General features: G+C 58.3%; 113 protein-coding genes (2 of these 113 cut by a window edge). 66 read left to right on the top strand and 47 right to left on the bottom strand.

The features are described 5' to 3' along the window. From fusA to bfr, 32 genes are all read left to right on the top strand, one after another. Positions 1 to 1,976, top strand: partial view of an elongation factor G gene (gene fusA / locus ACA069_RS25590; RefSeq protein ID WP_187679960.1) — the 3' portion only. Its footprint begins 130 nt before the window's first position; only the last 1,976 of its 2,106 coding nucleotides appear in the window; the start codon falls outside the window, past its left edge; its stop codon occupies positions 1,974 to 1,976. Between the two features lie 31 nt (positions 1,977 to 2,007). Continuing rightward, entirely contained in the window at positions 2,008 to 3,201 is a 1,194-nt protein-coding gene (gene tuf / locus ACA069_RS25585; RefSeq protein WP_003176426.1) for an elongation factor Tu, read from the top strand. 157 nt (positions 3,202 to 3,358) lie between these two features. Then, on the top strand, positions 3,359 to 3,670 hold the full coding sequence (rpsJ, locus tag ACA069_RS25580; protein WP_003186070.1) for a 30S ribosomal protein S10: 312 nt from the start codon (positions 3,359 to 3,361) through the stop codon (positions 3,668 to 3,670). 80 nt (positions 3,671 to 3,750) lie between these two features. Then, a complete protein-coding gene (gene rplC / locus ACA069_RS25575) occupies positions 3,751 to 4,386 on the top strand; it encodes a 50S ribosomal protein L3 (RefSeq protein WP_007253310.1) in 636 nt (211 codons plus the stop codon). Positions 4,387 to 4,398: 12 nt separating this feature from the next. Continuing rightward, entirely contained in the window at positions 4,399 to 5,001 is a 603-nt protein-coding gene (gene rplD, locus ACA069_RS25570; protein ID WP_150602056.1) for a 50S ribosomal protein L4, read from the top strand. Beyond that, complete coding sequence (gene rplW, locus ACA069_RS25565) at positions 4,998 to 5,297, top strand: 50S ribosomal protein L23 (RefSeq protein ID WP_002555488.1); 300 nt, start codon at positions 4,998 to 5,000, stop codon at positions 5,295 to 5,297. Before rplD ends, rplW begins: the two co-directional genes overlap by 4 nt. A gap of 14 nt (positions 5,298 to 5,311) precedes the next feature. Continuing rightward, complete coding sequence (gene rplB / locus ACA069_RS25560; protein WP_042561342.1) at positions 5,312 to 6,136, top strand: 50S ribosomal protein L2; 825 nt, start codon at positions 5,312 to 5,314, stop codon at positions 6,134 to 6,136. Positions 6,137 to 6,152: 16 nt separating this feature from the next. After that, positions 6,153 to 6,428 carry a 30S ribosomal protein S19 gene (gene rpsS, locus ACA069_RS25555; RefSeq protein ID WP_003228731.1) on the top strand — a complete coding sequence of 92 codons (276 nt, stop codon included), beginning with the start codon at positions 6,153 to 6,155 and terminating at the stop codon, positions 6,426 to 6,428. A gap of 11 nt (positions 6,429 to 6,439) precedes the next feature. Beyond that, entirely contained in the window at positions 6,440 to 6,772 is a 333-nt protein-coding gene (gene rplV / locus ACA069_RS25550; RefSeq protein WP_003103908.1) for a 50S ribosomal protein L22, read from the top strand. 13 nt (positions 6,773 to 6,785) lie between these two features. Beyond that, positions 6,786 to 7,472 carry a 30S ribosomal protein S3 gene (rpsC, locus tag ACA069_RS25545; RefSeq protein WP_003176422.1) on the top strand — a complete coding sequence of 229 codons (687 nt, stop codon included), beginning with the start codon at positions 6,786 to 6,788 and terminating at the stop codon, positions 7,470 to 7,472. Positions 7,473 to 7,484: 12 nt separating this feature from the next. After that, positions 7,485 to 7,898, top strand: a complete 414-nt coding sequence (rplP, locus tag ACA069_RS25540) for a 50S ribosomal protein L16 (RefSeq protein ID WP_003232424.1) — start codon at positions 7,485 to 7,487, stop codon at positions 7,896 to 7,898. Beyond that, positions 7,898 to 8,089: a 50S ribosomal protein L29 gene (gene rpmC, locus ACA069_RS25535; RefSeq protein ID WP_002555481.1), complete on the top strand. Its 192-nt coding sequence runs from the start codon at positions 7,898 to 7,900 to the stop codon at positions 8,087 to 8,089. Before rplP ends, rpmC begins: the two co-directional genes overlap by 1 nt. 2 nt (positions 8,090 to 8,091) lie before the next feature. Beyond that, entirely contained in the window at positions 8,092 to 8,358 is a 267-nt protein-coding gene (gene rpsQ / locus ACA069_RS25530) for a 30S ribosomal protein S17 (protein WP_003194644.1), read from the top strand. A 23-nt stretch (positions 8,359 to 8,381) separates the two neighbouring features. Further along, positions 8,382 to 8,750 (top strand): 50S ribosomal protein L14, encoded by a 369-nt coding sequence (rplN, locus tag ACA069_RS25525; protein ID WP_002555479.1) that lies wholly within the window; start codon positions 8,382 to 8,384, stop codon positions 8,748 to 8,750. Positions 8,751 to 8,761: 11 nt separating this feature from the next. Then, positions 8,762 to 9,076: a 50S ribosomal protein L24 gene (gene rplX / locus ACA069_RS25520; RefSeq protein WP_003186046.1), complete on the top strand. Its 315-nt coding sequence runs from the start codon at positions 8,762 to 8,764 to the stop codon at positions 9,074 to 9,076. Positions 9,077 to 9,096: 20 nt separating this feature from the next. Beyond that, entirely contained in the window at positions 9,097 to 9,636 is a 540-nt protein-coding gene (rplE, locus tag ACA069_RS25515) for a 50S ribosomal protein L5 (RefSeq protein ID WP_003210069.1), read from the top strand. A 13-nt stretch (positions 9,637 to 9,649) separates the two neighbouring features. Beyond that, the gene (gene rpsN / locus ACA069_RS25510; protein ID WP_003228726.1) at positions 9,650 to 9,955 is read left to right on the top strand and encodes a 30S ribosomal protein S14; all 306 of its coding nucleotides are present in this window, start codon (positions 9,650 to 9,652) and stop codon (positions 9,953 to 9,955) included. A 209-nt stretch (positions 9,956 to 10,164) separates the two neighbouring features. Then, on the top strand, positions 10,165 to 10,557 hold the full coding sequence (gene rpsH / locus ACA069_RS25505; RefSeq protein WP_007966178.1) for a 30S ribosomal protein S8: 393 nt from the start codon (positions 10,165 to 10,167) through the stop codon (positions 10,555 to 10,557). A 12-nt stretch (positions 10,558 to 10,569) separates the two neighbouring features. After that, positions 10,570 to 11,103 (top strand): 50S ribosomal protein L6, encoded by a 534-nt coding sequence (rplF, locus tag ACA069_RS25500; protein WP_003228722.1) that lies wholly within the window; start codon positions 10,570 to 10,572, stop codon positions 11,101 to 11,103. A 10-nt stretch (positions 11,104 to 11,113) separates the two neighbouring features. Beyond that, entirely contained in the window at positions 11,114 to 11,464 is a 351-nt protein-coding gene (rplR, locus tag ACA069_RS25495) for a 50S ribosomal protein L18 (protein WP_003186037.1), read from the top strand. Between the two features lie 3 nt (positions 11,465 to 11,467). After that, on the top strand, positions 11,468 to 11,968 hold the full coding sequence (gene rpsE, locus ACA069_RS25490) for a 30S ribosomal protein S5 (RefSeq protein ID WP_003176409.1): 501 nt from the start codon (positions 11,468 to 11,470) through the stop codon (positions 11,966 to 11,968). 2 nt (positions 11,969 to 11,970) lie between these two features. Beyond that, positions 11,971 to 12,147, top strand: a complete 177-nt coding sequence (gene rpmD / locus ACA069_RS25485; RefSeq protein WP_003176408.1) for a 50S ribosomal protein L30 — start codon at positions 11,971 to 11,973, stop codon at positions 12,145 to 12,147. Positions 12,148 to 12,150: 3 nt separating this feature from the next. Next, positions 12,151 to 12,588, top strand: coding sequence for a 50S ribosomal protein L15 (rplO, locus tag ACA069_RS25480; protein WP_003228720.1), 438 nt, complete (start codon positions 12,151 to 12,153; stop codon positions 12,586 to 12,588). Beyond that, entirely contained in the window at positions 12,589 to 13,917 is a 1,329-nt protein-coding gene (secY, locus tag ACA069_RS25475) for a preprotein translocase subunit SecY (RefSeq protein ID WP_150595170.1), read from the top strand. 27 nt (positions 13,918 to 13,944) lie between these two features. After that, positions 13,945 to 14,061 carry a 50S ribosomal protein L36 gene (gene rpmJ / locus ACA069_RS25470; RefSeq protein ID WP_002555468.1) on the top strand — a complete coding sequence of 39 codons (117 nt, stop codon included), beginning with the start codon at positions 13,945 to 13,947 and terminating at the stop codon, positions 14,059 to 14,061. 130 nt (positions 14,062 to 14,191) lie between these two features. Next, positions 14,192 to 14,548, top strand: coding sequence for a 30S ribosomal protein S13 (gene rpsM / locus ACA069_RS25465; RefSeq protein ID WP_003186020.1), 357 nt, complete (start codon positions 14,192 to 14,194; stop codon positions 14,546 to 14,548). A 30-nt stretch (positions 14,549 to 14,578) separates the two neighbouring features. Beyond that, positions 14,579 to 14,968 (top strand): 30S ribosomal protein S11, encoded by a 390-nt coding sequence (rpsK, locus tag ACA069_RS25460; RefSeq protein WP_002555466.1) that lies wholly within the window; start codon positions 14,579 to 14,581, stop codon positions 14,966 to 14,968. Between the two features lie 18 nt (positions 14,969 to 14,986). Next, positions 14,987 to 15,607, top strand: a complete 621-nt coding sequence (gene rpsD, locus ACA069_RS25455; RefSeq protein ID WP_003176404.1) for a 30S ribosomal protein S4 — start codon at positions 14,987 to 14,989, stop codon at positions 15,605 to 15,607. A 22-nt stretch (positions 15,608 to 15,629) separates the two neighbouring features. Continuing rightward, positions 15,630 to 16,631: a DNA-directed RNA polymerase subunit alpha gene (locus ACA069_RS25450; RefSeq protein WP_003186012.1), complete on the top strand. Its 1,002-nt coding sequence runs from the start codon at positions 15,630 to 15,632 to the stop codon at positions 16,629 to 16,631. Positions 16,632 to 16,673: 42 nt separating this feature from the next. Continuing rightward, positions 16,674 to 17,060 (top strand): 50S ribosomal protein L17, encoded by a 387-nt coding sequence (rplQ, locus tag ACA069_RS25445; protein ID WP_003176402.1) that lies wholly within the window; start codon positions 16,674 to 16,676, stop codon positions 17,058 to 17,060. Positions 17,061 to 17,300: 240 nt separating this feature from the next. Continuing rightward, entirely contained in the window at positions 17,301 to 18,755 is a 1,455-nt protein-coding gene (locus ACA069_RS25440; RefSeq protein ID WP_497615452.1) for a catalase, read from the top strand. 150 nt (positions 18,756 to 18,905) lie between these two features. Beyond that, entirely contained in the window at positions 18,906 to 19,370 is a 465-nt protein-coding gene (bfr, locus tag ACA069_RS25435) for a bacterioferritin (protein ID WP_401270205.1), read from the top strand. A 64-nt stretch (positions 19,371 to 19,434) separates the two neighbouring features. Here the strand turns inward: bfr and uvrA are convergent, their stop codons facing one another. Beyond that, a complete protein-coding gene (gene uvrA, locus ACA069_RS25430) occupies positions 19,435 to 22,269 on the bottom strand; it encodes an excinuclease ABC subunit UvrA (protein ID WP_187679965.1) in 2,835 nt (944 codons plus the stop codon). 191 nt (positions 22,270 to 22,460) lie between these two features. Between uvrA and ACA069_RS25425 the strand changes: the two genes are divergently transcribed. Both ACA069_RS25425 and ACA069_RS25420 read left to right on the top strand, forming a co-directional pair. Then, positions 22,461 to 23,858, top strand: a complete 1,398-nt coding sequence (locus ACA069_RS25425; RefSeq protein WP_497615451.1) for an MFS transporter — start codon at positions 22,461 to 22,463, stop codon at positions 23,856 to 23,858. Positions 23,859 to 23,867: 9 nt separating this feature from the next. Then, positions 23,868 to 24,392 (top strand): single-stranded DNA-binding protein, encoded by a 525-nt coding sequence (locus ACA069_RS25420; protein WP_008081898.1) that lies wholly within the window; start codon positions 23,868 to 23,870, stop codon positions 24,390 to 24,392. 90 nt (positions 24,393 to 24,482) lie between these two features. On the opposite strand, the gene ACA069_RS25415 is transcribed toward ACA069_RS25420, so the two are convergent. The 7 genes from ACA069_RS25415 to ACA069_RS25385 all read right to left on the bottom strand — a co-directional run bounded on the left by ACA069_RS25415 (position 24,483) and on the right by ACA069_RS25385 (position 29,737). After that, positions 24,483 to 25,640 carry a glutathionylspermidine synthase family protein gene (locus tag ACA069_RS25415; protein WP_497615450.1) on the bottom strand — a complete coding sequence of 386 codons (1,158 nt, stop codon included), beginning with the start codon at positions 25,638 to 25,640 and terminating at the stop codon, positions 24,483 to 24,485. A gap of 2 nt (positions 25,641 to 25,642) precedes the next feature. Beyond that, entirely contained in the window at positions 25,643 to 26,338 is a 696-nt protein-coding gene (locus tag ACA069_RS25410) for a DUF1190 domain-containing protein (protein WP_497615449.1), read from the bottom strand. Between the two features lie 17 nt (positions 26,339 to 26,355). Continuing rightward, the gene (locus tag ACA069_RS25405; RefSeq protein WP_489879884.1) at positions 26,356 to 26,781 is read right to left on the bottom strand and encodes a DUF350 domain-containing protein; all 426 of its coding nucleotides are present in this window, start codon (positions 26,779 to 26,781) and stop codon (positions 26,356 to 26,358) included. A gap of 15 nt (positions 26,782 to 26,796) precedes the next feature. Next, positions 26,797 to 27,447 carry a DUF2491 family protein gene (locus tag ACA069_RS25400; protein WP_305440064.1) on the bottom strand — a complete coding sequence of 217 codons (651 nt, stop codon included), beginning with the start codon at positions 27,445 to 27,447 and terminating at the stop codon, positions 26,797 to 26,799. Between the two features lie 204 nt (positions 27,448 to 27,651). Then, the gene (locus tag ACA069_RS25395) at positions 27,652 to 28,350 is read right to left on the bottom strand and encodes a PspA/IM30 family protein (protein ID WP_401270218.1); all 699 of its coding nucleotides are present in this window, start codon (positions 28,348 to 28,350) and stop codon (positions 27,652 to 27,654) included. 17 nt (positions 28,351 to 28,367) lie between these two features. Continuing rightward, entirely contained in the window at positions 28,368 to 29,036 is a 669-nt protein-coding gene (locus tag ACA069_RS25390) for a YjfI family protein (protein WP_187678756.1), read from the bottom strand. Positions 29,037 to 29,188: 152 nt separating this feature from the next. Beyond that, complete coding sequence (locus ACA069_RS25385) at positions 29,189 to 29,737, bottom strand: cysteine hydrolase family protein (protein ID WP_401270223.1); 549 nt, start codon at positions 29,735 to 29,737, stop codon at positions 29,189 to 29,191. Positions 29,738 to 29,838: 101 nt separating this feature from the next. Between ACA069_RS25385 and ACA069_RS25380 the strand changes: the two genes are divergently transcribed. From ACA069_RS25380 to ACA069_RS25370, 3 genes are all read left to right on the top strand, one after another. Continuing rightward, positions 29,839 to 30,819 carry a GlxA family transcriptional regulator gene (locus ACA069_RS25380; protein ID WP_489879885.1) on the top strand — a complete coding sequence of 327 codons (981 nt, stop codon included), beginning with the start codon at positions 29,839 to 29,841 and terminating at the stop codon, positions 30,817 to 30,819. Positions 30,820 to 31,033: 214 nt separating this feature from the next. Further along, positions 31,034 to 32,143, top strand: a complete 1,110-nt coding sequence (locus tag ACA069_RS25375) for a DUF3182 family protein (RefSeq protein ID WP_489879886.1) — start codon at positions 31,034 to 31,036, stop codon at positions 32,141 to 32,143. After that, the gene (locus tag ACA069_RS25370; protein WP_187678760.1) at positions 32,133 to 32,891 is read left to right on the top strand and encodes an alpha/beta hydrolase family protein; all 759 of its coding nucleotides are present in this window, start codon (positions 32,133 to 32,135) and stop codon (positions 32,889 to 32,891) included. The genes ACA069_RS25375 and ACA069_RS25370 overlap by 11 nt, the downstream gene beginning before the upstream one ends. 111 nt (positions 32,892 to 33,002) lie before the next feature. Here ACA069_RS25370 and ACA069_RS25365 read toward each other — a convergent pair whose 3' ends face one another. The 4 genes from ACA069_RS25365 to ACA069_RS25350 form a co-directional block, all read right to left on the bottom strand. Further along, entirely contained in the window at positions 33,003 to 33,989 is a 987-nt protein-coding gene (locus ACA069_RS25365) for a lysylphosphatidylglycerol synthase domain-containing protein (RefSeq protein WP_497615448.1), read from the bottom strand. After that, positions 33,986 to 35,260: a cardiolipin synthase ClsB gene (gene clsB / locus ACA069_RS25360; protein ID WP_497615447.1), complete on the bottom strand. Its 1,275-nt coding sequence runs from the start codon at positions 35,258 to 35,260 to the stop codon at positions 33,986 to 33,988. Before clsB ends, ACA069_RS25365 begins: the two co-directional genes overlap by 4 nt. Then, positions 35,257 to 36,054, bottom strand: a complete 798-nt coding sequence (locus ACA069_RS25355; RefSeq protein ID WP_401270236.1) for an endonuclease/exonuclease/phosphatase family protein — start codon at positions 36,052 to 36,054, stop codon at positions 35,257 to 35,259. The genes clsB and ACA069_RS25355 overlap by 4 nt, the downstream gene beginning before the upstream one ends. A gap of 255 nt (positions 36,055 to 36,309) precedes the next feature. Further along, positions 36,310 to 37,512 carry an MFS transporter gene (locus ACA069_RS25350; protein WP_497615446.1) on the bottom strand — a complete coding sequence of 401 codons (1,203 nt, stop codon included), beginning with the start codon at positions 37,510 to 37,512 and terminating at the stop codon, positions 36,310 to 36,312. A 341-nt stretch (positions 37,513 to 37,853) separates the two neighbouring features. Between ACA069_RS25350 and ACA069_RS25345 the strand changes: the two genes are divergently transcribed. The 3 genes from ACA069_RS25345 (at position 37,854) to pgnE (ending at position 41,948) form a co-directional block, all read left to right on the top strand. Further along, entirely contained in the window at positions 37,854 to 39,959 is a 2,106-nt protein-coding gene (locus ACA069_RS25345) for a mechanosensitive ion channel family protein (protein ID WP_497615445.1), read from the top strand. 182 nt (positions 39,960 to 40,141) lie between these two features. Then, positions 40,142 to 41,026, top strand: a complete 885-nt coding sequence (locus ACA069_RS25340; RefSeq protein ID WP_100847084.1) for a sugar nucleotide-binding protein — start codon at positions 40,142 to 40,144, stop codon at positions 41,024 to 41,026. Next, positions 41,019 to 41,948: a UDP-N-acetylglucosamine epimerase PgnE gene (gene pgnE, locus ACA069_RS25335; protein ID WP_489879890.1), complete on the top strand. Its 930-nt coding sequence runs from the start codon at positions 41,019 to 41,021 to the stop codon at positions 41,946 to 41,948. The genes ACA069_RS25340 and pgnE overlap by 8 nt, the downstream gene beginning before the upstream one ends. 179 nt (positions 41,949 to 42,127) lie before the next feature. Here the strand turns inward: pgnE and ACA069_RS25330 are convergent, their stop codons facing one another. From ACA069_RS25330 to ACA069_RS25310, 5 genes are all read right to left on the bottom strand, one after another. Next, positions 42,128 to 42,826, bottom strand: coding sequence for an OmpW/AlkL family protein (locus ACA069_RS25330; RefSeq protein WP_187678768.1), 699 nt, complete (start codon positions 42,824 to 42,826; stop codon positions 42,128 to 42,130). A 158-nt stretch (positions 42,827 to 42,984) separates the two neighbouring features. Next, a complete protein-coding gene (locus tag ACA069_RS25325; protein ID WP_187678769.1) occupies positions 42,985 to 43,503 on the bottom strand; it encodes a DUF3299 domain-containing protein in 519 nt (172 codons plus the stop codon). A gap of 11 nt (positions 43,504 to 43,514) precedes the next feature. Continuing rightward, positions 43,515 to 44,780, bottom strand: a complete 1,266-nt coding sequence (locus ACA069_RS25320; protein ID WP_497615444.1) for an ABC transporter permease — start codon at positions 44,778 to 44,780, stop codon at positions 43,515 to 43,517. A 1-nt stretch (position 44,781) separates the two neighbouring features. After that, a complete protein-coding gene (locus tag ACA069_RS25315) occupies positions 44,782 to 45,492 on the bottom strand; it encodes an ABC transporter ATP-binding protein (protein WP_187678771.1) in 711 nt (236 codons plus the stop codon). Positions 45,493 to 45,567: 75 nt separating this feature from the next. Next, on the bottom strand, positions 45,568 to 46,161 hold the full coding sequence (locus ACA069_RS25310; RefSeq protein ID WP_497615443.1) for a DUF2796 domain-containing protein: 594 nt from the start codon (positions 46,159 to 46,161) through the stop codon (positions 45,568 to 45,570). A 135-nt stretch (positions 46,162 to 46,296) separates the two neighbouring features. Between ACA069_RS25310 and ACA069_RS25305 the strand changes: the two genes are divergently transcribed. Further along, positions 46,297 to 46,653 carry a hypothetical protein gene (locus ACA069_RS25305; protein WP_497615442.1) on the top strand — a complete coding sequence of 119 codons (357 nt, stop codon included), beginning with the start codon at positions 46,297 to 46,299 and terminating at the stop codon, positions 46,651 to 46,653. Between the two features lie 4 nt (positions 46,654 to 46,657). Here the strand turns inward: ACA069_RS25305 and trxA are convergent, their stop codons facing one another. The 3 genes from trxA to ACA069_RS25290 are packed head-to-tail and all read right to left on the bottom strand — an operon-like array spanning position 46,658 to position 48,697. Next, positions 46,658 to 47,530 carry a thioredoxin gene (trxA, locus tag ACA069_RS25300; RefSeq protein ID WP_489879894.1) on the bottom strand — a complete coding sequence of 291 codons (873 nt, stop codon included), beginning with the start codon at positions 47,528 to 47,530 and terminating at the stop codon, positions 46,658 to 46,660. Positions 47,531 to 47,561: 31 nt separating this feature from the next. Beyond that, on the bottom strand, positions 47,562 to 48,236 hold the full coding sequence (locus tag ACA069_RS25295; RefSeq protein ID WP_187678775.1) for a class I SAM-dependent methyltransferase: 675 nt from the start codon (positions 48,234 to 48,236) through the stop codon (positions 47,562 to 47,564). Continuing rightward, on the bottom strand, positions 48,233 to 48,697 hold the full coding sequence (locus ACA069_RS25290; protein ID WP_497615441.1) for a hypothetical protein: 465 nt from the start codon (positions 48,695 to 48,697) through the stop codon (positions 48,233 to 48,235). The genes ACA069_RS25295 and ACA069_RS25290 overlap by 4 nt, the downstream gene beginning before the upstream one ends. Positions 48,698 to 48,825: 128 nt before the next feature. Here ACA069_RS25290 and nrdR point away from each other — a divergent pair, with 128 nt between their 5' ends. From nrdR to ACA069_RS25230, 12 genes are all read left to right on the top strand, one after another. After that, positions 48,826 to 49,290, top strand: coding sequence for a transcriptional regulator NrdR (gene nrdR, locus ACA069_RS25285; RefSeq protein ID WP_007910946.1), 465 nt, complete (start codon positions 48,826 to 48,828; stop codon positions 49,288 to 49,290). Further along, positions 49,287 to 50,420 carry a bifunctional diaminohydroxyphosphoribosylaminopyrimidine deaminase/5-amino-6-(5-phosphoribosylamino)uracil reductase RibD gene (gene ribD, locus ACA069_RS25280; RefSeq protein WP_497615440.1) on the top strand — a complete coding sequence of 378 codons (1,134 nt, stop codon included), beginning with the start codon at positions 49,287 to 49,289 and terminating at the stop codon, positions 50,418 to 50,420. Before nrdR ends, ribD begins: the two co-directional genes overlap by 4 nt. A 47-nt stretch (positions 50,421 to 50,467) precedes the next feature. After that, positions 50,468 to 51,130, top strand: coding sequence for a riboflavin synthase (locus tag ACA069_RS25275; protein ID WP_489879898.1), 663 nt, complete (start codon positions 50,468 to 50,470; stop codon positions 51,128 to 51,130). A 16-nt stretch (positions 51,131 to 51,146) separates the two neighbouring features. Next, a complete protein-coding gene (gene ribBA, locus ACA069_RS25270) occupies positions 51,147 to 52,238 on the top strand; it encodes a bifunctional 3,4-dihydroxy-2-butanone-4-phosphate synthase/GTP cyclohydrolase II (RefSeq protein ID WP_187678779.1) in 1,092 nt (363 codons plus the stop codon). A gap of 91 nt (positions 52,239 to 52,329) precedes the next feature. Beyond that, a complete protein-coding gene (ribH, locus tag ACA069_RS25265) occupies positions 52,330 to 52,806 on the top strand; it encodes a 6,7-dimethyl-8-ribityllumazine synthase (RefSeq protein WP_003228649.1) in 477 nt (158 codons plus the stop codon). Further along, positions 52,803 to 53,303 carry a transcription antitermination factor NusB gene (nusB, locus tag ACA069_RS25260; protein WP_489879899.1) on the top strand — a complete coding sequence of 167 codons (501 nt, stop codon included), beginning with the start codon at positions 52,803 to 52,805 and terminating at the stop codon, positions 53,301 to 53,303. Before ribH ends, nusB begins: the two co-directional genes overlap by 4 nt. A gap of 27 nt (positions 53,304 to 53,330) precedes the next feature. Next, positions 53,331 to 54,296, top strand: coding sequence for a thiamine-phosphate kinase (gene thiL, locus ACA069_RS25255; RefSeq protein ID WP_497615439.1), 966 nt, complete (start codon positions 53,331 to 53,333; stop codon positions 54,294 to 54,296). Next, a complete protein-coding gene (locus ACA069_RS25250) occupies positions 54,293 to 54,796 on the top strand; it encodes a phosphatidylglycerophosphatase A family protein (RefSeq protein WP_007910933.1) in 504 nt (167 codons plus the stop codon). The genes thiL and ACA069_RS25250 overlap by 4 nt, the downstream gene beginning before the upstream one ends. A gap of 37 nt (positions 54,797 to 54,833) precedes the next feature. After that, the gene (locus tag ACA069_RS25245; protein WP_187678783.1) at positions 54,834 to 55,571 is read left to right on the top strand and encodes a substrate-binding periplasmic protein; all 738 of its coding nucleotides are present in this window, start codon (positions 54,834 to 54,836) and stop codon (positions 55,569 to 55,571) included. 239 nt (positions 55,572 to 55,810) lie between these two features. Continuing rightward, positions 55,811 to 56,428 carry a GTP cyclohydrolase II gene (gene ribA, locus ACA069_RS25240; protein ID WP_095188498.1) on the top strand — a complete coding sequence of 206 codons (618 nt, stop codon included), beginning with the start codon at positions 55,811 to 55,813 and terminating at the stop codon, positions 56,426 to 56,428. Next, a complete protein-coding gene (locus ACA069_RS25235; protein ID WP_401270285.1) occupies positions 56,425 to 56,844 on the top strand; it encodes an MFS transporter in 420 nt (139 codons plus the stop codon). The genes ribA and ACA069_RS25235 overlap by 4 nt, the downstream gene beginning before the upstream one ends. Then, the gene (locus ACA069_RS25230) at positions 56,844 to 57,644 is read left to right on the top strand and encodes a cobalamin-binding protein (RefSeq protein WP_401270288.1); all 801 of its coding nucleotides are present in this window, start codon (positions 56,844 to 56,846) and stop codon (positions 57,642 to 57,644) included. The genes ACA069_RS25235 and ACA069_RS25230 overlap by 1 nt, the downstream gene beginning before the upstream one ends. A 15-nt stretch (positions 57,645 to 57,659) precedes the next feature. Here ACA069_RS25230 and ACA069_RS25225 read toward each other — a convergent pair whose 3' ends face one another. The 5 genes from ACA069_RS25225 to ACA069_RS25205 form a co-directional block, all read right to left on the bottom strand. Next, entirely contained in the window at positions 57,660 to 59,546 is a 1,887-nt protein-coding gene (locus ACA069_RS25225; protein ID WP_497615438.1) for a TonB-dependent receptor domain-containing protein, read from the bottom strand. A gap of 138 nt (positions 59,547 to 59,684) precedes the next feature. Continuing rightward, positions 59,685 to 61,583, bottom strand: coding sequence for a 1-deoxy-D-xylulose-5-phosphate synthase (gene dxs / locus ACA069_RS25220; protein ID WP_497615437.1), 1,899 nt, complete (start codon positions 61,581 to 61,583; stop codon positions 59,685 to 59,687). A 91-nt stretch (positions 61,584 to 61,674) separates the two neighbouring features. Further along, positions 61,675 to 62,562, bottom strand: coding sequence for a (2E,6E)-farnesyl diphosphate synthase (ispA, locus tag ACA069_RS25215; RefSeq protein ID WP_187678788.1), 888 nt, complete (start codon positions 62,560 to 62,562; stop codon positions 61,675 to 61,677). Continuing rightward, positions 62,559 to 62,801, bottom strand: a complete 243-nt coding sequence (locus ACA069_RS25210; RefSeq protein WP_003228627.1) for an exodeoxyribonuclease VII small subunit — start codon at positions 62,799 to 62,801, stop codon at positions 62,559 to 62,561. Before ACA069_RS25210 ends, ispA begins: the two co-directional genes overlap by 4 nt. A gap of 89 nt (positions 62,802 to 62,890) precedes the next feature. Next, positions 62,891 to 64,036, bottom strand: coding sequence for a Fic family protein (locus tag ACA069_RS25205; protein ID WP_497615436.1), 1,146 nt, complete (start codon positions 64,034 to 64,036; stop codon positions 62,891 to 62,893). A gap of 277 nt (positions 64,037 to 64,313) precedes the next feature. Here ACA069_RS25205 and ACA069_RS25200 point away from each other — a divergent pair, with 277 nt between their 5' ends. The 6 genes from ACA069_RS25200 to ACA069_RS25175 are packed head-to-tail and all read left to right on the top strand — an operon-like array spanning position 64,314 to position 74,499. Continuing rightward, entirely contained in the window at positions 64,314 to 65,105 is a 792-nt protein-coding gene (locus ACA069_RS25200) for a YfaP family protein (RefSeq protein WP_187678790.1), read from the top strand. 38 nt (positions 65,106 to 65,143) lie between these two features. Further along, the gene (locus tag ACA069_RS25195) at positions 65,144 to 66,856 is read left to right on the top strand and encodes a DUF2138 domain-containing protein (RefSeq protein WP_497615435.1); all 1,713 of its coding nucleotides are present in this window, start codon (positions 65,144 to 65,146) and stop codon (positions 66,854 to 66,856) included. Next, positions 66,841 to 67,491: a DUF1175 domain-containing protein gene (locus ACA069_RS25190; RefSeq protein WP_497618306.1), complete on the top strand. Its 651-nt coding sequence runs from the start codon at positions 66,841 to 66,843 to the stop codon at positions 67,489 to 67,491. Before ACA069_RS25195 ends, ACA069_RS25190 begins: the two co-directional genes overlap by 16 nt. Further along, positions 67,488 to 72,062: an alpha-2-macroglobulin family protein gene (locus ACA069_RS25185; protein WP_497615434.1), complete on the top strand. Its 4,575-nt coding sequence runs from the start codon at positions 67,488 to 67,490 to the stop codon at positions 72,060 to 72,062. The genes ACA069_RS25190 and ACA069_RS25185 overlap by 4 nt, the downstream gene beginning before the upstream one ends. 1 nt (position 72,063) lies before the next feature. Next, complete coding sequence (locus ACA069_RS25180) at positions 72,064 to 73,683, top strand: DUF2300 domain-containing protein (protein ID WP_497615433.1); 1,620 nt, start codon at positions 72,064 to 72,066, stop codon at positions 73,681 to 73,683. A gap of 3 nt (positions 73,684 to 73,686) precedes the next feature. Next, entirely contained in the window at positions 73,687 to 74,499 is an 813-nt protein-coding gene (locus ACA069_RS25175; protein WP_497615432.1) for a YfaP family protein, read from the top strand. An 80-nt stretch (positions 74,500 to 74,579) separates the two neighbouring features. Here ACA069_RS25175 and ACA069_RS25170 read toward each other — a convergent pair whose 3' ends face one another. The 18 genes from ACA069_RS25170 to exaC form a co-directional block, all read right to left on the bottom strand. Then, positions 74,580 to 74,819, bottom strand: coding sequence for a type II toxin-antitoxin system RelB/DinJ family antitoxin (locus ACA069_RS25170; RefSeq protein ID WP_497615431.1), 240 nt, complete (start codon positions 74,817 to 74,819; stop codon positions 74,580 to 74,582). Between the two features lie 256 nt (positions 74,820 to 75,075). Further along, complete coding sequence (locus tag ACA069_RS25165; RefSeq protein WP_497615430.1) at positions 75,076 to 77,103, bottom strand: ATP-binding protein; 2,028 nt, start codon at positions 77,101 to 77,103, stop codon at positions 75,076 to 75,078. Between the two features lie 115 nt (positions 77,104 to 77,218). Next, positions 77,219 to 78,277 (bottom strand): type II toxin-antitoxin system antitoxin DNA ADP-ribosyl glycohydrolase DarG, encoded by a 1,059-nt coding sequence (darG, locus tag ACA069_RS25160; protein WP_497615429.1) that lies wholly within the window; start codon positions 78,275 to 78,277, stop codon positions 77,219 to 77,221. Positions 78,278 to 78,291: 14 nt separating this feature from the next. After that, on the bottom strand, positions 78,292 to 78,930 hold the full coding sequence (gene darT, locus ACA069_RS25155; RefSeq protein WP_497615428.1) for a type II toxin-antitoxin system toxin DNA ADP-ribosyl transferase DarT: 639 nt from the start codon (positions 78,928 to 78,930) through the stop codon (positions 78,292 to 78,294). 74 nt (positions 78,931 to 79,004) lie between these two features. Beyond that, positions 79,005 to 79,424 carry a very short patch repair endonuclease gene (locus ACA069_RS25150; RefSeq protein ID WP_497615427.1) on the bottom strand — a complete coding sequence of 140 codons (420 nt, stop codon included), beginning with the start codon at positions 79,422 to 79,424 and terminating at the stop codon, positions 79,005 to 79,007. Positions 79,425 to 79,448: 24 nt separating this feature from the next. Further along, positions 79,449 to 84,926, bottom strand: coding sequence for an ATP-binding protein (locus ACA069_RS25145; RefSeq protein ID WP_497615426.1), 5,478 nt, complete (start codon positions 84,924 to 84,926; stop codon positions 79,449 to 79,451). Continuing rightward, the gene (locus tag ACA069_RS25140; RefSeq protein WP_497615425.1) at positions 84,919 to 86,463 is read right to left on the bottom strand and encodes a hypothetical protein; all 1,545 of its coding nucleotides are present in this window, start codon (positions 86,461 to 86,463) and stop codon (positions 84,919 to 84,921) included. The genes ACA069_RS25145 and ACA069_RS25140 overlap by 8 nt, the downstream gene beginning before the upstream one ends. Beyond that, the gene (locus ACA069_RS25135) at positions 86,460 to 88,607 is read right to left on the bottom strand and encodes a hypothetical protein (protein ID WP_497615424.1); all 2,148 of its coding nucleotides are present in this window, start codon (positions 88,605 to 88,607) and stop codon (positions 86,460 to 86,462) included. Before ACA069_RS25135 ends, ACA069_RS25140 begins: the two co-directional genes overlap by 4 nt. A 20-nt stretch (positions 88,608 to 88,627) precedes the next feature. Then, entirely contained in the window at positions 88,628 to 90,319 is a 1,692-nt protein-coding gene (locus ACA069_RS25130; protein WP_497615423.1) for a DNA cytosine methyltransferase, read from the bottom strand. Positions 90,320 to 91,146: 827 nt separating this feature from the next. Next, positions 91,147 to 91,893, bottom strand: coding sequence for a S24 family peptidase (locus ACA069_RS25125; RefSeq protein ID WP_401269062.1), 747 nt, complete (start codon positions 91,891 to 91,893; stop codon positions 91,147 to 91,149). Positions 91,894 to 92,115: 222 nt separating this feature from the next. Continuing rightward, positions 92,116 to 92,643, bottom strand: a complete 528-nt coding sequence (gene ppa, locus ACA069_RS25120) for an inorganic diphosphatase (protein ID WP_045881121.1) — start codon at positions 92,641 to 92,643, stop codon at positions 92,116 to 92,118. A 112-nt stretch (positions 92,644 to 92,755) separates the two neighbouring features. After that, positions 92,756 to 93,568 (bottom strand): M90 family metallopeptidase, encoded by an 813-nt coding sequence (locus ACA069_RS25115; RefSeq protein WP_401269059.1) that lies wholly within the window; start codon positions 93,566 to 93,568, stop codon positions 92,756 to 92,758. A gap of 4 nt (positions 93,569 to 93,572) precedes the next feature. Further along, a complete protein-coding gene (locus tag ACA069_RS25110) occupies positions 93,573 to 94,223 on the bottom strand; it encodes a DedA family protein (RefSeq protein WP_489879916.1) in 651 nt (216 codons plus the stop codon). A 230-nt stretch (positions 94,224 to 94,453) separates the two neighbouring features. Further along, complete coding sequence (locus ACA069_RS25105) at positions 94,454 to 94,915, bottom strand: GNAT family N-acetyltransferase (RefSeq protein ID WP_007910890.1); 462 nt, start codon at positions 94,913 to 94,915, stop codon at positions 94,454 to 94,456. A 115-nt stretch (positions 94,916 to 95,030) separates the two neighbouring features. Then, entirely contained in the window at positions 95,031 to 95,864 is an 834-nt protein-coding gene (gene eutC / locus ACA069_RS25100) for an ethanolamine ammonia-lyase subunit EutC (RefSeq protein WP_497615422.1), read from the bottom strand. Further along, positions 95,861 to 97,255, bottom strand: coding sequence for an ethanolamine ammonia-lyase subunit EutB (locus ACA069_RS25095; RefSeq protein WP_497615421.1), 1,395 nt, complete (start codon positions 97,253 to 97,255; stop codon positions 95,861 to 95,863). The genes eutC and ACA069_RS25095 overlap by 4 nt, the downstream gene beginning before the upstream one ends. A gap of 52 nt (positions 97,256 to 97,307) precedes the next feature. Beyond that, positions 97,308 to 98,759, bottom strand: a complete 1,452-nt coding sequence (eat, locus tag ACA069_RS25090) for an ethanolamine permease (RefSeq protein WP_497615420.1) — start codon at positions 98,757 to 98,759, stop codon at positions 97,308 to 97,310. 211 nt (positions 98,760 to 98,970) lie between these two features. Then, positions 98,971 to 100,491: an acetaldehyde dehydrogenase ExaC gene (gene exaC / locus ACA069_RS25085; protein WP_401269054.1), complete on the bottom strand. Its 1,521-nt coding sequence runs from the start codon at positions 100,489 to 100,491 to the stop codon at positions 98,971 to 98,973. A gap of 299 nt (positions 100,492 to 100,790) precedes the next feature. Between exaC and ACA069_RS25080 the strand changes: the two genes are divergently transcribed. The 4 genes from ACA069_RS25080 to ACA069_RS25065 all read left to right on the top strand — a co-directional run bounded on the left by ACA069_RS25080 (position 100,791) and on the right by ACA069_RS25065 (position 105,230). Further along, entirely contained in the window at positions 100,791 to 102,704 is a 1,914-nt protein-coding gene (locus ACA069_RS25080; RefSeq protein ID WP_497615419.1) for a sigma-54-dependent Fis family transcriptional regulator, read from the top strand. A 255-nt stretch (positions 102,705 to 102,959) separates the two neighbouring features. Then, complete coding sequence (mpl, locus tag ACA069_RS25075; RefSeq protein ID WP_187678806.1) at positions 102,960 to 104,309, top strand: UDP-N-acetylmuramate:L-alanyl-gamma-D-glutamyl-meso-diaminopimelate ligase; 1,350 nt, start codon at positions 102,960 to 102,962, stop codon at positions 104,307 to 104,309. Then, positions 104,306 to 104,953 (top strand): flavin prenyltransferase UbiX, encoded by a 648-nt coding sequence (gene ubiX, locus ACA069_RS25070; protein ID WP_187678807.1) that lies wholly within the window; start codon positions 104,306 to 104,308, stop codon positions 104,951 to 104,953. Before mpl ends, ubiX begins: the two co-directional genes overlap by 4 nt. Then, positions 104,946 to 105,230, top strand: coding sequence for a YceK/YidQ family lipoprotein (locus tag ACA069_RS25065; protein WP_401269049.1), 285 nt, complete (start codon positions 104,946 to 104,948; stop codon positions 105,228 to 105,230). The genes ubiX and ACA069_RS25065 overlap by 8 nt, the downstream gene beginning before the upstream one ends. Positions 105,231 to 105,291: 61 nt before the next feature. On the opposite strand, the gene ACA069_RS25060 is transcribed toward ACA069_RS25065, so the two are convergent. From ACA069_RS25060 to ACA069_RS25050, 3 genes are all read right to left on the bottom strand, one after another. Then, on the bottom strand, positions 105,292 to 105,933 hold the full coding sequence (locus tag ACA069_RS25060) for an oxidoreductase (protein ID WP_187678809.1): 642 nt from the start codon (positions 105,931 to 105,933) through the stop codon (positions 105,292 to 105,294). 27 nt (positions 105,934 to 105,960) lie between these two features. Further along, the gene (locus tag ACA069_RS25055) at positions 105,961 to 107,688 is read right to left on the bottom strand and encodes a C13 family peptidase (RefSeq protein ID WP_187678810.1); all 1,728 of its coding nucleotides are present in this window, start codon (positions 107,686 to 107,688) and stop codon (positions 105,961 to 105,963) included. 111 nt (positions 107,689 to 107,799) lie between these two features. Beyond that, positions 107,800 to 108,255 carry a MaoC family dehydratase gene (locus ACA069_RS25050; RefSeq protein ID WP_007909575.1) on the bottom strand — a complete coding sequence of 152 codons (456 nt, stop codon included), beginning with the start codon at positions 108,253 to 108,255 and terminating at the stop codon, positions 107,800 to 107,802. Positions 108,256 to 108,448: 193 nt separating this feature from the next. Between ACA069_RS25050 and ACA069_RS25045 the strand changes: the two genes are divergently transcribed. The 3 genes from ACA069_RS25045 to ACA069_RS25035 are packed head-to-tail and all read left to right on the top strand — an operon-like array spanning position 108,449 to position 110,128. Beyond that, positions 108,449 to 108,811 (top strand): CidA/LrgA family protein, encoded by a 363-nt coding sequence (locus ACA069_RS25045; RefSeq protein WP_401269043.1) that lies wholly within the window; start codon positions 108,449 to 108,451, stop codon positions 108,809 to 108,811. Continuing rightward, entirely contained in the window at positions 108,811 to 109,527 is a 717-nt protein-coding gene (locus tag ACA069_RS25040; protein ID WP_187678812.1) for an LrgB family protein, read from the top strand. The genes ACA069_RS25045 and ACA069_RS25040 overlap by 1 nt, the downstream gene beginning before the upstream one ends. 10 nt (positions 109,528 to 109,537) lie before the next feature. Next, entirely contained in the window at positions 109,538 to 110,128 is a 591-nt protein-coding gene (locus ACA069_RS25035; RefSeq protein ID WP_401269039.1) for an LON peptidase substrate-binding domain-containing protein, read from the top strand. A gap of 250 nt (positions 110,129 to 110,378) precedes the next feature. Here the strand turns inward: ACA069_RS25035 and ACA069_RS25030 are convergent, their stop codons facing one another. Continuing rightward, on the bottom strand, positions 110,379 to 111,772 hold the 3' portion of the coding sequence (locus ACA069_RS25030; RefSeq protein WP_497615418.1) for a hypothetical protein. It continues 583 nt past the right edge of the window; the window shows 1,394 of its 1,977 coding nt (coding positions 584-1,977); its start codon lies beyond the right edge, outside the window; the stop codon is at positions 110,379 to 110,381.

The following is a 111,772-nucleotide window of genomic DNA, read 5'->3' as shown; positions in this document are numbered from 1 at the left end:
ATGATGGCGCCGCGACCACAGACTGGATGGTGCAGGAGCAGGAGCGTGGTATTACCATTACTTCTGCTGCCATCACCGCCTTCTGGAAGGGTTCCGAGAAGCAGTACAAAGACGAGCATCGCTTCAACGTAATCGATACCCCGGGCCACGTAGACTTCACTATTGAAGTTGAGCGTTCCCTGCGCGTACTCGACGGCGCTGTCGTTGTGTTCTGTGGTACTTCGGGTGTTGAGCCTCAGTCGGAAACCGTATGGCGTCAAGCCAACAAGTACGGCGTTCCACGTCTTGTTTACGTAAACAAGATGGACCGTGCTGGCGCCAACTTCCTGCGCGTGATCGGTCAGATCAAGCAGCGTCTGGGTCACACTCCGGTGCCGATTCAGTTGGCCATCGGTTCTGAAGATAACTTCCAGGGTCAGATTGATCTGATCAACATGCAAGCTATCTACTGGAACGACTCTGACAAAGGTATGGTCCCTGTTCGCAAGGACATTCCTGCCGAGCTGCAAGAGCTGGCTGAAGAGTGGCGCAACAACATGGTTGAAGCTGCTGCTGAAGCCAACGAAGAGCTGATGAACAAGTACCTGGAAGGCGAAGAGCTGACGATCGAAGAGATCAAAGCTGCTTTGCGTCAGCGTACTATCGCCGGCGAAATCGTTCTGGCTGTCTGCGGTTCTTCCTTCAAGAACAAGGGTGTTCCCCTGGTTCTCGACGCCGTTATCGACTTCCTGCCTGCACCAACTGACATTCCTGCTATCAAGGGTACTGACCCGGATAACGAAGAAGTCGAGCTGGAGCGTCATGCAGACGATGCGGAGCCGTTCTCGGCTCTGGCGTTCAAGATCGCTACCGACCCATTCGTGGGTACTTTGACCTTCGTCCGCGTTTACTCGGGCGTGTTGAACTCCGGCGACGGCGTGATCAACTCGGTTAAAGGCAAGAAAGAGCGCGTGGGTCGTATGGTGCAAATGCACGCAAACGCCCGTGAAGAGATCAAGGAAGTACGCGCTGGCGACATCGCGGCCCTGATCGGCATGAAGGACGTCACCACTGGTGAAACCCTCTGCAACGCTGACAAGCCAATCATCCTGGTTCGTATGGACTTCCCGGAGCCGGTTATTTCGGTTGCCGTAGAGCCTAAGACCAAGGATGACCAGGAAAAAATGGGTATCGCTCTGGGCAAACTTGCTCAGGAAGACCCGTCTTTCCGCGTTAAAACTGATGAAGAGACTGGTCAAACGATCATCTCCGGCATGGGCGAGCTGCACCTGGACATCCTGGTTGACCGGATGCGCCGTGAGTTCAACGTCGAAGCCAACATCGGCAAGCCTCAGGTTTCCTATCGTGAGCGCATCACGAAGAACTGCGAAATCGAAGGCAAGTTCGTTCGTCAGTCCGGCGGTCGTGGCCAGTTCGGTCACTGCTGGATCCGTTTTGCTCCTGCTGACGAAGGTCAGGAAGGTCTGCAATTCGTGAACGAAGTAGTAGGTGGTGTGGTTCCTAAGGAATACATCCCGGCTATCCAGAAGGGTATCGAAGAGCAGATGAAGAACGGCGTCGTTGCCGGCTATCCGCTGATCGGCCTGAAGGCTACCGTGTTCGATGGTTCTTACCACGACGTCGACTCCAACGAGATGGCGTTTAAAGTGGCTGCTTCCATGGCGACCAAGCAACTGGCCCAGAAGGGTGGTGGTGAGTTGCTCGAGCCGATCATGGCGGTAGAGGTTGTTACGCCTGAAGACTATATGGGTGATGTGATGGGCGACCTTAACCGTCGTCGCGGCATGATCCAGGGTATGGAAGACACGGTGTCCGGCAAGGTAATTCGTGCCGAAGTGCCACTGGGTGAGATGTTCGGTTATGCGACCGACGTTCGTTCCATGTCCCAGGGTCGCGCAAGCTACTCTATGGAATTCAAAAAATACGATACAGCCCCGGCGCACATCGTCGAGACTGTTACCAAAAAACAAGGCTGATTCAGCCCCTTTAGGCTAGGAGTTAATTGTCGTGGCTAAAGAAAAATTTGATCGTTCCCTACCGCACGTCAACGTTGGCACCATCGGTCACGTTGACCACGGTAAAACCACTCTGACTGCTGCTCTGACTCGCGTTTGCTCCGAAGTTTTCGGTTCCGCAATCGTTGACTTCGACAAGATCGACAGCGCACCAGAAGAAAAAGCTCGTGGTATCACCATCAACACCGCGCACGTTGAATACAACTCGCTGATCCGTCACTACGCTCACGTTGACTGCCCGGGTCACGCTGACTATGTGAAGAACATGATCACCGGTGCTGCCCAGATGGACGGCGCAATCCTGGTTTGCTCGGCCGCTGATGGTCCGATGCCGCAAACCCGTGAGCACATCCTGCTGTCCCGCCAGGTTGGCGTTCCGTACATCGTGGTTTACCTGAACAAGGCTGACCTGGTAGACGACGCTGAGCTGCTGGAGCTGGTTGAGATGGAAGTGCGCGATCTGCTGAGCACTTACGACTTCCCAGGCGACGACACTCCGATCATCATCGGTTCTGCTCGTATGGCTCTGGAAGGCAAAGACGATAACGAAATGGGCACTACGTCCGTTCGTAAACTGGTTGAAACTCTGGATAGCTACATTCCGGATCCAGTTCGTGTTATCGACAAGCCGTTCCTGATGCCAATCGAAGACGTGTTCTCGATCTCGGGTCGCGGTACTGTTGTAACCGGTCGTATCGAGCGCGGTATCGTTAAGGTTCAAGATCCACTGGAAATCGTTGGTCTGCGTGACACTACCGTCACCACCTGCACCGGTGTTGAAATGTTCCGTAAGTTGCTCGACGAAGGTCGTGCTGGCGAGAACTGCGGCGTTCTGCTGCGCGGTACCAAGCGTGACGACGTTGAGCGTGGTCAGGTTCTGGTTAAGCCGGGTTCGGTTAAGCCGCACACCAAGTTCGAAGCTGAGGTGTACGTGCTGAGCAAGGAAGAAGGCGGTCGTCACACTCCGTTCTTCAAAGGCTACCGTCCACAGTTCTACTTCCGCACTACCGACGTAACTGGTAACTGCGAACTGCCGGAAGGCGTAGAAATGGTAATGCCGGGCGACAACATCAAAATGGTTGTTACCCTGATCAAAACCATCGCGATGGAAGATGGTCTGCGTTTCGCTATCCGTGAAGGCGGTCGTACCGTCGGCGCTGGCGTCGTAGCCAAAATCATCGAGTAATCTCTTTTATAGAGTTAGCTTGGTGAATTGAAAAAGCCCCCGCTCAGCGGGGGCTTTTTTATTGGGTTGACACCTATCTGGGGCGTCTATAGAATTGCGCCTCCTTTTAACGGGCGTATTGCGCTCGGTGGGAATAGCAGCCGGAGTCTGAAATCCAATGCAAAATCAGCAAATCCGTATCAGGTTGAAGGCTTTTGACCATCGCCTGATCGACCAATCAACCCAGGAAATCGTGGAAACCGCGAAACGTACTGGTGCTCAAGTGCGTGGTCCAATTCCACTGCCTACCCGTAAAGAGCGGTTCACCGTTCTGGTTTCCCCGCACGTCAACAAAGACGCGCGTGACCAGTACGAAATCCGCACTCATAAGCGCGTTCTGGACATCGTCCAGCCAACGGATAAAACCGTTGATGCTCTTATGAAGCTTGATCTTGCGGCCGGTGTGGAAGTGCAGATCAGCCTCGGCTAAGACTCGGTCTTAGTCGTGTAACGCTCTGAAATGGGCGGCCATAGCGGGTGAAAGCCCCGTACACTCATGAGGTTTACAACATGACTATTGGTGTAGTCGGTCGTAAATGCGGTATGACCCGTATTTTCACCGAAGAAGGTGTCTCCATTCCGGTCACGGTCATTGAGATCGAACCGAATCGCGTCACCCAGTTCAAAACTGAAGAGACCGATGGCTATCGTGCAGTGCAAGTCACTGTAGGCGAGCGTCGTGCTTCGCGTGTTACAGCTGCTCAAGCTGGCCACTTCGCTAAGGCGAACGTTGCCGCTGGTCGCACTGTCATGGAGTTCCGTCTTGAAGAAGGCGACTACCAGGCTGGCGATCTGATCAACGCTGAAATCTTCGCTGCTGGTCAACTGGTTGATGTAACCGGTCAGTCCAAAGGTAAAGGCTTCCAGGGTACGATCAAGCGTTGGAATTTCCGCGGGCAAGATAACACCCACGGTAACTCCGTATCCCACCGCGTCCCAGGCTCTATCGGCCAGTGCCAGACTCCTGGTCGTGTATTCAAGGGCAAAAAAATGTCCGGTCATATGGGCGCTGAGCGCGTGACCGTGCAGTCCCTGGAAGTAGTGCGCGTGGACGCTGAACGCAATCTGTTGTTGGTCAAGGGTGCTGTTCCTGGCGCTACTGGCGGCAACCTGGTTGTACGTCCAGCAGCCAAGGCTCGCGGTTAAGGGGAAGCTGACATGCAATTAAATGTAAATGACGCTCAAGCGATCGAAGTTTCCGAACTGACATTTGGCGGCGAGTTCAACGAGACGCTGGTTCACCAAGCAGTCGTGGCCTATATGGCCGGCGGCCGTCAGGGTAGCAAGCAGCAAAAGACCCGTTCCGACGTTCGTGGTGGCGGTAAGCGCCCATGGCGTCAGAAAGGTACTGGCCGTGCTCGTGCCGGTACTATCCGTAGCCCTATCTGGCGTGGCGGCGGTACCACTTTCGCAGCTCGTCCACAGGATCACTCCCAGAAGCTGAACAAGAAGATGTATCGCGCAGCAATGCGTTCCATCCTTGCTGAGCTGGTGCGTACTGATCGTCTGATCGTGGTTCAGGATTTCGCTGTTGAAACTCCAAAAACCAAAGATCTGCTGGGCAAGCTGAACAACATGAGCCTGACCGATGTTCTCATCGTGTCGGACGCTGTTGATCAGAACCTGTACCTGGCTGCTCGTAACCTGCCGCACGTCGATGTACGTGACGTTCAAGGTTCCGATCCAGTTAGTCTGATCGCATACGACAAGGTGTTGATCACCGTGTCGGCCGTGAAGAAATTCGAGGAGCTGCTGGGATGAACCAGGAACGCGTATTTAAAGTTCTGCTTGGCCCGCACGTTTCCGAGAAGGCTACGGTTCTGGCTGACAAGAAAGGCCAGTTCGTTTTCAAGGTTGCAACTGACGCAACCAAGCTGGAAATCAAGAAGGCCGTCGAAAGCCTGTTCAGCGTGAAAGTTGAGCGTGTTACTACCCTGAACGTTCTGGGTAAGAGCAAGCGCACGGCTCGCGGTCTGGGCAAGCGCAATGACTGGAAGAAGGCAGTTATCTCCCTTCAGCCAGGCCAAGATCTCGATTTCAGCAGCAGTGCTGAGTAAGGAAGGGGTGCATCATGGCAATCGTTAAATGCAAACCGACTTCCCCTGGCCGCCGTTTTGTGGTCAAGGTGGTCAACCAGGAGCTGCATAAAGGCGCTCCTCACGCACCGCTGCTCGAGAAAAAATCGAAGACTGGTGGTCGTAACAACAATGGCCGTATTACCACGCGTCACATCGGTGGTGGTCATAAGCAGCATTATCGTATGGTCGACTTCCGTCGCAACGACAAAGATGGCATTCCAGCCACTGTCGAGCGTATCGAATACGATCCAAACCGTACTGCTCACATTGCTCTTATGTTGTACGCAGACGGCGAGCGCCGTTACATCATCGCCCCTAAAGGCGTGAGCGCTGGCGACCAGCTGATTTCGGGTGCTTTGGCTCCGATCAAGCCGGGTAACCAGCTGCAACTGCGCAGCATTCCAGTTGGTAGCACCGTACACGGCATCGAATTGAAGCCAGGTAAAGGCGCACAGATCGCTCGTTCCGCTGGTGCTTCGGCTCAGCTGATCGCTCGTGAAGGTGTGTACGTTACCCTGCGTCTTCGCTCCGGTGAAATGCGTAAAGTCCTGGCTGAATGCCGTGCGACGCTGGGCGAAGTCTCGAACTCCGAGCACAGCCTGCGTTCGCTGGGTAAAGCTGGTGCCAAACGCTGGCGTGGCGTTCGCCCAACCGTTCGTGGTGTTGCCATGAACCCGGTTGACCACCCACATGGTGGTGGTGAAGGTCGTACCTCTGGTGGTCGTCATCCGGTATCGCCATGGGGCTTCCCGACTAAGGGCGCGAAGACTCGTGGTAATAAGCGTACCGACAAAATGATCGTCCGTCGTCGCAAGTAAATAGAGGGATACGACAGTGCCACGTTCTCTGAAAAAAGGTCCTTTTATTGATCTTCACCTACTGAAGAAGATCGAAGTGGCGGCGGAAAAGAACGATCGCAAACCAATTAAGACTTGGTCGCGTCGTTCCATGATCCTGCCACAAATGGTCGGTCTGACCATCGCAGTACACAACGGTCGTCAACACGTCCCAGTTCTCGTTAACGAAGACATGGTCGGCCACAAACTGGGCGAGTTTGCCGGTACCCGCACTTATCGTGGGCACGTGGCAGACAAGAAAGCCAAGCGTTAAGGGGTTAGGAAATGGAAGTAGCCGCTAAGTTGTCGGGCGCTCGAATCTCCGCCCAGAAAGCCCGCTTGGTCGCCGACCAGATTCGCGGGAAGAAGGTGGGCGAAGCGCTCAACTTGTTGGCTTTCAGCAGTAAGAAAGCCGCCGAGATCATGAAGAAAGTGCTGGAGTCGGCCGTAGCCAACGCCGAGCATAACGAAGGCGCAGACGTTGATGACCTGAAGGTCAGCACCGTTTTCGTCAACGAAGGGCGTTCGCTGAAGCGCATCATGCCACGTGCCAAAGGCCGTGCTGATCGCATCGTCAAGCGGTCTTGCCATATCACTGTCAAGGTTGCTGACAAGTAACGGAGTCGAAGAGATGGGTCAGAAAGTACATCCCATTGGCATTCGCCTGGGAATCGTCAAGGAGCACACCTCCGTCTGGTACGCAGACGGTCGGACTTATGCGGACTATTTGTTCGCTGATCTGAAGGTGCGCGAGTATCTCCAAGACAAACTAAAAAGCGCGTCCGTAAGCCGTATCGATATCCATCGTCCGGCGCAAACTGCACGTATCACCATTCACACCGCTCGTCCAGGTATCGTTATCGGGAAGAAAGGTGAAGATGTTGAGAAACTGCGTCAGGACCTGACCAAGCAAATGGGTGTGCCTGTGCACATCAATATCGAAGAGATCCGCAAGCCGGAGCTCGACGGTATGCTGGTTGCGCAGAGCGTAGCTCAGCAGCTGGAGCGTCGCGTAATGTTCCGTCGCGCTATGAAGCGCGCTGTACAGAACGCCATGCGCATTGGTGCCAAAGGCATCAAAATCCAAGTGAGCGGTCGTCTCGGCGGTGCTGAAATCGCACGTACTGAATGGTATCGCGAAGGTCGTGTGCCATTGCACACCCTGCGTGCCGACATCGACTATGCCAACTACGAAGCTCACACCACTTACGGTGTGATCGGTGTAAAGGTTTGGATCTTCAAAGGCGAAGTAATTGGTGGTCGCCAAGAAGAACTGAAACCACAAGCACCAGCGCCTCGTAAAAAAGCTGCTAAGTAAGGGGTACGCCAAATGTTGCAACCTAAGCGTACGAAGTTCCGCAAGCAGATGACAGGCCACAACCGTGGTCTGGCTCAGCGCGGTAGCAAAGTCAGCTTCGGCGAGTTCGCGCTGAAGTCTGTAGCTCGTGGTCGTCTCACCGCTCGTCAGATCGAGTCAGCGCGTCGTGCTCTGACCCGTCACGTTAAACGTGGCGGCAAGATCTGGATCCGTGTATTCCCGGACAAGCCGATCTCCAAAAAGCCCCTCGAAGTTCGTATGGGTAAAGGTAAGGGTAACGTGGAATACTGGGTTGCCCAGATTCAGCCAGGCAAAGTCCTGTATGAAATCGAGGGTGTAACTGAAGAGCTGGCGCGTGAGGCTTTTGCCCTGGCTGCTGCAAAGCTGCCGCTCGCCACCGCCTTTGTTAAACGGACGGTGATGTGATGAAAGCGAATGAACTTCGTGAAAAATCCGCACAGCAGCTGAACGAGCAACTGCTCGGCTTGCTGCGCGACCAGTTCAATCTGCGTATGCAGAAAGCAACTGGCCAGTTGGGGCAGTCTCATCTGCTCTCGCAAGTTAAGCGTGACATCGCTCGCGTGAAGACTGTGCTTAACCAGCAGGCAGGTAAGTGATCATGGCTGAAGCCGAAAAAACTGTCCGTACGCTGACTGGCCGTGTTGTCAGCGACAAGATGGACAAAACCATCACCGTTCTGATCGAGCGTCGCGTTAAGCACCCGATCTACGGTAAATACGTTAAGCGTTCGACTAAGCTGCACGCGCACGACGAAACCAATCAGTGCCACATCGGCGACAAAGTCACTATTCGTGAAACTCGTCCGATGGCCAAGACCAAGTCTTGGGCGCTGGTTGATGTTCTCGAACGCGCTGTGGAAGTCTAAGGACTAGGGGTCGGAGAAATTATATGATTCAGACTCAATCCATGCTCGATGTGGCCGATAACAGCGGCGCTCGCCGTGTTATGTGCATCAAGGTGCTGGGTGGCTCCCATCGTCGTTACGCTGGTATCGGTGACATCATCAAAGTTACCGTGAAGGAAGCAATTCCTCGCGGTAAAGTGAAAAAAGGCCAAGTGATGACTGCTGTTGTAGTCCGCACTCGTCACGGCGTACGTCGTGCTGATGGCTCCATTATCCGCTTTGATGGCAACGCTGCTGTTCTTCTGAACAACAAGCAAGAGCCGATCGGCACCCGTATCTTTGGGCCAGTGACCCGTGAACTTCGTACTGAGAAGTTCATGAAGATCGTCTCGCTCGCCCCAGAAGTGCTGTAAGGAGATCCGACATGCAAAAGATTCGTCGTGACGACGAGATCATCGTGATCGCCGGCAAAGACAAAGGTAAGCGCGGTAAGGTGCTGAAGGTTCTTGCTGACAACCGTCTGGTTGTTGGTGGTCTGAACCTGGTCAAGCGTCATACCAAGCCTAACCCGATGTCGGGCGTACAAGGCGGTATCGTCGAGAAAGAAGCGCCACTGCACGCTTCTAACGTAGCCATCTTCAATGGCGAAACCAACAAGGCTGACCGCGTTGGTTTCAAAGTAGAAGACGGTAAAAAAATTCGTGTCTTCAAGTCGACCCAAAAAGCGGTTGATGCTTGAACACTGCTAGGTAGAAGACCATGGCACGACTAAAAGAGATTTACCGGAAGGAAATCGCTCCGAAACTTAAGGAAGAACTTAAGCTTTCGAACGTGATGGAAGTTCCGCGCGTTACAAAGATCACCCTGAACATGGGTCTGGGCGAAGCGATCGGCGACAAAAAAGTCATCGAGCACGCTGTTGCTGACCTGGAAAAGATCACCGGCCAGAAAGTCGTTGTGACCTACGCTCGTAAATCCATCGCTGGCTTCAAAGTCCGCGAAGGATGGCCGATCGGCGTCAAGGTGACTCTGCGCCGTGAGCGTATGTACGAGTTCCTGGATCGTCTGCTGTCGATCTCCCTGCCTCGGGTTCGCGACTTCCGCGGCCTGAATGCCAAGTCCTTCGATGGTCGTGGTAACTACAGCATGGGCGTGAAAGAGCAGATCATTTTCCCGGAAATCGACTACGACAAGATCGATGCTCTCCGCGGTCTGGACATTACCCTGACCACCACTGCCAAGAACGATGATGAAGGCCGCGCTCTGCTGCGTGCTTTCAAATTCCCGTTCCGCAACTGATTGGAGTAGGAAAATGGCCAAGAAGAGCATGAAAAACCGTGAGCTGAAGCGTCAGCTCACCGTTGCCAAGTACGCCACCAAGCGTGCAGCGCTGAAAGCTATCATCGTTGATCTGAACGCAAGTCCAGAAGCGCGCTGGGAAGCTACCGTAGCTCTGCAGAAGCAACCACGTGACGCAAGCGCTTCGCGCATGCGTAATCGTTGCCGCCTGACTGGTCGTCCGCACGGCGTTTACCGCAAGTTCGGCCTTGGCCGTAACAAGCTGCGTGAAGCTGCAATGCGTGGTGACGTTCCAGGTCTGGTTAAAGCCAGCTGGTAATCGTTGTCAAAGCCTTGATGGTCGGGTTTGCAAGAACCTGACCATCGGTGGCCTTGAATGTGAATCAAGCCCCTTTTGGGGCTTGATTCATTTCTGGGGTGTGTCTAGAATGACCGGCTCGCCTGAGCCCGTGTTGTTCATGCCCGGAAGTTCTCGGCGACAAGTAGTAGCCGCAAGGCTAATTTTTCTGTTTTAGGAGCGTCTAGCCCATGAGTATGCAGGACCCGTTAGCGGACATGCTAACTCGAATCCGTAATGCCCAGATGGCTGAAAAGTCTGTCGTAAGCATGCCGTCTTCCACGCTGAAGGTGGCTGTAGCAAAAGTCCTGAAGGACGAAGGTTACATCGCGGATTTTCAGATCACCACCGACGCTAAGCCGTCGTTGTCCATCTCGCTGAAGTACTTCGAAGGCCGTCCGGTTATCGAAGAAGTGAAGCGCGTTAGTCGTCCAGGCCTGCGTCAGTACAAGTCCGTTGAAGATCTGCCGAAAGTTCGTGGCGGTCTTGGCGTGTCTATCGTCTCCACCAACAAAGGTGTGATGACGGATCGTGCTGCGCGCGCTGCCGGTGTCGGCGGCGAAGTTCTTTGCACTGTGTTCTAAGGGGGGATAAGCATGTCTCGCGTCGCTAAGAACCCCGTTAAGCTGCCAGCCGGTGTCGAAGTAAAATTCGCAGGCCAACAGCTTTCGGTGAAGGGTGCCAAGGGCACTCTTGAACTGAACATCCATTCGTCCGTTGAGATCGTTGAAGAAGCTGGTGAGCTGCGTTTTGCTGCTCGCAATGGCGATCAACAGACTCGCGCAATGGCCGGTACCACGCGTGCGTTGGTAAACAACATGGTCCAAGGCGTAAGCCAAGGCTTCGAGCGCAAGCTCCAGCTGGTCGGTGTTGGTTACAAAGCGCAAGCAAAAGGTCAGGTTTTGAACCTGGCTCTTGGCTTCTCGCACCCAGTGGATTACGAACTGCCGGAAGGCATCACCGCTGAGACTCCTAGCCAGACCGATATCCTGATCAAGGGCATCGACAAGCAGCTGGTAGGTCAAGTGGCCGCCGAGATCCGCGACTTCCGTCCACCAGAGCCGTACAAAGGCAAAGGTGTGCGCTACGCGGACGAAGTCGTCCGTCGTAAAGAAGCCAAGAAGAAGTAGGGCATAGCAAATGACCGACAAAAAAGTTACTCGACTGCGTCGCGCTCGCAAAGCACGCCTGAAAATGCACGAACTCGAAGTCGTGCGTCTCTGCGTGTTCCGCTCTTCGCAGCACATCTACGCCCAGGTCATCTCGGCCGACGGCAACAAAGTCCTGGCAAGCGCCTCGACTTTGGATAAAGAACTGCGTGATGGTGCCACTGGCAACATCGACGCGGCCACAAAGGTTGGCCAGCTGGTCGCTACGCGTGCTAAGGCCGCTGGCGTCTCGCAAGTGGCTTTCGACCGCTCTGGCTTCAAGTACCACGGCCGCGTTAAAGCGCTGGCTGATGCTGCTCGTGAAGCTGGGCTGGAGTTCTAAGTTATGTCAAATAACGACCAAAAGCGCGACGAAGGCTACATTGAGAAGCTGGTTCAAGTTAACCGCGTAGCCAAAACCGTTAAAGGCGGCCGTATCTTCACTTTCACCGCGTTGACCGTGGTTGGTGATGGTAAAGGGCGTGTTGGCTTCGGCCGTGGCAAGTCGCGTGAAGTGCCTGCTGCGATCCAGAAGGCAATGGAAGCTGCTCGCCGCAACATGATTCAAGTTGACCTGAATGGCACAACTCTGCAGTACGCAATGAAGTCTGCTCACGGCGCTTCGAAGGTGTACATGCAGCCTGCTTCTGAAGGTACCGGTATCATCGCTGGCGGCGCTATGCGTGCTGTCCTCGAAGTTGCTGGCGTTCAGAACGTTCTGGCCAAGTGCTACGGCTCGACTAACCCGGTAAACGTGGTTCACGCCACTTTCAAGGGTCTGAAAGCCATGCAATCTCCTGAGTCCATCGCTGCAAAGCGTGGTCTGACTGTCAAGGAGATCTTCTGATCATGGCTACCGTTAAAGTAACGCTGATCAAAAGCATGACCGGCCGCATCCCTAACCACAAATTGTGCGTTAAGGGTCTGGGTCTGCGTCGCATCGGTCACACTGTAGAAGTCCAGGATACTCCCGAGAATCGCGGGATGATCAACAAGGCTTACTACATGCTGCGTGTCGAGGGTTAATCGATGAAACTCAATGATCTGAGTCCAGCGCCGGGTTCCCGTCGCGAAAAGCATCGTCCGGGCCGTGGTATCGGTAGCGGTTTGGGTAAGACTGGTGGCCGTGGCCACAAAGGTCAGACCTCCCGCTCCGGTGGCACCATTGCTCCAGGCTTTGAAGGCGGTCAACAGCCGCTGCATCGTCGCCTGCCGAAGTTCGGTTTCGTTTCCCTGAAAGCCATGGACCGCGCAGAAGTGCGTTTGTCCGAGCTGGCTAAAGTGGAAGGCGACATCGTCACCGTGCAGTCCCTGAAAGATGCCAACGTGATCAACGTCAACGTACAGCGTGTGAAAATCATGCTGTCCGGTGAAGTGACTCGCGCTGTCACTATCGGCAAGGGAATCGGCGCCACCAAAGGTGCGCGTGCGGCTATCGAAGCAGCTGGCGGCAAGTTCGAGGAATAAATGGCTAAGCAAGGTGCTCTCTCTGCGCTCGGCAAAGGCGGTATGTCTGAACTCTGGGCTCGTCTGCGTTTTCTGTTCCTGGCGATTATCGTCTACCGAATAGGCGCACACATCCCGGTTCCAGGTATCAACCCGGACCGACTCGCAGAACTGTTTCGACAGAATGAGGGGACCATTCTTAGCTTGTTCAACATGTTCTCCGGCGGCGCGCTGGAACGGATGAGCATCTTTGCACTGGGGATCATGCCGTACATTTCGGCATCGATCATCATGCAACTGATGACAGCCGTCAGCCCGCAGCTGGAACAGTTGAAGAAGGAAGGTGAAGCTGGGCGTCGCAAGATTGCTCAGTACACCCGCTACGGCACTGTCGTTCTCGCTCTCGTTCAGGCAATTGGCATGTCCATTGGTCTGGCGGGGCAGGGCGTATCGTTCACTGGTGACTTTGGCTTCCATTTCGTCGCGGTATCCACTTTTGTGGCTGGTGCGATGTTTATGATGTGGCTGGGTGAGCAGATTACTGAGCGTGGTGTTGGCAACGGTATCTCGATGTTGATTTTCGCAGGTATCGTCGCCGGTCTTCCGAGAGCGATCGGGCAGTCTTTCGAGTCTGCGCGTCAGGGTGATATCAACATTTTTGCCCTGGTTGCGATCGGTTTGCTGGCAGTAGCGATTATCGGTTTTGTGGTGTTCATTGAGCGTGGTCAGCGTCGTATTGCTGTTCACTACGCCAAGCGTCAGCAGGGCCGCAAGGTCTTTGCTGCGCAGACTAGCCACTTGCCGCTGAAGGTGAACATGGCCGGTGTTATTCCGGCTATTTTCGCGAGCAGCATTTTGCTGTTCCCGGCTTCGTTGGGTACCTGGTTCGGTCAGTCTGAAGGTATGGGCTGGTTGCAGGACATCTCGCAGTCGATCGCTCCTGGTCAGCCGTTGAATATTCTGCTGTTTAGTGCAGGGATTATTTTCTTCTGCTTCTTCTATACGGCGTTGATGTTCAATCCGAAAGACGTAGCGGAAAACCTGAAGAAGTCCGGTGCCTTTATTCCGGGCATCCGTCCAGGCGAGCAGTCGGCGCGCTACATTGATGGCGTTCTGACCCGTTTGACCCTGTTCGGTGCTCTATATATGACGGCCGTATGTCTGTTGCCCCAGTTCCTGGTGGTTGCGGCAAACGTTCCGTTCTACCTTGGCGGGACCTCGTTGCTGATCGTGGTCGTGGTTGTGATGGACTTCATGTCCCAAGTACAATCGCACCTCGTTTCGCACCAGTACGAATCCCTGATGAAGAAAGCCAACCTGAAGGGTTACGGCAGCGGCATGTTGCGCTGAGTACCCATAAGGTTCGAGGAGTTGGTGATGAAAGTTCGTGCATCGGTGAAAAAGCTGTGCCGTAACTGCAAGATTATTCGCCGCGAAGGTGTTGTTCGAGTAATTTGCAGCGCGGAACCGCGTCACAAACAGCGCCAAGGCTGAGTGTGATTGTGCTTCAAGCCCGGTAGCTAGTGCGCTACCGGGTTGATTATTTGTTATTACAGCGATATTATCTCGCGCCCTATTTCTTGGCTTCCGGGGCGTAGGTAGCTGTCAATTGGAGTCCCACTGAATGGCCCGTATTGCAGGCGTTAACATTCCAGATAACAAGCATACTGTTATCTCGCTGACCTACATCTATGGTGTTGGTCGCACTACTGCGCAGAAGATCTGTGCAGTGACTGGGGTAAACCCAGCAGCAAAGATCAAAGATCTGAGCGACGAGCAAATTGAACAGCTGCGTGGCGAAGTGGCGAAGTTCACCACTGAAGGTGACCTGCGTCGCGAAATCAACATGAAAATCAAGCGCTTGATGGACCTCGGTTGCTATCGCGGTCTGCGTCATCGTCGCGGTCTTCCAGTGCGCGGTCAGCGTACCAAGACCAACGCGCGTACCCGTAAAGGTCCGCGTAAGCCGATCCGCAAGTAATCGCCCCAGCGAATCGACAGGAATTTAATCATGGCAAAACCTGCTGCTCGTCCTCGTAAAAAAGTTAAAAAGACAGTGGTTGATGGCATCGCCCACATCCATGCATCTTTTAACAACACCATCGTGACCATTACCGACCGTCAAGGTAACGCTCTTTCCTGGGCTACCTCCGGTGGTTCGGGTTTCCGCGGTTCCCGCAAGTCCACCCCGTTTGCTGCTCAAGTAGCTGCTGAACGTGCTGGTCAAGCTGCGCTGGAATATGGCCTGAAAAACCTCGACGTTAATGTCAAAGGTCCAGGTCCAGGTCGTGAATCCGCAGTCCGCGCTTTGAACGGCTGTGGCTACAAGATCGCCAGCATCACCGACGTGACGCCAATCCCGCACAACGGGTGCCGTCCGCCGAAGAAGCGCCGCGTGTAATCCAGGAGATTGTAAAGAATGGCTCGTTACATTGGTCCAAAATGCAAACTCGCTCGTCGCGAAGGCACCGATCTCTTTCTGAAGAGCGGCGTGCGCGCGATCGAATCGAAGTGCAACATTGAAGCAGCACCTGGTATCCACGGCCAACGCCGCGGTCGCCAGTCCGACTACGGCACCCAACTGCGTGAAAAGCAGAAGGTCCGTCGTATCTACGGCGTTCTCGAGCGTCAGTTCAGCGGCTACTACAAAGAAGCTGCTGGCAAGAAAGGTGCAACCGGTGAAAACCTGCTGCAACTGCTCGAATGCCGTCTGGACAACGTTGTATACCGTATGGGCTTTGGTTCGACTCGTGCCGAATCCCGCCAGCTGGTATCGCACAAGTCGATCAGCGTTAACGGTCAGACCGTAAACGTTCCGTCGTATCAGGTTCGTGCTGGTGACGTGGTTGCAGTTCGCGAGAAAGCAAAAAACCAACTTCGCATTGTCCAAGCTCTCGATCTGTGTGCCCAACGTGGCCGCGTAGAATGGGTAGAAGTAGACACTGAGAAGAAGTCGGGCGTTTTCAAGAACGTTCCTGCTCGCAGTGATCTGTCCGCCGACATCAACGAAAGCCTGATTGTCGAGCTCTACTCCAAGTAAGGGCTAGAAAATAGGTGCATCCATGCAGATTTCGGTAAATGAGTTCCTGACACCCCGCCATATTGATGTGCAGGTTGTCAGTCCAACCCGCGCCAAGATCACTCTCGAGCCTCTCGAGCGTGGTTTTGGCCACACCCTGGGCAACGCGCTGCGACGCATCCTGTTGTCCTCAATGCCCGGCTGCGCAGTAGTCGAGGCCGAGATTGACGGTGTGCTCCACGAGTACAGCGCCATCGAAGGTGTACAGGAAGACGTAATTGAAATCCTGTTGAACCTTAAAGGTCTGGCCATCAAGCTGCACGGTCGTGACGAAGTTACGCTGACCTTGTCGAAGAAGGGTTCGGGGGTGGTTACCGCTGCCGATATTCAGCTGGATCATGATGTCGAGATCGTTAATCCCGATCACGTAATCGCTAACCTGGCGTCTAACGGCGCCCTGAACATGAAGCTCACCGTAGCTCGTGGTCGTGGTTATGAACCAGCCGACTCGCGTCAGAGCGATGAAGATGAAAGCCGCAGCATCGGTCGCTTGCAGCTTGACTCTTCGTTCAGCCCGGTTCGCCGTATTGCATACGTGGTGGAAAACGCCCGTGTCGAGCAGCGTACCAACCTGGACAAGCTGGTTATTGATCTGGAAACCAACGGTACTCTGGATCCTGAAGAGGCTATCCGCCGCGCTGCAACCATTCTGCAACAGCAGTTGGCTGCGTTCGTCGACCTCAAGGGTGACAGTGAGCCAGTGGTTGTCGAGCAGGAAGACGAGATCGATCCGATCCTGCTTCGCCCGGTTGACGATCTGGAACTGACTGTACGTTCGGCTAACTGCCTTAAGGCGGAAAACATCTACTACATCGGCGACCTGATTCAGCGTACCGAAGTAGAGCTGTTGAAGACTCCGAACCTGGGCAAGAAATCCTTGACTGAAATCAAGGACGTTCTGGCCTCCCGCGGTCTGTCCCTCGGCATGCGCCTCGACAACTGGCCGCCTGCAAGTCTTAAGAAGGACGACAAGGCGACTGCCTGATCGTCGTAATCACCGAACGTAGTGTTTGGTAAGGAATGAACCATGCGTCATCGTAAAAGTGGTCGTCACCTGAGCCGCACCAGCTCGCACCGCAAGGCCATGTTCCAAAACATGGCGGTGTCGCTGTTCGAGCACGAGCTGATCAAAACTACTCTGCCAAAAGCCAAAGAACTGCGTCGCGTTGCTGAGCCGCTGATCACTCTGGCCAAGACAGACAGCCTGGCTAACCGCCGTCTGGCTTTCGACCGTACTCGTTCGAAAGCTATCGTTGGTAAGCTCTTCAACGACCTGGGCAAGCGTTACGCTACCCGTGAGGGTGGCTACCTGCGCATCCTCAAGTGCGGTTTCCGCGCTGGCGACAACGCGCCTATGGCGTACGTCGAGTTGGTTGATCGTGCTACTGCCGGCGAAGCTGTATCCGCCGAGTAAGACGTCAGTCTGAAACGAAGAACCGGGCCTAGTGCCCGGTTTTTTGTGCCCGCAAGAAAATGCGCTGTTCGTACAAGCTTCCGACACAGTTCTGTTGGCACTATGTGCTGGTAAACATAATTAGTAATTATCTATCGATGTCTGCAAGTTAATGAATTTGTAGGTGTCACATTGATGATCAATAATTCACACCAAGCCGATTAGCCGGCAGTTCCAAGACTGACAGAGGAAGAAGTCCGTATGAGCCAGATCAAAACGCTTACGACCGCCAGTGGCGCACCTGTCGCTGATAACCAGAATTCTCGCTCTGCCGGCCCGCGTGGTCCGCTGCTGCTCGACGATTTTCACCTGATCGAGAAGCTTGCCCATTTCAACCGTGAAAACATTCCTGAGCGTCGCGTACACGCCAAAGGTTCGGGCGCCTACGGTACATTCACGGTCACTCGCGACATCACTGAGTACACCAGCGCCAAGCTGTTCGAATCTATCGGCAAGCAGACCCCAACCTTCCTGCGCTTCTCCACCGTGGGTGGCGAGCGTGGTTCGGCTGATACCGAGCGCGATCCGCGTGGCTTCGCGTTGAAGTTCTACACCGAGGAAGGTAACTGGGACATCGTCGGTAACAACACGCCTGTGTTCTTCATTCGCGATCCACTGAAGTTCCCAGACTTCATCCACACGCAAAAGCGCCTGCCGCAAAGCAACCTGAAAAGTGCGCAGATGATGTGGGATTTCTGGTCGCACTCCCCGGAAGCCTTGCACCAGGTCACCATCCTGTTCTCTGACCGCGGCATTCCTGACGGCTACCGCCACATGCATGGCTTCGGTAGCCACACCTATAGCCTGATCAGCGCCAAGGGCGAGCGTCACTGGGTGAAATGGCACTACAAGACTAAACAAGGGATCAAGAACCTTGCACCGGCAGATGCCGCGCGTTTGGCGGGCACCGACCCGGACTACGCCCAGCGCGATCTGTTCGAAGCGATCGAGCGCGGTGACTTCCCGAAGTGGCGCGTGTGCATTCAGATCATGACCGAATCCCAGGCTGCGGCGCATTACGAGAACCCTTTCGACGTGACCAAGACCTGGTCGCAGAAAGAGTTTCCACTGATTGAAGTCGGTGAGCTGGAACTGAACCGTAACCCGCTGAACTACTTCGCCGAAGTTGAACAAGCTGCATTCGGCCCGAGCAACATGGTGCCAGGCGTCGGTCTGTCGCCAGACCGCATGCTGCAAGGTCGCGTGTTCGCTTATGCCGATGCGCACCGCTACCGTATTGGCACCAATCACCAGCAATTGCCGGTGAATGCCCCGCGCAGCCCGGTAAACACTTACCAGCGCGACGGCTCGATGGCTTTCGGCAGCAACGGTGGAGCGGCGCCGAATTACGAGCCAAACAGCTACATCGAATCGCCAAAACAAGCTCCGCACTACGCTGAGCCTGCCTTGGCCCTGAGCGGCTCAGCTGATCGGTACGATCACCGTGAAGACACCGATTACTACAGCCACGCCGGTGCGCTGTTCCGCTTGATGAGCGATGACCAGAAAGCATTGTTGGTCAGCAACATTGCCGGTGCAATGGGTGGAGTTTCTCCTGACGTCGTCGACCGTCAGTTGCAGCACTTCTACAAGGCCGATCCAGCGTATGGAGAAGCAATCGCAAAGCTGCTCAGCGTACAGCTTAACGAAGTCTAAACGAGAAGCAGAACCGCCCGCATTAAGGGCGGTTTTTGCGTTATTTAGGCTGCTTTTCTCAGAATATCTTCGCTTTTATTGCGCGAAGTGGGTGACCTTGCAGTCAGCTTGGTTCAAACTACATACTTTCAAGCAGGGAGATGTAGGGCGATGCAAGGCCACCCAGACGTTATCGATTACCTCAACACGTTGCTGACCGGCGAACTGGCCGCGCGTGACCAATATTTTGTTCATTCGCGGATGTATGAGGACTGGGGGTTCACCAAGCTCTACGAGCGAATCAACCACGAAATGGAAGAAGAGGCCGGTCACGCTGATGCGTTGATGCGCCGGATTCTGATGCTTGAAGGTACGCCGCGCATGCGTCCGGATGATCTGGATGTCGGCACTACCGTGCCTTCGATGCTCGAAGCAGATCTGCGTCTTGAGTACAAAGTTCGCGCCGCGCTGTGCAAAGGCATCGAGTTGTGCGAGCAGCACGGTGACTACGTCAGTCGCGAGATCCTGCGGGTCCAGCTCAACGACACTGAAGAAGATCACACCTACTGGCTGGAAAAGCAGTTGGGCCTGATCAAGCTGATCGGTCTCGAGAACTACCTGCAATCTCACACCTGATTGCACTGATACAAAAAAGCCCCTGTCACTGATGAAGTGACAGGGGCTTTTTCATGCCTGGAGTTTAAGCCCGGTCGCGGATCAACAACGGCTTGAGGTAATGGCCGGTGTGAGATTGCTTCATCTCGGCCACTTGTTCCGGCGTGCCGGTTGCAATGATCTGCCCACCTTTGGAACCGCCTTCCGGTCCGAGATCAACCAGCCAGTCGGCCGTCTTGATCACGTCGAGGTTGTGTTCGATCACCACGACAGTGTTTCCGTGGTCGCGCAGGCGATGCAACACATCGAGCAGTTGCTGGATATCCGCGAAGTGCAGGCCGGTGGTCGGCTCATCGAGGATGTACAGCGTCTTGCCGGTATCGCGCTTGGACAGTTCACGAGACAGTTTGACCCGCTGCGCTTCACCGCCGGACAAGGTCGTCGCCGACTGTCCCAGCTTGATGTACGAAAGCCCTACATCCATCAACGTCTGCAGCTTGCGCGCCAGCGCCGGCACAGCGTCGAAGAACACCCGGGCTTCCTCGATGGTCATCTCGAGGGTTTCGTGGATGCTCTTGCCCTTATATTTGATCTCAAGGGTTTCGCGGTTGTAGCGCTTGCTCTTGCACACGTCGCACGGCACGTAGATATCCGGCAGGAAGTGCATTTCAACCTTGATCAGACCATCGCCCTGACACGCTTCGCAGCGACCACCCTTGACGTTGAAGGAGAAACGCCCCGGGCCGTAACCACGGGAGCGCGACTCGGGCACGCCGGCGAACAGTTCGCGGATCGGAGTGAACAGTCCGGTGTAGGTCGCGGGGTTGGAGCGCGGCGTGCGGCCGATCGGGCTCTGGTCGATATCGACGACTTTGTCGAGATGCTCCAGGCCTTTGATGCTGTCATGGGCCGCTGCTTCCAGCGTCGTGGCGCCGTTGAGTGCGGTGGCACTCAATGGGAACAGCGTGTTGTTGATCAGCGTCGACTTGCCCGAGCCGGACACGCCGGTTACGCACGTCAGCAAGCCGATCGGGATTTCCAGGTCGACGTTGCGCAGGTTGTTGCCCCGCGCGCCCTTGAGCGACAGGGTCAGCTTCTTGTTGCGCGGCGTACGCTTGGCTGGCACTTCGATCTTGACCCGCCCCGACAGGTATTTGCCGGTCAGGGAATCAGGGTGCGCCATGACTTCGGCTGGCGTACCTTCGGCAACGATCTGCCCGCCATGTACACCGGCGCCCGGGCCGATATCCACCACGTAGTCGGCCAGACGGATAGCGTCCTCGTCGTGCTCGACCACGATTACCGTGTTGCCGATGTCACGCAAATGCTTGAGCGTGCCAAGCAGTCGGTCGTTATCGCGCTGATGCAGACCAATTGACGGTTCATCGAGGATGTAGAGGACGCCAACAAGGCCGGCACCGATCTGACTCGCCAGGCGAATCCGCTGCGCCTCGCCTCCGGACAGGGTGTCGGCACTGCGATCCAGCGACAGATAATCGAGACCGACGTTAACGAGAAATTGCAGACGCTCGCGGATTTCCTTGAGGATCTTGTCGGCAATCTCGCCACGGCGACCGGTCATCTTCAGTTCACCGAAGTACACGCAGGCATCGCCGATCGGCAGGTTGGTCACCGCCGGTAATGTCTTTTCACCGACCCACACGTGCCGCGCTTCGCGACGCAGGCGGGTGCCACGGCAATCCGGGCACGACTGCGTGCTGAGGAATTTTGCCAGCTCTTCACGCACGCTCGCCGATTCGGTTTCGCGGTAACGGCGCTCCAGGTTCGGCACGATGCCTTCGAACGGGTGCGAACGTTTGACGATGTCGCCGCGGTCGTTGAGGTATTTGAAGTCGACGTTCTGCGAACCGCTGCCGTGCAGGATGAATTTCTGCTGATCGGCCGGCAGTTCGTTGAACGGCACTTCCAGACTGAAGCCGTAGTGCGAGGCCAGTGAGCCGAGCATCTGGAAATAATAGACGTTGCGCCTGTCCCATCCGCGAATGGCACCTTCGGCCAAGGTCAGGTCGCCATTGACCAACCGCTTGATGTCGAAGAACTGCTTCACTCCCAGACCGTCGCAGGTCGGGCAGGCGCCGGCAGGGTTGTTAAAGGAAAACAGCTTCGGCTCCAGCTCGCTGATCGCATGGCCGCAGATCGGGCAGGCGAAGCGCGCGGAGAAGATCATTTCTTCGCCAGGCTCGTCGTCCATCGGCGCCACGAGGGCGATGCCGTCGGCCAGTTTCAGCGCGGTCTCGAAGGATTCGGCCAGACGTTGCTGCAAATCGGCGCGAACCTTGAAGCGGTCGACGATCACATCAATCGAATGCTTCTTCTGTTTATCCAGTTTCGGCAGCTCGTCGAGTTCACAGATGCGGCCGTTGACCCGGGCGCGGACGAAGCCTTGAGCACGCAGTTCTTCAAAAACAGAAAGGTGTTCGCCTTTACGCTCGCGGATCACCGGTGCCAGCAGCATCAGTTTGCTGCCTTCCGGCTGGGCCAGCACCAGGTCGACCATCTGGCTGACGGTCTGCGCTTCCAGTGGAATGTCGTGATCCGGGCAGCGCGGCGTACCGACACGTGCATACAACAAACGCAGATAGTCGTAGATTTCGGTGATGGTGCCGACCGTGGATCGCGGGTTGTGCGAGGTCGACTTCTGTTCGATGGAGATCGCCGGCGACAGGCCTTCGATGGTGTCGACGTCGGGTTTTTCCATCATCGACAGGAACTGCCGGGCGTAGGCCGACAGGGATTCGACATAGCGGCGCTGACCTTCGGCGTACAGCGTGTCGAAAGCCAGGGACGACTTGCCGGATCCGGACAGGCCGGTGATGACGATCAGTTTGTCCCGTGGCAGGGTCAGGTCGATGTTCTTCAGGTTGTGGGTACGGGCCCCACGTATCAGGATCTTGTCCAAAGTGGCCTCGCTCGGCGGGCGTCGAAAACGTAGGAGTATACGGGCAAATACTGGATGGATGCACACTATCAAGCGAAGCGTTTTTTACCCTGCATGAAGAGTGTTTCATCTATACGCGTCATAGCGTCGCGATATACCCCGTCTTCCGATGGGACTGGTAGAATCGCCGCCGGTTCACACGAGGTTTTTCCATGCACGATCTCCACAGCGAACGCATGAGTGGCAGCGAGACCCGCGCGGCGAGCGGTCTGGCCCTGGTGTTCGCCTTCCGTATGCTTGGCATGTTCATGGTGTTGCCGGTACTGGCGACCTACGGCATGGATCTGGCGGGAGCGACTCCGGCCCTGATCGGTCTGGCAATCGGCGCTTACGGCCTGACTCAGGCGATTTTTCAGATTCCGTTCGGGGTCATTTCCGACCGCATTGGCCGTCGTCCGGTGATTTACCTGGGGCTGATCGTCTTTGCCCTCGGCAGCGTTTTGGCGTCTCAAGCCGATTCGATCTGGGGCGTGATTGCCGGTCGGATCCTGCAGGGCGCCGGGGCGATTTCCGCTGCGGTCATGGCATTGCTCTCCGACCTGACCCGCGAACAGCACCGTACCAAAGCCATGGCCATGATTGGCATGACCATCGGCCTTTCGTTCGCCGTGGCCATGGTAATCGGGCCTTTGTTGACCAGCGCTTTCGGCTTGTCCGGACTGTTCCTCGCCACAGGCGCGATGGCGCTGGTGGGCATCCTGATCATCATGTTCATGGTGCCGAAATCCACCGGGCCGTTGCAGCATCGTGAATCGGGCGTGGCGCGTCAGGCCTTGATGCCGACACTCAAGCATCCTGATCTGCTGCGACTCGATCTGGGCATCTTTGTGTTGCATGCGATGCTGATGTCGAGCTTCGTTGCTTTGCCCTTGGCGCTGGTGGAAAAAGCCGGGTTGCCCAAGGAGCAGCATTGGTGGGTCTACCTGACCGCGCTGCTGATTTCGTTCTTCGCCATGATCCCGTTCATCATCTACGGCGAGAAGAAACGCAAAATGAAACGAATTTTGCTCGGCGCCGTCATGACGCTGATGCTCACTGAGCTATTCTTCTGGCAGTTCGGTGACAGCTTGCGGGCTCTGGTGATCGGCACGGTGGTGTTCTTCACCGCGTTCAATCTGCTGGAGGCTTCATTGCCGTCGCTGATCAGCAAGGTTTCACCGGCGGGCGGGAAGGGCACGGCCATGGGCGTGTACTCCACCAGTCAGTTCCTCGGCTCTGCACTCGGCGGGATACTTGGCGGCTGGTTGTTTCAGCATGGCGGTCTGTCGGTTGTGTTCCTCGGATGTGCCGGTCTGGCTGCCATCTGGCTGGCCTTTGCTGTTACCATGCGCGAACCTCCCTACGTGACGAGCCTACGCTTGCCGTTGTCGCCCGAGGCGATCCGCGAAGCGGGTCTGGTCGAGCGCCTCAAGGCCCTCGTGGGGGTAACAGATGCAGTGATAGTTGCTGATGAAGCGGCTGTTTACATCAAACTGGACAAAGAATTAGTGGATCGCGACACCCTCGAACGCCTGGTGAACAACCCGGCCGGGGCTGCTTGCGAAGCCTAGGAGAACGTTATGGCCCGTGGGGTTAACAAAGTCATATTGGTCGGCACTTGCGGCCAGGATCCCGAAGTTCGCTACCTGCCTAACGGTAACGCCGTGACCAACCTGAGTCTGGCAACCAGCGAACAGTGGACCGACAAGCAAACCGGTCAGAAGGTCGAGAAGACCGAATGGCACCGTGTGTCGATGTTCGGCAAGGTTGCCGAGATCGCTGGCGAATACCTGCGTAAGGGTTCGCAGGTCTACATCGAAGGCAAGCTGCAGACCCGTGAGTGGGAAAAAGACGGTATCAAGCGTTACACCACCGAGATCGTGGTCGACATGCAAGGCACCATGCAACTGCTCGGCGGCCGTCCACAACAGGGCGACCAACAAGGCGGCGGCAACAACTACCAGCAGTCCGCTCCAGCTCCACGTCAGCAGGCTCCGCGCCCGCAGCAATCGGCTCCACAGCAGCGTTCGGCCCCGGCTCCACAGCAGGCCGCACCGCAACCGGCTCCGGATTTCGACAGCTTCGATGACGATATTCCGTTCTAAGCTGTATTAACGAAGAGTGATGCTGCATCCGCTCTGAAAAAAAAGGCCCGTCGTTCAACACGACGGGCCTTTTTTGTGGGCGATGGATCTTCAGTCGAGGATCAGGTGGGGCAAGAAGCGGCTGGAGTCTTTAGTGATAAGGCTGTTGTCCTCACGCACACCAATTCCCGCCGCCTGATCGCCGATTACCCAAGAACCGATCAGCGTGTAGCTGTCATCGAACTTCGGCAATGGCGCAAACTCCTGCAGGATAAATGGCGCATCGGTGTAGGGCCCGTCTTCTTTGACGATCAGACCTTCCGCCGTTTGCAGTTCGATGTTGGCGCCTTCCCGGGAAAAATACGGTTTGCGCACCCAGCCCTTGGGCACGGCGCTGGCCGGATTCGGGTCGAGATGCGCCGCGAGCAGATTCGGATGGCCCTTGTGCAGTTCCCACAGCAACGGCAACGCGCCTTTGTTCGACAGGATCGCCTTCCACGCCGGCTCGAAAAACTGCGTGTCGCACTCGGCAATCGCCGCGCCGAACGGTTCGTGGAAGATGAACTCCCAGGCGTGCAGCTTGAACAGGTGCGGGATCCAGCGATCCTGCAGATCGACGAAGCGTCCATCGGCGGTCAAACCAATGTCTTCAATGTCGATGTGGCGTGATTCGATGCCGACTTTTTCCGCGATCAGTCTCAGGTAGTCCGTGGTGCCCTTGTCTTCGACCGAGTCTTTCATCGACGCGAAGTAGAACGGACGCTTGAGCTGCAACTCGGCGAAAGCCTGATGCAGCTTGGTGTCGATGCTGTTGAACTGGTCGGCATGGCGCGGCAGCGTGCCGCGCTCGATGCATTGCTCCAGCCAGCCCCACTGGAACGCCGCCGCTTCGTAGAGGCTGGTCGGCGTGTCGTAGTTGAGCTCCAGCAGTTTCGCCGGGCCGTTGCCGCTGTAGGAAAAGTCCATACGCCCATACAGATGCGGATGACCTTCCAGCCAGGACGTGCGGATCATGTCGTAGTACGCAGCAGGAATGCTCAGGCGATCCAGCAGTTCTTCGCTGTGCACCACGCGGTCGACCAGGTCCATGCACATCTCGTGCAGTTCGGTGGTCGGGTCCTCGAGATCGTTTTCGATCTGCGCGAGCGTGAACTGGTAGTAAGCGCTTTCGTCCCAGTACGGCTCGTCGTCGATGGTGTGGAACATGAAGCCGAGGCTCTCGGCCGTGTGTTTCCAGTCGGGGCGCTCGGCGCAGAGGATCTTTTTCATCGTCAGCTGCTCGAGCGACCGGAACTGCTGCCCCAGCCACCCCAACCACTGCGGGCGCTGGACTGGCTGCCGAAGCCGCCACGGGAAGTCGACGAGGCGACGTTGACCGGTTTGCTTTTGCTGCTCTCGTAGTCGGGTTGGCTGCGAGGCGCCGATTCGATTTTGCGGTACTGCGTCGAGGTGTTGTAGGTCTGGCGCGTATCACGGTCGCGGTAAACCGTGCGGTTCTGGTTGTTGCTCATCGCATTGCCGATCAGCCATCCGGTCAACATGCCATTGCCGCCGCCCCCACCACCGGAGTAGTGCGAAGTGCTTTGGGCCGCGTTGCTGGATGTTGTGTCACCCGCTGGCATCTGCGCGTCGGCGATGGCATCGAGATTTTGCGCGGCTTCACCGGGCTGCGGCACTTTGAAGCCACCGAGTTTCGGCACGAAGCGGCCGTCGGAATTCTTCTGGCACCAATCAGCGGCGAAATCCGCGTCGCACTTGGCCTTGTCGTCATACGCCGGGGCGATACGCCGGTGTTCGGTCAAGGCCGCCACGTAGGCATTCGAGCAAACATCAGCGGCGACTTCGGCATCGACACACTGTTCCACGCTCTGGAGGTTGCGCGGCTGATCCACTGCCGCCGCTTCACCGGAAATGGCCATGGCCACCGACGCTGCGAGGGACAACTGAACGTATTTACTTCGTTTCATCTAAGGCTTCCTGCCGATCAGTTGGACGGCGTCATGCACGCAGCGTTGAGCATGCCGACGCTAATCGCTACGGCGGCGACGTAGATGCCAGCAGCGATTTCACCATTGGCGATGCGCTGCGAAGTACCTTTAAGCACCAGGGTCGTGCCAAGGAACGCCAGCAGTTGCACCACTGCGGCGATCACCGCCCAAACCACGAAGTCGACAACGTTGACCGAAAAGGCAATCACGTTACTGGCGGGAATGGCGAAACCGATGATTGCACCGGCCAGCGCAACGGCAGCGGCCGTGTTGCCGGAACGAATCAGCTCGAACTCTTTGTGCGGGGTGACGCGGGTGTAGACGAACTGAAACAGCATGAACAGCAGCACGGCGCCGATCAGGTAGACGACGAAACCGGTCAACGCGGTTTTGTTCAGGGAAACGGCCAGAACTTCCAGCATGAAAAACTTCCTTATTTAAATGGTGCTCAGGTCAGTCGTGTACAGCGAGATGCCCAGTGAGGTGCTCAGGCTGACGGTGCCTTCTTCGTCCTGCTCGACGGAAAACAGCAGCAGTTCGCGGCGATCGGTCAGGCCGGTTTCGCGTGCATAGAGCATCGAATGGTGTTCGATGGTGTAGCTCTCGTCCGGATTGACCACTTGTTCGGTCATTGGAACCAGCTCGGTCTGGCCCTGTTCGGTGCCCCATTCGCGGGTGTATTCGACACCTTCGTGGGTGTAGGTCGGCAAACCGATCTGACTGCTCGGGCCAGCGAGGCGCTGAAGTTCGGCGTCGCTGTTGACCGTCACGTAACCGATATAGTTGAACAGCGTGACCGATTCGACCTGGTCGTCGCCGGTGACGTGGATCTGTACCCAGAAATCCTCGTCGTTCATGTAATAGCGGTGCAGCTTGTTGGACTGGCCGAGGTCGACCCAGCCGGCGCTCCAGATCGCCTGATCGAAGGGCACACGCACCGAGGTCGAGCCATCAAGCAGCAGCGCCAGGGTCGTATCGAACCTGACACCTTTGCCTTGCGCCATCCCGAGTGGGCCGCTGGCAACGGTCGGCGTTGGCGCAGCGTTCTGCCAGTTGCTGGTGCCCAGCAAATCTTTAAACCATCCCATGGGTACGTTCCTTGAAGCGGGTGGAGGTGTTCGTCGGCAAAAAAACGTCGCTAGTGTACCGGGCTGCGCGGTGAACGAGCAGGCAAAATGCAAATGTTGTGGGTGCTGAAAACCATGTAGGAGCTGCCGAAGGCTGCGATCTTTTGATCTTGAATCCAGATCAAAAGATCGCAGCCTTCGGCAGCTCCTACACGGGGAACGGTGTTACTGAGTCGACTTCTGCTTCAGACGCTCAAGAATCGCATTGGCGCTGCCTTCGTTCGGCGTGATCCCGGCGTCGCGCAGTTTGCGGTCCAGGTCGTTGCCGGTCGAAGCATCGGCCAGTTCGTCCGCGGCGCTCAGCTCGGCAGCTCGTTGCTGCTGTTTGGCTTGCAGACGGTTCAGGGTGCCGACGGCGGTTTCCAGTTTGCCGTTGGCGCCGCCGCTGGCGATGGATGCGCTGACCTGGGCTTTCTGCACGCTGTCACGGGCCTTGGCCATGTCCACTTGCTGGCGCAGGCTCTTGATCCGGGCTTCGGCCTTGTTGATGTCTTTGCGCATGTTGTCGGCGTAGGTGCCGAATTCGTCGCTCAGCTTTTTCTCGGCGGTCAGGTCGTTGGTCAGTGTCGAAATCGCTTCGGCCACTTCCATCGCCAAGTCTTCACGGCCGGCATTCAGGGCCGAAACAGCTTTGGCTTCCAGGTCTTTGATCTTGGCGTCGTACTCGCTCACGCGGTCGGCGGCCAGTTTGTGCTTGGCCATGATGGTGACCAGTTCACGACGGGCGTTCGACAGGGCGGTGTCGGCGTCGCGGATTTCCTGGTCGAGGATACGCAGGGCCTGTTGGTCGACGATGCTTTCGCCGACTTCATTGGCGCCGCCGCGCAGTGCGGTGAACAACTTGCTCCAGATGGACTGAGTCATTGGATATTCCCTGTTGATTACTTGAAGAAGTGTTCGAAGGCTTCACTCGCGCGCTGCACGTTGTCGACCAGGGTTTTCACCTCGGTGACGACGTTGGTCAGGCTCGAGTCGGCGCTGAGGGCGCCAAACATGTTGTAAACGGTCTGCCCGTTCGGCATCGACTCAATACCGATCGACGACAGCGGGAACATTTCACGGCTGCGCAGCACGGCATCGTTGAAGGCGTGCACGTCGGTGATCGAATCGATGTCCACCAGCACGGTGTCGACGATGATCTGCTGACCGGCCAGGGCGATGTGAATCGGCAGACCGCCGAATTCGTTCATTTCCAGCTTGATGCTGGGTTCGGAGCTCTGGATCAGAGACAGTGTGATCTCCTGCGAAGCCACCTCGTCCAGTGCCTTGAGGGCGTTGAAGAGGCTATCGATGTTCCAGTTGTTGCCTGCGCTCATGTAATTCTCCGACATGAATGAGCCAGCCAGAATCGGTTGGCGTAGCTGTTGCTCCATTTGCTTGAGCAAGCTTCGGTTTTCCGGAAGCACCCAAGTTTCGTGTTTCACATAACCGGCAGCGGCCAGGCCCGCGCGCATCTGCTTCATATAAAAGCTCGACGGTTTTTTTGCGGACGGTTTCGAGCGCTCTCCCTTTGGACTTGCTGACGCTGAAGCAGGGGAGTGGCTTTTCATGGCAGTGACTCCGTTATGAACATCTCACGCGTGGGCCACACTACAACCAATTCAAAGTGCCATCAATGGCTCACGCGTGAGATTTTTTCGACGCATGCAAAAACGCCCGCAACGGGGCGGGCGCAGGTTTTTGCAAAGTGTTTCGCGGTGGCTCAGCGTTGAAGGAACTCGTCGGTTGAGATCACGCTGGCGTAGGCAAAACCCAGCGCCGACATGAAAGCTGCATGGACGTGCGCCGCCGGCACTGTGAGGCCGTTGAACTCCAGATCGCGGCTGGCGCAGGCATCATGAATCACCGTCACTGCATAACCCAGATCCGCGCCTGCACGGGTGATGCCGTCGACGCACATGTGGCTCATGCTGCCGACCACCACCAGTTCCTTGATGCCTTGTTCGTCGAGGATTGATTGCAACTCGGTTTCGCGGAACGAGTTGACGAAATGCTTGAGCACCACGGGTTCGTCGGCGCGGTTGAGCACTTTCGGATGCAGCTTGGCGCCGTCGGAACCTGGAGTGAAAAACGGTGCGTCGGGTGAGGTGAATTCGTGGCGGATATGCACCACCGAATCGCCGGCTTCGCGGAAGGCTGCGATCAGTCGTGCGGCGTTGTCGGCGGCGGCGTCGGCACCTGCCAGCGGCCACTTGCCTTGGGGGAAGTAGTCGTTCTGGATATCGACTACGATGAGCGCTTGCTTGGCCATGGGTGTGTCCTCGATGGATTGGCTGGAAGTGGCTTCAGTATTGGCGCTTACCAGCGATTCGAGGATTGGCCGCACCGACAATAGACAGGGGAAAACTGACAATGGGCGCAGAAAGGGCTGCCATCGCCGAACTGGGCGTGCTGATTTATCCCGGTGCGCAAATGGCGGCGGTGCATGGCCTGACCGACCTGTTCGCGGTTGCCAACCGGATTGCTGCGGAGCATCAGTCTGCGCAGTTGCCGTTGCTGCGGGTCAGTCATTGGCACGTCGACGGCGATCAGGCACCGGCGCGGGTTTTCGAGAGTTGTCCGGGTGTCGACAGTGGTTTGCTGGCGGTGCTGATTCCGCCGTCCATCGCCGGGTTTTCCTCGGCGCAAATGCCAGCCAGCCTGGCGCAATGGCTGCGCGAACAGCATGCAGGCGGCGCGACGTTGGGCGGTGTCTGTGTCGGTTCGTGGCTGCTGGCCGAAAGCGGTCTGCTCGACGGCCGCAGTGCCACCACGCACTGGACGTCGGCCAAGGACTTCGCTGAACGTTATCCGAAGATCAAGCTCAAGGCCGACACACCGATTGTCGATGACGGCGACCTGATCACCACCGCCGGACTGATGGCCTGGTCTGAGTTGGGGTTGCGTCTGGTCGATCGTCTGCTCGGGCCGAGCATCGCCACTGGCACTGCGCGGTTTCTGGTGGTTGAACACAGCGACAGCGCCAGTGCCTGCGGGAGTAATTTTGCACCGATCCTCAGTCACGGCGATGCAGCCATTCTCAAGGTTCAACATTGGTTGCAAGGCACTGGCGCTACGGACGTTTCATTGGCTGCGATGGCTGAGCGCGCGGGGCTGGAGGAGCGCACATTCCTGCGCCGATTCCGCGCGGCGACCGGGTTGAAACCGACCGAATATTGTCAGCATCTGCGAGTGGGTAAGGCGCGGGAAATGCTCGAGTTCACCAATGGCACGATTGATCACATTGCGTGGACGGTGGGCTATCAGGACCCGGGGGCGTTCCGGGCGATCTTCAAGAAGATTACCGGGTTGGCGCCGAGTGATTATCGGGGGCGGTTTGGTTTAACCCGGTAGTTCCGGCAATGCATAAGCCTGTGGGAGCGGCGTGATGCCGGGGATCGTGCAAATTGCCGGGGTTTTGCGCCCGGTCGTGCAGATTGAAACAGGCTTGATGCCAGCACGATTTCGGCAAACGACTGATTAACCGAACATTTTCCCGATCCTGCCGTTGGCCTGATCTCTGCACCTTTCCCTTCTACATTCACCGCGCTGCTGAAAGGGGGAACGCATGACCCCGACACCCCGCAAGAAAACCGTCGTCGCTCACTCCGTGCGCAACGACGCGCCGCAGCACGAAGTGCAAACCAACAAAGCCCTGGCCCGCTGGCTGGCGCAGATTCTCGGGTTCAAGTTCGGTGGCAGCTATAACCCCGAGAAACATCGCGACCGTGACCTCTATCTGTTACCGACGCAAACCATTGTCGGCGCCGCTCATGCTCACGAATTGGGCATCAAAGGCCCGGATGATTTGTGGGGTGGCTATGTCGAGCATGATTTCATCTGCACCAAAGCCATCAGCCACGGCTTGCGTAGCCATCAGGCCCACGCGCCACAGGGCTGGTCGCCGCTGTTTTCCGAGCGCGTGCGCAATGTTGTGCTTGACGGTTTGAGCGTGTTTGCCCTCGACGATGCGCGGCCCGCCGCCGAGCATTTGCTGTATAGCGGGCCGATCCGCTTGAAGCCGATTCACGCCTGCGCCGGTCGTGGTCAGGAAGTGATCAAGAGTCTCGACGCCTTCGACGAAATCCTTGCCCGCCCCGAAGCTGAAAAGCTGTTCCGCGAAGGCGTAGTGCTTGAGCAGGATTTAAGCGACGTCATCACCCACAGCGTCGGCCAGTCATTCATCGGCGATAAAGTGCTGAGCTACTGCGGTGATCAATACTTGACCGAGGATGCTCACGGCGAAGACGTCTACGGCGGGTCGAATCTGTTGGTGGTGCAGGGCGGTTATGAAGATCTGCTGGCGCTGGATCTGCCAGACGATGTGCGTTTGGCTATCGAGCAGGCGCAGGTTTTCGATAACGCTGCCAATGAAGCCTATCCACGCTTTTATGCCTCGCGCCGCAACTACGACATTGCCCAAGGGCTGGACAGCAACGGCAAAACCCGCAGCGGCGTACTCGAACAATCCTGGCGCATGGGCGGCGCCAGCAGCGCGGAAGTGGCGGCGCTGCAAAGCTTCGTCAACGACCCGACGATGCCCGCGATTCGCGTGTCTTCGGTGGAAACCTATATCGATCAGCCGCTGCCGGCGGATGCCATCGAGGTGTATCGCGGCCCGGCCGAGAACAGCGAATTTCTCCTTAAATACGTAACGGTCAAATCCTATGACGGCTAGAAGCGAAAGCATTCAAATCGACATTGATGATGAACAGATGAGCGGGACATTTCTCAGTCCCAAATCGAAAGTGCCGGGGGTGTTGTTTGTTCACGGTTGGGGCGGTAGCCAGGAGCGGGACCTGGAGCGAGCCAAAGGCATCGCCGGTCTCGGCTGTGTGTGTCTGACCTTCGACTTGCGCGGACACACGGGCGGCACCGGGATACCGCTAACTCGGGTCAGCCGCGAAGATAATCTGCGTGATCTGCTGGCGGCTTACGATCGCCTGCTCTCACACCCGGCACTCGACACGTCAGCGATTGCCGTGGTCGGCACCAGTTATGGCGGTTATCTGGCTTCCATCCTCACGTCTTTACGCCCGGTGCGCTGGCTGGCGTTGCGGGTGCCGGCGCTGTACCGCGACGAACAATGGCACACGCCCAAGCGTGAACTGGACAAGGCCGACCTGCGTGATTATCGCGGCACGCTGATACGCGCCGACAGCAATCGGGCGCTGCATGCGTGTTCACAGTTCACCGGAGATGTGTTGCTGGTGGAATCGGAGACCGACGACTTCGTGCCCCACGCGACGATCATGAGTTACCGCGCGGCGTGTCAGCAGACGCACTCGCTGACCCACAGGATAATCGACGGGGCGGACCATGCGTTGAGCGAGCCGGTTTCGCAGCAGGCGTATACGTCGATATTGGTCGACTGGATTACCGAGATGGTGGTGGGCGAGCGGTTGAGCATTATCCAGTCTTCATAGGCTGTTGTGTTCTCTCGGACGCCTTCGCGAGCAGGCTCGCTCCCACAGGGGGCGCATTTCAAATGTGGGAGCGAGCCTGCTCGCGAAGAGGCCGGCAACTGCAAAACAGAATCAGGACGGTGTTTTCTCGATCCGCAATGACCTGGCCTTCGCCTCCACCAGCAGATACATCACCACGGTAATCAACAGCGGCAACAGAAAATAAATCGCCCGATACGCCAGCAACCCCGCCACCAGACTGCCCCGCGACGCCTCATGTTGCAGCAGCGCGACGAACACCGCTTCGAGCACGCCAAGCCCCGCCGGAATATGCGTGATCACCCCGGCAATCGCGCTGATCAGCAACACTCCGAGCACCAGCGGATAGTCGAGTTTGCTCGGCAGTAACGTGAAAATCACCGCCGCCATCAGCGACCAGTTCAACGCGCCAAGCAACAGTTGCAACACCGCCATGCGCAGCGACGGCAAATTGATCTCCACACCGCGAATCGACCACTCGCGCCGTTTCGAGAATTGGCACGCGGCGAGATACCCGGCGCTGATCAACAGCAACAACACACCGATGCCTTGCAACGCCGTGGTGCTGACTTTCCAGCCCGGCGGCATGCTCACCAGGCCACTGCTGAATACCACGCCGGCGATGGTCATGTAGCCAAACCAGTTGGTCGCCAGGCTCAGGCCGAGAATTTTGGCGATGTTGCCTTTGCTCACACCCAGGCGCGAGTACAGCCGATAACGCATGGCGATGCCGCCGACCCAGGCGCTGAGATTGAGGTTGAACGCGTAGCTGATAATCCCTACCGGCAGGATCTGTTTCCAGGTCAGGTCCTGGCGGATGTAGGTGCGCCCGATCAGGTCGAAACTGGCGTAGGTCAGAAAACTCAGCAAGGTCACGCTGGCGGCGATGATCAGCGTGCGCACCTTGAAGTCAGCGAGGGTTTGCAGCACCTCGGCCCATTCGATACGACGGGCGAACATCGTCAGCAGCGCGATCAGTGCGAGGAAAAACAGCGCCGTCAGCGGACGTTTCCATTTGCTCCAGCGTGAGTGCGTCGCTGGCGCGGCATGATGGGTTGCCGGGGCTTCGGAATGGCTCATGAGTGATCACCTCGAAATGGCTTGAGCCGTGGTTTGTGCGCAGGCAGCCAACCGGCCATCGCCGGAAAATGCCGCAGAAAGTGAAACACCAGAAAACCCACCGTCATGTGCCAGATACGTCCGCGCGGCGACTTGCCGGCGTCCATGGCTTTGCAGTGGTTTTGGCTGAGGTCTTCGAGGCGCCGGAACAGTTCCTGATTGAACGCGCGGTCGCGGATCAGCACGTTGGCTTCCAGGTTCAGCGATAGGCTCAGCGGGTCGAGATTGCTCGAGCCTACGGTGCTCCACTCGTCGTCCACCAGCGCGACTTTGCCGTGCAGTGGGCGCTGGCAATATTCGTGGATCTGCACGCCGGCCTTGAGCAAATAGTCATAGGTCATGCGCGCGGCCAGTTTGGCCACCAGCATGTCCGGCTGGCCTTGCAGGATCAGCCGCACATCAACACCGCGCCGGGCGGCGTTGCGGATCTCGCGCAACAAACGATAGCCGGGGAAAAAATAAGCGTTGGCAATCACCACCCGCCGTTTGGCGCGGCGCAGCACCTGCAAGTACACGTCTTCGATATCGGTGTTGTGCTGATCGTTGTCGCGAAACACCAGGCGCACCTGGCCGTCGTGTTCGGTGACAGCCATTTCGGCGCGACGCTGGCGCCGGCGTTGCCACCAGAACCGTGCCCGACCGGGGCGACCACTTTGCAGCAGGGCGAAATGGTGGATATCGGCCACCGCCGGGCCTTGAACTTCCACCGAGTAGTCCTGTTTGGCTTCCGGTCCGAAATCCAACAAATGGTCGCCGGAAAAATTGATCCCGCCAATGAACGCGATCATGCCGTCGACCACCACGATCTTGCGATGCAAGCGGCGGAACCAGTTGGTGCGAATGCCCAAATGTTTGGGGGCGGGATCAAACATCTGCAGATGTACGCCGGCTTCGCTCAGGGCGGCGAGATAACCGGTGGTCAGCTCGCCACAACCGAAGCCATCGAGGCTGACGGTCGTGCGCACGCCGCGGCGGGCGGCGTCGATCAGGATCTCCTGCAACTCCTGGCCGACCTTGTCTTCGAAAACGATAAAGGTCTCCAGCAGAATCTCGCTTTTCGCCGCCCGCATTGCAGCGAACACTCGCGGGAAATACTCCTCGCCGTTTTCCAGCAGCTCGACCCGGTTGTTGCCCTGCCAGCCATATTCGACAGCAACGTGGCCGGGCTCGCGTATCGGCGGGTTGACGGTCATCGGTTCTACGGCGGACTTCTCCAGCGGTGCGCTGCTCATAGTTCGATCTCCACCGATAACGGTGCGTGGTCGGAAAGGTGGGACCAGGGCCGGTTGGACAGGACTTTCGGCTGGCTGGCCTTGAGGTTGCGCACGTAGATACGGTCCAGTCGCAGAGTCGGCAGACGCGCCGGAAAACTGCGCGCCGGCTTGCCGTGATGTTCGGCGAATACTTCACGCAGACCGCAAGGCTTGAGCAGTGCGTCGGCACGCTGGCGCCAGTCGTTGAAGTCTCCGGCGACGATCACCGGTGCGTCATCGGGCAGCTCGGCGAGGCGTTGGCCGAGCAGTTTCAACTGAGCGTTGCGGTGACTTTCGCGCAGGCCCAGATGCACACAAATCGCATGCACCTCGACGCCGTCGCCGGGCAGGCGCAGCACGCAGTGGAGCAGGCCACGGTTTTCATGGCCGCTGATCGAAACGTCGAGGTTGTCGTGGCGAATGATCTGGAATTTCGACAGCAGGGCATTGCCGTGATCGCCGTCCGGGTACACGGCGTTGCGCCCATAGGCGAACTGCGGCCAGAGGCTGTCGGCAAGAAACTCGTACTGCGGCATCGTCGGCCAATTGGTGTAGCGCTTGGGATGGTGTTCATGGGTGCCGTGAACTTCCTGCAAAAACACCACGTCGGCCGCCACGCTGCGCACCGCTTCACGCAACTCCGGCAGGATGAAGCGCCGGTTGAGTGCGGTGAAGCCCTTGTGGGTGTTGACCGTCAGCACAGTGAAAGTACGCACAGATGGCGCTACGACGGAGCCTTCGTCGGTGAAGCCGACCGGTTCTGAAATGCTCATGCCTGCGCTCTTTCGCCAGCGGATTCGCCGTGCGGATTGTCGTGTTCATGGGCGTAGCGCCAGTCGAAAGTACCGATATGAATCGTTGCCATGCCGCCCTCCCGTCGAAAGTCCCCGTACAGCCTCTGTCTGTTGATGACTGCGGGCGGTTCGGGAAAGTTTCGATGGCGTTACGGACGGTACATATTCAAGAAACCACCACAAAACCAACAGTCGGAGCGAGCAGGCTCGCCCCCACAAGGGATTGGTGTTGAATCAGTGGCCAGTGACGATGCGCTCGGAGCTTTCGGCATAGGTCGGGCCGAGGCGGTCGAGGCGACCGCTCCACGCGGTGAGGGCCAGCGCCACCAACACCACCAGACCACCAATCCACGCGGTATGAATCAGGCCAATGTGCTCGACGATCAACCCCCCGCCCCACGCACCGCCGGCAATCCCCAGATTGAACGCAGCAATATTCAGCCCCGACGCCACATCCACCGCATTCGGGGTGTGATGTTCAGCCTGACGCACCACATACACCTGCAAGCCCGGCACGTTGCCGAACGCCACTGCGCCCCAGACCAGCACTGTCGCCAACGCCAACCAAGGATTGCCGGCAGTGAAGGTCAGCACGAACAACACCGCCGCGAGCAGGGCGAAGATGATTTTCAGCGCACTGATCGGCCCACGTTTGTCAGCCAGTTTGCCGCCCCAGATGTTGCCGACCGCCACTGACACGCCGTAGACCAGCAGCACCAGACTGACGGTGCTGGCGCTGAAGCCGGAAATGTCCTGAAGGATCGGCGCCAGAAACGTGAAGGCGATGAACGAGCCGCCGTAACCGATGGCCGTCATGGCGTACACCAGCAGCAGGCGAGGTTGTTTCAGCACTTGCAGCTGCTGCAGCAGAGACGCCGGTTTGCTGTGGGCAATGTTGTTCGGCACGTAGAGCAGGCTGCCAATGAACGCGATCACACCCAGCGTCGAGACGGCGAGGAAGGTTTCACGCCAGCCGAAATGCTGGCCGATGAACGTGCCCAGTGGGACGCCAGTGACCAGCGCCACGGTCAGGCCAGTGAACATGATCGCAATCGCGCTGGCAGCTTTTTCCTTCGGCACCAGGCTGGTGGCGATGGTCGAGCCAATGGAGAAGAACACGCCGTGGGCAAGCCCCGTGACGATCCGCGCCAACACCAGCGATTCATAACTTGGCGCCATCCAGGCCAGCAGGTTGCCGAGGGTGAACAGCATCATCAGCGACAGCAGCAACAATTTGCGCGGGACTTTGCCAGTGAGCGCGGTCAGCACCGGCGCACCGATGGCGACGCCCAGTGCGTAGAGGCTGACCAGCAGGCCGGCGGAAGGAAGACTGACGCCGAGATCGGCACCGATGGTAGGCAGCACGCCAACGATGACGAACTCGGTCGTCCCGATGGCGAATGCGCTGAGAGTCAGCGCAAGCAAGGCAATGGGCATGACGGCATTCCGGTAGGTTTGGATTGAGCGCAGTGTCGGGGTTTGCGGTGGGCGGAAAAATACCGAGGAGGGCATTTGATATTTGCCTTGGGCGCAAAGATCAAAGGCCTACCCCCTCACCCCAACCCTCTCCCCCAGAGGGGGCGAGGGGGAAGGGAGCTGATCTTCATTGTTTTCGGAACTTGAGTTCGACGTTGGAAGCTCAGGTCGATGTACCTCGTGAGAACAACCCGGTCGGCTCCCTCTCCCTCCGGGAGAGGGCTGGGGTGAGGGCGATCTTGAACTTGCCAGGCAAATGCCGATCAGTTCCTTACAGGTTCAGCCAACGGGAGATCGGAGTTTTGATCAAGTTCAGGATCGCCATTCTGCTGGGAGCATTGTTGTTTCTCGGTGCCAACGAGCTCGAAGCCGCCGCGCTGCCGGGTCTTCCTGCCGCCACAGAGGAGGCGGCCAAACCCGAGCCGATTGTCCAGGGCGGACTGCTCGGCGCCATCAGTTCGAGCATCGATGACGTACAAGACAAACTCGACCTCAACGAACATCTGGTCGACGCCTGGCGCCTGCGTGCTGACCGCGCCGCCGATGAGGTCGACAAACTGGTCAATCAACCGTCGAACCGTTCAGGCTGGAGCGTTGCCGGGGATTTCCTGATGTTGTCCGGTGTCTGGCTCGGTAGCTTCGCTCTGCTGACCGTGCTCGGCAGCCTGTTGGCCAAACGTCTGCGCGAGGGCCGCTGGTTTCGCACGCGCCAGCGCAGTCAGGATCTGCTCGGCTACCTGCTGCCGTACACCGTGCCGGCATTGATCTGTTTGCCACTGACGTTGTACGTCAGCCACTTTCTGCAAGCCTCGGTGGGGCGAGCGCTGGCGTTGTGTTTTGCCTACGCGACCAGCAGCGGCATCTTTTCCACGTCGATGCTGTTGTGCGTCGTAGTGATGTTCAATGTCGGCCACAAACGCCCGGCCGCGCGGATCATTCGCCGTTATTGCCCGCGACCGCTGTTCCTGATCGGTTTCCTCGCCGCCCTCAGCGATGCGCTGACCAGCCCGCAGATCGCCCGGCAATTGGGTGGGAACATCACCAGCAGCGTTGCGGTGTTCACTGGGCTGATTGCCTCGGTCATCTTTGGCCTGGTGGTGATTCGCCTACGCCGTCCGGTGGCGCATCTGATCCGCAATCGTTCGCTGAGCCAGCGTCTGAAACAGCCGTCATTGCAGGAGTCACTGCGGATTTTTTCCGGGCTGTGGTATTGGCCCATCGTGCTGATGGTGCTGGTGTCGGCGGTGAGTCTGATCGGCATTGGCGAAGACAATCAAAAGGCCCTGCGTTGCGCGTTGTTCACCACGGTTCTGCTGATCGGCACGGTGTTTCTCAGCACCATCCTCCAGCACCTGTTCAAGTCGCATAAAGCGGCAGCGATCCAGCGCAGCAGCGCTTACAAGGAGCGTTTTCTCAGCCTGTTGCACGCCTTGCTGCGGATCGTCATCGCGATAGCCTTCATCGATATCCTCGGGCGGATCTGGGGCGTGTCGCTGCTCGATTTCGCCCAGAGCAGCACGGTCGGCCGGGCGATCAGCAATGCCCTGAGCAGTATCGGCCTGATCTTTCTGGTGACGTGGCTGCTGTGGGTGGTGCTCGACACGGCGATTCAGGAAGCGCTGAAACCACCGGTCAGCAAACGCGCGGCGCGCCAGCCCAGCACGCGGGTGAAAACCATTCTGCCGCTGCTGCGCAACGCGATCAAAATCATCCTCGTGGTGATCTGCGCGATCACCACCATGGCCAACCTGGGGATCAATGTGGCGCCGCTGCTGGCAGGTGCCGGGGTGGTCGGTCTGGCCATCGGTTTCGGTTCGCAACAGCTGGTTCAGGATGTGATCACCGGTTTGTTCATCATCATCGAAGACACCCTGTCGATCGGCGATTGGGTGGTGCTCGATTCCGGGCATGCCGGCACGGTGGAAGGGCTGACCATTCGCACCCTGCGCCTGCGTGACGGCAAGGGCTTTGTCCACTCGGTGCCGTTTGGCCAGATCAAGGCTGTCACCAACCAATCGCGGCAGTTCGCCTATGCGTTCTTCTCGGTGCAATTCACCTACGACACGGATGTGGAAAAGGCGATCGAGCTGATCCGCGAGACTGGCGATTCGATCCGCGAAGACCCGTTCCTCAAGTACAACCTGCAAGGGCCGCTGGATGTGTTTGGCGTGGACAAGATGGATCTCAACGGCGTGGTGCTGACGGCACAGTTCCGCACGGTGTCGGGCGGGCAATACGCGGTGAGCCGGGCCTTCAACCAGCGTTTGAAAAAGCTTGTGGATAACAGCCCGTGGGTGCATTTCGCGCAGACTTATCCACAGCAGGTTTTGTTGCCCAAGCGCGAGCCGGCGGATGATGTGGTGCCGGAGCATCGCTCAGTGGTGTTGCCGCAGCAATCGCCCACTTGACTGCAGGATGGTGTGGTAGGAGTGCTGGCCCCTTCGCGAGCAAATCCCGGCCATCGACACTTTACGGGTGACGGTTGCGCACTAAACCCGCAAAATGCAACGATTCCGGCAATGATCGACGACGGCGCCACAAGCATCGTCGCCAAAGCCATCGTTCCAATCAGACTGGGCCTGCTGACTCTATGCGAATGCGCCTTATGTTACTGGGCGGCGGAAATGCCCTTGGGCAGGCGCTGATTCGCCTCGGTGCGGAAGAAGACATCGGTTTCCTCGCCCCCCGCCCCCCCGAAGACGGCTGGGATGCCGCGAGCCTGACGCAACTGCTCGACGACACCCGTCCCGATGCGTTGATCAACCTTGCCTACTATTTCGACTGGTTCCAGGCCGAGACTGTCAGCGAAAGCCGCATGGCCGGGCAGGAACGCGCGATCGAGCGGCTGGCCGAACTGTGCCAGCATCACAACATCGTCCTTGTGCAACCCTCCAGTTATCGGGTGTTCGACGGCTCGCGTGCCACCGCCTACAGCGAAAAAGACGAACCGGTGCCGCTGGGCCTGCGCGGTCAAGCGTTGTGGCGCATCGAACAAAGTGTTCGCGCGACGTGCCCGCAACACGTGTTGCTGCGTTTCGGCTGGCTGCTTGATGACAGCCCCGACGGCACCCTCGGACGTTTCCTTGCCCGCGCCGAGCAACCGGAAGAATTGCTCATGGCGGATGATCGCCGGGGTAATCCAACACCGGTCGACGACGCCGCCCGGGTGATCATTTCGGTGCTCAAGCAACTCGATTGCGCAGCGCCGCTGTGGGGCACTTATCACTACGCCGGCCACGAGGCGACCACACCGCTGGCGCTGGGTCAGGCGATTCTGACCGAGGCCCGCAGCCTGCACGCACTGGCCATCGAAGCGCCGACCGCCCAGGCCCACGCCGCGCGACCGGACGCCGCCGAAGAACCGCAACACGCGGTGCTCGCCTGCAAGAAAATTCTGCACACTTTCGGGATCAAACCGCGCGCCTGGCGTGCCGCGCTCCCGGGCTTACTGGATAGGTTCTACCGTCATGGCTGAAGGTACTGTTTTAATCACCGGCGGAGCCGGTTTCATCGGCTCGCATCTGACCGACGCCTTGCTCGCCAAAGGGCATTCGGTTCGGGTGCTGGACGATCTGTCGACCGGCAAGCGCAGCAACCTGCCGCTGGACAATCCCAAGGTTGAATTGATCGTTGGCGATGTCGCCGACGCTGCGCTCGTTGCCCAGGCGATGCAAGGCTGCAGCGCAGTCGCCCACCTGGCGGCGGTGGCTTCGGTGCAGGCGTCGGTGGATGATCCGGTGAAGACTCACCAGAGCAACTTCATCGGCACCTTGAATGTCTGCGAAGCCATGCGTCTGGCCGGGGTCAAGCGTGTGTTGTACGCCTCCAGCGCAGCGGTGTACGGCAACAATGGCGAGGGCGAGTCGATCGATGAAGACACGCCAAAGGCTCCGCTGACGCCCTACGCGTCGGACAAACTGGCCGGCGAGCATTACTTCGATTTCTACCGTCGCCAGCATGGTCTGGAACCGGCGATCTTCCGCTTCTTCAACATCTTCGGGCCGCGTCAGGATCCGTCCTCGCCGTACTCCGGTGTGATCAGCATTTTCAGCGAACGCGCGCAGAAAGGTCTCCCGATCACCGTGTTCGGCGATGGTGAGCAGACGCGTGATTTCCTCTATGTCGAGGATCTGGTCGATATTCTGGTGCAGGCGATCGAAAAGCCTGATGTGGACGTGGGACCTGTGAATGTTGGCTGGAACGAGGCGATGAGCCTCAAGCAGATGCTTGTAGCCCTGCAATCAGTGGTCGGCGAGTTGCCAGCGGTCAGCTACGGCCCGGCACGCTCCGGCGACATCCGCCACTCGCGGGCGAACAATCGGCGGTTGCTGGAGCGGTTCAAACTGCCACAGCAGACGCCGATGAGCGTGGGGCTGGCGCGGTTGCTCGGAAAATAGCATTACCGCAGACATGAAAAAGGCGCCTTTTGACAGGCGCCTTTTTCACGGCCGAAATTTATCTCAATCCCTGTGGCGAGGGGATTTATCCCCGATCGACTGCGCAGCAGTCGCCTTCAGTTCAAGCTGCTCACCACCAAGCCTCATTCACCACCACGTGAACGTTCTGTAAACCGGGCTTAGAACTTATAGCCCAAACCCACCATGTAGATGAACGGATCCACATCCACGTTCACCCGTGCGCGAGTGCCCGGCGCCACAGCGTTGTTCTCCACAGTCGCGCGAGTATCGATATCGATGTAGCGCACTTGAGCGTTGAGCATGATGTTGTCGGTCAGCATGTAGTCCGCACCCACTTGCCACGCCAGCCCCCAGGAATTCTTCGCCTTGAAATTGCTGAAACCATTGGCGCTGGCTTCGCTGCCGACGTGCTCGTCATAAATCCAGGTGTAGTTGATGCCGCCGCCGACATACGGTTGAAACGGCGACTTCGAATCCAGCGGGTAGTAGACGACGCTGAGGGTCGGTGGCAGGTGTTTCAGCGTACCGAGTTTGCCGTTTGCTGCTGGCAGGGCAGTGCCTTTGATCTTCACATCATGTTCGAACGGCGTGGCGGCGAGCAGCTCGATACCGACGTGGTTGGTGAGCATGTAAGCGAAGTTCAGGCCCAGTTGAGTGTCGCTGCTCATGGTCGCCTTGCCGCCCAGATTGGTGCCGCTCAGCGGACCCTGATCGACCTTGACGCTGGAGCTGTCGGCCTTCGGGTTGACGGTGATTGCACCGGCACGAATCAGGATGTCGCCGGCTTCGTGAGCGTGGGCGAGCGGGGCTGCGAGCGCGAGGGCAAACAGCGAGGCGCTGAGCAAGGACTTGTTCATGGGGGCTCCAAAAGGACGTTAAAAGTTTCTGATGTCCTATGGTACGAAGCCAACTGATACGGTCTTTTGACTCAGCTCAATGAAACAGTGAAGGGGCAGGCTTTTGTGGAACCTTTGCCAGCGATGAGGCCCTTACAAACAACACAGAACTGTCGGATTCACTCCGGCAGTTCATACACATAAATCTTGTCCGCCTCCATCTGATACCCGGCATCCGCCAGTTCGCTGCTCGACGCTTTAACCTGCATCGGCCCTTCGACCCAATACGGCTGATACAACTCATCGAGCTTCACGCCCAACTCGCTTTTCACATGCACGATCTGGTTCGACGGCGGTGGCGGCACATGGATGCAGGCGCCGAAATACGGCACCAGCAAGAAGTCCGTGGTGCGTCCTTCTTCATTGACCTCCAGCGGCACGATGTAGCCCGGCAGACGAATGTTCTGACCATCGAGTGATTGCACAACCGGAGCATTCGGCATGTCCTGTTTCGCCGCTGGCGCGGCTTCGGCAGACAGCGCATCGCTCATCTTCGACAGATCGTGCAGCGGGGTCATGTTCGGCACTTCCGGCGCCGCGTCCGGCGGGATCATTTCCGACCAGGTCAAATCTTTCGGCGCCGCCGCCCACACGGGCAGGGCGACCAGCAACAACAGCGCGAGCACGGCGCGGGGCATGGAAAACATCCTCATAAACGAATCGACAGGCCATCGGCCAAGGATTGGCGATACGCGCGCCAGGCCGGCACGCTGCCCATCAGCAGCGCGGCCGCCAGAATGCCACCGAGCAGCGTCCATTCATACTCGCTCGGCCACGCCAGCGGCAGGAACAATCCGTAATTGGCCTGCACATAACCCTGCGCAGCAGCGATGCCGATATACAGCAACGCCAGCCCGGCGATCACCCCGGTCAACGCCAAGGCAAAGGCTTCCAGCACCAGCAGACTCGCGATGTGCCACGGCCGCGCACCGACCGAACGCAGAATCGCCATCTCGCGGCGACGCTCGTTAAGGCTGGTGAGAATCGCCGTGAGCATGCCGATCAAACCGGTCAGCACCACGAACAGCGAGACTACGAACAGCGCTTTCTCGGCGGTGCTCATCAGGCTCCACAACTCCTGCAAGGCCACACCCGGCAGGATCGCCAGCATTGGCTCACCACGGAATTCATTGATCTCGCGTTGCAGCGCGAAAGTGGAAATCTTGCTGTTGAGGCCAAGCATGAACGCGGTGATCGCTTGCGGCGCCAGGTCCATGTTGCGCGCCTGATCGGCCGTGATCCGCCCGTTGCCCCGCGCCGGCACGCCGTCGTGCCAGTCGATGTGAATCGCCTCCATGCCGCCGAGGCTGATGTGCAACGTGCGATCCACCGGGGTGCCGGTGCGCTTCAGAATGCCGACCACGGTGAACGGTTTGTCATCGTGTTTGACCAGACTGATCGCCGCTACGCCATGGGCCAGGACCAGTTTGTCGCCAAGCTTGTAATGCAGCGCGTCGGCGACTTCGGCGCCGAGCACCACTTCAAACGGATCGGTGGCAAACGCGCGGCCATCGGCCAGTTGCAGGTGCTGCTGGCGGCCGTACTGGTAATGCTCGAAATACGCTTCGGTGGTGCCCATCACCCGGTAGCCACGATGGGAATCGCCGAGGGACATCGGGATCGCCCACTTCACTTTCGGGTTGTTGGCGAAGTGTTCGAAGCTGTCCCAGCGGATGTTGTTGGTGGCGTTGCCGATGCGAAACACCGAGTACAGCAGCAGATTCACCGAGCCGGAACGGGCGCCGACGATCAAGTCAGTGCCGCTGATGGTGCTGGCGAAACTGGCTTTGGCCTCGGTGCGCACCCGCTCGACGGCGAGCAGCAAGCAGACCGACAGGGCGATGGCGAATGCGGTGAGCAACGCGGTGAAGCGGCGGTTGGCCAGGCTGGCCATGGCCAGACGAAACAGATACATCTCAGACCTCGGCAGACGTGGCGGCGCGATTGAGTTCGGCCAGGGACAGGTGACGGTCGAACAGCGGCGCCAGACTTTGGTCGTGGCTAACGAACAACAGACTCGAACCGGCCTCGCGGCATTCGGCGAACAACAGGCGAATGAAGTTTTCCCGAGCGTCGTAATCCAGCGCCGAGGTCGGTTCGTCTGCGATCACCAGTTCCGGCTGTCCGATCAAGGCACGGGCGGCGGCGACCCTTTGTTGCTGGCCGATCGACAACGAGTCGGCGCGGCGACTGAGGATGCTTTCGTCCTTCAAACCCAAGTGAGCAAGCAGGGTGGCGGCGGCTTGATCGACGCTGCCGTGACGCTGCTTCGCCCGTTCGGCCCGCAGCCTGGAGAAGTGGCAGGGCAGTTCGACGTTCTCACGCACCGAGAGAAACGGCAGCAGGTTGAACTGCTGGAAGATATAGCCGGTGTGATCGACGCGGAAGGTGTCGCGGGCGCCGGCGGACAGTGCGGTCAGTTCCTGGCCGAGCAGGCGAATGCTGCCACGATCGGGTTTCTGCACACCGCCGAGCAGGCCGAGCAGGGTGGTCTTGCCGCTGCCGCTGGGGCCTTTGAGGAACAGGGTTTCACCCGGCTCCAGACGAAACGCCGGGATGTCCAGCAGCGGCGGGTGGCCGGGCCAACTGAAGCCCAGGTCGGACAGTTCGATGAGTGCTTGGGTCATGGCGCCAGTTTCAAAAATTTTCATAGCCCCTGCAGGAGCAGCCTTCGGCAGCTCCTGCACAGGGCAGCGTTGGAATCAGAACTTCAGCGCAGCAGCCTTGGCCGTCACTTCGGTGCCTTGCTGACCGCTGGCACTGATCAGTTGTACCTGAATTTTCTGCGTCGCCGGGAAGGTGCTGAAAATGTTCGCCAGATCCAGCGTCTTCAAGGCGCCCGGAGCTGCGCACTTGAACTGATAGTGCGCGTGGATTTCACTGTGGTCGTGATGATGCTCGTGGCCGTCCTTGCCCGCTTCACCGTCGTCGTGATCATCGGCATCCGGCTTGTCACCGAACAACGGACTTTCCAGTTCCTGACTCACCACTTTGCAACCGGCAGCGGCTGGCAGCTTGAACAGCGTCAGAGGCTTTTCCAGTTGGGCGCGGGCGGCGGCGACTTTGGCCTTGTCGGCATCCGTGGTGGCGGCGTGTTCGAAACCGACCAGGTTCATCGCCGGGCTTTCCAGCTCCAGTTCCAGAGTCTGACCATCCAGCGCGGCGTTCAAACGACCGACGCCATGTTCGTGCGCGCCAAGGCTGCCGTGTTCATGATCGTGGTCATGCTCATCGGCAGCATGGGCGATGGCCAGCGGCAACAGGGCAAACGGCAAAGCGAGCATCAGACGACGCATGGCGGTCTCCGGGAAGTAAAGTGAAGAGTTTGTTATGTAATCTTATAACGAAAGTGCGCAGAGTTTGCCCGTGCGCTTGGCGTTACACAAGTCCCGTGGGAGCATGCAGGTCAGAAATATGTGGGAGCGAACTCAATGTTGCGGATACGTGGAACCGTCGGCGACGTGCCGGTGGATTTGACGGTGGAACTGGATGACAGCGACTGGGCGAAGCTGGGCTCAGCCCTTGGCGATCAGCCGCATATCGCTCAAGCGGTGGCCGCTTCGGCGCCAGCGGCGAAACCGCTGAATCAGGACGATGCGTTGTGGCAGGCTGCCCGGAATTTGCTGCGCAAGGCCGGGCAACTCAGCGGGCCGGATCTGCTCGAACAACTGGAAGGCCTGACCGGCAGCGCAGGGGCAGGCAAACGCTTGCTGGTGCGGCTGCGGCACAGTTCGGATGTGAAAGTGGTGAGCGGCGGGGATACGCCGCTCTACAGCTGGATCGAGTAAACGCTTAGTACAGCGCGGCAAACAACTTGCGACGGTAGGCGGTCACCAGAGGGTGATCGTTGCCCAACAACTCGAACACCTGCAACAACGTCTTGTGCGGCAAACCTTCGCCGTAGCTGCGATTACGGATGAACAGCTTGAGCAAGGCATCCAGAGCCGCTTCGTATTGCTGACGAGCCAGTTGCTGAATCGCCAGTTGATACACCGCTTCATCGTCCTGCGGGTTTTGCGCCAGACGGGTTTTCAGGTCGGCAGCGTCCGGCAGGTCGCGGGCAAGGCCCAGGAATTTGATCTGCGCCTTCGCCCCGGCGAGCGCGGCTTTATGCTCATCGCTCTTGACCGCGTCGAGCACGGTTTGCGCTTCGTCCAGTTCACCGCGCTCGGTCAGGCAGCGGGCGTACAGGATCAATGCCTTGGCGTTGGTGTTGTCTTCGTTGAGCATGATCACCAGCGCGGCTTCGGCATCGGCGTAACGACCGTCATCGAACAAGGCCTGAGCCTGTTCGAACGGATCGGCAGCAGTCGGCGCCGGCATCTGCACATGGGGTTCGAGCAAGGCACGTACGGCGGATTCCGGTTGCGCGCCGGCAAAACCGTCGACCGGTTGACCGTCCTTGAACAGCACCACGGTCGGCAGGCTGCGAATGCCGAAGCGGGCCACGATGTCCTGCTCGATGTCACAGTTGACCTTGGCCAGCAGTAACTCGCCCTGATAGCTCTCGGCAATGCCTTGCAGCATCGGCATCAGCGCCTTGCACGGCGCACACCATTCGGCCCAGAAATCCACCAGCACGGGTTTATTGAAGGAAGCCTCGATCACCGACTGGTCGAAATCGGCAGTCGTGGCGTCGAAGATGTACGGCGTTTGTTGACTCATGGGGGATCTCTTTTAAGCGTCAATGAACGCACTATAAGGGGTGGCGCAAAAGATCGCGACGCGCGTGGTAAAGGCTCACATGCCGAAACTCTTCCGGCTCCGCCAGATCTGGCAAGGTCATCGCCTCAAGCATTTCAATGCGCTCATACAACGGATGGCGAAAATCCCGAACCCGCGAATCGGCCACCAGCGCTTCACGGCCACGGCTGAGAAACGCATCGAGCAACGGCAGATTCGCCCGGTCATACAACACATCAGCCACCAGGATCAGATCAAAGCGATCCGCTTCGGCGAAGAAATCCGTCGAATAACTCATCTGCACATCGTTGAGTTCGGCATTCGCCCGACACGCCGCGATCGCCAGCGGATCGAGATCGCAGGCCACCACTTCCAACGCCCCGGCCTTCACCGCCGCAATCCCGGCAATTCCCGAACCGGCGCCAAAATCCAGGACGCGTTTGCCGCGCACCCACTCGGGAAACTCGGCCAGATAACGGGCTACTGCCAGACCACTGGCCCAGCAAAAGCTCCAGTAGGGCGGCTCGTGCAGAATTCGTTGGGTTTCTTCCTGGCTGAATTCGCGCGCCATGTTGTCGCCGTCAATCAGCCACAACTGCAAATCGGTGTCCGGCAACGCACAGGCTTTCAGTCTGGCGTCGCCGAGCAGTTCACCCAACGCCTGTTGCAGGTCGAGCGGTGCATTCATGGTGCTTTGACGAATTGCAGTTGGCCCAATGCCTGAGTGGTCGGCTGGGTAATGGTTTGCGACGGCAGATGCAGGATCAACTGGCCAGACTGGCTGGCGCGGCCACGCAGTTCAACCCGCGCCCCGGCCGGGAAGGCCTCGGGGTTGAAGCGCACATGGAACGGCAGAATCTGGTTGTTGCCGATCAGGCTGGAACTGGCGAGCAATTGCTGCGGACGATCCTTTGCATCGATCACCAGTAGCGCCAGTTCGACTTCGGCACCGGCCGGCACACCTTGCAGGGTGCCACTCAGTTCGCGCTGATACGCCGGCAACGGGCCGAGGTTGGCGGCTTCCTTGGCTTTTTTCTGCGCCTGCTGTGGCGCCGGGCCTGGAGTGGGCGGCTGAGGCTTGGGCGCATCGCTGCTGCAGGCCACCAGCAGGCTTAAAAAACTGAGCAAAACGAGCGGACGTAACGACATTGGCAGCTCCGGCAAAATGAAATCCATGGATCAAACGATCATGCCAGTCTGTATACCGCAAACCCTATGGCTTGTCTTGCCACCGGGATGCGCTACCATGGCCCTCCCTTTTTTTGTTGCCAGCCACCATGCACTGTCCCTTCTGCGGTGCCAACGACACCAAGGTCATCGACTCGCGTCTGGTCGCCGAGGGCGAACAGGTGCGCCGCCGGCGTGAATGCCTGGCCTGCGGCGAACGTTTCACGACATTCGAGACGGCCGAACTGGTGTTGCCGCGCCTGATCAAAACCGATGGCAGCCGCCAGCCGTTCGACGAAGAAAAACTCCGCGCGGGCATGCAACGCGCCCTGGAGAAGCGTCCGGTGAGCGTCGAGCGCCTCGAATCCTCTTTGGTTCACATCAAGCACAAGCTGCGCGCCACCGGCGAGCGCGAGGTCAAATCCCTCGTGGTCGGCGAACTGGTGATGGCCGAGCTGCAAAAGCTTGATGAAGTCGCCTACATCCGTTTCGCTTCGGTCTACAAGCGCTTCCAGGACCTCAACGAGTTCCGCGAAGAGATCGACCGCCTCGCCCGCGAACCGGTGAAAGAATGACCAGCGCCGCCGAGCAGGCCATCCTCGACGCCCACTTCATGGCCCGCGCGCTGGAACTGGCGCGCAAAGGTCACTACACCACGCATCCTAATCCCCGGGTTGGCTGCGTGGTGGTGCGGGACGGGAAGATCGTCGGCGAAGGCTGGCACGAACGCGCCGGCGAGCCTCACGCTGAAGTCCACGCCTTGCGCGCTGCCGGTGAGCTGGCCCGGGGGGCGACCGCTTACGTCACCCTCGAGCCGTGCAGCCACCATGGCCGCACCCCGCCGTGCGCCGATGCGTTGGTCAATGCCGGCGTGGCTCGGGTGGTCGCGGCGATGCGTGATCCGAACCCGCAAGTGGCGGGCCGTGGCTTGCAACGTCTGGCCGATGCCGGCATTGCGACTGAAGGCGGCGTACTGGAAGCTGAGGCGCGCAAGCTCAATCAGGGTTTTCTGAAACGCATGGAACACGGCTTGCCGTTCGTGCGGGTCAAACTGGCCATGAGTCTCGACGGCCGCACGGCGATGGAAAGCGGCGAGAGTCAATGGATCACCGGCCCGGCCGCACGTTCGGCGGTGCAGCGTTTGCGCGCGCAAGCGGCGGTGGTGCTGACCGGCGCCGACACGGTGCTGGCTGACGGCGCACGCTTGACCGTGCGCGCTGATGAGCTGGGTCTGGATGCCGGGCAAACCGCACTGGCCATGAGCCGTCCGCCGCTGCGCGTGCTGATCGACGGACGCCTGCGGGTGCCGCTGGACGCGCCGTTCTTCAAGGCTGGCCCGGCGCTGGTCGCCACCTGCATGGCGGTCGAAGAGCAATACGCCAATGGCCCGGAATGTTTGATCGTGCCGGGTGATGACGGTCAGGTCGATTTGCATCAATTACTGATCGAACTGGCCAACCGTGGCGTCAACGAAGTGCTGGTCGAGGCCGGCCCTCGTCTGGCCGGTGCTTTTGCCCAGCTTGGTCTGGTCGATGAGTTCGTGATCTTCATCGCGGGCAAGTTCCTCGGTTCCACGGCGCGTCCGCTTTTGGATTGGCCGCTGAGCTACATGAAGGACGCTCCCGAGCTGAAAATCACTGAAATCCGCGCGGTTGGCGATGACTGGCGAGTCACTGCCATCCCTGTCCTTTCGGCGAGCGTATAATTCCCGGCCATCGCGTTAGCGCTGGCTTCGTTCTCAAGGAGAACCCCATGTTTACCGGCATCATCGAATCCATCGGCAGTATCCGTGCATTGACCCCAAAGGGCGGTGATGTGCGGGTGCATGTTGAAACCGGCAAGCTCGACCTGAGCGACGTCAAACTCGGCGACAGCATCGCGGTCAACGGCGTCTGCCTGACGGCCGTTGAGCTGCCGGGCGACGGCTTCGCTGCCGACGTCAGCCGCGAAACCCTCGACTGCACCGCCATGAACGACCTGAAAAGCGGCAGCCCGGTCAATCTGGAAAAAGCCCTGACCCCGACCACCCGTCTCGGCGGGCACTTGGTCAGCGGTCACGTCGACGGTGTCGGTGAAATCGTCTCCCGCGCTGATAATGCCCGCGCCGTGGAATTTCGCATCCGCGCACCGAAAGATCTGGCCAAGTACATCGCCCATAAAGGCTCGATCACCGTCGACGGCACGAGCCTGACCGTGAACGCGGTCGATGGCGCCGAGTTCATGCTGACAATCATCCCGCACACCCTGAGCGAAACCATCATGGCTTCCTACAAGCCAGGTCGCCGAGTGAACCTGGAAGTCGACTTGCTGGCGCGTTATCTGGAGCGTCTGCTCCTCGGCGACAAGGCCGCAGAGCCAAGCGCTGGTGGCATCACTGAAAGCTTTCTGGCCGCCAACGGCTATCTCAAATCCTGACCCAAGGGGGTGCCTTGTGGCGCTCAATAGCATCGAAGAACTGGTTGAAGACATCCGCCAAGGCAAGATGGTCATCCTCATGGATGACGAAGACCGCGAGAACGAAGGCGACCTGATCATGGCCGCCGAATGCTGCAAGGCCGAGCACATCAACTTCATGGCCAAGCACGCCCGTGGCCTGATCTGCATGCCGATGAGCCGTGAGCGCTGCGAACTGCTGAAGCTGCCGCTGATGGCGCCACGCAACGGTTCCGGTTTTGGCACCAAGTTCACCGTCTCGATCGAAGCCGCTGAAGGCGTGACCACCGGCATTTCCGCCGCCGACCGTGCGCGCACCGTGCAAGCGGCTGCCGCCAAAGACGCCAAGGCTGAAGACATCGTCAGCCCCGGCCATATCTTCCCGCTGATGGCGCAGGCCGGTGGCACCCTGGCGCGTGCCGGCCACACCGAAGCCGCTTGCGACCTGGCGCGCATGGCCGGTTTCGAGCCGAGCGGCGTGATCTGCGAAGTGATGAACGACGACGGCACCATGTCCCGTCGCACCGAACTGGAAGCCTTCGCCGCCGAACACAACATCAAGATCGGCACCATTGCCGACCTGATTCACTACCGGATGATCCACGAACGTACCGTTCAGCGGATTGCCGAGCAGCCACTGGACAGCGAACTGGGCCATTTCAACCTGGTGACCTATCGTGATTCCGTGGAAGGCGATGTGCACATGGCCCTGACGCTGGGCACCGTTTGCGCCGAAGAGCCAACACTGGTTCGCGTACACAACATGGACCCGCTGCGCGACCTGTTGATGGTCAAACAACCGGGCCGCTGGAGTCTGCGCGCCGCCATGACGGCGGTTGCCGAGGCTGGCAGCGGTGTGGTGCTGTTGCTTGGTCACCCGCTCGATGGCGACGTGTTGCTGGCGCACATCCGCGAAACCGCCGATCAGGCTGTGGTGAAAAAACCGACTACTTACAGCATCGTTGGTGCCGGTTCGCAGATCCTGCGCGACCTTGGCGTACGCAAAATGCGCCTGATGTCGGCGCCAATGAAATTTAATGCGATATCCGGTTTCGATCTGGAAGTTGTAGAATACGTGCCCTCCGAATAATGACCGGTTGTTTCCGGCCCTGATTTCGCGGCAAATAAATCACTGAGGGATGCGTAGCAAACGCGTCCCGGCTCTTTAAGAGATCTGACGAATGACCCTGAAGACCATCGAAGGTACCTTCATCGCCCCTAAAGGCCGCTACGCTTTGGTAGTGGGCCGTTTCAACAGCTTCGTCGTTGAAAGCTTGGTCAGCGGTGCAGTTGATGCCCTGGTTCGCCACGGCGTGAGCGAAAGCGACATCACCATCATCCGCGCACCTGGCGCCTTCGAAATTCCGCTGGTTGCGCAGAAAGTCGCCCAGAAAGGCGAGTTCGCAGCCATCATCGCTCTCGGCGCGGTCATTCGTGGCGGTACTCCGCACTTCGAATACGTGGCGGGCGAATGCACCAAGGGCCTGGCCCAAGTGTCCATGGAGTTCGGCGTGCCGGTCGCTTTCGGTGTCCTGACCGTTGATTCCATCGAGCAAGCCATCGAACGTTCCGGCACCAAGGCCGGTAACAAAGGTGCTGAAGCTGCCCTGTCCGCTCTGGAAATGGTCAGCCTGCTGGCGCAGTTGGAGGCCAAGTGATTAGCGACGAAAGCGATCGTTTCAACCCGCGCGAGCCACGTCCAGCGGACGCCGGCAAGCCTTCGAAAAGCGAGAAGCGCCGGGCTGCCCGTCAGTTGGCGACTCAAGCACTGTATCAGCGTCACATGGCCAGTACCTCGCTGAACGAAATCGAAGCGCAGTTTCGCGTCGATAACGATTTTACCTATGCCGATGCCAGCTACTTCCACGACATCCTGCACGGTGTTCCAGCGAGCCTGACCGAGATCGACGCCGCGTTGGCGCCGTGCCTGGATCTGACCATCGGAGAGCTCGACCCGGTTGAATTGTGCGTACTGCGCCTGTCCGCCTGGGAGCTGCTCAAACGTGTCGACGTGCCGTACCGTGTGGTAATCAACGAAGGGATCGAACTGGCGAAAGTCTACGGTTCGACCGACGGCCACAAGTTCGTCAACGGCGTACTCGACAAGCTGGCCCCGCGCCTGCGTGAAGCTGAAGTGAAGGCGTTCAAGCGCTGATCGGCGCTTGAATACTTTTTCTCAGTCATGGGCGAGTTTGAGCTGATCCGCAATTACTTCGCCGCCGCGCCCTGTGCGCAGGGCGGCGAAGGCGTTGCACTGGGGATCGGCGACGACTGCGCCTTGCTGGCAGTTCCTCCCGGGGAACAGCTGGCGATTTCCACCGATACGCTGGTGGCCGGTGTGCATTTCGCCGACCCCTGCGATCCGTTTCTGCTCGGTCAGCGCTCGCTGGCCGTCGCGGTCAGCGATCTGGCCGCCATGGGCGCCACGCCCGTTGCCTTTACCCTTGCCCTGACTGTGCCGACGGTGACCGCCGATTGGCTGCAAGCCTATGCCCGTGGTTTGAACCGCATGGCGCAGAGCTGCGGCGTGGCATTGGTCGGTGGCGATACCACGCGCGGGCCGTTGAGCTTGACCGTCACCGTGTTCGGCCGCGTCCCGGCCGGTCAGGCCTTGACCCGTAGCGGCGCGCAGCCGGGTGACTTGCTGTGTGTCGGCGGTGAACTGGGCAATGCCGCCGGTGCTTTACCGCTGGTATTGGGTCAGCGCGACGCCGCGCCGGACATCGCCCAGCCGCTGCTCGATCACTATTGGTCGCCGCAACCGCAACTGGCCCTCGGTCAGGCGCTGCGCGGTAAAGCCACGTCAGCGCTGGATATCTCCGATGGCCTGCTCGCTGACTGCGGGCACATCGCCCTGGCGTCGAAGGTGCGGCTTGAGATTGAACGCGAGCGCGTACCGTTGTCGGATGCTTTAGTGGCGTTTCTCGGCCAGCGCGGCGCCGAGCGCGCGGCGCTCAGTGGTGGCGATGATTACGTGCTGGCATTCACGTTACCGTCTGTCGAGTTGCCGGCGCTGCTGGCTGCCGGTTGGCCGATCCATGTGATCGGTCGCGTGGCAGAGGGGCAGGGCGTGGTGCTGCTGGATCGAGACGGCCACGACATCACCCCGCAAATCCGGGGTTATCAACATTTTCAGGAGACACCGTGACAGATCACCCGAAACAGGTTCCGGCCGAATTCGTTCCGCCGTCTGTCTGGCGCAATCCCTGGCATTTCCTCGCGTTCGGCTTCGGTTCGGGCACCTTGCCCAAGGCACCGGGCACGTGGGGCTCGTTAGTTGCGCTACCCTTTATCCCGTTGTGGCAGATGCTGCCCGACTGGGGTTACTGGCTGATGCTCGGGATCACCATGCTGTTCGGCTTCTGGCTGTGCGGCAAGGTCGCCGATGATCTGCGGGTGCACGACCACGAAGGCATCGTCTGGGACGAAATGGTCGGGATGTGGATCACCCTGTGGCTGGTGCCGGAAGGCTGGTACTGGTTGCTCGCGGGTTTTCTGGTATTCCGCTTCTTCGATATTCTCAAGCCTTGGCCGATTCGCTGGATCGACCGGCATGTCCATGGCGGCGTCGGCATCATGCTCGACGACGTGCTGGCCGGGGTGTTTGCCTGGCTGGCGATGCAGGGACTGGTGTGGATTTTCGCCTGACCCTGTGGGGCCCAGGCGTCAAGTGAGGTAACTAGGGATGGCTGGACGCTGGTTGGTGCTATTGGTTTTTGCCCTGCTGGGCACAGTGGCCAGTGCGCAGGAATCAGTGCCAGCGCCCTCGGTCATCCACCTGGCCAGCGAAGACTGGGAAGACTACACCGCCGCCGACGGCCATGGGCTGGGCTGGGATATCTTGCGCAAGGTGTTCGAGCCGGCCGGGGTGAAGCTGAATATTCGCACCGAGCCGTACACCCGTTCAGTGGGGCTGGCCCAGCGCGGCGAGGTCGATGCCTGTGTCGGCTCTTATGATCAAGAATTCAGCGAACTGCTTTATCCGCGCTGGAATTTCGACACCGACCACGTTTACGCGCTGGGCCTTGCCAGCAACCCGGCGCCGACGCCGGAAACCTTGGGCAGTTACCGACTGGCTTGGGTACGTGGCTACGACTATCAGAATTATTTGCCCAACGTGCGCGGCTATAACGAAGTCGTCCGGCGCACCGGGATTCTGTCGATGCTGACCCACAACCGCGCCGACTATTACATCGACGCGCTGACTGAGATCGACTATGTGCTCAGCCGGGCCAGGGATCCTTCGCAGTTCCGCACCACTCATATCGCTGAATTGCCGCTGTACCTGTGTTTCGCCAATACGCCACAAGCGCGGACGTTGATGGCGCTGTTTGACCAGCGCATGGAGCAGTTGGTGAAGAGCGGCGAGCTGAAGCCGGTATTCGAGCGCTGGAAGCAGCCTTATCCGTTTAGTTCGCCCTGACGCGAAACCCCTGTAGGAGCTGCGGCACGCTGCGATCTTTTGATCTTGATCTTAAAAATCAGGATCAAAAGATCGCAGCCTCGTTTCACTCGACAGCTCCTACAGCGGTCCATGTTGTCCGGGAGTCATCAAACTTTTTGATCGTTATGCCCGATAATTCAGCCTAAGCGTCTGTAGGAACCTGCTGTTACAATGCCGCCCAGCGAATCTTCAGACTTTTTTAGATCAGGAGCACACCGGTGCCTGTCGTTTTTGTCGCCGCTTCCAAGCTGCCAACGCCTTTTGCGCAATTCACCATGCATGGTTTTCTCGATGAAGCCACCGGCCGCGAGCACGTCGTGCTGAGCCTGGGTGATTTTGCCGACGGAGCCCCGGTACTCGGCCGATTGCACTCCGAATGCCTGACGGGTGATGCCTTGTTCAGCCAGCGTTGCGACTGCGGTTCGCAACTCGAGGGCGCGCTCAAAGCCATCGCTCGCGAAGGTCGTGGCGTCCTGCTGTACCTGCGCCAGGAAGGTCGCGGCATCGGTCTGTTGAACAAGATCCGTGCCTACGAATTGCAGGACGGCGGCGCCGACACCGTTGAAGCCAACGAGCGTCTTGGCTTCGCCGCCGACCAGCGCGACTACGCCATGTGCCTGCCGATGCTCGAGCATCTGGGTGTGAAATCCCTGCGTCTGATGACCAACAACCCGCGCAAGGTCAAAGCCTTGACCGACATGGGCATCGTCGTCGCCGAGCGCGTGCCGTTGCACACCGGCCACAACCCGCACAACAAACTGTACCTGGCGACGAAGGCCAGCAAACTCGACCACATGATGGGCAATGAGCATCAGGGCGAGGTAGACCGGGCGTGACTCGCGGTCAGGTGCGCCGTCGCCTCAGCGTCGACTGGTGGAAATACCTGACGCTGGCGCTGGTGCCGTTGTTCGTGCTCAACGCCGTGTTCGGTCAAAGCGAGGCGATCCTGCCGGTACTGGCGATGCCGTTCTTTATCGCTGGTGTTGCCTCAATGTTTGTCAGCCTGAAATTTTTCGGCCGCTACAAACATGCGCTGATCGCCACGCAAAAAGCCCTCGATACCCCGGATGAGCCGACTGCATGGATCGCGCTCGCGGCGCGGCGCCGAACTGCCTTTCTCGCCGCGGCGTTGCCGGCGTGGATCGGCGCATTGGCGGTATTCGTCGGCCTTGAAGCCGTACCGCTGATGTTGCTGGCATTGTCCACGGCGGTGCTGTTCTACCTCTACCGTATCCCGCGTCAACTCGGCTGATGCGCCGTCTCTGGCTGGCGGTTCTGCTGCTGGCCGTCAGCGGGTCGACGCTGGCCGCTCTGCGCGTGGTCAGTCTCGCGCCGTCTCTTTCTGAAATCGTCGTTGATCTGGATTCGGCCGATCTGTTGGTTGGCGTGCTGGATGCGGGCGATCGGCCTGCTGCGATTGCGAATGTTCCCTCAGTCGGTCGCTATGGCCAACTCGATATGGAGCGTTTGCTCAGCCTCAAACCCGATCTGCTGTTGCTCTGGCCCGGCAGTGTCGGCCCGGCGCAGCGTGACCAGCTCAAGCGGTTGAACATCCCGACTTACGTCGCCGAGCCGCATACGTTCGAACAACTCACCACGCAGATCGAAGACATCGCCGGGCAACTGGGGCGCCCGGAACGTGGGGTGCAACGTGCGGCGGATCTTCGTAGAAAACTCGACGGCCTGCGCCAGCGCTATCGCCGGGATACGCCGCTGAAAGTGTTTTATCAAGTCTGGGACAAGCCGCTCTATACCATCGGCGGTGGGCAGATCATCAGCGATGCGCTTGAGGTGTGTGGTGCGCGCAATGTCTTTGGCGACCTGAGCCTGCCGGCACCGCAAGTGAGTGTCGAAGCGGTGTTGCAGCGTGATCCCGAGGTCATTCTCGCAGGTGATCAGGCGCAGCTTGAGGCGTGGAGGGCTTGGCCGCAGGTGGCAGCGGTGAGGCAGGGGAAACTGCTGTTGGTCACCGATAAAGGCCTCGAACGGCCGAGCGGCCAAATGATCGCCGCCACCGCCAAGCTCTGCCAAGTGATCGCGCCAGACAAATAATCCCTACAGGGGATTTCAGCGCAGCTCAGGCGTCCAGGTCACCCCAAACATCCACGCCCGACCTTCCTCACGATAGCCATACTGACTGCCGTCGTAACTGTAGTTCGCCCGGCTGTAACCCTTGTCCAGCAAGTTATCGACCTTCAGATCCAGCTTGATCTCGCGGTTCAGCGCCCAGCTGCTACGCAGCCCGAGCGTGCCGTAGCCACCCAGTGGCTGAGTGTTGTTCAAGTCGTCGTAACTGGCGCTGACTAATTGCCAACTCGCGCCGAGGCTCAATCGATCGAACTGACGGTCCATATCCCAACTGGCCGTACGCCGTGCCCGTCGCGCCAGGGTGTGACCTGTATCACGATCACGCGGATCGATAATCGCCACGCCAAGATTGCTCTGCCAGCCAAACAGCTCCTGCTTCAGCGCTGCTTCAAAGCCATTGATTCGTGCCGAGGCCACATTCTCCGGCCGCGAGTTGCTGCCGAAGATAATCGCGTCTTCCAGATCGGTGCGGTACAGCGAAGCTTCCAGTCGAGCGCTGTCACTCAACTGGCTGCGCCATTGCAGTTCGTAGCTCTTGGAGGTTTCCGGCTTCAGGTTCGGGTTGCTGAAGTCCGGGTAGTACAGGTCATTGAAGGTCGGCGCGCGGAAGCCCTCGCTGTAGCTCAGCAGCAAATCGTTGTCCGGGTTCAGCGGCAGGGTGAACGTGCCGCTCCAGGTGTTCTGGCTGCCGAATTGCTGGTTGTCGTCGTGGCGCAGGCCCAGCTCCGTGGAGAAGCTGTCGGCCTGATAGCGATGCTGGATAAACGCCGCGCGGTTCCAGCGGCTGTCCTCGTCGAAGGCGGTGCTGCTGTTGACTCGGTCTTCATACCAGTCTCCACCGAGAATCAGGCTGTTGCGCGCGTCCAGGGTCAGGTCGTTCTGCCAGTTCACCGAGTCGCGGTAGGTGTTGAACACCGTGCGCTCGTCGCTGAGCTTGTCGAGGGTCTTCTCGCGGTTTTCGCTGTGGCCAAATTCGACGCGGGTTTTCCAGAGGTCGTTGACCCGAGCATCGACGTAACTGCTGATGCTGCTGACGTTGAAATCGCTGTACGGCTGCTGCTGCACCGACTCGAAGGTGGTCATGTCGAAGCGCCCGAACGGGTTGTCGAACTCGCTCTTGCCGCTATTATCCAGCAGGTTGGCGCCGACTTCGATGTCATCGGTCAGCGCATGGCTGAGGCTCAGGCTGACGGATTTGTTGCGGTAGGCGTCATGATCGCCGTCGCTCGGATACGACGCGTGGGTACGGTCGAGGCCGGCGGTTTCATCGAGGCTGGCGCCAAGGTTGAAGCGGGTTTTGTCATCGCCACCGGACAAACCGAGACTACGTTCCCAAGTCTGGTTGCTGCCGAAGCCGACGTGCAGGCGTGGCTGCAGACCTTGTTCACTGCCGCGCCGGGTGAAGATCTGAATCACCCCGCCAATCGCATCGCTGCCGTAAATCACCGAGCGCGAGCCGCGCAGCACTTCCACGCGCTCGATCTGTTCGATGTTCAGGTGTTGCAGGTTGCTGTCGCCGGAAGTGGAGCTGCCGATGCGCTGGCCATCAATCAGCACCAGGCTCTGCGCCGATTGCGTGCCGCGAATGTAGATCCCCGGCAGACTGCCGCGCCCGCCGGCCTGCGCGACCTGAACGCCCGGCACCCGGCGCAGCAGGTCCGGCACGTCGCTCGGTTGCAGGCGGTCGATGTCTTCGCGGGTGAACACAGTGTTGGCGGCGCTGCTGTCGTTGCGTGCTTCGACCTGGCGGTTGGCGGAGATCAGCGTGTCCGGCAGTTTCAGGGCCTGATCGCGTTCGAAGGTGTCGGCGAGGGCGCTGGCGGTTGGCAGCAGAAGGAAGGGCAGGGCGAGGCGCGGGAGGTACATGGCAATCCATGGTTTATGCAAAACCCTGTAGGAGCTGCCGGAGGCTGCGATCTTTTGATTTTGCTTTGAAAGGTTTTGAAGCTACCGAAGATCAGGATCAAAAGATCGCAGCCTTCGGCAGCTCCTACAGGGGGACTGTCAGCTAGCGAGCAGTGCCAGACGTTGTCGGATCGAAGCTTCGATCCCGGCCTCATCCAGTCCGCATTCCGCCAGCATCTGCGCAGGCTTGGCGTGCTCGACGTAAACATCCGGCAAGCCCAGGTGCAGCATCGACTTGAGGATGTTCTCGCGTGCGAGAAATTCGCTGACCGCGCCACCGGCGCCGCCCATGATCGCGTTCTCTTCGATGGTGACCAGCAACTCGTGGCTGCCGGCAATCTCGCGTACCAGCTCTTCATCGAGCGGTTTGACGAAGCGCATGTCGACCACGGTAGCATCCAGCTTTTCGGCGACTTTCAGCGCTTCTGCCAGTTGCACACCGAACACCAGCAGGGCGACTTTGCTGCCTTGGCGACGGACGATGCCTTTGCCGATTTCAATCGGCTCGAGGTCTTTCTCGATGGCTGCATTCGGGCCGCTGCCACGCGGGTAACGCACCGCCGCCGGGCCGTTGTACAGGTGGCCGGTGGTGAGCATTTTGCGCAGTTCGTTTTCATCGCTCGGGGTCATGATGACCATGCCCGGGATGCAGCGCAGGTACGACAGATCGAAGCTGCCGGCGTGGGTCGGGCCGTCTTCGCCCACTAAACCTGCGCGGTCGATGGCGAACAGCACGTCGAGGTTCTGTACCGCTACGTCATGAACGAGCTGGTCGTAACCGCGCTGGAGGAACGTCGAGTAGATCGCCACCACCGGTTTCGCGCCTTCGCAGGCCATGCCGGCAGCGAACGTCACCGCGTGTTGCTCGGCAATTGCCACATCGAAGTAGCGCAGCGGGAAACGTTCGCTGAACTCCACCAGATCCGAGCCTTCCTTCATTGCCGGGGTGATCCCGACCAGACGCGGATCAGATGCAGCCATGTCGCACAGCCATTCGCCAAACACCGCCGAATACTTCGGCCCGCCAGCTTTTTTCGGTGCAGCGGCCGGAGCGTCGACAGGTTCGAGCTTGGTAATCGCGTGGTAACCGATAGGGTCGACTTCCGCCGGGGCGAAGCCTTTGCCTTTTTTGGTGACGATGTGCAGGAACTGCGGGCCTTTCAGATCGCGCATGTTGCGCAGTGTGGCGATCAGGGTCGGCAGGTCGTGGCCGTCGATCGGGCCGATGTAGTTCCAGCCCAATTCTTCGAACAGCGTGCCGGGAACCAGCATGCCTTTTGCGTATTCTTCGGTGCGGCGGGCGATCTCCCAGGCGCCGGGCAGGCGCGACAGCACTTTTTTGCTGCCTTCACGCATGCTCGCGTAAGTGCGGCTGGAAAGGATCTTTGCCAGATAATTCGACAGACCGCCGACGTTGCGCGAGATCGACATGTCGTTGTCGTTGAGGATCACCAGCATGTTGGCGTTGACTTCCGGCGCGTGGTTCAGCGCCTCGAAGGCCATGCCTGCGGTCAACGCGCCATCGCCGATCACGGCAATCGCCTTGCGATCACTGTTTTGCAGGCGGGCGGCAATCGCCATGCCCAGCGCTGCACTGATCGACGTGCTGGAGTGGCCGACGCCAAAGGTGTCGTACTCGCTCTCGGCACGACGCGGGAAGGCGGCGATGCCGTCCTTCTGGCGCAGGGATTCCATGCGCTCGCGGCGTCCGGTGAGGATCTTGTGCGGATACGCCTGATGACCGACGTCCCACACCAGCCGGTCGTCCGGAGTGTCGAAGACGTAATGCAGCGCGATGGTCAGCTCGATGACGCCCAGGCCGGCACCGAAATGCCCACCGGTCTGGCCGACCGTGTAGAGCAATTCCAGGCGCAACTCATCAGCCAGGGTTTCCAGCTCGGCTTCGCCTAACCGGCGCAGGCCGTCCGGCGTATTCGCACGGTCGAGCAGGGGCGTGGTCGGGCGCTTGCGGGGAATCTCATGAAACGTCGTGGGCATCAGGCGAATCGTTATAGGTATAAAAGATGCGGCAGTTTACCTGATGCATCGCCCCCTGCCCACGCGTTGGTCTTTTTTGGCTGAATCGCCGTCAGTTGCGCCGATCGACGATATACCGGGCCAGCTCGCGCAAAGGCTCGGCCGCCGCGTCAAACGGTCGCAGGGCGTGCAGCGCCTGATCGCGCAATTCCAGGGCGTAGGCCTTGGCGGCGTCCAGACCCAGCAGGGCCGGGTAGGTTGGCTTGTCGCGGGCGATGTCGGCACCCTGGCGTTTGCCGAGGGTCGCGGTATCGCTTTCGACGTCGAGAATGTCGTCCTGCACCTGAAAGGCCAGGCCAATGGCCTGTGCATAAGTTTGCAGGGCTTTCAGTTCATCCTTTTCGGCACGGCCGCTGGCCAGGGCGCCGAGTTTGACGCTGACTTCGATCAACGCGCCGGTCTTGTGCCGGTGCATCTGTTCGAGGGCTTTCTGATCGAGTTTGAGGCCGACCGAACCGAGATCGATGGCCTGACCACCGACCATACCCGCCGGGCCTGCGGCTTGAGCCAGAGCCGTGACCATTTGCAGTCGGATGTCGGCGTCGAGATTGCTCAGATGCGGATCGAGCAAGGCGCTGAACGCCAGGCTCTGCAAGCCGTCACCAGCGAGGATCGCGCAGGCTTCATCGAATTTTTTGTGGGTAGTCGGCTGGCCGCGACGCAGATCATCGTCGTCCATCGCCGGCAAATCGTCGTGAACCAACGAATACGCGTGGATCAACTCCACCGCGCACGCTGCGCCGTTGGCCTGCTCAGCCTTGCCACCGAGCGCTTCGCACGCGGCGTAGGCCAGCAGCGGACGCACGCGTTTACCGCCGTTCATCACGCTATAGCGCATGGCCTCGTAGAGACGCGCCAGCTCTGGCAGCGGGGCGTTGAACAGGCTTTCCAGCGCCGCGTTGACTCGGGCCTGGCTGGTCGCCGAATACGCTGCAATCATTCTGGCTGTTCCGCGTCGAAGGGTTCCTCGGCGAGTTCGCCATCACGCTCCAGCAGCACTTGCACCTTCTGCTCGGCCTGGGCCAGCGCTGCCTGGCAATCACGGGTCAGCCCGATGCCCTGCTCGAAAGCGGTCAGCGAGTCTTCCAGCGACAATTCACCGTTCTCCAGACGCTCGACCAATGTTTGCAGGTCGGCGAGGGACTGTTCGAAATCCAGTGCAGCTTTTTTGCGGGCCATGGCGGCAGTTTCCGGTTGACGTTAAACCGGCGCGACACTAGCAGATAGGGGGGTTATGGGCAAATGAGCGGGGGGTGACCGCAGATGGATCAATGGGTGGATTCGCCTGGATAGCGGATCTGATAGCGAGTGCTCCTCCCGCCGCCCGGAAGTCGTTGCAGGCAGCCTTTGTCCAGCAACTCCGCCAGATGCCGGGTAGCCGTTGCCTTGGAGACTTTCGCCACACTTTGATATTGCGCCGCACTGATGCCGTGTTCGAAACCGCGCTCCCCGCCGTCGAGCAAGCGATTGAGCACTTTAATCTGCTCCATCGACAGTTCGGATTCACGGTGCGTCTGCCAGAAACGTGACTTGCCCAACACCCCCTCGATCCGCGCGATGGCTTGTTGCAGGCTGCGCAGCAAGGTTTGCAAGAACCATGTCAGCCATTCAGTGATGTCCAGCGTGGCTTTCTGGCTGGATTCCAACACTCGGTAATAGCCGCCGCGATCATCGAGGATGCTGGCCGACATGGCATAAAAACGGATCGCCCGTGCTTCGCCCTGAGCCAGCGCCAGATCGGTGATGGTACGGGTAAGGCGCCCGTTGCCATCGTCGAACGGGTGCAGCGTGACAAACCAGAAGTGCGCGATGCCCGCTCGCAGCAAAGGGTCGAGACCAACCTGACGCTGGCTGGCCTCAAACCACTTTAGAAAATTGTCGAGTTGCCGCTCAAGGCCTTGTCTGGGCGGGGCTTCGAAGTGCACGGTCGGACGATCAATCCGCCCGGAAACCACTTGCATTGGCTCCTCGCCACGTAGCGCACCGACATTGATTGCGCGCGAAGAAAAGCCTGTTTCCGGTTCCGGAAACAGCCACTCATGCCATTCCAGCAACCGATCCAGCGTCAACGGCTCATTGAAACGCCGGGTTGCATCGAGCATCAATTGCGCCAGACCTTCACTGCGCTGACTGACTTTATCGCCATCGACTACTTCCAGGCCCAGGCGCCGCGCCAATGACGAGCGAACTGAACCGACATCCAACTGCTCACCCTCGATGGCTGAGGACGTCACGATGTTTTGCAGCAACGCATCCATTTCAGTCTGAGCGCTCAAAGAGTTACCCACTGATCCGGCCATGCCCATCAATTGACCTTGTGCCTGCACGCACTCACGCAGCAACGGCGTCAGACGCTCCGCCTGCCAGTTGAAATCGGGCCAATCGGGTTGTTGCCAGATCCAGTTCGTAGCCATTGGATGCCATTCCTGAGTGCGTGAGCCGAATAGAAGCGCTATTCGGCTCATTTTGTGAGCCGAATATGACGCCTATTCGGCTCATCGTCCACCCGGCGCCGTGATTCCTACCGCAAAAGCAGATGTATCCGATTGTTAAAAAACTGCCGAATGGCTAATCTTCGCGCCTTCTACGACCCGACAGTCACGGGTCTTTCAGACGAAACGCAGTTTCCACCGCTGTGAAGTACCGAGGATCGGGTGCAAGGTTTCGTTCAGGCATGGCAGGAGGCAATACATGCGTTCATTTCTTTTGCTGCTGATCGGCCTGGCCTGCGCGCCTGCGCTGCTGGCCGCGCCGACAGCAGAGATGTCGGAGCCGGTGGGCGGCTGGCGCTACCACGGCTTGCTCGATCGCACGGAAAACCCGCAAGTCGCCTATCCCACGCCGCCGATCGATCGCGGCATCCAGCGCAATCGCACGATGATTCAGGGCCAGCTCAAGGCCATCGGGCATATGCGCCCGCCGCACAGTCTCGCCGTGAATGGCAATCCACTGAATCTGTACACCGACGACCAAGGCCGTTTCGCCCGGCCCTATGCGTTCGGCGCCGGTTCCAACAGTGTCGAAGTGATCAGCGCCGAGGGGCAGTCGCTCAAGCGCGTGCAATTTTATGAAGCAAATAACCTGCGCACGCCGGCGAAAATTCGTCTTGTCTTGGGATGGGACGATCCGAAAGCCGAGCTCGATCTGCACATTGTCACGCCCGATGGCCAGCATGCCTTTTGGGCGCGGCCGGCGCTGAGCAATGGCGGCGGGCTCGACCCGGATGGCGTCGATGGTCCCGGCCCGGAAATGTTCACCATGACCGCGCCGCTGCATGGCACCTATCTGGTTTACGTCAACTATTGGGGCAACTTTGGCAACGGCGGCTATAACTTCGAGGAGACCAGCAACCAGAACGAGGTGATCACCTCGCAAATCACGCTGGTGCTCAACGAAAACACCGTCGACGAAAAACGCGAAACATTCATCGTGCCCCTGCGGGCGATCGGTGATCTGCTGCTGGTCAAGACTTTCAACTATTAAGCATCCCGCTCCACGGATGAACTTCGGGTTTTGTGAACATGAGTGATAACGCTGCTTCTCCGGCCGTCCCGACACCTGCCGGCAAACCTTCCCGGCGCTGGCCGGCACTGCTGATCGGATTGGTCCTGGTGGCCGGCGTGGCGGGAGGTTTTGGCTGGCTGCTGCTCAAGCCCAAGGCGCCGCCGGCAGAGCTTGCCAGTGACAAACTCGGTCTGAGCCGCCCCGACGCCTTGCTGGAAACGCACTCCCTGAGCCAGTTGCCCAAGGACTTGCTGACGGTGCCGTTCCTCAAGGCCACGCTCACCGAAGATTTCGTCTTCTATTACGAAACCCACGCCGATCGCCTGGGCTTGATCGGCAGTCTGCGCCGGATCATCTACGAGCATGACCTGAAGTTGCAGGACAGCCTGATCGAACAGCTTTTCGATCAACCGGCGGACGTCGCGCTGTGGCGGGGGGCTGATGGTCGCTTGAAGGATTTCCTGTTGGTGATGGATCGCGGCGGTCTGGCCAAGCTGCTGGAACCGTTGGCGAAGGTCGCGCTGGATGATTCGCAGCTAAGCGTGTTGGGTAACCTCAAAATCGGTAGCGACGAGGTGCCGCTGTATCAGCTCAGCTACAACGCCAGCAAATCGCTGCTGTTCGCTTCGCGCGGCGACAAACTGGTAGTGCTCTCCAATCCGAACAAGTACTACGACTCTGACAGCGGCACCCAAGAGGAGCCGGGCCACGTCTCTTCGCAAGCGCTGGCAGCACTGCTCAACGGCGAAAAACTGTTCCCCGAAGCATTCGGCCTGCCTGCCAAAACCCCTGAAATCAAACAACGCCTGTCGGTCAACTCCAGCGTTCTTGCCATGGGCTACCAACGCTTCATTCCGAACTTCGCCGGCCTGCGTTTCGACATGGACGACAAGGGCTGGCACAGCTACCTCGCCATGGATGAGCTGGAAAACCAGCCGGACTTCGATTTCAAACCGGTCTGGCAAGCCATGCCGCTGGGCGCGAGTGCCTGCGTGACCCTGCCGATAGCAGCCGAACCGCAGAAGCCGTTGCTGCTGAAACTCGGTGCCGAAGACGCCGTAGCGCAGACACTCACCGAACACGTGGCCGGCGCGGCCGGGCTGTGTTGGTACGCCGGTTCGCGGCTCTACACGCCGTTGCTGGTGGCCAGTCTGAAAGACGACGACAGCAGCAAACTCGATGGCGATCTCGGCAAACTGTTCGGTTCGATGGTCGGCGCTTTCGAGTCCAACGTCGAAGAAAACGTCTTTCCGGTGGTCGAGAAGCAGGAAGGCCAGAGCCACCTCTGGCAGCGCCAGGTCAGCTCCAATTTCGGCCCGTACGCCGCCAAGACTGCCGATAATCCTGACGCCATCAGCGGCAAGGCTTTCATGAAAGTCAGCCTCGCGCGTCACGGTTCGACGTTGCTGTTCTCACTCGACGACAAACTGGTCGACAAAGCCCTCGGCACCCTCGACAAGCGCTTCCCGCCGATGGCCGACGTACTGCCCAAAGATGTGCTGATGCCGATCTACTTCGGCCCGGATTCCATGGCGCAACTGATGCAGCAGGAAACCCTCGACAGCCTGCCTCAGGACATGGAACCGGTGTTTTACAACGCCGCGCAAACCTACCTGATCCCGAAACTGCGCACCCTCGGCGGCTACGGCAAATATGCCCTGACCCTGCCTGAGGGCAGCGAGCCGGACGGCCATTGGCAATGGCTGCCGCTGGAATGGAAAGCGCTGTGACGGCACTGATTCGCAGCCTCGGCCTGCTCGCGCTGTTGCTCAGCGCGGGTGCCCGCGCCATGGAAGCCCCGGCGCTCGATCCGGCGCAATCCCAGGTGTTCCGCGCCTGGTTCGTACGCATCGCCCAGGAGCAACTGAGCCAAGGCCCGAGCCCGCGCTGGTACCAGCAGGATTGCGCCGGGCTGGTGCGTTTCGCCGCCAATGAAGCGCTGAAAGTCCATGACGACAAATGGCTGCGCAGCAATGGCCTGTCCAATCGCTATCTGCCGCCGGAGCTGTCGCTGAGCGATGACCAGCGCAAGCTCGCCCAGCAATGGCAGCAGGGCGGCGGCAAGGTCGGGCCGTACGTCAACGCGATCAAACTGATTCAGTTCAATAGTCATCTGGTCAGCCGCGACGTGTCGCAGGCGCGGCCCGGTGACCTGATGTTTTTCGATCAGGGTGATGACCAGCACCTGATGATCTGGATGGGCCGTTACATCGCCTATCACACCGGCACCACCACCCCCACTGACAACGGCATGCGTTCGGCAAGCCTGCAGCAACTCATGACATGGAAGGACACCCGATGGATACCCGACGCAGCCAACCCCAACTTCATCGGCGTCTATCGACTGAACTTTCTCTCCCAATGACCGGTGCCCGCATGTTGCGACTCTGCGCAAAAATTCCTCTGTTGCTGGCACTGCTGCTGCCGCTGGCGACTGTTAATGCCGAAGACTCGGTGGAGCCGAGCGGCTACACGCCGGTGTCCGGTGAGAGTTTCTTTCTGCTGGCCGACAGCAGTTTCGCCGCCGACGAACAGGCGATGGTCCGTCTCGAAGCGCCGGGCCGTGACTATCGTCGTTTCCGCATGGAGCCTTACGGCGGCGCCGACATTCGTGTGTACCGCATCGATAAGCCGCTGGACTTCCTCAAACGCCAGAAAAACCTGCACCGCGTAGTCAGCGACGGTCAGTTCAAGGGCGAAGGCCTGTCCAACACCCTCGCGTATCTGTGGGACAACTGGTACCGCAAATCCCGTCGGGTGATGCAGCGTGCGTTCTCCTATGAATCGCGCAAACAGGTCACCGAAGAAGTGCCGGAACTGAAGATGGGCGACGCCATCGCTGCACCGACTCCGTATGACGCACAGCCTCAATTCGCACTGATTCCGGGTCTGCCGGTGGTCAGCCAGTTCCGATATCCGCTGTGGCAGGCCAAACCGATTCAACCACCGGCCGGGGTCAATCTGGCCGGGTCTTCCAGTGACTTCGTCAGCGTCGCGCCGGGCAACGTCTACATTCCGTTGGGCAACCTGAAACCGGGTCTGTATCTGGTCGAAGCGCTGATCGGCAAGTACCGCGCCACCACCATGGTCTTCGTCTCCAACACCGTGGCGGTGAGCAAGATTGCCGGTGATGAATTGCTGGTCTGGGCCGCGCGCAAACACGAAGGCAGTTCGGTGCCAAAGGTCGATGTGCTGTGGACTGACGGCCTCGGCGTAATGAGCAGCGGTGCCACCGATGCGGACGGTTTGCTGCGTCTGAAACACGTCAGCCCCGAGCGTTCGTTCGTGATCGGCGAGGACGAGGAGGGCGGTGTATTCGTCTCCGAGAACTTCTACTACGACAGCGAAATCTACGACACCAAACTCTACGCTTTCACCGACCGGCCGCTGTATCGCCCGGGGGATTGGGTATCGCTGAAAATTGTCGGTCGCGAGTTCAAGAATGCGCGGGATTCGGTGCTGCCGGGTGCGGCGGATGTCAGCGTCAGCGTGCTCGATGCCACCGGCACCGAACTGCAACACCTCGATCTGAAACTTGATTCGAAGGCCGGTACTCAGGGCCGTTTCCAGTTACCGGACAACGCCGTGGCGGGTGGGTACGAGATTCGCTTCAACTACAAGGATCAGGCCTACAGCAGCGCCTTCCGTGTGGCCGAATACATCAAGCCGCACTTCGAGATTTCGCTGAACCTGGCCAAGCAGGATTACCGCACCGGCGAGCCGGTCAAAGGCAGTCTGGTGCTGCTGTACCCGGACGGCAAACCGGTGGCCAACGCCAAATTGACCCTGAGCCTGCGTGCCCAGCAATTGTCGATGGTCGACAACGAGCTGCAATACCTCGGGCAATTCCCGGTGGAATTGACCAGCACCGAACTGACCACCGATAGCAAGGGCAACGCAACCCTCGACCTGCCGGCCGCCGACAAACCGAGCCGTTACATGCTCACCGTGTTCGCCAGCGATGGCGCGGCGTATCGGGTCAAGACCACCAAGGAAATCCTCATCGACCGTGGCGCTGCGAGCTTCCGCTTGAGCGCGCCGCAACGCTTCAGTGCGGTCAACGACAAGGTCGCGTTCAGCTATGCCAACGAGGGCGGCACCGAGCAAAGCAAAGCGGTCACGCCGAGCAGCTACAGCTGGGTGCGTCTGGAAGATCAGAGCACTGGCGAAGGTAAACTCGCGGCGACGGATAAAGGCTTCAGCCTCGCGTTTGAACGTCCAGGCACCTACAACCTGACTCTGAAGGATCAACACGGCCGTGTCCTCGGTGCCACCGGTCATTCGGTCACTGGCGACGGCGTCAAAGCCGTGCCGGGCACCGTGGAAATCGTCCTCGACAAGCCTGAATACAAGGCCGGTGATGAAGCGCTGGCGCTGATCACGTTCCCCGAACCGGTGAGCGATGCCTTGCTGTCGCTGGAACGCGACAAGGTCGAAGCCACCGCGCTGCTGGCCAAGGGCGGCGACTGGTTGAAACTGGAAAAACTCAGCGACACCCAACACCGCGCGCGCATTCCGGTGAAGGACAACTTCGCGCCGAATCTGACTTTCTCCGTTCTCTACACCAAGGGCGGGCAGTACAGCTTCCAGAACGCCGGGATCAAGGTGATTGCGCCGCAGATCGACGTGGCGATCAGCACTGACAAAGCGGTGTATCTGCCGGGCGATACCGTCACCGTTGATCTGACCACGCAGTTCGCCGGCAAAGCCGTACCGGCGCACCTGACCGTCAGTGTCGTCGACGAAATGGTCTACGCGCTGCAACCGGAAGTCGCGCCGACCATCGACCAGTTCTTCTACCACCCGCGCCGCAACAATGTGCGCACCAGCGCCAGTTTGTCGTTCATCAGTTACGACGTCGCGTTGCCGGGCAGCCCCGGTGCACCGGGCAAAGCCAATCGCAGCGAACGCGGGGTGAAAGTGCTGGAGCGTCCGCGTCGTGAAGACGTCGATACCGCCGCATGGCAGCCGGAATTGCTGACCGGTGCCGACGGCAAAACCCGTTTCACCTTCAAGATGCCGGACTCGCTGACCCGCTGGCGCATCACCGCGCGGGCGATTGCCGATGACGGTCAGGTCGGGCAGAAGAAGCAATTCGTCCGTTCGGAAAAACCGCTGTACCTGAAGTGGAGCGGGCCGAGCAAATTCCGCAAGGGCGATCAGCCGCAACTCGGCGTGTTCGCTTTCAGTCAGGCCGAGAAACCGGTCAAGGCTGAACTGGTCACTCACTACGCTGGCGCCGAACAACGCCTGCCGGTGACCCTGAACAACGGCATCAACTATCTGCCGCTGCCAGCATTTGCGCTAGCTTCGGGCGAGTGGACGGCGGAACTGGTGCAGGACGGCAAAACCGCTGATGCCTTGGCGGTGCGCTTGAGCGCGACCGGTGATGGCTGGCAAGTGACGCAGACTCAGAATCTCGATGTGGCCAGCGGCGATACGGCGCTGAGCCTGCCGGCAGACGCCACCAACATTCGTCTGCGTCTCGATGACAGCCCGCAAGCGCTGTTCCGTTCCGCTCTTGATGATCTGCTCAGCTATCCATATGGCGGCGTCGAACAGACGGCCAGCCGTTTGCTGCCGCTGAGCATTGCTTATCCGTCGCTGGCATCGAGCCCGCAGATCCGCGACCGCTTGCGTCTTATCATGCAGAACAGCCGTCTGCGTCTGGTGCAAATGGCCGGGCCGTCAGCGAGCTTCACCTGGTGGGGTTACGACGGTGAGCCGGATGCGTTCCTCACCGCTTACGCCTATTACGCCGACTGGAACGCCAGCCAGGTGCTGGAGTTGACTCTGCCGCCGGAGCACTGGCAGCGCGTGCTGGAGGTTTACGCCAAGCAGGCGCCGAACACGCCATTGCTACAACGTGCGCTGATTCTGTCGTTCGCCAAACAGATGCATTTGCCGGTCAACACATTGCTCAGCGGTTTGATGGACGATCTGGCCAAGGCCGGGGAAGGCAGTGCCGAAACGATGATGGACGATGGCGCAGACAGCTTGGTGATGAGCGAGCCGGATTCGGCGCTCGGTCTGGCGGCGGCGAGGGTCTTGACCGCTTCGCTGGCCACTCAGGCAAAAGTCGCGTTGCCGGATGCCTTCAATCGTCAGGTCGGCGCTGCGCAACAGCGTCTGGCAGTGAGCTCGCAGCCGTTTGCCGAGGCGCTGAACCTGTCGCTGCAACCGTTTGATCAGGCGCGTGCGACGGCGTTGTTGCAACGTCTGCTACCACAGCAATCGACCCTCGAACGCGCGCTGGCGCTGACGTGGCTGCAACGCAGCATCGCCCAGGCTTCGCCGACCATCGCGCTGACACCCGGCGATGGCTGGAAGAAAAATTACGGCGCGACCGGTGAAATGTACTGGACGTGGCAGGGCGCGACCCCTGTGCCGAGCGTGTTGACAGTTTCCGGGACTCAGGAGCGTCCGCTGCGTGCGGCGTTGAGCTTCCAGACTCAGCAACCGGCAGTTGATCCGATGGCCGTGACCATCACCCGTCGCCTGTCGCGACTGGTGCCGGGGGATGAAGCATTCACCTTCAAACTGGAGCCGGTCGGCACTAAACCGCTGTCCAGCGACAGCCTGTATCTGGACGAAGTGATCCTCACCAGCAAAGCGCCGAAGCCGCTGCGCTACGGCATGCTCGAAGTGCCGCTGCCACCGGGCGCCGATGTCGAGCGCACCACGTGGGGCATCAAGTTGCAGGGCAAGGACGGCACCGAGCCGACCTCGCTGGAGAAGGCGCGTTTCGAGCCGGGGCAACTGGCTTACGCGGTGCCGGTGGATGCGCTGAGCGGCGAATTGCGCCTGCGCCATCTGGTGCGTTTCTCGCAGAAAGGCCAGTTCAATCTGCCGCCAGTGCGTTTCACTCAGGTTTACGCGCCGCAGCATCAGGCCCAGGAAGCGAAAGCCGTTCTCGGTCAGGTCACGGTCAACTGACATGACCCGGCCGCTGCTGTGGCTGCTGATGTGTGTGATTCCTGCGCTGGCGACGGCGCAGGATGAGCCGTTGCGCGTGGCTTACAAGGGTGAGCTGTTGTCGTTGAGTCAGACGCAGATGATCGCTCGCGAACCGTTGCCGTCGTCGCTGGATACGCCACTTGGCAGCCTGTGGAAGCTGTTTGTCTACGCGTGGCTGGTGGATACCGGCGCGCGGGAACCGGCTTATGAATGTCGCGGGCAGTCGAAAGAGGAAGTCTATTGCTGCTCGGCGGGCGGCAAGATCGAGCGGGATCAGGCGCTGGTGAAGTCGTGCGGGTTGTATTTCGAGCCTGTGCGACTGGGGATTTCTGCCAGCGATTGGCGCACTTACTGGCAGGCGCGAAAGGCGCCGTCGTGGTTGCTGGATTTGCCGTCGGTGCAACCGGCCACGCGGGTTTCTGTGGCTGACTTGCTAACGGTTTTGTCTGCGCTTCCCGCTCAAGATCAGATGCGCCGTGTGCTGCTCGACGTGGTGTTGAACGCCGCCGACGGTAATGTCGTCGGTGAGCTCGGCGGTCGCCTGCGGGTGAAAACCTGGAGCTGGCTCGGCGATCAGGACCCGCAATCGCGGCAGGGCGGGTTTGCCGGTTGGACGGCGGACGGTTCGCCTGTGTGGGCGGGTGGGCGTGGCACCAGTCAGATGGTCTTGCGTCATTACGGTGCTGCACTGGCGACGGTGCTGCCAGCGGCGTGGCCGGCAGAGGCGGGACGTTGTGTTGAAGTCGGACTGTTCTCACGCTATCCGGTCGTGCGGGTTTCGACTGGCGAACGCGTGGTCACGACTGGCCCGTTGCAAGGCGACTACCGCGTCGACTTCGCCAACGGCAATGCGCTGGATATCCACAGCGACGGCGAACTGTTTCTGCTCAACGACAAACTCGTCGCAAGGCTTGATCGCGAAGAATACGTCGCCCGTGTTTTGGAGCGCGAAGCCAAACCGGAACCCGCCGAAGCCGCCAAGGCATTGGCCGTGGCGATCCGCACGTATCTGCTGCAAAACGCCACGCGCAATGGCGACTGCCTGAGCATCGACGACAGCAGTAATCGCCAGCGGGTCGCACCGCGTCCGGCCTCCGCCGAATCACGCAACATCGTCGCATGGACGGCGGATCTGGTATTGGCCGGAAGCACCGTCACCTATCACTCCGACCAACCCGGTCCGGACAAACTCGCCTGGCAGCAAGCCGTCGAACAAGCCAACGCCGGCCAGCGCTACGACGCAATTCTGCTGCACGCCTATCCGCGCGCCAGCCTCAGCCGCTGGGACAACCCGGTCGCTTCCTGCGAAGCATTGCCCGCCGCCCAGGACTGGCTGCAAAAACAGCGTCGCGGCTGGCGCCCGAAGCTCGAAAGCGAAACCGGCTACAACGAAGTCAGCACGTTCGCGGTGTGCAAACTCGCTTTTGGCCGACCCTTCGTCGACCGCGAACGCCAGCGCATTTACGTGCGCGGCGTGCTGACCCTGCAGGATCGCCTCGACCTGACTCACGAATATTTGCACCTGGCCTTTGAAGCACATCCCAACGGTCAGGATGAAACCTACATCGAAGGGCTCGCCCGTCACCTCTTGCTGGAATAGACCATGACACTCCGTTATCCACAGGTCTTGCTGTTGCTCTGCACGTTGACCGCGCTATCGCCGGCAATAGCCGCCGACAGCGTCAAAATCGACACCCCGGTCAGCGGTTGGCGCAGCGGCTCGCCGGGCGGCGAGGGCGAAAGCTTCCGCCAGACCGTCAACTACCCGGCCTCATCGGTAAACACCCCGATCGGCCAGGCCAACACCGCACGCATCAGCGGCCAGATCAAAACCACGCCGAAGAACAATGAGCCCGGCCGACTGATCGTCAACGGCGTCAGCATGCCGCTGAAAATCGACCCCGCTGGCCACTTCGACCGCCCGTTCTCCTTCCCCAACGGCAGCAACAGCGTCGAAGTTCGTAGCCCCGACGGCAAACAACGCCACCGCACTCAATTCCTTAACACCAGCGGCGGCGCCACCCCGCCAAAACTGCGCGTATTGCTGGCCTGGGACAGCGACGGCACCGACCTCGACCTGCACCTCATCACCCCCGACGGCGGCCACATCTGGTACGGCAACCGCGTCGCCGCCAACGGCGCCGGTCTGGACGTCGACGTGACCACCGGCTACGGCCCGGAAATCTTCGCCATGCCGGCACCGATCAAGGGGCAGTATCTGGTGTATGTGAATTACTTCGGTGGCGGGTATCGCGGGGGCGATGAGGGCGGGGATGAGGCGGTGCAGGCGCTGACCACGGCGCAGGTGACGGTGATTACCGAGGAAGGGACGCCGAGCGAGAAGATGGAGACTTTTTTGATCCCGATGCGGGCGGTGGGTGAGTTGACGTTGGTTAAGGCGTTTAGTTATCCGTGAGGGGATTGGGCAGCGGGTTGCTGCCCAATTGAATCGGTCAACAAGCTACTGACCGATTTCTGAACTAAAGGGTATGAGAGTTATAGGTCATCCAGACTTACCTTTACTCGCTGGGGAGTGGCAAGACGTTCAGTGACGACAGCAGTAAGTCTTTCATTCTCATCGGTGTGTAGTGCGGCATCGAACGGCAACTTGCTCCGGTCGGCGACGTACTGAAGTGTTTGGCGCAAAAGCTCTGAGGGCGTGATACCTAACCTTTCGAGTTCGGTGTAGGAGCGCTGCTTCAGATCGTCGTCAATGTGAATGCTGATGAATGCCATGATGAGATACCTGTAATGACGCTTGTCGTTACCGAAACCCATTACGCCCGGTGAGCAACAAGTCCCGATTCAGGTTTTGCGCGGTAGGATCGACTTTAGGCAGGCATTAAAAGCCGGCTTGTGGGCGGCGTTATTTTTGAGTTGTGGCCTTATTTTGCTGGGCTTTTTGGTGGGGCTAAATTCTGTCCCCCCATTTGTCCCCCCATCTCGCTGAGGCGTGGCGTCTTTTGACGAAAACGTCTCAACTCTCAATTGGCTACTTCGGTTGCAGCGATTGAGGAAGATATTGCGAGTATTTACTGTGAAGCAAGGCTATACCTTCGTCTTTTGTAGCGGTGTAGTCCAATTTTTCACGGAAGGCTTCTAGTCGAGCACGGGACGCACCAAGGATTTCACTCCAGGTAACAAGACCTATCTTCAGATTCGGCTCATCATGAAAGAAGCCGAAGGCTTTTCCCTGCTGGCGAACTGATCGCGCCGCTTCCTCTGTCATCTCGTTCGATACTGCTAGAAATGTCCAGTGGGTATTGTGCTTATCAAATCGCTCATCGGCGGCGACAGCCATCGCATAGCTTTCGACTTGTGCTTTTACCTCAAGGTCGATTTTCTGTGAGGGACGTTTCAGCTCTACGACAAGGTATTCACGACGTGTCTTCGCATAGGCCGGTACTTCCCGCCCTAGTAGTAAATCGATGACCGCCTGGGAGCCATCATCTCGGAGCACTGCTTTTGACTTTCTAGGTTTTTTCTCGGAAGGCCGCAGTTTGCCCAAGTGTTTGCGCAAGACGGTATTCAGATTCTCATCGCTACTGGTCAGCAGGTATTCCTCTCCAAAGATCCAGGTCTCACTCTCCAGCATCCTGTGCAACTGAGTACGCTCTTTCAGCTCTCGCTTCGACTCGCCGTCGAACAGAAGTTCGTTTAGTCCAACAAGAAATTGCAGTCGATCCGTGACTAGCTTGCTTGCTTCGATAATGGCTGAAAGAGTGGTGTATTGGAGTAGATCGGCAAGCTCCGATTGCTTCTCTTTAGGAAGGTCTAAAACCTCCGTAAGAATGCGCTTCAAAGCTTCGGGATTTTCGTCAAGAGCGGTCTTGATCATTCGGAGGGTGAACTGACGATTCCGAGTATGACCTTCGCGAAAAGAGTCGAGATACTGATGTACGTTTAGCGCACAGATGTCGAAGACTTCTCTTCGGGCTTGCTCTAGCTCGTCCCCAGCATCTCCTGCGAACGGATAGACCCCTTCATCCTTCCACTGTTGAACCAATTCAGATGCGGTGTCTGCTTTTTTGCGACGGAAATGGGACCGCATTGCCGTACGTGCGCTGTCGACAAGACGGCGTAGGTCGGCATTCAAGTCATCGAGCGCGAGCAGATTCTCGTGCTGCAGCTTCGCGATGTAGTCCGAGCGTAGGAATGCCGTGAAATTAAATTCCCCCCCAGGTCGGATACCGGCCTCAACCTCGTGAAGGGCAAAACCGTCGCTATCGCAGAGGCATATCCGCCGCTCTTTCTTTGCAAAGCTCCATTCGACGATATCTAGTTTGGCCTGTACCTCGGTTCCATCTATTGCTTGGAATGCTGGCAGCTCAACAGAGTCGTGCGATTTCTGAACCGATTTCGGATCAATGCGCTCGTTACGAAAAGTTATATTCGTGGCCGGGTAATTGCGCAGGTAGAGAGCGAAGACCTCGGCGAACTGCCTGGCTGCTGAACCATCTTGCGTCAGTACGCCTAAGGAGTCTTGAAGATTGGAAATATGTACTCTGGTACCTCGATGTCGGCCTATCGGTGCTGGATGAGCTTCTTTGATTTCGAAGTCTTGCAGCTTGCTCGCTTGTCCTTTGATTGCGTGCTGAAGCAGACTGTCGGAGCCCTCAAGAAATGTGGTGTCCCAGATTACGTCATGCCCCAGCGCGAAGGCTTTGAACCGGCCCTTACCATTTCTGCCGTGTAATTTTTTTTGTGTTCCAGTAGTTGCTCTATGGTCTCTTTTCCATGAACCGCCTAGGTTACCGAAAGCCTGCTCAGCTTCTTGCACAGTGATGCCGTTGCCGTTATCCAAAACCTCGATTTCTACTGGACTACCCAGCTCATTGTCAGTGATTCGGATGTGTACCTGATCAGCGTCTGCGTCCAATGCATTCCAGATTAGCTCTGCGAGCGCATTGACGGGTTTTCCACGAGCGAGAGACTCCAGGTGATCTGGCTGCGCTTGAACATGAACGTATTTCGATCCGCTCTGCTGCTCTACTGTCTCTCCACTCATCGTTCGATCCATGTTTTGTGATCCAATTCACCTGGTTCAGAGCACCAGCAATCATGTCAGCGACGTGGCTAGCTCGGCCGAAGCGCAGGTGGCCTCATCCGTTGCGATTAGTGCACGGAGCATTGGTTCAGGCGCTAAGTCCCAAGGGTTCAATCCAGCCTTTGGCTGCCAATACGTCCACGGCGATACCAATTTGGCGCGGTGTGAATTGCTTCTTGCGGGCGTTCCACGCGTAAGTATGGGCAACAACCTCATCGACGCTGGACACGGGCTCACCCTGTTCAATGATCCAGTGCACTGTTGCGAGCAGTTCCAAGCCAAAAGGTGTTTCAAACCCTTCAACCAACTCACCGACCCGATCAAATTTGGCGCGGGTTTTAGCATTCGCCTCCAAGAAGGCATTTGCTTCCTCGACTGCACCAGGCACCAGCGTTAATGGTTTATCTGGCGCGTCGCCACCATCGGCATAGCCGGCAACCAAGTGGCCTTCAATCGCTCGCAATACATGGCGCAGGTTCTCGGCGTAAGGACCATAGGGTGCCTGTACGTATTTGAGGCGAAGGGGTTCTCCCGCTACCTGCATGAAGTACATCAGCTTATGCACCTCCAGCAGGCTAATTGTGGGATCAAGCAATCCGCGCACATAGCGATTCATCAGCTCGACAAGTGCGGCGCGCCCAGCGGTCATACTGGGCACTTCTCGGCTGTGATGCATTTTGTCTGCTGCTGGTGCGCCCATGGGTTCGTAGACGCGAACACGAACGTCCGGCAGGTCGATCATGGCTGCCTCGATACGTGGGCGTACGTCGGCCCAATCAAGTCCGCCCAAACCGCTACCCAACGGTGGAATGGCGATTGAGCTGATGCCACGGGTCCGAATCTCGGCCACCAAGGCGCTGAGTCCCGAGTCAATGTCCTGTAGGCGGCTTTTGCCGCGCCAGTGACGTTTGGTTGGAAAATTGATGATGTAACGCGGTAGCGTGAGCTGATTCGTATCGAAAACGAACATTCGGCCAGGCTGCACCTCTTGGCGCTTGCAGGCAGCCTCGTAGGCCTTGAAGTTCTGTGGCCACATGTTCTTGAACTGCAAGGCAATGCCACGGCCCATCACGCCGACACAGTTCACTGTGTTGATTATGGCTTCAGACTCATCCCGCAGGATGTCGCCGCTGGTAAATTCAATCATGGCCGACTCTTCATTCAGTAATACCACTCAGGGCGTAATTCGACCGTTGGCCTGTGCCCTTGTACAGGTAACACATTAGCTACCTGCGTATAAATTTGCTTGGATTGCACCCCGATGCGCTCAATCAGGTGCCAGGGAAAGCTGTTTTCGAGTAGAAACTCGGCCTGCTTGCCTTCTTTACACTGGCGCCAGTCGCGTGCTTGCACTGCGTTCCAGTCAATCTCATTGAGATGGGCCAGATCTGCTCTGTCTTCAAAGTAGTAGGCTCCGGCATTGGATAATGTGAATGCCCAGCGCCTAGCTTGGGCATTAGCCCATTGCACCGAAGCGTACAGGTCTGCTTCCAAATGCACGATAGGCCCTTGCCCACCCTTGTAGGTCAGTTCCTGGCTTTGCCGGTAGATCAAATACAGCATCACCGAACGCGGGCAAAAGTAGAACGGCACGCATTCGCCCACGTGCAAAATTGGATGGCTAGCCAGCCTCAGTTGCTGGAGTCGCCGCTGCTTGATGTGGTTCATGCCAATGACCGTGCCCGGCAACGTTTGATTCAACAGTACCGCATCAGACAACAAGCCCGTGCTGGCGATGATGGACGGTAAGCGATCCACGTGGCAGATATGGTAAATCTTTGGTTGCGCAGGCGCTGCCATTTTACAAACTCCACACGTTCTTGATGCCGGCTTGGTAACCGGTGCTGAGGATAAGAGCTTGCTGGCGTACAGCGCTACTTTCGTATTAATTCTGCTAGTCGCTCTCCTGTCGCTTTTGCCTTTCTAGCAGACCCAACCTCACATTCCCATACGACGAATACGTTCCAGCCTGACTCCTTAAGATACTCTGTCACTCGTTCGTCCCGGGCGACGTTTTTTTCGAACTTCTCCACCCAAAATGCCGTATTGCTTTTCGGTGTCGTGGCGATGCTGCAGTTGGAATGCCTGTGCCAGAAGCATCCGTGGACGAAAACTACTGCCTTGTACCGAGGAAATACAAGGTCAGGCTTGCCGGGCAAGCCTGACCCATGCAGGCGGTAACGCAGACCGAGGCTATGCAACACTTTGCGCAGCGCTATTTCTGGGCGGGTGTCACTCCCCTTGATTCGGGCCATACGCTCTGACCGCTCTTTAGGAGATAGGAAGTCGGTCACGCTTGAACTCCATGTGGAGTGCTCTTACGCAGGACTATCATTTCCCTCCTTTATCAGCTCATAGAACGGCAGTCCACGAATCACTTCTCCTGAAATATCGAAAGATTTATAGAGGCAATGATGGTTAGGCAAGGTCTTCACGCGCTCTGACAATTCTGCCAGATCCGATGTAAAGCCAAGGACGCCCAGTTCGGCAGGTGTGATGTTTGGTACCTTGTGGATGAACCAGGACAGTAAAGGCTCCCTGTAGTCGGTCGCACCGACCTTAAAGTGCCTAAGGAATTGCGAAGCTAGTATCACGCCAGTGCCGAACTCCCGCCCCTGTAGCAACAGCTTGCGTAGAACGTCGAACTCGTAGCGCATGATATTGTCGGCTTCGTCCACCAATAGGTAGGAGTCGATCGCTCTGAGCTGCGGGTCGGTGCCTGTAAACGCTCGCTTGGGCACCTTGAGCATGTTCTCGTAAAACATGTTTAGTAAGATGGCGACGAGCATGTTTTTGCTTCGGTCATCTTGTCCCATGGAGCTCAGGGATATCACCACGACGCCATCGAAGAATTCGTCGAAAGGTTTTGTCTCACCTTTGGTCTTTGCAAACACCTCCATGTCCACCAGATCGTCAATAATTGCCATTGGAGCGTCCGACTTCCCGCCAAGTATTTCTCTGTACTCCGCATGGATATCGTAGATCGTAGGCTGGCGGTCCTGAGCATTAGCTGCCTCGTAGGCATTACGGACGGCTGCTTTTAGTTTGTCCCGCTGCACTGGGCCTATGCCCGAGTACACCTTGTCGAGGACGTCTGCGAAAAAACGGAACCGATCCAACCAAGGTGCTGAAGATTCCCCCATGCCGGTGGTATCGAAGAGGTTCAGGGGCAGGTGATAAGGTTTCACTACCTTTGCCCCGGTGGCCTCTACGAAATCCGAGCTACTAAAGTCGCTCTTATAGTCGAAGATTAAGAAGCGTGGCTTGATCCCACGGTTCGCATCGGTGGCTCGGGATATCTGCAGGATAAGCGACTTGAGGAATTGAGTCTTACCTGTGCCGAGGTCACCTGCCACACCAATGTTCAACTGGTTGAGTCGAGTGTCGGATATGTTCAGGGTTAGTTGTCTTGGCTCGAAACCATCGACTGTTTTGCCTACTGAAAGAATTATCCCACTGCCTATCTCGTCTGGAGTCAAGGAAGATGCGATTTCTCCATTCGATTTACTGGAGGGTGGTTCTTCGTCGATTAAGTTCGCTGCCGTTGTTTCTTTGTTTGGAACTCCTAAAGGCGCCGCCAACTGTTCACTTTCGGCGGGAGAACTATCAGGAAGGGGTAGGCTGTCAAGATGAGGAGGTAACAGCCCCCAATCTCCAACCTTGGCACGCACTGCGTCGTAGAACGACTGTGGATCATTGCCGACTACGATTCGACCCGCATCCTTGTTTGAAATGACAATCGTCTCGTCGAAATTGTCGCCATCACGATCGTACTGGACACTCTGAGTTGAATCGTCCACGACTATAAGCCGCCCTCTCAAATCCAGACTAGGTCTGGACCCCGGATCGAGAATCGCAGCTGCGATGCGCTCATGGTAGCCAGCCCAACGGATAGCCTGTCCCTCCACTGCCTGATGTTGACTGTAGACTCGTAAGCCAAAGCCTATCATTGAAAGTAATAGGTGCTGGTAGGCGAGGCTCCATGCCAAAGATGTGCTGGCGCGTTCTTCGATGGCTTGCAAAAGTGTCGAGAGTGCTCTTGCCTGTGAAAGAGCGTCCACGGAGTCGTTGGCTCCGAACACGCTGCCTTGGCGGCACTTGACCTCTATTGGGGTGAGATGTAGATGAACTTTGTCTCTACGGATTCGCACGCCAACCACAAGCAGATCGGGTCGTGACAGGGAAGTGTCTTTGCGCTCTTTCCCGAGAGATCGGGCAAGGTCGGCAAGATAACCCCTGAACGGGTCGACGGGAACGATTATTGCGATAGTGGATTCGTCTGATGATCCCGAGAGCACTGGTAATAGGCTGTTCTGGTTTCCTTCTATGCGGAACTGATCCTGAAGCAGTCGGACCGCCAGAAAGAGGCCAAGGTCACCTGTGGCGCCTGTGTCGTCCCCAGAGAGACCCCTGACAGTGGGAATCCCTCTTCTGGCAACTTCTAGAAGTATTTGCTCAACCTTGTCGTCGTCTAAGTTTTCGCACCCCGGAAGAGGCTTCAAGACTCGGCGCAAGGCATCTCGATCGGCTTGCTTGACCTGTGATAGGAGGTAATAGCCACTAGTATCACCTGCGCGATGAGAATAGGAGGGGAGATCGTAGTCCCAAAGATAGGTACCTTTTATCCAGCCGCCCAAGAAACAAGCGGGATCGATTGCGGAAGATGAAACCGCAACGTAGCCGGCGCTGTTTTCCTTAAGCATGTCGGATACTGCATGAACACTTGGTGAGAACTGCAGACCTACTTTGCCGTCCCTCATCCGCTCTACCATGATCATGCATGCTGAAACCTTGTCAGCGAATGATTCGCCGGATAGAGGCATCTGCATGCCTTGACGTGATTCGCTCAGGAAGGAACCTAGAAGCTGACGTCGTACTCTATGCCTGATTAAGCCGCCAGCTCCCATTGGCGAAAGCATGCCGACTTCTTTCGACTCGGGTTCTGCCGAGTCTAGTTGGGCAATGATGCCTAGATCAGGCTTAGCTCCAACTGGTTGCTTGTCATACCAACGGACGTGGTTGTAAGTGTCTTCAGAAAGGTTGGCGATCGTAGCCTGATCAGGCCTTCCAGAAAGTCGGGTATCGAATACCTCTAGAATCTTCGCGCCGACACTTTGTCTTGGGGTGTCCGAATCTCCGTTACCGAACCGCTTGGTGCACCAGTTGGCCAAGCCTTCATTGCACGCATCAGTGGTGCCACCTGCACTTGACACTACCAGACTAATAATGGGCTTTGCGGCCAGAAGATTGGTGACGTCGTCGAGGGCACGAGAAACTTGTGCGGGGCTGAATCCGCTTGAGATGCCGCCGACGGTCAATCCGAATGTGTTGTCGAACGGTGGACGGCGGGTCCGGGCGGGTAACTGGCCCAGACGAGAGCCATTCCACAGTACTGACCAGTAGTCGGAGCTGCACTCTACGGACAGGAAGTCGATTCGTTCTACGCCACTTGGCGACTGCAATGCGATTGTCAGTAGATCAGGGACACAATCCGGATCAAATATGCTCGCAGCTGGGCATGGATAAGAGGAGTCGCCCTCTACCTCGTCCCGCAGCACTTTTTGCGCAAGACAATGCCATGCTAGGCGTAGGGGATGCATAGGAGAAAGGATAATGGCGTCTGGGATTCTGCTCAGCGTGCGTCCGTCTGATTCCAAGGAGCAGACCGCAACAGTATCTATCCAACAGGCGATGTCCGGATCTGCCTCGAGCCAGAACATGTATGCTTCAAGGAATGCTTCGGCGAGTATGCGGAATTCCGCACGATCCGATAGCCAGGCTCCGAGCGGGGCGGACTCAAGTAGCCCTGACTGATCCTCGCCTCGTATGTATTTTGCTATCTCCCTGCGAGCTTCCACAAAGCCCTTGGGCGGTTGAAAGCTTTCGACCTCTGGGCGCGGGTCATGCAGGAAGCGGCCTTGTGAGAGAACGGGGCCATGAGGAGCATCCCAGTCGGGGGGGGCCCATCTTGATACGTAGTCGTCGGCAATAACTAGTGGTCTGAACGACTTGGCTATGTTCTGCTCTTCGAGTATCCATGATTGTAAACTTGAAGACCGGGCGTTCCGGTCAAGATGGACCACAGCCTTGGTGTCGAATTTTTCGAGATGTCGGCGATTTAGTTTAATTAACCGCTCGAATTCGCTCCGACAACCTTCCTCCTTTGCTTCATCGCAAGAAAGGTAAACTCTACAAATTTGAGGAGTTGCAACGTCTGTAAGGTTGAAGGAAATATCTAACTGATATTTGCCTTCGGCTACCACCTCCACCAAATACTCATTCTCCCCAACCAGCCGGGCTTCGATGGATTGTTGCTGCTCCTCTAGCTCTGTTGCATCGTCAGGCATGCCTTCAACGTTGCGAATAGTTGCATCAGGTGATAAGTGCAACCGTAGTTCGTAACGCCCAGAGCCTGGTAGTGATAGGGATGTCTCCCAGTTCATTGCCGCAGAGTTCTTGCTTGGTTTTTTCGGCGGGGAGAGTTTCGTTGCTAGCCTGCAAGTTACAAGTATCCCGGGCTTCCAGTTTATTAAAGAAATTACCCGTATGCTTGCGGGCTTGCAGTTGGCAGCAGTGACTTTGTAGGTTAGGGGAGTCCTGTGGGAGGGCGGGGCTAAATCTGTATGTTCCGTAGCTCCGTCTGGTGCTGCTTGCAATGGTGTTGGAGCCTTTCCAAAGGAACCACCAGTCAGCATAAATTCTTCTGGCTGACTGCCGTCGTTCGTTGAAATGACTAGTTCCACTCGGTCTCGAACTACTGCCGGTAAACCCTTGATCGCAGGCGTAACACTATTAGTGCATCGCATGCTGATCTCCCCGATGACTTCATCGAGTTCTTCAGCGAGCAAATCTGTCCACTGCTCTACAGTTAGCAGACTCCACCATGCCGGAGAAGGCACAAGTTCTAGGGCCTTTCCAGGAAGATAGAAAGCCTCGGTAGCGCGGTCAAAGGCCGTAGGCACATCGCAGCTTGCTTGGAGGTGGGCAAGAAGTTCTCGCAGGGCTTGGGCAATGTCGGCAGGGGCGCTTTGTGCTAGGCGTTCAATGCCGGTCTTGAAGCCATCCGCAAGTTCATCGGCAATCTTTCTTAAAACGGAAAGTTGGCCCTTTGACGAGACGCCACCATCCTTCATTGGTGGGAGACCGCATGCTAGAGCAAGCGCGTTGCCAGGCGACATGCCCTGGTGGCAGGTCTCTATTGAAAATATACGAGATAACATGCGCCATGAGGCACTATGGTTTGCTTGTTCCGGATCCACCTCGTCGATCGAATCTGCAGCTGCGCGTATAAGCTGTTTGGCATCGTCTCTATACGAATCCTCAATGCGAGCGACGACTAACGCCTCATTAATCGCTTGCTGAACAAAACCGTCTTGCGACCATTTTTCGACATCTGCGCTCATGCCGAACACATCGCTCGACGACTCGATCGACAAGTTGTTGTGCTGGCCAGCGGGGACTAGGGCTACAAAGCTGGAGTTATTTGGGTCATTACGCACATCCAGTAAGTGGTCGTTGTCACACTTGCCGGACTGCCCTATTTGAAGTTTGTGGCCTTTGATATGGTCAGATGGGCACTGGAGTAGTACTGGCAACGTCACTAAGCTACCGTCTATCCCAGACGTAACTTGGATCCCTCCGTCGCGAACGAGTTCCTCGTAGACTCGCTCGAGAATTTCGAGTGGAGGACCACGGAAAATTAGCCTGTATTCAAATTTTTTCCCACTAAGCCCCTGCGTGGCGCCTAAAGCTTTTTCCCGGACAATTGACGCAAGCCAGTGTGCTAGTTTATTCATTTTCACTTCCCTGAAGAGCTTGGCTTGTGTGGAACGGCGGCAATAGCAGCATGCCGCTTTCGGCATCTGGGCTATCAAGCACGAGACCGAGCATCCTAAGCTGGTGCCCCAGGTCATTTCTGGCTATATCGTGCTTATCTACGGTAACGCCATAGGCTGCGAGCTGTTGTCCTAGTCTTTGGATTGAGCGTGGGCCGCCCATGCCTGCGAGAGCGCAGTGGACTAAAGCAAGGACGGCCACCGGGCCAAGAGACACGATCCATGGGCTGGATGGGCTACTGCCCTTTTGCTTGAGGATATATCCTTGGTCATATCCCCTAAGCAATGGCACTGCTGTCCGACGTTGCCCTAGGCCATGCCGCGCGAACTCCATCAGGTTGGCGCCTATGCCTTTCTTGCACAGCCGCGCTCTGGTCTCTTGTTCGCGTATATCAGCAATTGTTTCTAGAGTTCCCGCACGGATGAGTGCCGCCCTATGCGCCCCGATATGACGGCATAGTTCCACCATGTCGTTGCTTGATGAAAGCTGACCTTTATAGGGCGCTCCAACTTGATCTAGCGACCAGAGAAGGGCATTGATACCAAGGCGAGCATTCAGATAACTTGATACCTGATCTTTGAGGCCTAGAAGGGCTTTTCCCCCATATGCCATATATTGGGGAGACTCCGGGAAGACTGCGCTCCGAGCTTCCAGCTCGTTAGATGGTATCGTGCCATTGTTGAGTACAGCCGATAGGCATCCCCAGATTCTGGTATGTACGTCGCACAGCCATGTTGCGTGGGAAACAGCAGCTAGGCGAAGCACAGCCTCAAGCAAACTGGTCCATTGCCTGCGTGTCATAGCATCTTTCGCCTGCATAAGTGAATGCAGATCTTTGGTGAATCTTCGAGCGGGTAGGAAGGTAATTCCTAGGAAGTCAGAAGACTCTAACGTTGCCATGTCCTCATCAGGGATTGGAGCTAGCGTCCAGACGCTCGGACCTTGGTTCCACGAAGATGTCTCCTGCTCAAGCCACCGTGCGAATACGTCGTCCGTTTCAGTAACGCTCAAAGCTGCAAAGAGGCTTTTCCAAAGTTTTTGCGCCGACTCCTGATCCTTGGATCCTAGGCAAACCATTCTGCGTATGAGCTTTCCAGCATTCCAAGGATTCCCCCGCAACCGAGCTGCTCCAGAGAAGAGTCCCGTTCCTGGCACGATGGGAGTGACTTGCAAAAATCGGTTAGTGGACTGATTTGGGAGTTTCGGGCTCTCCAGAATTCCGTGAAGTACTGTATTCCAAGTCTCAACACCTACGATCGCACCGGTAGGAGGCTGTTGGCTCTTTTCTCGGAGTTTCTGGATACGTTTGTCCAGATCGCGTCCGGCCTGCGGTACGCTCCCCTCACTTGCGGATGAAAAACCTATCGCCCGATAGAGCGACGCTAGAAGTACTTCTGAGTTCGCATATTCCGGAGCAGGCGTCATCGCGAGGATTGACGTCTGATAAATGGAATGGGAACTCCTCCAGGGAGCTTGCTTGAAGTCCGCGAGACTCATCTTCCATCCTCCATGCCCGCAACGAAGCCATTCCATGATCGGCCTACCACCGTTCCATCTGTTCCTATTCGTATCTGTGCATCTTCGAGTAGGTCCTGATCACGGACAATTAAGCCGGAGAGCCGAGCTTTAGTTGTATCAAGTAGAGCTACGACTGTACGGGGAAGAGAGGCAGGAGATAGGCCTCTTTCTAGCTCTTTCACGGCTTTAAACAAGTCATAAGTCAGTGGGATTGGTTGTGCAGATTTCCCATTACCAACCCCTAGGTAGCAAATTGGTGCCCGAGGTCGTCCTGATGTGTTTTGGGGTAGCATTTTGACCTGACGCTGTGGCACAACTAATGTCGCCTGGCGTTGTCTTGGCGGTAGAGGCTGTCCGAAAGTGGTGGTTAGAGATACCTCGAATTCTTTTCCTGTGTTCAGCAGATCCTTCACTTGCTTTACGACTTCGAAGAGATGCTGGTGCTTGTCGTCATCTTCAACGACCTGTTGGAATGCCTGCAAAATCTGAAAGTCTGCAACTATCGCTGTTCGAGTACATATGCTGCGGCGAACAAGTCGGCACGCAAAGTCTCGGAGGATATGTTGTATGCGACTTGCCGCTAGGGGCTTCTTGCGGCGGATATTCGGCAAGGAAAGCATGGCGTCTGCATTAGAAAGTCGCTTGAGTAGCTCAAGTTCGTTTTGCGATAGCACCTGATACTTACGGATAAACTCTATGCCACCAGCGAGGGAGCGACTGAAGCGCATGTCGAGGTCGCCAAGGCCAATTGTGCTGCGGTTACTTACTGCAACTTCGCTGTCGGGGCTTGCAAACGCCGGGTCTAGGGAGTCGACAAGTCCTTCCAGCAAGGGGGCAATGGTTGCTGGGAGATAATGAGTCTTGCGCTCTGCCAGGAAATGAGCGAGGCCGACAAGCGTTCGCACTTCCTCAGCCTCTAGTTCCTTCCCGAGTCCTAGTTCCTTGATGTCACGGCGGAGAGAGGTAGCGACACTCTTACCCCATCGGTGGAATAGCGCGTGTTGGTAACTTGATGTCGCCAGATGAAAAATAGCTGAGAGCGTCTGTCTCGTAGGTCTTTTGGTCCCTGCTGCCTTCTGGTCAAGTTCGACGAGGCTGGCTGCCCATTGGCATGGCGTTGACTGGTGCGTATGACTTGCTGGGTCGTGGACGACAGGGTGGTGCCCGGCCAATAGGTAAGAAGTCAGAGAGAAAAGGTCGCGGAAGCTCCAGCGCTTACCGCTGGCTAATTCATACCAGCGCAATATCTTTAGTAACGCTGTTCGGTGTTCGTCCCGGGCTAAGATTGCTTGGCTGGTACAGAAGGGGCATTTTTCGCCTGCTGGACATGATCCCTTTGCAGGCCACATTTCGGATGCAGTGGCCTGTCCAAATAGAATTTCCGCTGGTGCAGAAGTCACTTCGTCAGGTTTAACTAAGAGGGACTCGGCATCCATTGGCCAGACCGCAATCGATGGGAAACCTTCGAGTGGCCAGCATGAGGGAGCATCGTAAGCCAGGCTCACAGCCCTCGTTACAGCTTCGAGGATGGCTCGCGGCTTTTCCAAATCATTGTCGATAGCATGGATCAGCGCATCATCGAGGACACCCCGGTTAACGCAGCATAGATAAGCATGGGATGGTGGTCCATCCTGTAGCCTATCGAGCTCCTCGATGAGGAGTGCTGATGCAGCGCTCCCTTCGTGACCGGCTGTCGAAGTAGCGTCCTGAACTATATCCAAGCTCAAGCCACTGTCGAACCTTGAAAGACTTCCTGCATCGACGCTGACTATTCGTGGAACTTTAAAGCCAGCAAATGGATGGAACGCTTTTGACAGCTCTTCGATGAGCCGTCCTTCACAGCCTAGGCTCGCATCTAACCAGTGGATGGTGGACTCGATCGCTTCGGTTTTCCCATTACCTGGACCACCAACCAGAAGGATAATCCTCGGGATGCTGGTGCTATCGGCCGGGAGCTTTTCGGCCCAGGCTTGGAGTCGGGCCAGAAGACTCGTTTTTAGTAGTAGTTTGTTAGGCTGGCCGCTTTCGTTGTCTAACAGCCGCTTCACTCCCCCTGAGTGATGACCGGCCCAGTCGACAAGGGCTGCGGGGTAGCGCGCCCCTTCCATTTGGGTGCTTTCCATTCCCCTCGACTCCTATGTTTTTAAGCTATGGCTAAGATTTCTTGTTCTGGTTCACTGATTGTTTTTTGACTAGCTGTGGCCATGGCTTCTTTTAGTACCGACTCGATGGCTATACCAATGGCTCTTGCAAGGTAAGGAGGAACAGCGTTGCCTACCTGCGTGTAGCGCGGGCATTCCTTAGTACGTCGGCTCCCGCCGGTGGTGAATTTGCCTCGGAACTGGAACCAGTCGGGAAAGGACTGCAGGCGTGCAGACTCTCGGACGGTCAGTATTCTGGGCTCGCTGTAGTGGAGCACATCGTCGGGCAAAGTTGTTATTGTTGGTGCGGGATTTGCTTCGTGCATTAGGCAAATGCGGTGCTTCTTGAGGCCATATTTTTCCCTTTGGGCCAAGCTCATCAAACCACCCCTAACGCACTCGGGGTCCTGAATGATCCTCATGAACCGTTCACTGATTTCGGGTTTGTGTTTGGCTAAGCGTACGCTGTCCATAGAGTCGCCGCTCCCTTGATGCATGAGGGTTTGGTAATGTGTCCGAGGCCCCTTATATGCGAGCTCTAGAAAGCCGGTACGAGAGGAGAGATCAGTACATGGTCTGGTCCCAACGTGCTTTATTTCTAAATCAGAAATGGCCTCCGAAGCGCTGACAATTTCTGGAAGGCCAAGCTCCTGCAGCTGGTTCAGCCTTGCTTCCTCCAGAAGCTCGAAAGCTCTGTTAGCGCCGCCACGGAGATGGCGAGAGAGATCTTTGCGGATCCCTATCACGATTAGGCGTGGGCGCTTTTGCGGAACTCCGAAGAGTGAGCAGTCCACTATTTTACCGAGGACCTGATACCCGACCCTATCCAGGCTTTCGACAAGCTTGTCATAGTAGGAATGGGGCTTCACTTTCGTTAAGCCAAGTTCTTCTTTCCAAGATTTGGCTTTATGCGCGACCTTCATGCCCGGTACGTTTTCCAGGACAATGGCCGCTGGCTGAATAGCCTTGACCATTTCCACGTACTTCTCAAACAGTTGGTTTCGGGGGTCGGACTCTAGTCGCTTCCCTGCGAAACTGAATCCTTGGCAGGGAGGGCCTCCTGCAAGTACATGCACTTTGCCCTTGAGCTCGGAAAGTTTAAGTGGGTGCTGTTCAAGAATTTCATCGATACCCCAGGCTTTTCTTTCCAGCCAATCGGGCCATTCGAATTGAGGTGCAGGCACGTTGCGCCCTTCGAGCAGGTTTGCCGAAAGGGTAGAAAATGCCATTTTGTCGCGTTCTACAGCAAAAACGCCGTTTAGCCCTGCGAGCGATAGACCTAGAGATAGGCCTCCACAGCCCGCAAAAAGATCTGCGAACATCAAAGGTTGCCCGTGGGCGGGTAATGAGGGGAGGGTTTCGAAATTTTTCATGGGCTCCTGCCCGGATACGGTCGTTTTCAGGGTAGGGAGCGTCTCGCGAAGCCCTTGGCTATCGCCAATAAAGGCAGCACGATGGTGGTCTTTTTTCGCCACTGATGCTGGATGCTTACTCGGCATGCTGACTAGAGGTAGCTCGGTAGGCGTCGAGGGGGCAATAGTGGTGGATAATGGATTGCCCTGCAAGCAAACGCAATGGCTTGGGCCGCCTGACGGCTGGATTGGTTTGAGATTGTCCAATTCACTTATGTCTTTGAATTCATCCAGAAATATTGCGTCGGCTAAGCCTGGGGCTTCGCTTGGTGGTACCCACATATTGAGCTCCTTCAGCCGGTTTGAAACCCGAGTAATCTTTCCTCAGCGCAGCCCTGTGCTGGTCTAGTCAGGAGCTAGCTGAGTGAGTGTATTGAAGAGTAAGCAGATAGATCCAGGAGTTTTGGAAGACGCCGGTCTGTGGTGCTGTAATTATGTACAGTATTAGCCTTGGGGCGATTCGTACAGTCACGTTCGTCGACTGGTGCGGAGCTCCTTGATTTAAAGAGGCTCTGCATAGCAATACTCGCACCCCTTCGTCCGCGAAAGTGCCGCGCGGCAATTACTCCTGACGTTAGCGAGGAGCGCCTAACAAGGAAGAACGGCAGACCGCGCAGAAACAGAGCTCGGATTTTCGATCGGCCAGTAAAAAAATGAATTTATGCCGGCAGGAGGTGTAGTGGTCAAATGGCGTTGAACACCATCGGACAGTAGAGCGCCTGAAAGGCCCGTGATAGCTAGGCTATCGGCAGGATTTTCGGATGGGATAGGATTATTTCGGACAATTAAAAAGCCGGCTTGTGGCCGGCTTCTCGGGGACTGGCTTGGTTCATTTTTGGTAAACCGCGCCAGCCTTCAAAATGTACACCCGGATCTGCGTCCGGCTGTGGGACTTGGCAGACGTTGGTCTGCCGCGTCGGGCGTCATCTGAGCCGCGGGAGCGGGTCGATGCGCGAATGTGGGGCGCAGGATACTGAGTTTTGCTTTGGATTCCCAGTGTGACGTGCGGGTTAGAGCGATCTGACTGGCCAAAATCCGAGATTTGTACTGTCTATCCGGGCCTCATCGCGAGCAGGCTCACTCCAACAGGGGAGGAGCAAGCCTTCGGATTAGAGAAACGGTACCACCGGCCGTCTCTTGCTCAGCGTCGACCACCAGAACACCCAGCCCAATATATGAATCCGCTGCTCTTCAATCTGCGCTGGGCGAAAGACTTCGTCCGGGTATTCGGCGCTGTTGTGGCTGCGCAGGCGCAGGCCGTTGCCGGGCATGCGGTGCAGGTATTTGATGCGCAGCATGCCGTCGTGTTCGATGGCGTAGATTTCGCCGTCGACGACCTGGGTCAGGCCGCGGTCGATGGCGAGTATCGAGCCGTCTTCGATGCGCTCGGCCATGCTGTTGCCGATCATGTGGGCGCAGATGGCATCGCTGTGGCGCACTTCCAGTTGGTCCAGGTGCGCGCGGGGCAGGCGGATGGTTTGATCCGGATCGAGGATGACGTGGGTTTTGCCGGAGTCTTTGGTGAGCGGCGTTTCCTTGAAGAACGCCAGGTCGATGTCGTTGGGGTCGATGACGGTGTACGCGCCGCGGATGGCGTGGGCGTCAAAGGTGTCGCCATTGCTGGCAGGCGGCGTCAGGCTAGGCGCCTCTTTGGTGCCTTCGCCGGTTTTCAGCCATTCGCTGTTGACGGACAGCAGGCGTGAGACTTCTTCCATGCGATACGCCGGGACGCCCCGGGTGTACCAGTTGTGGACATTTTGGGCTTCCGTGCCCCAGAACTTTGCGAAACCCGTGGTAGAGATGTTCGCTTTTTCCAGGAGTGCCTTGAATCTTGGACCGCTAGTGTTCTTTCTCATAAACACGGAGTCTACGGCCGTGCCAGAGCGGTTTGAATAAACCGGGCGTTCAAAAACGGGCTGAATTTTGCGACTGGATGTAAGACGTTCTTGTGGGAAATTAAACAAGTTAAAACCGCGTCGCGCGGATTTTAAACGTCCTGTTTAAGGAAGCTGATCTCGCGCATAAAAAACCCCGGATCAACCGGGGTTTTCTGCAAGCATCACGCAGGTCGCAAGCGCTTAGCCTTTGTAGGCAGCAACCGACTTGGTGATCGCTTCGCGGGCGGCGTCTGCACCGGCCCAGCCTTCGATCTTGACCCACTTGCCTTTTTCGAGATCTTTGTAGTTCGCGAAGAAGTGCTCGATCTGCTGGATCAGCAGAGGAGGCAGGTCAGTGTATTCCTTCACGTCGACGTACAGCTGGGACAGCTTGTCGTGTGGCACTGCGATGACTTTGGCATCGCCGCCGCCGTCGTCGGTCATGTTCAGGACGCCGACTGGACGCGCGCGGATCACCGAGCCTGGTGCAACCGGGTAAGGGGTCACAACCAGCACGTCGAGGGGATCACCGTCGTCAGCCAGGGTGTTCGGGATGAAACCGTAGTTGGCCGGGTAGAACATTGGGGTGGCCATGAAACGGTCAACGAACAGGCAATCACTGTCTTTGTCGATTTCGTATTTGATCGGCGCGTGGTTGGCCGGGATCTCGATCGCGACGTAGATGTCGTTCGGCAGGTCTTTGCCAGCCGGAATCTTGCTGTAGCTCATTGGGCGTTGCCCCCGTAGTTGACCAAAAACACTTGGCCGGATTGACCAAAAAGTGGCGGCGATTATAGGCATATTCTGCAGCCTACGCCATGTACTGAGCGTCGTTCGGCGCTCAGTCTTGCGCCTGATAGACCGGGTCTGTGGCCTGAAGTTGCTGCAACCTGCCCAACGGATCCTGCCGGTAGAAACGCTTGAGTTGCAAGTAGACCTGTGGATAAGCCTCGTACAGCAGATCCGGTGCGCTGAAGAAATACTCACTGGTGACGGCAAAGAACTCGGCCGGGTTTTCCGCGGCGTAGGGATCGATGGCGGTTTCGGCGTCAGGGTTGTCATCGAGTTGCAGATTGAGGTCGTCGTAGGCCTTTTGCATCACCTCGGCCCAGTCGCTGACGCGCATGTCGGCGTGCAGCGGCGGCAGGCCGTTGGCATCGCCGTTGAGCATGTCGAGTTTGTGCGCCAGTTCGTGAATCACCAGGTTGTAGCCTTCCCAGCCACCACTGGCCATCACGCCAGGCCAGGCCAGAATGATCGGCCCCTGCTGCCAGGCTTCGCCGCTGTGTTCGCCATCCCATTCATGCTCGACGCCGCTGGCATCGCGATGGCGCTGCGGGCTGAGGAAGTCGTCGGGATAGAGGACGATCTCGTGAAAGCCCTGATACCAGTTCAAGTCGCCCAGGTGCAGAAGCGGCAATTGCGCTTGTGCGGCGAGCAGCAGGCGTTGCTCCTGATGCAGTTCGACGCCGGGCAGGGCGCTCAGGTGTTTGTCGTCGAGGAACAAGACGCAGGCCTCGCGCAGCCACTGGTCTTCGGCGGCCGTGATGCCGTCAAGAAAACTCAGGTGATGGCGCACCCGCTGCCACAGGTCGTCGGCAATCGGGTGCTTCGCCAGAATGCGCCGACGCCGCCAGGCGCTGAGCGACCACACAGGCTTAGTGCGATTGGGCTTTGGTGCCGCCGAAACGGCTGCGAACCACGCCGATGATCATCGGCACCAGCGACAGCAGAATGATCGCGACCACCAGCAACGACAGGTTCTTCTTGATGAACGGTACATTGCCGAAGAAATACCCCAGCGTTACCAGGCCACCAACCCAGAGAATAGTGCCCAGGACGCTGAAACCGAAAAAGCGCGGGTAGGGCATCCTCGCAACGCCGGCGACGAATGGAGCAAAGGTGCGGATGATCGGCAGGAAGCGCGCGAGGGTTACGGTTTTACCGCCGTGCTTGTCATAGAAATCGTGAGTTTTCTGCAGATAGTCGCGGCGGAAGATTTTCGAGTTCGGGTTGCTGAACAATTTTTCCCCGGCCGTTCGTCCGATCACGTAGTTGGTGCTGTCGCCCATGATTGCCGCGAGCATCAGCAGACCGGCCAGCAGCACCGGGTCCATGCCACCGCCAGCCGCAACGGCGCCAGCGATGAACAGCAGCGAGTCGCCCGGCAGGAACGGCATCACCACCAGACCGGTTTCACAGAAAATCACCAGAAACAGGATGGCGTAGATCCATGGCCCATAGTTGTTCACCAGCAAATCGAGGTAGACGTCGAGATGCAGGATAAGGTCGAGCGGGTTGAAATCCATGGAGGCACCTGTGGTGATGGCCCAACTCTGCAGGCCCGTGCGGATGACTTCGTGTAAGCCTACAAGCAGGTGTAGTTTTTCTTACAAGCCGGAAAGCTCGGGATTATACGGTCTGAAGGATGAAACGCGCGTTGGTTTTGTAGCGAGGAATGTCGGGGTGTGAACAATTGTCAGGTAGGCATTCTTTGTGGCGAGGGAGCTGGCTCCCTCATCACGGGCTGGCAACGCCGTCAGAGCTCTTCGCTGATCGGCAGCACATAGTTCTTGAACTCGGTGTCTTCCTTGAATCCGATGGACTCATAGGTTTTCTGCGCGACTTCATTGTTACTGCTGGTGGAAACGCGCATGCGCACGGCCTGGGTTTCCTTGGCCATTTTCTTCGCGGTGCGGATCAGATTGTCGGCGACCAATTGGCGTCGGGCATCTTCGGCGACATAGATGTCGTTGAGGATCCACACGCGCTTGAGTGACAGCGAGGAGAAGCTTGGATACAGCTGACAGAAACCCATGAGTTTCTTGTCGTCATCATCGGCCAGGGCCAGATAGATCACCGACTCTTTGCGGCGCAGGCGTTTTTCGAGGAACGCGCGGGAGGAATCCGGGTAAGGCAGGGAACCGTAGAACTCGCGATATTTGACGAACAACGGGGTCAACAAATCCAGATGTTCGAGGGTCGCTTGAATAATCCGCATGATAGGTCTCGTCTTCAAGTGGCTGTCTTCAACTGCTCTGACGGCGATGGGAAACCCTGGCGGCCGTGCATCGATCCTGCCTGAAACCTTCGCAGAAACGCAATGCGGAAACGGTTCAGGTTGGGGGCGGACCGAGTAGGAAGTTTCCTTTCATGTCCGCCCCTGCGTCCGACTCCAACGTCTGAACCTGTGCTTCGTCCTTCAGATTGACTCCCGACAGCTGCCGCCGACAGGCTTCGCGCATCAGATACAGCAAGCGATGCGCCGCCATGCCGTAGCTCAAGCCCTCTAGCCGCACGTTGGAAATGCAATTGCGGTAGGCGTCGGTCAGTCCGATTTTTGGATTGTAGGTGAAATATAAACCGAGGCTGTCTGGCGAACTCAGGCCAGGGCGCTCACCAATCAGCATCACGACCATTTTTGCGCCGAGCAGTTGACCGATTTCATCACCGACAGCGACCCGTCCCTGTTCCACCAGAACGACGGGCGCAATGGACCAGCCGTCAGCACTCATCTGATCTTCCATGCGAGTGAGAAACGGCAACGTATGCCGATGCACCGCCAGTGCTGACAAACCGTCGGCCACGACAATCGCCAGATCGACGCCGCCAGGATGCGCGGCTGCGTAATCGTGCAAGGTCTGCGCTGACTCGTCACTGAGCTTGCGCCCCAGATCCGGACGTTGCAGGTAACTGTTGCGATCCACCGCTGCGCTGTGCAAAAGCAGGCTTTCACGCCCGCGCTCACTGAGTTGCGCGCTGAGTTCTGCATGATCGAACGGCAGATGCACCGCATCCCGCGCCTGTGCGTGGGCGAACTGAAAATCAAGCTGGGCACTGGTCGGCAAACTGGTGCCGGTGCGGCCAAGAGCGATCCGTGCCGGGGTCAGGCGGCGCAGTTCCAGCCATGGGTTTTGCGGGTCGACGGGCGGATTTTCCATAAGGCTCATCCCAGTTGCGCCAGGGCCTGGCGGAAGGCCGGCGGCAGGTTGTTGCCGAAGCGGACCTTGCCGTCAGCCTGAGTGAAGATACCCATGTTGGCCAGCCATTGTTCGAACTCAGGTGCCGGTTTCAAGCCCAGAGTCTGGCGTGCGTAGAGGGCGTCGTGGAACGAGGTGGTCTGGTAGTTGAGCATGATGTCGTCGGAACCGGGGATGCCCATGATGAAGTTGATCCCGGCCACACCTAATAGGGTCAGCAGGGTATCCATGTCGTCCTGATCGGCTTCGGCGTGGTTGGTGTAGCAGATGTCGCAGCCCATCGGCACGCCGAGCAACTTGCCGCAGAAGTGGTCTTCGAGGCCGGCGCGAATGATCTGTTTGCCGTTGTAGAGGTATTCCGGGCCGATAAATCCTACGACGGTGTTCACCAGGAACGGCTTGAAATGTCGCGCCACGGCGTAAGCCCGCGTCTCGCAGGTCTGCTGATCGACGCCGTGGTGAGCGTTGGCCGACAGCGCGCTGCCCTGGCCGGTTTCGAAATACATCAGGTTCTTCCCGAGGGTGCCGCGATTCAGGCTCAACCCGGCGTCATAGCCTTCCTGCAAAACATTCAGGTTGATGCCGAAACTGGCGTTGGCCGCTTCGGTGCCAGCAATCGACTGGAACACCAGGTCCAGCGGCACGCCGCGGTTGATCGCTTCGATGGAAGTGGTGACGTGGGTCAGCACGCAGGCCTGGGTCGGGATGTCGTAGCGCTGAATGATCGCGTCGAGCATTTCCAGCATCGCGCAGATCGAGGCGATGCTGTCGGTGGCCGGGTTGATGCCGATCATTGCGTCGCCGTTGCCGTACAGCAGGCCATCGAGAATGCTCGCGGCGATGCCGGACGGCTCGTCGGTCGGGTGGTTCGGTTGCAGTCGGGTCGACAGACGTCCACGCAGCCCAAGGGTGCCGCGAAATTTTGTGACGACGCGGATTTTCTGCGCGACCAGCACCAGATCCTGCACGCGCATGATCTTCGATACAGCAGCGACCATTTCCGGGGTCAGGCCGGGGGCGAGGGCGCGCAGGCTGGTTTCATCGGCGGCGTCGCTGAGCAGCCAGTCGCGGAAACCGCCGACGGTGAGGTGGCTCATTACGGCGAAGGCTTGTTTGTCGTGGGTGTCGATGATCAGGCGGGTGACTTCATCGGACTCATAAGGGATCAGCGCTTCTTGCAGGAAATGCGTGAGCGGGATGTCGGCCAGCGCCATTTGCGCGGCCACGCGCTCGCCGTCATTGAGCGCGGCAACCCCGGCGAGAAAATCCCCCGAACGTGCTGGGCTGGCCTTGGCCATGACGTCCTTGAGGCTGTCGAAGCGGTAGGTCTGGGCGCCGACCGTGTGAGCGAAACTCGCCATACAGAATTCTCCGTGACGGCGCAGGCGAGGCCTGCGCCGTGGTTTTCGACCGTCAGTGCAGGGCTTTTTCAGCGTTCTGAATCGCCGCGAATTCTTCCTCCGGCGTACCTGCTACCAAGTGATGTCGACTGTAGAAAGCAAAGTAAGCAATTAACACTCCATAGATGATAGCGGCGCCGATCACGACCCGCGGATCGACCAGGAAACCCGCAATCACGGCGATGCAGGCCAGCACCAGCGCAACACCCGAGGTGAAGATGCCGCCGGGCGTACGGTACGGACGATCCATTTTGGGGCGGCGGATGCGCAGGGTGATGTGCGCGGCCATCATCAGCACATAGGAAATGGTCGCGCCGAACACCGCCACCAGAATCAGCAAGTCGCCCTGGCCGGTCAGCGACAACCCGAAACCGATGATCCCCGGAATCACCAGCGCCAGCACCGGTGCCTTGCTTTTGTTGGTCTCGGACAATTTGCGCGGCAGGTAGCCTGCGCGGGACAAGGCGAAAATCTGCCGCGAATAGGCGTAGATGATCGAGAAGAAACTGGCGATCAACCCGGCCAGGCCCACGAGATTGACGAAACCGCCCATCCAGGTCGAGCCGCCGTAGGCTTTGCTCAACGCTTCAACCAGCGGGTTGCCCGACGTCAGCAGCGAGTTGGCACCTGCGCCGCCCGGCCCGACGATCAAAATCAGCAGGGCAAACGCCAGCAGCACCAGCATCGCGCCGATGAGCCCGCGTGGCAGGTCGCGCTTGGGGTTTTTGGTTTCTTCTGCGGCCAGCGGCACACCTTCCACCGCGAGGAAGAACCAGATCGCGTAAGGAATCGCCGCCCACACGCCGACATAGCCGAACGGCAGGAAACTGCTGGCGCCGGTAGCGTTGCTCACTGGGATGTCGAGCAAATTGGCGACGTCAAAGTGCGGCACCATGGCCACCAGAAATACGCCGAGCGCCAGAGCAGCAATGGCCGTGATGACGAACATCAGCTTCAACGCTTCGCCCACCCCGAAAATGTGGATGGCGATAAAAATGATGTAGAACGCCAGATAAATCATCCAGCCGCCGATGCCAAACAACGATTCGCAATAAGCGCCGATGAACACGGCAATCGCGGCAGGGGCGATGGCGTATTCGATAAGGATCGCGGTTCCGGTCAGGAAGCCGCCCCACGGGCCGAAGGCACTGCGGGCAAATCCGTAACCGCCACCGGCAGTAGGAATCATCGAGGACAGTTCGGCCAGGGAAAAGCACATGCACAAATACATGGTGGCCATCAGCAGTGTCGCGAGGAACATGCCGCCCCACCCGCCCTGAGCCAGGCCGAAGTTCCAGCCGGCATAATCGCCGGAGATCACATAAGCGACCCCAAGCCCCACCAGCAGCACCCAGCCGGCGGCGCCTTTTTTCAGTTCGCGTTGTTGGAAGTAGTCCGAACCGACTTTTTCGAAGTCGACGGAGGAGCTAGTCGCCGGAGCGCCAGCAGGGGATTCGCTAGGCATAGGGTTCACCATTCTTATTGTTTTATTGGCCCAGTTGCGGGGCCGGGGACCATTGGGTTGAATCGCACATCGCTTTCGCGAGCAGGCTCGCTCCCACATTGGATGTGTGTCGAGTCGAGCATTGCGGGGGCACGCAGTCCCTGTGGGAGCGAGCCTGCTCGCGAAAGCGGTCGAAAGGGCGAGGCAGAAATATCTGCCTCGCCCCTATGCTTTAGAAGAAGCCCAACGGATTGATGTCGTAGCTCACCAGCAGGTTTTTGGTCTGCTGATAGTGGTCGAGCATCATCTTGTGGGTTTCACGGCCGACGCCGGACTTCTTGTACCCCCCGAACGCGGCATGCGCCGGGTACAGGTGGTAGCAGTTGGTCCACACGCGACCGGCCTTGATCGCGCGGCCCATGCGGTAGGCGCGGTTGATGTCGCGGGTCCACAGGCCGGCGCCAAGGCCGAACTCGGTGTCGTTGGCGATGGCCAGGGCTTCGGCTTCGTCCTTGAACGTGGTGATGCTCACCACCGGGCCAAAGATTTCTTCCTGGAACACGCGCATCTTGTTGGTGCCCTTGAGCAGGGTCGGCTGGATGTAATAGCCGGTCGACAGGTTGCCCTCGAGTTTTTCCACCTTGCCGCCGGTCAGCAGTTCTGCGCCTTCGCCCTTGGCGATTTCCAGGTAGGACAGGATCTTGTCGAATTGCTGCTCGGACGCCTGAGCGCCAACCATGGTGTCGGTGTCCAGCGGATCGCCACGTTTGATTTGCAGGACTTTCTTCATGACCACGGCCATGAACTCGTCGTAGATCGATTCCTGAACCAGTGCGCGGGAAGGGCAGGTGCAGACTTCGCCCTGGTTGAAGAACGCCAGCACCAGACCTTCGGCGGCTTTCTCGATGAAAGTCGGCTCGGCCTGCATGATGTCTTCGAAGAAGATGTTCGGCGATTTGCCGCCCAGTTCCACGGTGGACGGGATGATGTTTTCGGCAGCGCATTTCATGATGTGCGAGCCGACCGGGGTTGACCCGGTGAAGGCAATCTTGGCGATGCGTTTGCTGGTCGCCAGCGCTTCGCCGGCTTCTTTGCCGTAGCCCTGAACAACGTTCAGCACGCCCGGCGGCAGCAGGTCGCCGATCAGTTCGACCAGCACGGAGATACCCAGCGGAGTTTGCTCGGCAGGTTTGAGCACCACGCAGTTACCGGCGGCCAGGGCTGGCGCAAGTTTCCACGCGGCCATCAGGATCGGGAAGTTCCACGGGATGATCTGGCCGACCACGCCCAGCGGTTCATGAATGTGATAAGCCACGGTGTTGCCGTCGATTTCGGCAGCGCTGCCTTCTTGGGCGCGGATGCAACCGGCGTAGTAGCGGAAGTGGTCGGCGGCGAGCGGGATGTCGGCGTTGAGGGTTTCGCGGATGGCTTTGCCGTTGTCCCAGGTTTCGGTGATCGCCAGCAGTTCGAGGTTGGCTTCGATGCGGTCGGCGATTTTCAACAGGATCAGTGAGCGCGCCTGCACGGAGGTCGCGCCCCACGCATCGGCGGCAGCGTGGGCGGCGTCAAGTGCCTTGTCGATGTCTTCGGCAGTGGAGCGGGGGAATTCGGCAATTGGCTGGCCGTTGACCGGCGAAGTATTGGTGAAGTACTGACCTTTGACAGGCGCGACGAACTCGCCGCCGATGTAGTTACCGTACTTGCTTTTGAACGAGACTTTGGCGCCTTCAGTACCGGGGTGAGCGTAACGCATGATGTTCTCCTTGGCTTTGTACTTATTAGAGAAACGCGCAAGTGCGCTTACTATAAGCGTAGAGCAAAGGTCGGGCCACCGCCGTGCAGGTCAGGTAAATCAAGGCCTTGCGCGGTTTCTGTCGGACGGGTGGATGAAGGCTGTGACGGTTTCGGTACAGATGCGGTGACAGTTTGTACCGCTTTTGGCACAACCGGTGACCGGGCAGTCTTGCCAGCATTGCAATGCGCCGGTGGCTGGAGGATGCTGGGCGTCACCTCAAGCATTGGGCCGCCGAGCCTCGGGGAGAACAATAAGAAATGCACGACAACCATTTGAGTCGCCATGCCCAACAGGTTCTCACCGCCACCCAGGGCAAACCTCACCTGCACGGGCCCGGAGCTGATCCGTCAATTGCCCGCTCATGGCTTCGCTGTCTTGAGGATTATCATCTCGACCCCGCGTTGAGCATGGCGCCCACCGTGCTTGAACACGGGCGCGTCCTTGAAAGCCGCGAACGTCTGCAGCAGGTCTTGCAGATTGCCGGCAATGAAATGAGCAGCCTGCATCAACAACTCTCCGGCGCCGGCCACGCGGTGCTGCTGACCGACGCGCGCGGGGTGATCCTCAATTGCGTCACCGCGCCCACCGAACGCAAGATTTTCGAACGCGCCGGCCTCTGGCTCGGTGCCGACTGGAGCGAAGCCTGTGAAGGCACCAACGGCATCGGCACCTGTCTGGTCGAGCGTCAGGCACTGACCATTCACCAGGACGAACATTTTCGAGGGCGCCATACGGGCCTGACTTGTTCGGCGAGTCCGGTGTTCGATCCGCACGGCGAGTTGCTGGCCGTGCTCGATGTGTCCTCGGCGCGCCACGACGTCTCGCGCCAGAGCCAGTTCCACACCATGGCGCTGGTCAATCTGTCGGCGAAGATGATCGAGAGTTGCTACTTCCTGCGTTGTTTCGATAACCAATGGCTGCTGCGTTTCCACCTCCAGGCAGAATCCGTCGGGTTGTTCAGCGAAGGGCTGCTGGCGTTTGACGGGGAAGGGCGGATCAGTGCGGTCAACCAGAGTGCGCTGAACCTGCTCGGACATATTCGCGGTGGCTTGCTCGGCAAACCGGTGGAGGCGTTTTTCGACTGTTCACTGGATGAGCTGCTTGCTCGCGCCAGTGCCCATGCCAGCGCTAGTTGGCCGCTACGCACCCGTGATGGCCGGCAGCTGTTTGCCGTGTTGCGTGGCGAATCGCGCAAGCCGCCGCCGATCATGCGTTCGCCAGTTGTCACCGAGGCACCACGCTTGTCGGGCATCTGCCTCGGTGATGCGACGCTGCAAGCGAACTTCCGCAAAGCCCTGCGCGTTTTCGAGCGTGATGTGCCGCTGTTGATCAATGGCGAAACGGGCTCCGGCAAAGAAGCCTTCGCCAAAGCGGTGCATCAAGCCAGTCAGCGGTCGAGCAAGGCGTTCGTCGCACTCAACTGTGCAGCAATCCCCGAGAGCCTGATCGAAAGCGAGCTGTTCGGCTATCGCGGCGGAAGCTTCACTGGTGCTCGCAAGGACGGCATGCGCGGCAAGTTGCAGCAGGCCGATGGTGGCACGTTATTCCTCGATGAAATCGGCGACATGCCGCTGGCCTTGCAGACTCGCTTGCTGCGGGTGCTGGAAGATCGGCAAGTGGTGCCGATTGGCGGGGAACCGGAAGCGGTCAATGTGCGGATCATCAGCGCGACCCACCGCAATCTGCTGGAGCGGGTTGCGGACGGCAGCTTTCGTGAGGATCTGTATTACCGGCTCAATGGGCTGGAAGTGGCGTTGCCGGCGTTGCGTGAGCGCAGTGATAAATCGCAACTGTTGGACTTCCTGCTGGCCGAGGAAGCTGGCGGCGAAACGATATTGATTGAACAACCTGCACGTGAGGCGCTGCTGGCGTTCAACTGGCCGGGCAATGTGCGGCAGTTGCGCAATGTGCTGCGCACGTTGGCGGCGTTGTGTGATGAAGGGCGGATCGGGCTGGAGGATTTGCCGGCGATGATTCGGCAGGCGCGGGTGGCGGTTTTGCAACCTGATGTATCTGAGCATCCATTGGAAGATGCTGAGCGGGTTGCGCTGCTTAAAACGCTGGAACAGACGCGGTGGCATATGACGCATACGGCTGAGCAGTTGGGGGTTAGTCGTAATACGCTTTACAGGAAGCTGCGTAAACATGGCATTGAGCGGCGGGTCAGTTAGAGCCCTCACCCTAGCCCTCTCCCAGAGGGAGAGGGGACTGACCGAGGTGTTCTGGCGATTTACGCCGACCTGAATCATCGACGTGAACTCAGCATTTGAAAGCAACCGAGATCGGCTCCCTCTCCCTCGGGAGAGGGCTGGGGTGAGGGGCGACAATCCACAGCCGAACACAAATGCCATTCCCGCCCCATCACCTAAAGAGTGCGAATTCCCCCTCCCTACGCTAACCTGCGGCCATGTTTTACGAGGTCGACTATGCACATTCATATTCTGGGTATCTGCGGGACTTTCATGGGCTCGATGGCGGTTCTGGCCAAAGAGCTGGGCCACCACGTGACCGGTTCCGACGCCAACGTCTATCCGCCGATGAGCACGCAGCTTGAAGCTCAGGGCATTCAGCTGACGCAGGGTTACGACCCGGCTCAGCTCGATCCGGCGCCGGATCTGGTGGTGATCGGCAACGCCATGTCCCGCGGCAATCCGGCGGTGGAATATGTGCTGAACAAAGGCCTGCCGTACGTTTCCGGCCCGCAGTGGCTGGCCGATCACGTGCTGCAAGGTCGCTGGGTGCTGGCCGTCGCCGGTACCCACGGCAAAACCACCACCAGCAGCATGCTCGCCTGGGTGCTGGAACACGCCGGCATGAGCCCGGGCTTCCTGATCGGCGGCGTGCCGCAGAATTTCTCGGTGTCGGCGCGTCTGGGCGGCACGCCGTTCTTTGTGATCGAAGCTGACGAGTACGACAGCGCGTTTTTCGACAAACGCTCGAAATTCGTTCACTACCGCCCACGCACCGCGATCCTCAACAATCTTGAGTTCGATCACGCGGACATCTTTCCGGATCTGCCGGCGATCGAGCGACAATTCCACCATTTGGTGCGCACGATTCCGAGCGAAGGCCTGGTGATCCACCCGACAACCGAGCCTGCGTTGCAGCGAGTGATCGAAATGGGCTGCTGGACTCCGGTGCAGACCACCGGGGCCGGCGGTCAGTGGCAGGTCAAATTGCTTAGCGAAGACGGTTCGGCATTTGAAGTGATGTTCGAAGGCGTGTCCCAAGGCACGGTCGAGTGGGAGCTGACCGGTCAGCACAACGTCGCCAACGCCTTGGCCGCGCTGGCGGCAGCGCGTCATGTCGGCGTGGTGCCGTCGATGGGCATTGCCGGGTTGAGTGCGTTCAAGAACGTCAAACGTCGCATGGAGAAAGTCGCTGAGGTTCGCGGTATCACCATTTACGACGACTTCGCCCATCACCCGACGGCGATTGCTACCACCCTCGACGGTCTACGCAAACGCATCGGCGATGCACCGCTGATTGCGATCATCGAACCGCGTTCCAACTCGATGAAGCTCGGCGCGCACCGCGACGGTTTGCCAGCCAGCGTGGTCGATGCCGATCAGGTGATCTGGTACGCCCCGGCCAACCTCGGCTGGGATCTGGGCGCGACCGCTGCGCTGTGCACCGTGCCGTCGATTGTCAGCGATTCGCTGGAAGGCATCATCGAACGCGTGAAGAGCCAGGCTCAGCCCGGCACTCACGTGGTCATCATGAGCAACGGCGGCTTCGGCGGCCTGCACGGAAAACTCGCCGAGGCGCTGCAATGAACACTCGTTTGGAGAGCAATGGCCCCGAACGCATCACGCTGGCGATGACCGGCGCTTCAGGCGCGCAGTACGGTTTGCGCCTGCTCGATTGTCTGGTGCGTGAAGATCGCGAGGTGCACTTCCTGATCTCCAAGGCTGCGCAACTGGTGATGGCCACCGAGACCGATGTCACGCTGCCGCCCAAGCCGCAGATGATGCAGGCGTTCCTGACCGAATACACCGGAGCTGCCGCCGGGCAGATCCGCGTGTACGGCAAGGAAGACTGGATGTCGCCAGTGGCTTCCGGCTCCGGCGCACCAGCGGCGATGGTGGTGGTGCCGTGCTCCACTGGCACGCTGTCGGCGATTGCCACCGGCGCCTGCAACAACCTGATCGAACGTGCCGCCGACGTGACGTTGAAGGAGCGTCGACAGTTGATTCTGGTGCCACGCGAGGCGCCGTATTCGAGCATTCATCTGGAGCACATGCTCAAGCTGTCGAACATGGGCGTGACCATCCTTCCTGCGTCGCCGGGTTTCTATCACCAGCCGCAGACCATCGATGATCTGATCGATTTCGTCGTGGCGCGGATTCTCAATCTGCTGGGCATTCCTCAGGACATGCTGCCGCGTTGGGGCGAGCATCATCTGAGCAGCGATGAATAAGCTGCTGGTGATTTGTCTGGCGCTGCAACTGAGCGGGTGCGCCACTGCGCGCACGCTCGATGCGGCGAAGCCGGGCGCGCCGGTGGTGTATTCGGGGACGCGGCTGGATTTGTATGCGCTGAATGGCGGGTGTTGTGCGATGGATCGGTTTGGCGCTGAAGCGCCGAGCTATCCGGGGGTGGATCTGCCGGCAAGTGCTTTGCTCGATACGCTGCTTTTACCGTTGTCGTTGCTGACGGTGATTGGCGTGGGGTTTCAAGCGACTGGCGGATTGTAGTCGGGTGTTCTGATCGTTCCCACGCTCTGCGTGGGAACGATCAATTCCAGACACCGCTGGATTATTTACCGAGTTTCCTCAAATCATCCGATTCGATCACCCGGACCCCATCCTGTTCTTCCAGCGCCAGCCGCCACATCGCCCGGGCCAGTTGGCAGGCCTCGATGCCGCGATACTTACCGGGAATCAATTTTGAAAACGGTGCGGCTAGCTGCTCGCCCAGACGCGGCTCGGTACGTTCCCCAAGCAACAGCGACGGCCGGCAGATGGTCAGTTGCGGCCAGTCCTGCGCGCGCAATGCCTGTTCCATTTCCCCTTTGACCCGGTTGTAAAAAACCGAAGATTTCGGATCGGCCCCGATTGCACTGATCACGATCAGATGCCGCGCACCCATTTCCCGCGCACGTTTGGCGAACGCCACGACCATGTCCAGATCCACCGCGCGAAACGCAGCTTCGGAGCCGGCCTGTTTGATCGTCGTGCCGAGGCAGCAATAGGCGATGTCGACGCGACCGCTGAGTTGCGGCAGAAACGCCTGTGGGTCGCCAACCGGGTTTTCCAGATGCGGATGCTCGGCCAATGGTCGACGGGAGGGGGCAAGCACGCGGGTAATCGTAGGCTCGTTGAGCAAACGGTCGAGTAGATGTTCACCGGTCAAACCGGTGGCTCCGGCAAGCAATACGTGCTGAGGCGTCAAGTACATAGTGTCTCTCCCTTGATACTGTTCAGCTTAGTTGCTCTTTGTCGCTCCGTCGTTCAACGCAGCACTTTGCAAAGCTTTTCTCGCTTGCTGTTTACGCAGCAGTTGCCAGTGCGACAGCACGGTTTTCGGCGCCCAGATTTGCGGCTCCGAGGCTTCGAAATTGTCCGCCAGTTCGCGCTCGGCAACGGTGGCCTTGGCCAGTTTGAAAGCTTGTTCGAGATCGTCGGTCTGGTTCAGCGCCTGGGCGAACAGTGCGTCACCGAAGTAGGTGAAGTTGGCCTCTTCCGAGCAGCCGAAGGACACCCGGTCGGCGCGCGACGCGGTCATGATCAGCGTGCGTTCGTCTTTGAGCGCCGGGATGAAACCGCCGGAGTAGCACGACGAAATCACGATGATCTTGTCGCGGTTTTTCAACGGCGCCAGCACCGCGGCGAGTTCGTCGGCGGGCAGGTCGGCCAGCTCCATGCGCGGCTGGTCGAGCACCAGTTCGTGTTCGGCGGTGCCGTGGCTGGTCAGGTAGATGAACAACAAGTCTTCCGGGCCGCTGCGTTCAGCCAGGGTTTGCGCGGCGCGGCGCAGGTTCTCGCGGGTGGCCATCGGCCGGTCGCCGAGGTGGTCGCGGTGGTTGACCAGACGGATCTGGCCATAGGCGCCGAAGCGCGTGTTGAGCATGTTGGCGACGTAGTCCGACTCGCGCAGGAATACGCTCTGCTTGCCGTCGCCGCCGAGGGTCAGGGTGTACAGCTCAACGGCCGGGGTGGAAGCCGGGATCGCGGCCAGTGCGTCGTCGAGTAGACGACCCTGAGCGAGCAAACCGAGTTCCAGAGTGTCGGGCAGCAACTTGCCGTCGGCATCGCGCACACGCTGGCCGTTGATCCAGGTGCCGCTCATCACGCTGCCATCGGTGAGCACCAGTGTGCCGCGTCCCGAATAACTGTCGCTGTCGAATCCACCGACATAGAAGCTGCCATCGGACAAATTCAAACGGCCCTGACCGCTGAAGCGCCAGTCGCTGAAGGTGCCGACGTAGTGGCTGCCGTCGGCGCCGATCAGTTCGCCCTTGCCGGTCAGCGCGCCTTCCTTGAACTGGCCGAGCCAGACGTCGCCGTCAGCGTTTTCGTAGCGGCCCTTGCCGTGCAACTGATTGTTCTTGAAACCGCCGACATAGATGTCGCCGTCCGCGCTGTTGAAGGTGCCGTTGCCTTCCAGTTGGCCGTTGACGAAATGGCCGGTGAACGAGTTGCCGCTGGAGTCGCCGCGCTGGCCTTCGCCATTCGGTTTGCCGTGGGCGAACTGGCCTTGATAGGAACTGCCGTCATCCATTTCCAGACGGCCGAGCCCGGAATACTGATCAGCCTTGAATTCGCCACGGTAAGTCATGGCATTTTCTTTCAGGGTGCCTTCGCCATCGCGTCGGCCCTGCTTGAAGCTGCCGGTGTAACTGCTGGCATTGGTAGTCAGGCTGCCCTGACCCTCGAACAGCCCTTGCTGGAACTGGCCCCGATAGATCTCGCCATTGCTGCCATGCCATTCGCCCTGGCCGTGCCACTGCCCCTTGTCGAACTGCCCGGCGTACCAACTGCCATTGGGATAGTCGACCCGTCCCTGACCTTGCAGCAAGCCATCGACCAGTTCGCCGCGATAGCGTCCGCCATCCGGCAGTCGCGCATCGGGAGGCAGCAGCGATTCGCCGTCGCCGCAAGCGGCAAGCATCAGGGTCAAGGCAAGGGGTGCAAGACAGGCGAGTGAGCGCATAGCGGGATCCGGGCAATTAGGCGACCGAGTATGCCGCAGCTATGTGACCTTATACAGCCGCTGGAACGGGAGTGGATGCGAAACAGCGTGCGCTGCTTCGCATCCCGGCGCTTAAACGAAGCAAAGCGACAGTGGCTCGGCGATATAGGCCGGTTTATCCGAGCCTTCTATCTCAAGTGTTGCGGTGGCTTTGAGCAGCCATTGGCCCGGTTTTTTCTCGGTCACTTCGCCCAGATCGACCTTCAGGCGAACTTTGGAATTGACCTTCACCGGCTGGATGAAACGCACGCTGTCTAGGCCGTAGTTGACCACCATCTTCACGCCTTGCGGCAGGATCAGGATGTCTTCCATCAATTTGGGGATCAGCGACAACGACAGGAAACCGTGGGCAATGGTGCTGCCAAATGGCGTTTGCGCGGCTTTGACCGGGTCGACATGAATGAACTGATAATCACCGGTGGCTTCGGCGAACAGGTTGATGCGTTCCTGATCGATGGTGAGCCATTCGGAACGTCCGAGTTCCTTGCCGACATAATCTTTGAGCTCTGCAACTGGAACATAGGGCATTGAGACTCTCCTTGGGTTCATCGGTTTTATAGTTTTTCAGGTGGGGGATATGACCGCCCTGCGAACCACTGTAGATCATCATGGCGAATTGCTCCGGTCAACCGACCATGCTTTTGGCGAATGCCGATCCATAGCGCAGGCGTGCTTATAATGCCGACGACTTGCAGGGTGAAAAGTAAGACGGAGATGTCGGATGTTGCTACGTGGCCTGACCATGCTGGTGCTGTTTCAATTGCTCGGCACTGCGCTCAATCATTTGCTATTGCCAGTGCTGCCGGGGCCGATCATCGGCCTGCTGTTGTTGCTGGTGTTCCTGATCATTCGCGGCGAAGTCGGCGAGCCGTTGAACCAGGCGGCCAGTAGCTTGCTGCGCTATCTGCCGTTGCTGCTGGTGCCACCGGCGGTGGGCGTGATGGTTTATGCCACGGCTATTGCCGCCGATTTCTGGGCGATTGTCGGCGCCCTCGTGGTGTCGCTGATTCTGTCGATGGCCTTCGCCGGCGTGCTGATGCAGCGCCTGGTCAAGCGTCACGCGCCACCGTCGGAGGAATCCTGATGCTCTTCGATTGGCACGGCGCCTGGACGTCGGTGATTCACCATCCGCTGTTCGGCATCGGCATCACCCTCGGCGCTTATCAGTTGGTGCTGGCCGCGTTCGAGAAAACCCGCTGGATCTTTCTGCAACCGGTGCTGGTCTCCATGCTGTTGGTGATTGGTGTGCTGGTCGGCTGCGGCCTGACATACACCGAGTACCGCAAGAGCACCGAGATCCTCAGCATCCTGCTCGGCCCGGCGACCGTCGCCCTGGCGGTGCCGCTATATTTGAACTTGCGGCGTATTCGCCAATTGTTTTGGCCGATTTTTACTACGCTGGTGATAGGCGGAGTGGTCGCCACAGGCATGGGCGTGGCGCTGGGCTGGTGGTTCGGTGCCGATCACATGATCTTGATGACCATGGCGCCGAAGTCGGTGACTTCGCCGATCGCGATGCTGGTGGCCGAACAGATCGGTGGCGTTGCGGCGCTGGCGGCGGTTTTCGTGCTGATCACCGGGGTGATCGGCGCGATCTTCGGCCCGACGCTGTTGACCCGTCTCGGCGTGCACAGTCCCGAAGCGCGCGGCATGGCGCTGGGCATGACCGCGCACGCGGTCGGCACGGCGGTGGCGATGCAGGAAAGTGAGGAGTGCGGCGCCTTCGCGGCGCTGGCGATGAGTCTGATGGGCGTAGCCACGGCGGTGTTCCTGCCGTTGGCGGTGTCGATGGTGGTGTAAGGAAATGACTATGAGTCTGCCGCTTTTCCCGCTGAACACGGTGCTGTTTCCCGGCTGCAACCTCGACTTGCAGATCTTCGAGGCGCGGTATCTGGACATGATCGGCCGCTGCATGAAACAGGGCGGCGGCTTTGGCGTGGTGTGCATCCTCGACGGCCATGAAGTCGGCGTCGCCCCTGAGGGTTTTGCCCTGGTCGGCTGCGAGGCGCGTATCACCGATTTCCAGCAACAGGACAACGGACTGCTCGGTATTCGCGTGCAGGGCGGCCGGCGCTTCAATGTGCTGCGCACGGAAGTGCAGCGCGACCAGTTGATGCTCGCCGACGTCGACTGGCTGGACGATGAGCCCGAGCAGCCGTTGCAGGACGAAGACGCCGACCTGGTGGCGCTGCTCAAGGCGCTCGCCGAGCATCCGATGGTCGAGGCGCTGAACATGGGCACTGATGCGCTCGGCCAGCAATCGTTGGCGAATCAGTTGGCTTATCTGCTGCCATTTGCTGAAGAAGATAAGATCGACCTTTTGCAACTCGATGACCCGCAGCAGCGTCTCGATGCCATTCAGGCATTGCTCGACGAATTGCAGGGCGAATTGTTCGCCTAGTTTTACTTTGAATTAACTCGGGGCGCTTGCCAGCCTTGTTTTGATTTTTTTCTTTGGCATAACTTCAAGTTGTCCGCAGGACGCGGGTAACTTGAATAATGATAAGGAAAATCATGACTGTTTATGAAGGTAAATGGGCGTTTTTGGATGATGGAGGGGACGAAATTATCGCTCAGATGAGCTTGATGTCAGACGCCATTCATTTGTGAAATGAATGGCGTGATTCAAGTGTTAAAGGGATTGTGGCGGGTCACGGTCTGTAATGTTCGGGGACGGGCCACACAATGTCATTGGCAAATGTATGTTCGCCTTTTTGTAAATCCAGTATCACTCCCCCGGTATCGGCAACTCGATTGATCAACTCGTCGTAAGGGGTGTAGCCGTAGCGCCACATAGCGCTGGCGTCAGTGCCTGCCCAAGTTGCTTTCTCGATTCCATCGGCGTCTTCGTCGGCTTCACGAAAGATATCTTCAACCCGGGCAGCCCGTTTTAAGTCCGATTGCACCAGCCAGATCCTCTCGGCGCTGATACCTCGCGTAGGCATTGATATCCGGCCCTCCAGTGTGTCCCCGAGAAAATGCATGTTGTTCAGATAAATGTTTTCCGCTTGAGGGACCACCTCGATGCCGCGGGTGTCGATGACATAAAGGAAGCCAAGTTTCTGTTCGCGCCGCAGTAATGGATAGTCTCGCGAGTCGTCCATCTCAAACGACGTATCAGATTCCCCATCCGTGCTATGTCGACGTCCGCTAGACGAATCACTGTCACTCAAATGCCCTGGATACCGGTTGGCCTGGCTGTTGTAATGCCGTGGATTGGAATAGTAGTTAAATCCCATGTAGTTCAAGCCATCGGCCAGACTAAATGTCGCACTGAACGCCCGTTTGGTCGTGGAGTCGGACGGGTTGCCTCGTAATTTCACCAGGCGTTCGTCCCGAGCCAGTTCAAAAGGCGTGCGCAGATCGGCCCGGAACATGGCAGGGATGTCGGTTCGGTATATGAAGCCGTGTACATTGCGTTTGTAACCTGCATGTTCCAGATAGCGGTTAAGAAACTCGCTTTCATATCGCTCTTCAACGTCGGGTAATGAGTCGCGCAGACGCTCGCCCTCATTTCTCAGTCTGAGAATGTACGGCTCCAGTTCTTCAGCGATTTGCTTGAATCGCTGATCGTCATTGCTCTGGGTCAATCGCTTGTGCTGTTCGGCCCATTCGGGGAATACGCCGTCTTCCATATCCGCTCGCAGGCGATTCTGTTGAGCGATGCTTAAATTGTAGGTTCGCAAGATATCTGCGCGTTCGGTCAGGGATTTTTGCGGATGAGACCATCGCAAAGAGTCGGTCAGGTACTTGTGGATGTTCGGCTCATCGAAACGTCTGGCCCAGTCAGGTGCCCGACCATGAGCGTCTGCCTCGCTACGGAAGACCAATGCCTCCGTCTCCCGCAGGCGGTACACGTTCCAGATATCGCCATCAGTCCAATGCGCAAGTTTCAACGGCAAGGAGGTATCTCCGCGAGCCATAAGTGGGTCGACCCGGATCAACCTGTCACGTTCATCCTTGACGGCGAAACCGACATCTCTGTTCTCGTAACTATGAGGTGGTAAACCGGCGATCTCATTGGGCCATGTAACTTTTTCGTGAA

This window comes from Pseudomonas sp. LBUM1652 (assembly GCF_059716105.1).
This window is presented reverse-complemented; position numbering and strand designations above follow the sequence as displayed.

What these genes read in the sequence shown, in the direction of transcription:
- rplF (WP_003228722.1), top strand. Translation starts at nt 10,570, where the DNA reads ATGTCTCGCGTCGCTAAGAACCCCGTTAAGCTGCCAGCCGGTGTCGAA.
- ACA069_RS25050 (WP_007909575.1), bottom strand. Translation starts at nt 108,255, where the DNA reads ATGCCCTATGTTCCAGTTGCAGAGCTCAAAGATTATGTCGGCAAGGAA.
- rplO (WP_003228720.1), top strand. Translation starts at nt 12,151, where the DNA reads ATGAAACTCAATGATCTGAGTCCAGCGCCGGGTTCCCGTCGCGAAAAG.
- ACA069_RS25400 (WP_305440064.1), bottom strand. Translation starts at nt 27,447, where the DNA reads ATGGGATGGTTTAAAGATTTGCTGGGCACCAGCAACTGGCAGAACGCT.
- ACA069_RS25180 (WP_497615433.1), top strand. Translation starts at nt 72,064, where the DNA reads ATGACCCGGCCGCTGCTGTGGCTGCTGATGTGTGTGATTCCTGCGCTG.
- ACA069_RS25425 (WP_497615451.1), top strand. Translation starts at nt 22,461, where the DNA reads ATGCACGATCTCCACAGCGAACGCATGAGTGGCAGCGAGACCCGCGCG.
- ACA069_RS25385 (WP_401270223.1), bottom strand. Translation starts at nt 29,737, where the DNA reads ATGGCCAAGCAAGCGCTCATCGTAGTCGATATCCAGAACGACTACTTC.
- ACA069_RS25310 (WP_497615443.1), bottom strand. Translation starts at nt 46,161, where the DNA reads ATGCGTCGTCTGATGCTCGCTTTGCCGTTTGCCCTGTTGCCGCTGGCC.
- rpsQ (WP_003194644.1), top strand. Translation starts at nt 8,092, where the DNA reads ATGGCTGAAGCCGAAAAAACTGTCCGTACGCTGACTGGCCGTGTTGTC.
- ACA069_RS25205 (WP_497615436.1), bottom strand. Translation starts at nt 64,036, where the DNA reads ATGGCTACGAACTGGATCTGGCAACAACCCGATTGGCCCGATTTCAAC.
- ACA069_RS25190 (WP_497618306.1), top strand. Translation starts at nt 66,841, where the DNA reads ATGGAAAGCGCTGTGACGGCACTGATTCGCAGCCTCGGCCTGCTCGCG.
- ACA069_RS25350 (WP_497615446.1), bottom strand. Translation starts at nt 37,512, where the DNA reads ATGCCCATTGCCTTGCTTGCGCTGACTCTCAGCGCATTCGCCATCGGG.
- ACA069_RS25035 (WP_401269039.1), top strand. Translation starts at nt 109,538, where the DNA reads ATGAGTCTGCCGCTTTTCCCGCTGAACACGGTGCTGTTTCCCGGCTGC.
- ACA069_RS25210 (WP_003228627.1), bottom strand. Translation starts at nt 62,801, where the DNA reads ATGGCCCGCAAAAAAGCTGCACTGGATTTCGAACAGTCCCTCGCCGAC.
- ACA069_RS25065 (WP_401269049.1), top strand. Translation starts at nt 104,946, where the DNA reads ATGAATAAGCTGCTGGTGATTTGTCTGGCGCTGCAACTGAGCGGGTGC.
- ACA069_RS25045 (WP_401269043.1), top strand. Translation starts at nt 108,449, where the DNA reads ATGTTGCTACGTGGCCTGACCATGCTGGTGCTGTTTCAATTGCTCGGC.
- ACA069_RS25110 (WP_489879916.1), bottom strand. Translation starts at nt 94,223, where the DNA reads ATGGATTTCAACCCGCTCGACCTTATCCTGCATCTCGACGTCTACCTC.
- ubiX (WP_187678807.1), top strand. Translation starts at nt 104,306, where the DNA reads ATGAACACTCGTTTGGAGAGCAATGGCCCCGAACGCATCACGCTGGCG.
- ACA069_RS25405 (WP_489879884.1), bottom strand. Translation starts at nt 26,781, where the DNA reads ATGCTGGAAGTTCTGGCCGTTTCCCTGAACAAAACCGCGTTGACCGGT.
- exaC (WP_401269054.1), bottom strand. Translation starts at nt 100,491, where the DNA reads ATGCGTTACGCTCACCCCGGTACTGAAGGCGCCAAAGTCTCGTTCAAA.
- ACA069_RS25225 (WP_497615438.1), bottom strand. Translation starts at nt 59,546, where the DNA reads ATGTACCTCCCGCGCCTCGCCCTGCCCTTCCTTCTGCTGCCAACCGCC.
- ACA069_RS25295 (WP_187678775.1), bottom strand. Translation starts at nt 48,236, where the DNA reads ATGAATGCACCGCTCGACCTGCAACAGGCGTTGGGTGAACTGCTCGGC.
- clsB (WP_497615447.1), bottom strand. Translation starts at nt 35,260, where the DNA reads ATGAGCAGCGCACCGCTGGAGAAGTCCGCCGTAGAACCGATGACCGTC.
- ACA069_RS25450 (WP_003186012.1), top strand. Translation starts at nt 15,630, where the DNA reads ATGCAGATTTCGGTAAATGAGTTCCTGACACCCCGCCATATTGATGTG.
- dxs (WP_497615437.1), bottom strand. Translation starts at nt 61,583, where the DNA reads ATGCCCACGACGTTTCATGAGATTCCCCGCAAGCGCCCGACCACGCCC.
- rplX (WP_003186046.1), top strand. Translation starts at nt 8,762, where the DNA reads ATGCAAAAGATTCGTCGTGACGACGAGATCATCGTGATCGCCGGCAAA.
- ACA069_RS25105 (WP_007910890.1), bottom strand. Translation starts at nt 94,915, where the DNA reads ATGCGGATTATTCAAGCGACCCTCGAACATCTGGATTTGTTGACCCCG.
- eat (WP_497615420.1), bottom strand. Translation starts at nt 98,759, where the DNA reads ATGCCTAGCGAATCCCCTGCTGGCGCTCCGGCGACTAGCTCCTCCGTC.
- rpmC (WP_002555481.1), top strand. Translation starts at nt 7,898, where the DNA reads ATGAAAGCGAATGAACTTCGTGAAAAATCCGCACAGCAGCTGAACGAG.
- rpsD (WP_003176404.1), top strand. Translation starts at nt 14,987, where the DNA reads ATGGCTCGTTACATTGGTCCAAAATGCAAACTCGCTCGTCGCGAAGGC.
- rplN (WP_002555479.1), top strand. Translation starts at nt 8,382, where the DNA reads ATGATTCAGACTCAATCCATGCTCGATGTGGCCGATAACAGCGGCGCT.
- ppa (WP_045881121.1), bottom strand. Translation starts at nt 92,643, where the DNA reads ATGAGCTACAGCAAGATTCCGGCTGGCAAAGACCTGCCGAACGACATC.
- ACA069_RS25095 (WP_497615421.1), bottom strand. Translation starts at nt 97,255, where the DNA reads ATGGCGAGTTTCGCTCACACGGTCGGCGCCCAGACCTACCGCTTCGAC.
- ACA069_RS25230 (WP_401270288.1), top strand. Translation starts at nt 56,844, where the DNA reads ATGCGCCGTCTCTGGCTGGCGGTTCTGCTGCTGGCCGTCAGCGGGTCG.
- ACA069_RS25175 (WP_497615432.1), top strand. Translation starts at nt 73,687, where the DNA reads ATGACACTCCGTTATCCACAGGTCTTGCTGTTGCTCTGCACGTTGACC.
- ACA069_RS25340 (WP_100847084.1), top strand. Translation starts at nt 40,142, where the DNA reads ATGCGAATGCGCCTTATGTTACTGGGCGGCGGAAATGCCCTTGGGCAG.
- ribH (WP_003228649.1), top strand. Translation starts at nt 52,330, where the DNA reads ATGACCCTGAAGACCATCGAAGGTACCTTCATCGCCCCTAAAGGCCGC.
- ACA069_RS25060 (WP_187678809.1), bottom strand. Translation starts at nt 105,933, where the DNA reads ATGTACTTGACGCCTCAGCACGTATTGCTTGCCGGAGCCACCGGTTTG.
- nrdR (WP_007910946.1), top strand. Translation starts at nt 48,826, where the DNA reads ATGCACTGTCCCTTCTGCGGTGCCAACGACACCAAGGTCATCGACTCG.
- rplP (WP_003232424.1), top strand. Translation starts at nt 7,485, where the DNA reads ATGTTGCAACCTAAGCGTACGAAGTTCCGCAAGCAGATGACAGGCCAC.
- ACA069_RS25195 (WP_497615435.1), top strand. Translation starts at nt 65,144, where the DNA reads ATGAGTGATAACGCTGCTTCTCCGGCCGTCCCGACACCTGCCGGCAAA.
- ACA069_RS25415 (WP_497615450.1), bottom strand. Translation starts at nt 25,640, where the DNA reads ATGAAAAAGATCCTCTGCGCCGAGCGCCCCGACTGGAAACACACGGCC.
- ACA069_RS25355 (WP_401270236.1), bottom strand. Translation starts at nt 36,054, where the DNA reads ATGAGCATTTCAGAACCGGTCGGCTTCACCGACGAAGGCTCCGTCGTA.
- ACA069_RS25420 (WP_008081898.1), top strand. Translation starts at nt 23,868, where the DNA reads ATGGCCCGTGGGGTTAACAAAGTCATATTGGTCGGCACTTGCGGCCAG.
- darT (WP_497615428.1), bottom strand. Translation starts at nt 78,930, where the DNA reads ATGGCAGCGCCTGCGCAACCAAAGATTTACCATATCTGCCACGTGGAT.
- rplR (WP_003186037.1), top strand. Translation starts at nt 11,114, where the DNA reads ATGACCGACAAAAAAGTTACTCGACTGCGTCGCGCTCGCAAAGCACGC.
- ACA069_RS25365 (WP_497615448.1), bottom strand. Translation starts at nt 33,989, where the DNA reads ATGAGCCATTCCGAAGCCCCGGCAACCCATCATGCCGCGCCAGCGACG.
- ACA069_RS25315 (WP_187678771.1), bottom strand. Translation starts at nt 45,492, where the DNA reads ATGACCCAAGCACTCATCGAACTGTCCGACCTGGGCTTCAGTTGGCCC.
- ACA069_RS25325 (WP_187678769.1), bottom strand. Translation starts at nt 43,503, where the DNA reads ATGCCCCGCGCCGTGCTCGCGCTGTTGTTGCTGGTCGCCCTGCCCGTG.
- rpsM (WP_003186020.1), top strand. Translation starts at nt 14,192, where the DNA reads ATGGCCCGTATTGCAGGCGTTAACATTCCAGATAACAAGCATACTGTT.
- ACA069_RS25185 (WP_497615434.1), top strand. Translation starts at nt 67,488, where the DNA reads ATGACCGGTGCCCGCATGTTGCGACTCTGCGCAAAAATTCCTCTGTTG.
- rpmD (WP_003176408.1), top strand. Translation starts at nt 11,971, where the DNA reads ATGGCTACCGTTAAAGTAACGCTGATCAAAAGCATGACCGGCCGCATC.
- ACA069_RS25440 (WP_497615452.1), top strand. Translation starts at nt 17,301, where the DNA reads ATGAGCCAGATCAAAACGCTTACGACCGCCAGTGGCGCACCTGTCGCT.
- rplC (WP_007253310.1), top strand. Translation starts at nt 3,751, where the DNA reads ATGACTATTGGTGTAGTCGGTCGTAAATGCGGTATGACCCGTATTTTC.
- ACA069_RS25135 (WP_497615424.1), bottom strand. Translation starts at nt 88,607, where the DNA reads ATGGAAAGCACCCAAATGGAAGGGGCGCGCTACCCCGCAGCCCTTGTC.
- rpsH (WP_007966178.1), top strand. Translation starts at nt 10,165, where the DNA reads ATGAGTATGCAGGACCCGTTAGCGGACATGCTAACTCGAATCCGTAAT.
- ACA069_RS25390 (WP_187678756.1), bottom strand. Translation starts at nt 29,036, where the DNA reads ATGAAAAGCCACTCCCCTGCTTCAGCGTCAGCAAGTCCAAAGGGAGAG.
- ACA069_RS25130 (WP_497615423.1), bottom strand. Translation starts at nt 90,319, where the DNA reads ATGTGGGTACCACCAAGCGAAGCCCCAGGCTTAGCCGACGCAATATTT.
- rplQ (WP_003176402.1), top strand. Translation starts at nt 16,674, where the DNA reads ATGCGTCATCGTAAAAGTGGTCGTCACCTGAGCCGCACCAGCTCGCAC.
- thiL (WP_497615439.1), top strand. Translation starts at nt 53,331, where the DNA reads ATGGGCGAGTTTGAGCTGATCCGCAATTACTTCGCCGCCGCGCCCTGT.
- rplW (WP_002555488.1), top strand. Translation starts at nt 4,998, where the DNA reads ATGAACCAGGAACGCGTATTTAAAGTTCTGCTTGGCCCGCACGTTTCC.
- rplE (WP_003210069.1), top strand. Translation starts at nt 9,097, where the DNA reads ATGGCACGACTAAAAGAGATTTACCGGAAGGAAATCGCTCCGAAACTT.
- ACA069_RS25055 (WP_187678810.1), bottom strand. Translation starts at nt 107,688, where the DNA reads ATGCGCTCACTCGCCTGTCTTGCACCCCTTGCCTTGACCCTGATGCTT.
- ACA069_RS25375 (WP_489879886.1), top strand. Translation starts at nt 31,034, where the DNA reads ATGACCCCGACACCCCGCAAGAAAACCGTCGTCGCTCACTCCGTGCGC.
- darG (WP_497615429.1), bottom strand. Translation starts at nt 78,277, where the DNA reads ATGATTGAATTTACCAGCGGCGACATCCTGCGGGATGAGTCTGAAGCC.
- rpsE (WP_003176409.1), top strand. Translation starts at nt 11,468, where the DNA reads ATGTCAAATAACGACCAAAAGCGCGACGAAGGCTACATTGAGAAGCTG.
- ACA069_RS25370 (WP_187678760.1), top strand. Translation starts at nt 32,133, where the DNA reads ATGACGGCTAGAAGCGAAAGCATTCAAATCGACATTGATGATGAACAG.
- ACA069_RS25040 (WP_187678812.1), top strand. Translation starts at nt 108,811, where the DNA reads ATGCTCTTCGATTGGCACGGCGCCTGGACGTCGGTGATTCACCATCCG.
- bfr (WP_401270205.1), top strand. Translation starts at nt 18,906, where the DNA reads ATGCAAGGCCACCCAGACGTTATCGATTACCTCAACACGTTGCTGACC.
- rpsC (WP_003176422.1), top strand. Translation starts at nt 6,786, where the DNA reads ATGGGTCAGAAAGTACATCCCATTGGCATTCGCCTGGGAATCGTCAAG.
- ACA069_RS25170 (WP_497615431.1), bottom strand. Translation starts at nt 74,819, where the DNA reads ATGGCATTCATCAGCATTCACATTGACGACGATCTGAAGCAGCGCTCC.
- ACA069_RS25320 (WP_497615444.1), bottom strand. Translation starts at nt 44,780, where the DNA reads ATGTATCTGTTTCGTCTGGCCATGGCCAGCCTGGCCAACCGCCGCTTC.
- ACA069_RS25165 (WP_497615430.1), bottom strand. Translation starts at nt 77,103, where the DNA reads ATGGATCGAACGATGAGTGGAGAGACAGTAGAGCAGCAGAGCGGATCG.
- rpsN (WP_003228726.1), top strand. Translation starts at nt 9,650, where the DNA reads ATGGCCAAGAAGAGCATGAAAAACCGTGAGCTGAAGCGTCAGCTCACC.
- ACA069_RS25125 (WP_401269062.1), bottom strand. Translation starts at nt 91,893, where the DNA reads ATGAGAAAGAACACTAGCGGTCCAAGATTCAAGGCACTCCTGGAAAAA.
- rpsJ (WP_003186070.1), top strand. Translation starts at nt 3,359, where the DNA reads ATGCAAAATCAGCAAATCCGTATCAGGTTGAAGGCTTTTGACCATCGC.
- trxA (WP_489879894.1), bottom strand. Translation starts at nt 47,530, where the DNA reads ATGAGTCAACAAACGCCGTACATCTTCGACGCCACGACTGCCGATTTC.
- pgnE (WP_489879890.1), top strand. Translation starts at nt 41,019, where the DNA reads ATGGCTGAAGGTACTGTTTTAATCACCGGCGGAGCCGGTTTCATCGGC.
- rplB (WP_042561342.1), top strand. Translation starts at nt 5,312, where the DNA reads ATGGCAATCGTTAAATGCAAACCGACTTCCCCTGGCCGCCGTTTTGTG.
- ACA069_RS25290 (WP_497615441.1), bottom strand. Translation starts at nt 48,697, where the DNA reads ATGTCGTTACGTCCGCTCGTTTTGCTCAGTTTTTTAAGCCTGCTGGTG.
- ribD (WP_497615440.1), top strand. Translation starts at nt 49,287, where the DNA reads ATGACCAGCGCCGCCGAGCAGGCCATCCTCGACGCCCACTTCATGGCC.
- ACA069_RS25410 (WP_497615449.1), bottom strand. Translation starts at nt 26,338, where the DNA reads ATGAAACGAAGTAAATACGTTCAGTTGTCCCTCGCAGCGTCGGTGGCC.
- ACA069_RS25140 (WP_497615425.1), bottom strand. Translation starts at nt 86,463, where the DNA reads ATGAGTCTCGCGGACTTCAAGCAAGCTCCCTGGAGGAGTTCCCATTCC.
- rplD (WP_150602056.1), top strand. Translation starts at nt 4,399, where the DNA reads ATGCAATTAAATGTAAATGACGCTCAAGCGATCGAAGTTTCCGAACTG.
- ACA069_RS25145 (WP_497615426.1), bottom strand. Translation starts at nt 84,926, where the DNA reads ATGAATAAACTAGCACACTGGCTTGCGTCAATTGTCCGGGAAAAAGCT.
- ACA069_RS25200 (WP_187678790.1), top strand. Translation starts at nt 64,314, where the DNA reads ATGCGTTCATTTCTTTTGCTGCTGATCGGCCTGGCCTGCGCGCCTGCG.
- ACA069_RS25380 (WP_489879885.1), top strand. Translation starts at nt 29,839, where the DNA reads ATGGGCGCAGAAAGGGCTGCCATCGCCGAACTGGGCGTGCTGATTTAT.
- ACA069_RS25245 (WP_187678783.1), top strand. Translation starts at nt 54,834, where the DNA reads ATGGCTGGACGCTGGTTGGTGCTATTGGTTTTTGCCCTGCTGGGCACA.
- ACA069_RS25305 (WP_497615442.1), top strand. Translation starts at nt 46,297, where the DNA reads ATGTTGCGGATACGTGGAACCGTCGGCGACGTGCCGGTGGATTTGACG.
- mpl (WP_187678806.1), top strand. Translation starts at nt 102,960, where the DNA reads ATGCACATTCATATTCTGGGTATCTGCGGGACTTTCATGGGCTCGATG.
- rpmJ (WP_002555468.1), top strand. Translation starts at nt 13,945, where the DNA reads ATGAAAGTTCGTGCATCGGTGAAAAAGCTGTGCCGTAACTGCAAGATT.
- rplV (WP_003103908.1), top strand. Translation starts at nt 6,440, where the DNA reads ATGGAAGTAGCCGCTAAGTTGTCGGGCGCTCGAATCTCCGCCCAGAAA.
- ispA (WP_187678788.1), bottom strand. Translation starts at nt 62,562, where the DNA reads ATGATTGCAGCGTATTCGGCGACCAGCCAGGCCCGAGTCAACGCGGCG.
- secY (WP_150595170.1), top strand. Translation starts at nt 12,589, where the DNA reads ATGGCTAAGCAAGGTGCTCTCTCTGCGCTCGGCAAAGGCGGTATGTCT.
- eutC (WP_497615422.1), bottom strand. Translation starts at nt 95,864, where the DNA reads ATGAGCCTTATGGAAAATCCGCCCGTCGACCCGCAAAACCCATGGCTG.
- rpsK (WP_002555466.1), top strand. Translation starts at nt 14,579, where the DNA reads ATGGCAAAACCTGCTGCTCGTCCTCGTAAAAAAGTTAAAAAGACAGTG.
- ACA069_RS25395 (WP_401270218.1), bottom strand. Translation starts at nt 28,350, where the DNA reads ATGACTCAGTCCATCTGGAGCAAGTTGTTCACCGCACTGCGCGGCGGC.
- ACA069_RS25275 (WP_489879898.1), top strand. Translation starts at nt 50,468, where the DNA reads ATGTTTACCGGCATCATCGAATCCATCGGCAGTATCCGTGCATTGACC.
- ACA069_RS25330 (WP_187678768.1), bottom strand. Translation starts at nt 42,826, where the DNA reads ATGAACAAGTCCTTGCTCAGCGCCTCGCTGTTTGCCCTCGCGCTCGCA.
- ACA069_RS25080 (WP_497615419.1), top strand. Translation starts at nt 100,791, where the DNA reads ATGCACGACAACCATTTGAGTCGCCATGCCCAACAGGTTCTCACCGCC.